Source organism: Streptomyces sp. LZ34 (genome assembly GCF_053890475.1).
On the sequence record NZ_CM132680.1, the window covers coordinates 8,267,778 to 8,383,120 of the forward strand.

Annotated in this window: 88 protein-coding genes, 2 tRNA genes and 2 pseudogenes (2 of these 92 cut by a window edge); 36 read left to right on the forward strand and 56 right to left on the reverse strand. The window is 71.6% G+C overall.

Going from position 1 to position 115,343, the window contains the following annotated elements; all coding sequences use genetic code 11:
• Together ACWY4P_RS34865 and ACWY4P_RS34870 are read left to right on the forward strand one after the other, a co-directional pair.
• Window positions 1-471: the 3' portion of a transferase gene (locus tag ACWY4P_RS34865; RefSeq protein ID WP_456204529.1), read on the forward strand. 255 nt of this gene lie to the left of the window's left edge; the window shows 471 of its 726 coding nt (coding positions 256-726); its start codon lies off the left edge, out of view; it ends in the stop codon at window positions 469-471.
• Between the two features lie 123 nt (window positions 472-594).
• Window positions 595-1,002: a DUF6336 family protein gene (locus tag ACWY4P_RS34870; RefSeq protein WP_456204530.1), complete on the forward strand. Its 408-nt coding sequence runs from the start codon at window positions 595-597 to the stop codon at window positions 1,000-1,002.
• A gap of 7 nt (window positions 1,003-1,009) precedes the next feature.
• Here ACWY4P_RS34870 and ACWY4P_RS34875 read toward each other — a convergent pair whose 3' ends face one another.
• Window positions 1,010-1,906, reverse strand: coding sequence for a fructosamine kinase family protein (locus tag ACWY4P_RS34875; protein ID WP_456204531.1), 897 nt, complete (start codon window positions 1,904-1,906; stop codon window positions 1,010-1,012).
• A 137-nt stretch (window positions 1,907-2,043) separates the two neighbouring features.
• On the reverse strand, window positions 2,044-2,463 hold the full coding sequence (locus ACWY4P_RS34880; RefSeq protein WP_456204532.1) for a MerR family transcriptional regulator: 420 nt from the start codon (window positions 2,461-2,463) through the stop codon (window positions 2,044-2,046).
• 52 nt (window positions 2,464-2,515) lie between these two features.
• Here ACWY4P_RS34880 and ACWY4P_RS34885 point away from each other — a divergent pair, with 52 nt between their 5' ends.
• Window positions 2,516-3,601 (forward strand): alkene reductase, encoded by a 1,086-nt coding sequence (locus ACWY4P_RS34885; protein ID WP_456204533.1) that lies wholly within the window; start codon window positions 2,516-2,518, stop codon window positions 3,599-3,601.
• 27 nt (window positions 3,602-3,628) lie between these two features.
• Here ACWY4P_RS34885 and ACWY4P_RS34890 read toward each other — a convergent pair whose 3' ends face one another.
• Both ACWY4P_RS34890 and ACWY4P_RS34895 read right to left on the reverse strand, forming a co-directional pair.
• The gene (locus ACWY4P_RS34890; protein WP_456204534.1) at window positions 3,629-5,176 is read right to left on the reverse strand and encodes a substrate-binding domain-containing protein; all 1,548 of its coding nucleotides are present in this window, start codon (window positions 5,174-5,176) and stop codon (window positions 3,629-3,631) included.
• A 114-nt stretch (window positions 5,177-5,290) separates the two neighbouring features.
• On the reverse strand, window positions 5,291-5,962 hold the full coding sequence (locus ACWY4P_RS34895) for an SDR family NAD(P)-dependent oxidoreductase (protein ID WP_456213160.1): 672 nt from the start codon (window positions 5,960-5,962) through the stop codon (window positions 5,291-5,293).
• Between the two features lie 175 nt (window positions 5,963-6,137).
• On the opposite strand from ACWY4P_RS34895, the gene ACWY4P_RS34900 reads away from it, so the two are divergent.
• Together ACWY4P_RS34900 and ACWY4P_RS34905 are read left to right on the forward strand one after the other, a co-directional pair.
• Window positions 6,138-7,337, forward strand: a complete 1,200-nt coding sequence (locus tag ACWY4P_RS34900) for a serine hydrolase domain-containing protein (protein ID WP_456204535.1) — start codon at window positions 6,138-6,140, stop codon at window positions 7,335-7,337.
• An 11-nt stretch (window positions 7,338-7,348) separates the two neighbouring features.
• Entirely contained in the window at window positions 7,349-7,996 is a 648-nt protein-coding gene (locus ACWY4P_RS34905; RefSeq protein ID WP_456204536.1) for a class I SAM-dependent DNA methyltransferase, read from the forward strand.
• 90 nt (window positions 7,997-8,086) lie between these two features.
• Here ACWY4P_RS34905 and lanM read toward each other — a convergent pair whose 3' ends face one another.
• The 16 genes from lanM to ACWY4P_RS34985 form a co-directional block, all read right to left on the reverse strand.
• On the reverse strand, window positions 8,087-13,123 hold the full coding sequence (gene lanM, locus ACWY4P_RS34910) for a type 2 lanthipeptide synthetase LanM (RefSeq protein WP_456204537.1): 5,037 nt from the start codon (window positions 13,121-13,123) through the stop codon (window positions 8,087-8,089).
• Between the two features lies 1 nt (window position 13,124).
• On the reverse strand, window positions 13,125-15,998 hold the full coding sequence (locus ACWY4P_RS34915; protein ID WP_456204538.1) for a type 2 lanthipeptide synthetase LanM family protein: 2,874 nt from the start codon (window positions 15,996-15,998) through the stop codon (window positions 13,125-13,127).
• A 286-nt stretch (window positions 15,999-16,284) separates the two neighbouring features.
• On the reverse strand, window positions 16,285-16,485 hold the full coding sequence (locus ACWY4P_RS34920; RefSeq protein WP_456204539.1) for a class II lanthipeptide, LchA2/BrtA2 family: 201 nt from the start codon (window positions 16,483-16,485) through the stop codon (window positions 16,285-16,287).
• Between the two features lie 25 nt (window positions 16,486-16,510).
• Complete coding sequence (locus ACWY4P_RS34925) at window positions 16,511-16,714, reverse strand: plantaricin C family lantibiotic (protein ID WP_456204540.1); 204 nt, start codon at window positions 16,712-16,714, stop codon at window positions 16,511-16,513.
• A gap of 149 nt (window positions 16,715-16,863) precedes the next feature.
• Window positions 16,864-17,652 (reverse strand): AfsR/SARP family transcriptional regulator, encoded by a 789-nt coding sequence (locus tag ACWY4P_RS34930; protein WP_456204541.1) that lies wholly within the window; start codon window positions 17,650-17,652, stop codon window positions 16,864-16,866.
• A 498-nt stretch (window positions 17,653-18,150) separates the two neighbouring features.
• Window positions 18,151-18,366, reverse strand: a complete 216-nt coding sequence (locus ACWY4P_RS34935; protein WP_456204542.1) for a hypothetical protein — start codon at window positions 18,364-18,366, stop codon at window positions 18,151-18,153.
• A 204-nt stretch (window positions 18,367-18,570) separates the two neighbouring features.
• Window positions 18,571-19,818, reverse strand: coding sequence for an RNA-guided endonuclease InsQ/TnpB family protein (locus ACWY4P_RS34940; RefSeq protein ID WP_456213161.1), 1,248 nt, complete (start codon window positions 19,816-19,818; stop codon window positions 18,571-18,573).
• Window positions 19,819-20,273: 455 nt separating this feature from the next.
• On the reverse strand, window positions 20,274-21,104 hold the full coding sequence (locus tag ACWY4P_RS34945) for an endonuclease/exonuclease/phosphatase family protein (protein ID WP_456204543.1): 831 nt from the start codon (window positions 21,102-21,104) through the stop codon (window positions 20,274-20,276).
• A gap of 26 nt (window positions 21,105-21,130) precedes the next feature.
• Window positions 21,131-21,853, reverse strand: a complete 723-nt coding sequence (locus ACWY4P_RS34950) for a phosphatase domain-containing putative toxin (protein WP_456204544.1) — start codon at window positions 21,851-21,853, stop codon at window positions 21,131-21,133.
• 185 nt (window positions 21,854-22,038) lie between these two features.
• Window positions 22,039-23,055, reverse strand: a complete 1,017-nt coding sequence (locus ACWY4P_RS34955; protein ID WP_456204545.1) for a hypothetical protein — start codon at window positions 23,053-23,055, stop codon at window positions 22,039-22,041.
• Entirely contained in the window at window positions 23,052-25,730 is a 2,679-nt protein-coding gene (locus ACWY4P_RS34960) for a PEP/pyruvate-binding domain-containing protein (RefSeq protein ID WP_456204546.1), read from the reverse strand. The genes ACWY4P_RS34955 and ACWY4P_RS34960 overlap by 4 nt, the downstream gene beginning before the upstream one ends.
• Window positions 25,731-26,212: 482 nt before the next feature.
• On the reverse strand, window positions 26,213-26,617 hold the full coding sequence (rbsD, locus tag ACWY4P_RS34965; protein ID WP_456204547.1) for a D-ribose pyranase: 405 nt from the start codon (window positions 26,615-26,617) through the stop codon (window positions 26,213-26,215).
• Complete coding sequence (rbsK, locus tag ACWY4P_RS34970) at window positions 26,614-27,546, reverse strand: ribokinase (RefSeq protein WP_456204548.1); 933 nt, start codon at window positions 27,544-27,546, stop codon at window positions 26,614-26,616. The genes rbsD and rbsK overlap by 4 nt, the downstream gene beginning before the upstream one ends.
• Before the next feature lie 94 nt (window positions 27,547-27,640).
• Window positions 27,641-29,605 carry an ABC transporter permease/substrate-binding protein gene (locus ACWY4P_RS34975; RefSeq protein WP_456204549.1) on the reverse strand — a complete coding sequence of 655 codons (1,965 nt, stop codon included), beginning with the start codon at window positions 29,603-29,605 and terminating at the stop codon, window positions 27,641-27,643.
• Window positions 29,595-31,118: a sugar ABC transporter ATP-binding protein gene (locus ACWY4P_RS34980; protein ID WP_456213162.1), complete on the reverse strand. Its 1,524-nt coding sequence runs from the start codon at window positions 31,116-31,118 to the stop codon at window positions 29,595-29,597. Before ACWY4P_RS34980 ends, ACWY4P_RS34975 begins: the two co-directional genes overlap by 11 nt.
• A 71-nt stretch (window positions 31,119-31,189) precedes the next feature.
• Window positions 31,190-32,197 (reverse strand): LacI family DNA-binding transcriptional regulator, encoded by a 1,008-nt coding sequence (locus tag ACWY4P_RS34985; RefSeq protein WP_456204550.1) that lies wholly within the window; start codon window positions 32,195-32,197, stop codon window positions 31,190-31,192.
• A gap of 204 nt (window positions 32,198-32,401) precedes the next feature.
• On the opposite strand from ACWY4P_RS34985, the gene recD2 reads away from it, so the two are divergent.
• Both recD2 and ACWY4P_RS34995 read left to right on the forward strand, forming a co-directional pair.
• The gene (gene recD2 / locus ACWY4P_RS34990; protein ID WP_456204551.1) at window positions 32,402-34,612 is read left to right on the forward strand and encodes an SF1B family DNA helicase RecD2; all 2,211 of its coding nucleotides are present in this window, start codon (window positions 32,402-32,404) and stop codon (window positions 34,610-34,612) included.
• A gap of 205 nt (window positions 34,613-34,817) precedes the next feature.
• Entirely contained in the window at window positions 34,818-36,107 is a 1,290-nt protein-coding gene (locus ACWY4P_RS34995; RefSeq protein ID WP_456204552.1) for a citrate synthase, read from the forward strand.
• Between the two features lie 413 nt (window positions 36,108-36,520).
• Here ACWY4P_RS34995 and ACWY4P_RS35000 read toward each other — a convergent pair whose 3' ends face one another.
• The 3 genes from ACWY4P_RS35000 to ACWY4P_RS35010 form a co-directional block, all read right to left on the reverse strand.
• The gene (locus ACWY4P_RS35000) at window positions 36,521-38,950 is read right to left on the reverse strand and encodes a heavy metal translocating P-type ATPase (protein WP_456204553.1); all 2,430 of its coding nucleotides are present in this window, start codon (window positions 38,948-38,950) and stop codon (window positions 36,521-36,523) included.
• Window positions 38,951-39,028: 78 nt separating this feature from the next.
• Window positions 39,029-39,268 (reverse strand): heavy-metal-associated domain-containing protein, encoded by a 240-nt coding sequence (locus ACWY4P_RS35005; RefSeq protein ID WP_456204554.1) that lies wholly within the window; start codon window positions 39,266-39,268, stop codon window positions 39,029-39,031.
• 130 nt (window positions 39,269-39,398) lie between these two features.
• A complete protein-coding gene (locus ACWY4P_RS35010; protein ID WP_456204555.1) occupies window positions 39,399-40,058 on the reverse strand; it encodes a TetR/AcrR family transcriptional regulator in 660 nt (219 codons plus the stop codon).
• Between the two features lie 174 nt (window positions 40,059-40,232).
• On the opposite strand from ACWY4P_RS35010, the gene ACWY4P_RS35015 reads away from it, so the two are divergent.
• Window positions 40,233-42,554, forward strand: a complete 2,322-nt coding sequence (locus tag ACWY4P_RS35015; RefSeq protein WP_456204556.1) for an MMPL family transporter — start codon at window positions 40,233-40,235, stop codon at window positions 42,552-42,554.
• 92 nt (window positions 42,555-42,646) lie between these two features.
• Here ACWY4P_RS35015 and ACWY4P_RS35020 read toward each other — a convergent pair.
• From ACWY4P_RS35020 to ACWY4P_RS35050, 7 genes and pseudogenes are all read right to left on the reverse strand, one after another.
• Window positions 42,647-43,905 (reverse strand): annotated as a pseudogene (locus ACWY4P_RS35020) (RNA-guided endonuclease InsQ/TnpB family protein).
• Between the two features lie 438 nt (window positions 43,906-44,343).
• Complete coding sequence (locus ACWY4P_RS35025; RefSeq protein WP_456204557.1) at window positions 44,344-44,550, reverse strand: helix-turn-helix transcriptional regulator; 207 nt, start codon at window positions 44,548-44,550, stop codon at window positions 44,344-44,346.
• Between the two features lie 258 nt (window positions 44,551-44,808).
• The gene (locus tag ACWY4P_RS35030; RefSeq protein ID WP_456204558.1) at window positions 44,809-45,828 is read right to left on the reverse strand and encodes a Gfo/Idh/MocA family protein; all 1,020 of its coding nucleotides are present in this window, start codon (window positions 45,826-45,828) and stop codon (window positions 44,809-44,811) included.
• Window positions 45,829-45,906: 78 nt separating this feature from the next.
• Window positions 45,907-46,824 carry a sugar phosphate isomerase/epimerase family protein gene (locus ACWY4P_RS35035; protein ID WP_456204559.1) on the reverse strand — a complete coding sequence of 306 codons (918 nt, stop codon included), beginning with the start codon at window positions 46,822-46,824 and terminating at the stop codon, window positions 45,907-45,909.
• 179 nt (window positions 46,825-47,003) lie between these two features.
• The gene (locus ACWY4P_RS35040; RefSeq protein ID WP_456204560.1) at window positions 47,004-47,870 is read right to left on the reverse strand and encodes an ATP-binding cassette domain-containing protein; all 867 of its coding nucleotides are present in this window, start codon (window positions 47,868-47,870) and stop codon (window positions 47,004-47,006) included.
• Between the two features lie 5 nt (window positions 47,871-47,875).
• Window positions 47,876-48,943: an ABC transporter permease gene (locus tag ACWY4P_RS35045; protein WP_456204561.1), complete on the reverse strand. Its 1,068-nt coding sequence runs from the start codon at window positions 48,941-48,943 to the stop codon at window positions 47,876-47,878.
• A 7-nt stretch (window positions 48,944-48,950) separates the two neighbouring features.
• Window positions 48,951-49,964 carry a sugar ABC transporter substrate-binding protein gene (locus tag ACWY4P_RS35050; protein WP_456204562.1) on the reverse strand — a complete coding sequence of 338 codons (1,014 nt, stop codon included), beginning with the start codon at window positions 49,962-49,964 and terminating at the stop codon, window positions 48,951-48,953.
• A gap of 279 nt (window positions 49,965-50,243) precedes the next feature.
• Here ACWY4P_RS35050 and iolC point away from each other — a divergent pair, with 279 nt between their 5' ends.
• The 6 genes from iolC (at window position 50,244) to ACWY4P_RS35080 (ending at window position 59,504) form a co-directional block, all read left to right on the forward strand.
• On the forward strand, window positions 50,244-51,191 hold the full coding sequence (gene iolC / locus ACWY4P_RS35055; RefSeq protein WP_456204563.1) for a 5-dehydro-2-deoxygluconokinase: 948 nt from the start codon (window positions 50,244-50,246) through the stop codon (window positions 51,189-51,191).
• 122 nt (window positions 51,192-51,313) lie between these two features.
• Window positions 51,314-52,201 carry a Cgl0159 family (beta/alpha)8-fold protein gene (locus ACWY4P_RS35060; RefSeq protein ID WP_456204564.1) on the forward strand — a complete coding sequence of 296 codons (888 nt, stop codon included), beginning with the start codon at window positions 51,314-51,316 and terminating at the stop codon, window positions 52,199-52,201.
• Window positions 52,202-52,259: 58 nt separating this feature from the next.
• A complete protein-coding gene (gene iolB, locus ACWY4P_RS35065) occupies window positions 52,260-53,165 on the forward strand; it encodes a 5-deoxy-glucuronate isomerase (protein ID WP_456204565.1) in 906 nt (301 codons plus the stop codon).
• The gene (gene iolD, locus ACWY4P_RS35070) at window positions 53,162-55,045 is read left to right on the forward strand and encodes a 3D-(3,5/4)-trihydroxycyclohexane-1,2-dione acylhydrolase (decyclizing) (protein WP_456204566.1); all 1,884 of its coding nucleotides are present in this window, start codon (window positions 53,162-53,164) and stop codon (window positions 55,043-55,045) included. Before iolB ends, iolD begins: the two co-directional genes overlap by 4 nt.
• A gap of 41 nt (window positions 55,046-55,086) precedes the next feature.
• Window positions 55,087-56,583: a CoA-acylating methylmalonate-semialdehyde dehydrogenase gene (locus ACWY4P_RS35075; protein ID WP_456204567.1), complete on the forward strand. Its 1,497-nt coding sequence runs from the start codon at window positions 55,087-55,089 to the stop codon at window positions 56,581-56,583.
• A gap of 143 nt (window positions 56,584-56,726) precedes the next feature.
• On the forward strand, window positions 56,727-59,504 hold the full coding sequence (locus ACWY4P_RS35080) for a hypothetical protein (RefSeq protein WP_456204568.1): 2,778 nt from the start codon (window positions 56,727-56,729) through the stop codon (window positions 59,502-59,504).
• Here ACWY4P_RS35080 and ACWY4P_RS35085 read toward each other — a convergent pair.
• Complete coding sequence (locus tag ACWY4P_RS35085; RefSeq protein ID WP_456204569.1) at window positions 59,501-60,574, reverse strand: hypothetical protein; 1,074 nt, start codon at window positions 60,572-60,574, stop codon at window positions 59,501-59,503. The two genes, ACWY4P_RS35080 and ACWY4P_RS35085, sit on opposite strands and share 4 nt — an antisense overlap.
• 233 nt (window positions 60,575-60,807) lie before the next feature.
• Here ACWY4P_RS35085 and ACWY4P_RS35090 point away from each other — a divergent pair, with 233 nt between their 5' ends.
• Both ACWY4P_RS35090 and ACWY4P_RS35095 read left to right on the forward strand, forming a co-directional pair.
• Window positions 60,808-61,263 (forward strand): hypothetical protein, encoded by a 456-nt coding sequence (locus ACWY4P_RS35090; protein WP_456204570.1) that lies wholly within the window; start codon window positions 60,808-60,810, stop codon window positions 61,261-61,263.
• A gap of 76 nt (window positions 61,264-61,339) precedes the next feature.
• The gene (locus ACWY4P_RS35095) at window positions 61,340-63,427 is read left to right on the forward strand and encodes an FUSC family protein (RefSeq protein ID WP_456204571.1); all 2,088 of its coding nucleotides are present in this window, start codon (window positions 61,340-61,342) and stop codon (window positions 63,425-63,427) included.
• A 69-nt stretch (window positions 63,428-63,496) separates the two neighbouring features.
• Here ACWY4P_RS35095 and ACWY4P_RS35100 read toward each other — a convergent pair whose 3' ends face one another.
• Complete coding sequence (locus tag ACWY4P_RS35100) at window positions 63,497-64,132, reverse strand: TetR/AcrR family transcriptional regulator (protein WP_456204572.1); 636 nt, start codon at window positions 64,130-64,132, stop codon at window positions 63,497-63,499.
• 100 nt (window positions 64,133-64,232) lie between these two features.
• Between ACWY4P_RS35100 and ACWY4P_RS35105 the strand changes: the two genes are divergently transcribed.
• The 3 genes from ACWY4P_RS35105 to ACWY4P_RS35115 all read left to right on the forward strand — a co-directional run bounded on the left by ACWY4P_RS35105 (window position 64,233) and on the right by ACWY4P_RS35115 (window position 68,041).
• Window positions 64,233-64,766 carry a PH domain-containing protein gene (locus ACWY4P_RS35105; RefSeq protein WP_456204573.1) on the forward strand — a complete coding sequence of 178 codons (534 nt, stop codon included), beginning with the start codon at window positions 64,233-64,235 and terminating at the stop codon, window positions 64,764-64,766.
• Window positions 64,763-66,436 (forward strand): PH domain-containing protein, encoded by a 1,674-nt coding sequence (locus ACWY4P_RS35110; protein ID WP_456204574.1) that lies wholly within the window; start codon window positions 64,763-64,765, stop codon window positions 66,434-66,436. Before ACWY4P_RS35105 ends, ACWY4P_RS35110 begins: the two co-directional genes overlap by 4 nt.
• A 423-nt stretch (window positions 66,437-66,859) precedes the next feature.
• A complete protein-coding gene (locus ACWY4P_RS35115; protein WP_456204575.1) occupies window positions 66,860-68,041 on the forward strand; it encodes a Cmx/CmrA family chloramphenicol efflux MFS transporter in 1,182 nt (393 codons plus the stop codon).
• A 59-nt stretch (window positions 68,042-68,100) separates the two neighbouring features.
• Here ACWY4P_RS35115 and ACWY4P_RS35120 read toward each other — a convergent pair whose 3' ends face one another.
• Genes ACWY4P_RS35120 through ACWY4P_RS35130 form a run of 3 tightly spaced genes read right to left on the reverse strand, consistent with a single transcriptional unit; the run spans window position 68,101 to window position 71,565 of the window.
• Entirely contained in the window at window positions 68,101-68,856 is a 756-nt protein-coding gene (locus ACWY4P_RS35120; RefSeq protein ID WP_456204576.1) for a succinate dehydrogenase/fumarate reductase iron-sulfur subunit, read from the reverse strand.
• Window positions 68,853-70,799: a fumarate reductase/succinate dehydrogenase flavoprotein subunit gene (locus ACWY4P_RS35125; RefSeq protein ID WP_456204577.1), complete on the reverse strand. Its 1,947-nt coding sequence runs from the start codon at window positions 70,797-70,799 to the stop codon at window positions 68,853-68,855. Before ACWY4P_RS35125 ends, ACWY4P_RS35120 begins: the two co-directional genes overlap by 4 nt.
• Window position 70,800: 1 nt before the next feature.
• Window positions 70,801-71,565 (reverse strand): succinate dehydrogenase cytochrome b subunit, encoded by a 765-nt coding sequence (locus tag ACWY4P_RS35130; protein WP_456204578.1) that lies wholly within the window; start codon window positions 71,563-71,565, stop codon window positions 70,801-70,803.
• An 82-nt stretch (window positions 71,566-71,647) separates the two neighbouring features.
• Here ACWY4P_RS35130 and ACWY4P_RS35135 point away from each other — a divergent pair, with 82 nt between their 5' ends.
• Entirely contained in the window at window positions 71,648-72,664 is a 1,017-nt protein-coding gene (locus ACWY4P_RS35135) for a LysR family transcriptional regulator (protein WP_456204579.1), read from the forward strand.
• Window positions 72,665-72,671: 7 nt separating this feature from the next.
• Here the strand turns inward: ACWY4P_RS35135 and crcB are convergent, their stop codons facing one another.
• The 3 genes from crcB to ACWY4P_RS35150 are packed head-to-tail and all read right to left on the reverse strand — an operon-like array spanning window position 72,672 to window position 73,950.
• Entirely contained in the window at window positions 72,672-73,046 is a 375-nt protein-coding gene (crcB, locus tag ACWY4P_RS35140) for a fluoride efflux transporter CrcB (protein ID WP_456204580.1), read from the reverse strand.
• Window positions 73,043-73,399: a DUF190 domain-containing protein gene (locus ACWY4P_RS35145; RefSeq protein WP_456204581.1), complete on the reverse strand. Its 357-nt coding sequence runs from the start codon at window positions 73,397-73,399 to the stop codon at window positions 73,043-73,045. Before ACWY4P_RS35145 ends, crcB begins: the two co-directional genes overlap by 4 nt.
• On the reverse strand, window positions 73,396-73,950 hold the full coding sequence (locus tag ACWY4P_RS35150; protein WP_456204582.1) for a FluC/FEX family fluoride channel: 555 nt from the start codon (window positions 73,948-73,950) through the stop codon (window positions 73,396-73,398). Before ACWY4P_RS35150 ends, ACWY4P_RS35145 begins: the two co-directional genes overlap by 4 nt.
• A gap of 146 nt (window positions 73,951-74,096) precedes the next feature.
• On the opposite strand from ACWY4P_RS35150, the gene ACWY4P_RS35155 reads away from it, so the two are divergent.
• From ACWY4P_RS35155 to ACWY4P_RS35170, 4 genes and pseudogenes are all read left to right on the forward strand, one after another.
• Window positions 74,097-75,098: a zinc-binding alcohol dehydrogenase family protein gene (locus ACWY4P_RS35155; protein ID WP_456213163.1), complete on the forward strand. Its 1,002-nt coding sequence runs from the start codon at window positions 74,097-74,099 to the stop codon at window positions 75,096-75,098.
• 61 nt (window positions 75,099-75,159) lie between these two features.
• A complete protein-coding gene (locus tag ACWY4P_RS35160) occupies window positions 75,160-76,056 on the forward strand; it encodes a nitroreductase/quinone reductase family protein (RefSeq protein ID WP_456204583.1) in 897 nt (298 codons plus the stop codon).
• Window positions 76,057-76,140: 84 nt separating this feature from the next.
• Window positions 76,141-76,632, forward strand: a complete 492-nt coding sequence (locus ACWY4P_RS35165) for a MarR family winged helix-turn-helix transcriptional regulator (RefSeq protein WP_456204584.1) — start codon at window positions 76,141-76,143, stop codon at window positions 76,630-76,632.
• Between the two features lie 34 nt (window positions 76,633-76,666).
• Window positions 76,667-77,858 (forward strand): annotated as a pseudogene (locus tag ACWY4P_RS35170) (MMPL family transporter); the annotation flags it as partial.
• 12 nt (window positions 77,859-77,870) lie between these two features.
• On the opposite strand, the gene ACWY4P_RS35175 reads toward ACWY4P_RS35170, so the two are convergent.
• Together ACWY4P_RS35175 and ACWY4P_RS35180 are read right to left on the reverse strand one after the other, a co-directional pair.
• A tRNA-Ser gene (locus tag ACWY4P_RS35175) sits at window positions 77,871-77,934 on the reverse strand.
• A gap of 119 nt (window positions 77,935-78,053) precedes the next feature.
• A tRNA-Arg gene (locus tag ACWY4P_RS35180) sits at window positions 78,054-78,126 on the reverse strand.
• Window positions 78,127-78,514: 388 nt separating this feature from the next.
• On the opposite strand from ACWY4P_RS35180, the gene ACWY4P_RS35185 reads away from it, so the two are divergent.
• From ACWY4P_RS35185 to ACWY4P_RS35215, 7 genes are all read left to right on the forward strand, one after another.
• Window positions 78,515-80,203, forward strand: coding sequence for a dynamin family protein (locus ACWY4P_RS35185; protein ID WP_456213164.1), 1,689 nt, complete (start codon window positions 78,515-78,517; stop codon window positions 80,201-80,203).
• Window positions 80,200-82,389: a GTPase gene (locus ACWY4P_RS35190; RefSeq protein ID WP_456204585.1), complete on the forward strand. Its 2,190-nt coding sequence runs from the start codon at window positions 80,200-80,202 to the stop codon at window positions 82,387-82,389. The genes ACWY4P_RS35185 and ACWY4P_RS35190 overlap by 4 nt, the downstream gene beginning before the upstream one ends.
• A gap of 91 nt (window positions 82,390-82,480) precedes the next feature.
• Window positions 82,481-82,984 carry a single-stranded DNA-binding protein gene (locus ACWY4P_RS35195; RefSeq protein ID WP_456204586.1) on the forward strand — a complete coding sequence of 168 codons (504 nt, stop codon included), beginning with the start codon at window positions 82,481-82,483 and terminating at the stop codon, window positions 82,982-82,984.
• Window positions 82,985-83,188: 204 nt separating this feature from the next.
• Window positions 83,189-84,589 (forward strand): Cys-Gln thioester bond-forming surface protein, encoded by a 1,401-nt coding sequence (locus ACWY4P_RS35200; protein ID WP_456204587.1) that lies wholly within the window; start codon window positions 83,189-83,191, stop codon window positions 84,587-84,589.
• Window positions 84,590-84,900: 311 nt separating this feature from the next.
• On the forward strand, window positions 84,901-86,565 hold the full coding sequence (ettA, locus tag ACWY4P_RS35205) for an energy-dependent translational throttle protein EttA (RefSeq protein ID WP_456204588.1): 1,665 nt from the start codon (window positions 84,901-84,903) through the stop codon (window positions 86,563-86,565).
• 4 nt (window positions 86,566-86,569) lie between these two features.
• Window positions 86,570-87,109 (forward strand): acyl-CoA thioesterase, encoded by a 540-nt coding sequence (locus tag ACWY4P_RS35210; RefSeq protein ID WP_456204589.1) that lies wholly within the window; start codon window positions 86,570-86,572, stop codon window positions 87,107-87,109.
• Window positions 87,106-87,915 (forward strand): hypothetical protein, encoded by an 810-nt coding sequence (locus ACWY4P_RS35215; RefSeq protein WP_456204590.1) that lies wholly within the window; start codon window positions 87,106-87,108, stop codon window positions 87,913-87,915. The genes ACWY4P_RS35210 and ACWY4P_RS35215 overlap by 4 nt, the downstream gene beginning before the upstream one ends.
• Before the next feature lie 104 nt (window positions 87,916-88,019).
• On the opposite strand, the gene ACWY4P_RS35220 is transcribed toward ACWY4P_RS35215, so the two are convergent.
• Window positions 88,020-88,424, reverse strand: a complete 405-nt coding sequence (locus ACWY4P_RS35220) for a globin (protein WP_456204591.1) — start codon at window positions 88,422-88,424, stop codon at window positions 88,020-88,022.
• A 96-nt stretch (window positions 88,425-88,520) separates the two neighbouring features.
• On the opposite strand from ACWY4P_RS35220, the gene ACWY4P_RS35225 reads away from it, so the two are divergent.
• Window positions 88,521-89,570: a methyltransferase domain-containing protein gene (locus ACWY4P_RS35225; RefSeq protein WP_456204592.1), complete on the forward strand. Its 1,050-nt coding sequence runs from the start codon at window positions 88,521-88,523 to the stop codon at window positions 89,568-89,570.
• Window positions 89,571-89,682: 112 nt separating this feature from the next.
• Here ACWY4P_RS35225 and ACWY4P_RS35230 read toward each other — a convergent pair whose 3' ends face one another.
• The 13 genes from ACWY4P_RS35230 to ACWY4P_RS35290 form a co-directional block, all read right to left on the reverse strand.
• Window positions 89,683-90,897: an FHA domain-containing protein gene (locus tag ACWY4P_RS35230; protein WP_456204593.1), complete on the reverse strand. Its 1,215-nt coding sequence runs from the start codon at window positions 90,895-90,897 to the stop codon at window positions 89,683-89,685.
• A gap of 71 nt (window positions 90,898-90,968) precedes the next feature.
• The gene (locus tag ACWY4P_RS35235) at window positions 90,969-92,378 is read right to left on the reverse strand and encodes a VWA domain-containing protein (RefSeq protein ID WP_456204594.1); all 1,410 of its coding nucleotides are present in this window, start codon (window positions 92,376-92,378) and stop codon (window positions 90,969-90,971) included.
• Window positions 92,379-92,432: 54 nt separating this feature from the next.
• Complete coding sequence (locus tag ACWY4P_RS35240) at window positions 92,433-93,827, reverse strand: PP2C family protein-serine/threonine phosphatase (protein WP_456204595.1); 1,395 nt, start codon at window positions 93,825-93,827, stop codon at window positions 92,433-92,435.
• A 3-nt stretch (window positions 93,828-93,830) separates the two neighbouring features.
• On the reverse strand, window positions 93,831-96,317 hold the full coding sequence (locus ACWY4P_RS35245) for a tetratricopeptide repeat protein (protein WP_456213165.1): 2,487 nt from the start codon (window positions 96,315-96,317) through the stop codon (window positions 93,831-93,833).
• Between the two features lie 8 nt (window positions 96,318-96,325).
• Entirely contained in the window at window positions 96,326-97,657 is a 1,332-nt protein-coding gene (locus ACWY4P_RS35250) for a hypothetical protein (RefSeq protein WP_456204596.1), read from the reverse strand.
• Between the two features lie 173 nt (window positions 97,658-97,830).
• Window positions 97,831-98,886 carry a glutamate ABC transporter substrate-binding protein gene (locus ACWY4P_RS35255; protein WP_456204597.1) on the reverse strand — a complete coding sequence of 352 codons (1,056 nt, stop codon included), beginning with the start codon at window positions 98,884-98,886 and terminating at the stop codon, window positions 97,831-97,833.
• Between the two features lie 5 nt (window positions 98,887-98,891).
• Window positions 98,892-100,337: a hypothetical protein gene (locus ACWY4P_RS35260; protein WP_456204598.1), complete on the reverse strand. Its 1,446-nt coding sequence runs from the start codon at window positions 100,335-100,337 to the stop codon at window positions 98,892-98,894.
• A 266-nt stretch (window positions 100,338-100,603) separates the two neighbouring features.
• On the reverse strand, window positions 100,604-101,629 hold the full coding sequence (locus tag ACWY4P_RS35265; protein WP_456204599.1) for an N-acetylglucosamine kinase: 1,026 nt from the start codon (window positions 101,627-101,629) through the stop codon (window positions 100,604-100,606).
• The gene (locus ACWY4P_RS35270; RefSeq protein WP_456204600.1) at window positions 101,620-102,882 is read right to left on the reverse strand and encodes a 6-phospho-beta-glucosidase; all 1,263 of its coding nucleotides are present in this window, start codon (window positions 102,880-102,882) and stop codon (window positions 101,620-101,622) included. The genes ACWY4P_RS35265 and ACWY4P_RS35270 overlap by 10 nt, the downstream gene beginning before the upstream one ends.
• Window positions 102,879-103,778 carry a carbohydrate ABC transporter permease gene (locus tag ACWY4P_RS35275; RefSeq protein ID WP_456204601.1) on the reverse strand — a complete coding sequence of 300 codons (900 nt, stop codon included), beginning with the start codon at window positions 103,776-103,778 and terminating at the stop codon, window positions 102,879-102,881. The genes ACWY4P_RS35270 and ACWY4P_RS35275 overlap by 4 nt, the downstream gene beginning before the upstream one ends.
• Window positions 103,779-103,801: 23 nt before the next feature.
• Window positions 103,802-104,755, reverse strand: a complete 954-nt coding sequence (locus tag ACWY4P_RS35280; RefSeq protein WP_456204602.1) for a carbohydrate ABC transporter permease — start codon at window positions 104,753-104,755, stop codon at window positions 103,802-103,804.
• Between the two features lie 11 nt (window positions 104,756-104,766).
• On the reverse strand, window positions 104,767-106,098 hold the full coding sequence (locus ACWY4P_RS35285; protein WP_456204603.1) for an ABC transporter substrate-binding protein: 1,332 nt from the start codon (window positions 106,096-106,098) through the stop codon (window positions 104,767-104,769).
• A 130-nt stretch (window positions 106,099-106,228) separates the two neighbouring features.
• Entirely contained in the window at window positions 106,229-107,431 is a 1,203-nt protein-coding gene (locus tag ACWY4P_RS35290; protein WP_456204604.1) for an ROK family transcriptional regulator, read from the reverse strand.
• A 611-nt stretch (window positions 107,432-108,042) separates the two neighbouring features.
• On the opposite strand from ACWY4P_RS35290, the gene iscB reads away from it, so the two are divergent.
• The 3 genes from iscB to ACWY4P_RS35305 are packed head-to-tail and all read left to right on the forward strand — an operon-like array spanning window position 108,043 to window position 110,979.
• Window positions 108,043-109,425, forward strand: a complete 1,383-nt coding sequence (gene iscB, locus ACWY4P_RS35295; protein ID WP_456204605.1) for an RNA-guided endonuclease IscB — start codon at window positions 108,043-108,045, stop codon at window positions 109,423-109,425.
• Window positions 109,422-110,435 (forward strand): trypsin-like serine peptidase, encoded by a 1,014-nt coding sequence (locus ACWY4P_RS35300; protein WP_456204606.1) that lies wholly within the window; start codon window positions 109,422-109,424, stop codon window positions 110,433-110,435. Before iscB ends, ACWY4P_RS35300 begins: the two co-directional genes overlap by 4 nt.
• A 52-nt stretch (window positions 110,436-110,487) precedes the next feature.
• Entirely contained in the window at window positions 110,488-110,979 is a 492-nt protein-coding gene (locus ACWY4P_RS35305; RefSeq protein ID WP_456204607.1) for a hypothetical protein, read from the forward strand.
• A 109-nt stretch (window positions 110,980-111,088) separates the two neighbouring features.
• Here the strand turns inward: ACWY4P_RS35305 and ACWY4P_RS35310 are convergent, their stop codons facing one another.
• Window positions 111,089-112,195, reverse strand: coding sequence for a mechanosensitive ion channel family protein (locus ACWY4P_RS35310; protein ID WP_456213166.1), 1,107 nt, complete (start codon window positions 112,193-112,195; stop codon window positions 111,089-111,091).
• 382 nt (window positions 112,196-112,577) lie between these two features.
• Here ACWY4P_RS35310 and ACWY4P_RS35315 point away from each other — a divergent pair, with 382 nt between their 5' ends.
• Entirely contained in the window at window positions 112,578-113,114 is a 537-nt protein-coding gene (locus ACWY4P_RS35315) for an HNH endonuclease (RefSeq protein ID WP_456204608.1), read from the forward strand.
• 155 nt (window positions 113,115-113,269) lie between these two features.
• On the opposite strand, the gene ACWY4P_RS35320 is transcribed toward ACWY4P_RS35315, so the two are convergent.
• A protein-coding gene (locus ACWY4P_RS35320; RefSeq protein WP_456204609.1) for a beta-N-acetylglucosaminidase domain-containing protein crosses the window boundary here: on the reverse strand, window positions 113,270-115,343 show its 3' portion. Its footprint extends 914 nt past the window's final position; 2,074 of the gene's 2,988 nt are visible here — the last part of the coding sequence; the start codon falls outside the window, past its right edge — the gene reads right to left on this strand; it ends in the stop codon at window positions 113,270-113,272.

Here is a 115,343-nt window from a genome sequence, read left to right on the forward strand (position 1 = left end):
GGCTCCGTGCTGTGCGCCGGAGTTTCGGTCGGCTTCAACTGCGAGGTGACCAGGTCGTTCCTCAGCGAGCGGGTGATCCTCGGCCATCGTATCGGGATCAATAGCACGCTGGTTGGAGCCGACACCCACCTGTCCGCGAATCTGACGGTCGCGGCTATCAGCATGTGGAGCCCGCACATGAGCAAGCCCGACCGGGAGATCATTTTGCGCGTGCCAGACGGGCTTTACCGATGTGGGACACCTCAGTTCGGTGCCCTCATCGGCGAGCGGGTCCAGACCGGCAACAGCATCAGCCTCGGCCCCGGCCTCGCCCTCGGCCGAGACTGCCGCATCGCCAGCGGCGTCACCCTCGCCGGACGCACCATCCCGGACCACAGCGTCATCACCGCCCCGCATACCGCCACCGTCCACGTCCGCCGGCGATCCGCGCACCGCGGGAAGACACCTCCGCCCGACCAAAGTGCACGCTGAGGATGCGGCCTGACGACGCAGGACCACAACTCGGTCGGGGCCGGTGGCCGCCCTTCCAGGCCCAGACGGCCCAGCGGGTCCCGACCGGTGACCCGATGATCCAGGCCGGATATCGTGCGGAACATGGACTCCGACGAGAGCGGGATCATCGAGCCGCGGCTGCGGCTGCGCGACGTGCTGCTGCGCGGGGCGCTGTACGGGCTGGCCGCCGTCCCCGTGCTCATGGTCGCCATGTGGTTCGTCGCGGACCACCACGACCGGATGGAGTTCCTCGCGGTCGCCGGTGGCCTCAGCCTCGTCTTCGGCGGGGGCTTCCTCCTGTTCGGCTTCTTCTTCTGGTCGGTCTGCGGGGGCGACATCCGGCGGTGGCGCGACTGGCGTACGGTCACCGGGCAGACGGAGGGCGTCACGATCGTGGCGCCCGCCATGGTGCGCTGCGGCGTCGTGGGCCTCGTTCTGGCGCCCGTGGCGATCTGGCTGTACGGGGTGGTCGACGAGGCCGCGTACGACAGCTGGCTGTACGGCAGCTGAGAGCCGCTCAGCCAGCCAGGGCCGCCCGGGCCGCCGCGAGCGCCTGCTCGGCGTAGCCGCGGCCGAAGAGCACCGCGTGGACCAGCAGGGGGAAGAGCTGGTGCAGGCCGATGCGGTCCGCCCAGCCGTCGGTGAGCGGTACCGCTTCCTGGTAGCCGTCCAGTACACGGTCCAGGTGCGGGCAGCCGAACAGGTGGAGCATCGCGAGGTCGGTCTCGCGGTGGCCGCCGTGTGCGGCCGGGTCGATCAGCCAGGTCTGTCCGTCGGCGCCCCAGAGGACATTGCCGTTCCAGAGGTCGCCGTGGAGCCGGGCGGGGGGCTCGGCGGGGCCTGCCAGTTCGGGTAGCCGTTCGCAGACGCGCTCGATCGTGGCTGCTTCGGCGGAGCGCATCGTGCCGTCGTCGATTGCGCGGCGCAGATAGGGCAGTACGCGGTGTTCGGCGTACCAGAGGGGCCAGTCGGGGCCGGGGACGTTGCGCATCGGGGCGACCCCGATGTACGCCTCCTCGGGTCCGCCGGGTGGCGGGGCGCCGAACGTGGGAGCGCCGGCGGTGTGGAGGGCGGCCAGGTCGTGGCCGAATCGGGTTGCGGCGCGGGCGCTGGGTGGGCCGGTCGGGATCTGTTCGGTCACCAGCCAGTGCGGGTCGTGGCCGTGCACCACCGGGACGCGGACCGTACCGGCCTCGGCCAGCCAGCGCAGCCCCGCCGCCTCGGCTTGCGCGGCGCCGGGGTCGGAGCCGCGCTTGACCATCACCACCTGCCCGCCGTCGAGCACGACTTCGGCGAGCGTCCCCGACAGGGGGCGTAGGCCGGTCACCGGGCGGCCGGTGAGGCGGGCCGCCGCGGCGCCCGGGTCTTCGGCGGTCCCGCCTTCGGCGGCCCCGTCTTCGTACGTGGCCGACATCGTTTCGCATCCCTTCGGGCGGCGGGCGTACGGGACATGTCCGAGCCATCAGCGTACGGCGTCGAGGGTGGGGTAGTCGGTGTAGCCGGTCGGGCCGACGCCCTGGGCCTTCGCGGTCTCTGCCCGCCGGACGGCGTTCACGGGGCCAGATCCTCACGTGCCCGGGCGAGCGGGCCGGCCACTGGCTCGCCCGAAGCCGGCTCGCCCGAAGCCGCCTCGATCACCCCGTCGAGGACCTCGCGCGCGCGGGCCAGTTCCGCGATCATCCGGTTCAGCCGCTCCCGCTGCTCCCACAACTCGGAGACCAGCCGCGGGGTGGCCTCCGACGAAGGACCGCCGTCCGCGTCCCGTATGCAGGGCAGCAACGCGGCGATCTTCGAGCTGCACATCCCGGCGGCGTAGAGCTCCTGGATACGGATCACCCGGTCCACCGCGCCCTCGGCATAGGCGCGGTGGCCGCCGGGCGTGCGGTATGAGGTGAGCAGCCCCTGCTGCTCGTAGTAGCGCAGCGAACGCTCGCTGACTGCCGTACGGCGGGCCAGTTCACCGATGCGCACGCCGCCGCCTCCACTTGAATCTGACACCAATGTGAGCTTCTACCGTCTCGGCATGAGCAACGCAGACCTTCTCACCCCTCATTCCCTGGGGCCACTCCAGCTGCCCAACCGCATGGTCATGGCGCCGATGACCCGGTTCCGCGCCTACGAGGACGGCACTCCCCTCCCGCTCGTCGCCGACCACTACGCGCAGCGCGCGAGCGCCGGTCTTCTCATCACCGAGGGGATCTGGCCGAGCCGGCGCGGCCAGAGCGACTGGCGCGTCCCCGGTCTGGAGACGCAAGCGCATGTGGCCGGTTGGCGGAAGGTCACCGAAGCCGTGCACACCGCGGGCGGCAGGATCTTCGCGCAGCTGATGCACGGGGGCCGCAAGGGACATCCACTGGCCCGGATCGACGGCTCCGTCCCCGCCGGACCCTCGGCCGTTCCGGAGCCGGGGCCCGTGCACATACCGGGCGGGCGCAAGGCCGATGCGGTCGTGCCCCGCGCCATGAGCCTCGCCGACATCCGCACCGCCCTCGACGACTACGCCGAGGCCGCTCGGCACGCGATCGAGGCGGGCTTCGACGGCGTGGAGCTGCACGGAGCCAACAGCTACCTCATTCACCAGTTCCTCGCGGACAACACCAACCTGCGCCAGGATGTCTACGGAGGATCGGTGGCGGGCCGGATCAGGTTCGCCGTCGAGGCGGTCGAGGCGGTCGCCGGAGCCATCGGGGCGGAGCGGACGGCGCTGCGCATCTCGCCGGGCAATCCGCAGTTCGGGATGGCCGAGTCCGATCCCGCCCCCGTCTACCGGGCTCTGGTCGACGCGATCGACAGCGCGGGATTGGCGTACCTTCACCTCACGGACAACGCCCGCTATCCGGCGCTGGATGACCTCCGCCCTCGCTGGTCGGGCCCGCTCATCGCCAACGTCGGGGAGAACGGTGAGGCGACGACCCGGGAGGCCGGCGAGAAGGTGCTGCGGGACGGCCGCGCGGACCTCGTCTCCTACGGCCGTGCCTTCATCGCCAACCCCGATCTGCCCCTGCGGTTCGCGGCCGGAGCACCGTTGAACACCATCGACGAGCGGCACCTTTACACGCACGGCCCCGAGGGCTACACGGACTATCCGCTGATGTCCGCTGCCCGCTGACCCGTCCAGCGGCTGACCCGGCGGGCTTCACGCCCGGAGCGCCCGCCGGCACGCCAGCTGGTTCTCCGGGGCGGAGCACGGCAGATGACCGTGGTGCTCGATGAGATTCCGTCCGGTGTCGCCGGCCAGGAAGTCGAGGAACTTCGAGGTGAGGGAGTTGGCCGGCGGGGCCCCGTAGGTGTAGGCGTACTCGGGCTCCCAGAAGGGATATGCCTCGTCCCTGACGGCGCCGATGGACGGTTTCTGCCCGTCCAGATGCAGCAGGCGAATATCCTTCCGCTGGTCGGCGCGGTCCTTGGCCGCTTTCAGCTCGGTGTAGCCGATCGCGCCCGGGATCCGGGCCACGGCCTTCAACACCTCTCCTGTTTTGTCGAATTCGCAGCGGACGATGTGCGCATTGCCGAACTTCGGCGTCTTGCAGTCGTCGGACGTACGCGCGGGCTCGGCGGTGCTGCCCAGCACGCGCTTCTCGAACACGCCGCGGGTCCCCGATTTCCCGTCCCGGCTCACCAGCCTGACCGGAAGATCGGGCCCGCCGGGGAACTGCTTCCAGTTGGTGATGTCGCCGGAGTAGAGCTTCCGCAGATCCGTGATGGAGAGATTCGGCAGCCGGACCTCTTTGTTCACGACCATGGTGTAGACGGAGAGCGCGATCAGATGCTCCTTGAGCTTGGGGTCCCCACTCCCTTGCCGGCCGTCGGAGAAGGAGACGTAGGCGGGGAAGCCGTCCGTTCCCTCCCCGGCGCTTCGGAGCGCGTCGGTTCCCCGGCCGCTGCCCTGGGCGTCGACGGTGATGTGGGCGGCGCCTTGGCAGTCGTCCTCGTACGCCGTATCCAGATCGTCCATCACCGGCTCGAACGCGGTGGAGCCGACGACGGTGAGCGTCCCCTTGGCACAGCCCTGGCGCAGGGGTTCGGGCTCCAGGAGCTGGAAGCCGACGGGCTGGAGGATCATGAGGAGCACCAGGCTGCCGATGAGCCCCAGCACGCGATTGCTGGGCCGCCGGAAGTGCTCGTTGTTCCGGATCCTGCCCTCCCTGATACGACCGACGACGTGCGGCTCCTTGTCGGTCCCGCCGCCGGACAGCAACACCAGCAGTTTGAAGTGGTCGCCCTTGTTCAGGGGCACTCTCGGCAGGACGATCTCATTGCCACGGCAGATGAGCCCCGGATTCGTCTCGGTCCCGCGCTGCGGCAGATACCGCAGCAGATCCGGGTGGCTGGGCTCGGTCACGGCCACGTCCCGGACGGTACGGTCGGGGAAGACGGCGGTGAGACCGCGGTGTTCGGTCGAGGGCGCGGTGATGTAGTCGTCGACGTCGATGCTGCGAAAGCCGTCGTTCTCGATCCGCAGCAGCACCAGCGAGGCCCCGGCGAGATCTTCCAGCATGCTCAGCCGCTGATGTATGTGGCCGACGTTCGGGTCGCCGTCGATGCGCGTGTCCATCTGGACGCGGTATCCGATGCGCTTCCGGCCAGGGATCAGCCGCTCGTACGACAGTCCCCCGACCGTGACGACGACACCGAGCAGAGCCAGAAGATTCTCCGGAGCCAACAGCTCGATCAGCCATCCCATGATCTTTTCCCCCGTCAGGTCATGAGCTGAGGGGGTGAATGTATGTCTCTGGGACGGATAGGTGGCCGGTGTGGCCGAACTCTCATGAAGTGTTCGTCTCGCGTTCAACCGTCTCTAGGCGGGGTCAGTGTCGGTGCGTCCGGTGTGCAGGACCTCCCGCTCCCACTCGTGCTGCGGTTGGGTGTGCAGCCGCCAGTAGTGTTCGGCGATGACGTCCGGGTCGAAGTCCGTGCCGGGGGCGACCGGGCCGTCGACGGTCACCGTGGCCACGTGCACACCGGAGCCGCCGTACTGCTGGTCGAGCAGCGCCGCCAAAGACCGCACACCGGCCTTGCCGAGGGAGAGGCTGAGGTACTGCGGCTTCGGTTCGGGCATTCCGCCGGTGATGAGAAACGAACCGCTGCCACGCTCCGCCATCGCCGGGACGACGCGCGCGGCGGCGTTGATCGCCCCGACCACGTTGACGGCCCAGGCGTCCAGATGTGCGGATACGGACAGCTCGCCGAGCGAGTCCGACTGGATGATCGCCGCGTTGTACACCACGACATCGGGCAGGCCGAATTCCTCGATCGCGGTGTCCAGGGCGGTGCGCAGGGCGCGTTCGTCGGTGCTGTCGGCGACCAGGGGGCGTATCGGTACCCCGGTGGCGGAAAGGGCTTCCGTCGCGGCCGTCAGTGTTTTCTCGGACCGTGCCACGAGGGCGATCGGCAGACCCTCGCGCGCGAAGCGGCGGGCGACCGACTGGCCGATCCCCGGCCCCGCTCCGATGATCACTGCTCCCGGCATCATTGCTCCTTTGTCGTCGGAGATCTCGTCGTCGGAGATCTCGGCGAAGGAAGGCTAAAGTCTCACATCAGTGTCAAGGTCAACCGCTGAGCCCCACCGGTCTCGGGGTGGACCAAGGGCACAGCCAGGGTGATCCCTGATGGCGGCGCCGTAAATCGCCCGTAACTTCGAGAACATGAATCGCCATCATCTCCGACCACCTCGCACGCTCACCGGTCTTGCCGTGGCAGCCGCCGTCGCGGTGTTCCTCGCGCCGATGTCCACCGCAACCGCCCAGCAGCACCGGCCACCGCACCCCGCCGGCCCGGATCGCCCCGCCACCCAGGCCGCGCTGGAGGACCTGGTCGCAAGCGGCACCCCCGGCGCCATCGCCAGAGTCGACTTGGGTCGGCGGTCCTGGTACGGCACGGCCGGCGTCGCGGATCTGGAGCGACCCCGTCCACGGACGCCCGCGGATCACTTCCGTATCGGCAGCATCACCAAGACCTTCACGGCGGTCACGCTATTGAAGCTCGAGGCGGAGGGGAGCCTGAGTCTGGACGACAGCGTCGAGAAGTGGCTTCCCGGAGTGTTCGTCCACAGCGACTACGACGGTCGAAGCATCACCCTTCGCCAACTCCTCAACCACACCAGCGGTGTCTTCGACATACTCAAGGACCAGGACTTCGTCTCCCGCTACGTCGGCGCGGCGTTCCTGGAGCACCGCTACGACAACTGGACGCCGGACCGGCTCGTCAAGATCGCCACCTCCCACCCGCCCCTGTTCGAGCCGGGGGACGAGTGGCGCTACTCCAACACCGACTATCTCCTCGCGGGGATGGTCATCGAGGCCGCCACCGGCCAGAGCTACGCCGACGTGGTGGAGAGCCGGCTGCTCCGCCCGCTGCACCTCGACGAGACCGTCGTACCGGGGTTCTCCCCGACCCTGCCGGAGCCCCATGCGCGGGCGTACTCCCGTCTGTTCGTCGACTCGCCGGAGGCGCCGGTCTACGATGTCACCGAGTTCAACCCCTCCATGGCCGGGGCGGCCGGGGAGATCATCTCCACCACCCACGATCTGAACCGCTTCTTCGGCGCACTCTTCGGCAGGCGCATTCTCCCCCCGCATCAGCAGGACGAGTTGCTGACCGGCGTCGACACCGGGCGCGGATACGAGTACGGGCTCGGTGTGCGGACCTACCCCCTGACATGCGGCGAGACGGTGTGGGGGCACGACGGAGACATCTTCGGCTCGGTCACCTACGCCGTTTCGACGGAGGACGGCAGCCATGTGTTGTCGCTGAACACCAACGACAACTGGAACGACGACGAACCCGCCAGGAACGTGATCAAGGCTGATTTCTGCCGCTCGCCAGTGCGCCAGGGGAGGCCCTAGGGTCCTCGCTTGTGACCGACCTTTCCTCCCACCTCAGTGCGACAGCGGATGCCTACGACGCCGTGGCCGTCCTCTACACCGAATTGGTCCGCAATGAGTTCGACAACGTTCCGCTGGATCGCGCGCTGCTCGCCGCGTTCGCCGAGGTAGCGCGGGCCACCGCGGCCGCCGGGCCCGTCGCGGAGCTGGGGTGCGGCCCCGGGCGTATCACCGCGCATCTGCGGGACCTGGGGTTGGATGTCTTCGGCGTCGATCTGTCGCCCGTGATGATCGATATCGCCCGCGAGACATACCCGGACCTGCGGTTCGAGGTCGGCTCCATGGACGCCCTGGACCTGGCCGACGGCGAGCTGAACGGCGTCGTGTCCTGGTACTCGACTATTCACACCCCGCCGCAGAACCTGCCCTCGTTCTTCGCGGAGTTCCGGCGGGTGCTCGCGCCCGAGGGTCACCTCCTGCTCGCGTTCTTCGAGTCGGAGGGTGACCCGGTCACGGAGTTCGACCACAAAGTGACGACGGCCTACCGGTGGCCGATCGACGAGCTCGCGAGGCTGGCCGGCGAGGCCGGGTTCGTCGAGGTCGGCCGGATGATGCGTGAGCCACGCGAGGGGGAGCGGCCGCTCCGCCACGGGCGTCTGCTGATGCGCAAGGGCACCTGATTTTGTGGTGAGTATGGGACAGAGACACGCCATGACGACGGCGTGTCGCTGTCCCATACTCACCACAGACTCACCACAGACGGAGACGGCTCACCCCACCGGCTGGGCCGGCCGCGCGAATTCCGAGGTCATCGCGACCGGGACCCGGAAGAAGCCGTCGTCATGGCTCTGCTCCGCGGTGTGCAGCAGGGCGTCGGTGTCCCCGATACCGGCCCAGCCGAGCATGTAACCGAGCAGCGAGGTCCGGCCGGGCGACCCCGTGTAGAACCCGTTTTCGCGGGCCCTGGTCAGGACGAGTTCCTGGTATTCGCGTGCCCGGGCCAGCAGCGAGTCGTCGCCGAGCACGCGCCCCGTGGCGATCAGCGACTGGACGACGCCGCTGCTGCCGTGGCAGACCGACAGGTCCACCGGTCGACGGGCGGGCAGCCGTGTCGCCGTCTCGACCAGGGTCGTCAGCCGACGGCCGGACAGTTCGTCCGCCCGGCCGGCGGAGAACAGGATCTCGGCGGAGGCCAGCAGCAGGCCGGCGGCGCCGTTGCACCACCCCGCCAACGAACCTCCCGTACCGGACCCGGCCCGTGCGGTCAGCCAGTCCGCGGACTCCCTGGCCAGCGCCTCGTCGCCGAGGACCCTTCCGGCGCGGGCGCGGGCCCACTGGAGCCCCAGCTCGCCGTGCGCCAGGTCGAACCACGGGGCGGTGCTGGGGGCGCGGAGGTGGCTCAGGGCCAGATCACGCAGGCGGGCGAGCCGGGGTTCGCCGCACAGGGCGGCGGGGTCGTCGCCGGCCTCCAGGCGGGACAGCAGGACCATCAGCAGGCCGGCCGGGCCGTTGCTCAGGTCGGTCTCCACGTCGCCGGACGCGGACCGGGCGTCGATCTTGTCGAGCAGGGATCCGAGCCAGTCGGTCGGCGCCGACTGCGGCCGGGTGAGCAGCAGGGAGGAGGCTCCGCTGAACACCGATTCCGGCGTCTGGTTCAGCGTCTCGCCGTACTCCGCAAGCAGTTCGTCGAGTCCCTGGTCGGCGCGGTGGTGAATGGTTCGGAAGCCGTCGTCCAGGGTGGTCGCCCGGTTCAGGAAGGAGATGATGCCGCCCATGTCGTGGAACGAGACGAAGTTGCCCGGGGTGATGGTCGCCGCGAGCCGCCCGGGCCCGATGCCGCCCAGCCAGCCGGTCCGCGGACCGTCCGGCGTGTGGAGGGTCACGCCGAGATCGGCGATCCGCCGCGCGATCTCCGGCCACCAGGTGCCCGGGCGGGCGTGGCGCAGGGGCGCCGCGAACACGCTGTGCCGGGACAGCCCGGCCGGGCTGTCCTCGCCGAACACCTCGCCGAAGCACTCTTCGAGCAGGTGGTGGTGGTAGCCGTCCGGCCGGGCGGCGTTGAGGGTGACGCCACGCCGGGCGTGGTCCACCGACGAGGTCCTGAACACCTCCGGGAAGCGCGCCCGCGAAGTCGCCAGGTCGGTGGAGTCCGCCCGCGAGCTGAAATAGGGCACGTTCCCCGTGTTCATACCGGCGCGCTCCTCGGCGCCCACGCGACTGGCCAACTCGGGCGTGAACTGGGCGGAATTCCCGAGCAGCCCGAACAGCCGCTCGGCCTCCTCGGGCCGGGCGAGGTAGGAGGGATGCGTCGAGGCGTCCATGAACCGGGCGTAGACCAGAGTCGCCCGCAGCACATACCGGACGGGCATGTCCCGATGGGCGTCGAGGAGCGCCGGGATCGCACCGCCGCGCACGAACTCGAGGGCGTCGGTGTAGCCGGCCAGCACATCGGAGAAGTAGTCGGTCGCGGACAGCGGCGCGTCCCCCAGCCGTGGCAGGTTGGCGTCCTGCCGGTAGGTGATGGGGTCCCGCCCGACGGACATGCCGTCGGTGCCGATGTCGCGGATCACCGTCGTGGTCATCTTGGAGGGCTGGTCGCCGGCCACGCCCACCCCCGCCATGAGGACGTCGACGGGGGAGGCCGGGCTCATCGAGGGGACGAGCATCGTGGAGACGACCGACAGCTTCATGTGATTGATCAGCAGGTGCGGAAGCGTGTCGTTGTCCACACCAGCATCCGGCCGCAGGATGGTCTCGGTGTCGATCACACAGGGGTGTTCGCCGTGGGCCAGCAGATTTTCGTCGTGGAGATCGGACGCCCCGATGGCGGAGAGGATCGCGCACAGCGCGCCGAACCGGTAGAAGTACCGGGCGGGCTGATCGGGCGAGGTCATCGGCTCCGAGGGGATGAACTGCTGCCAGCCGTGGGATCCGGACGTCACCGACATGGGCAGGCAGTCCCGCAGCGAGAAGGTGAGGTAGGGGTCGGCGGCGGTGTACAGGTCCCGTACGAAACTGTCCGTCGCCAGGGCGCGCGGTTTGAAGATCAGCCGCGTGCCGCTGGTCAGCCGCACCCCGATCACCTGGCGGTTGTCGTTGTGCGGGTCGGACCCGGTGAGGAAGATGTCCTCGATCAGCTCCCCGGCCGCCGCGGTACGGGGCGTCAGGCAGTCGGCCCGCAGCGCCTCCTGGTCCGCCGTGTACGCGGCGAACATATCGGTGTACGCGTCGAGCGAGTTGTCCACCAGAGCCGTCAGCCGCTGCCGCAGCACCGGGTAGGCGTCGGCGATGCGCCGGCAGGTGCCGGGCGCGCCGAGATGCCTCCGGAACCGCTGTAGTGCCTCGTCACCGTCGCTCGTCATGGGCAGCCCGAGGCCTTCGCGGAAGGTGTGGAACTCGCCGATCAGCGTCCGGAAGGAGTGGCCCTCGACGGCGCTCAGCAGTTCGGCCCAGATCGCGTCCATCACCGCCTCGCGGCTTTCGGGGTGAGTGGCCGGGGCCATCACCTCGTGCAGTGCCGAGGCTATGGAGCTCCTGGGCACGAGGTGCTGATAGAACGGGAGGAAGGCGGGGATGGAAACGTCCGGGTCGGGGATCGGGCCCTCCGGGCCGGTTGTGCTTTCCCGCCCCGATACCAGCACATCGCGGTCACTGTCCGCGTAGAGATTCATGTAGACCGATCCTCCGTTCAGCAATTCCTCGTGTGTGCCCTGTTCGATGACGCGTCCGCCGTCGAGCACGTAAATGCGGTCGGCCGCTTTGATGGTCGCCAGTCGGTGGGCGATGATGATCTGGGTCGCCCCTATGTCCTGGATGATGTCCGTGACGCGTCGCTCGTTGATGGTGTCCAGCGAGGCCGTCGCCTCGTCGAGCACGAGGATCGCGGGCCGCTGGAGCAGGGTCCGTACGATGGCGAGCCGCTGCCGCTGACCGCCGGAGAAGTTCGCGCCCATTTCCGAGATCAGCGTGTTGAGCCCCATGGGAAGGTCCTGGAGAAAGCCGAGGATTCCAACGCTCTCGCAGAATTCGCGCACTTGTTCCTCGGGGATGTCCTGCCCCATCGTCAGGTTCTCCAGGATGGTGCGATTGTGCAGGTGCACTTCCTGGGGGATGTATCCGATGGAGCGGCGCAGCGAATCCTTGTCGTATTCGCTCATGTCCCGCCCGCCGAACTCGATGGTGCCGCACGTCGGTTCGTACAGCCCGCAGATGATCCGCCCCAGGGTGCTCTTGCCGGATCCCGAGGGGCCGACGAGGGCGACCTTGGCCCCGGCCGGAATGTCGATCGAGACATCGCTCACGACCGGATCGCTGTGGCGCGTGTACTGGAAGCCGATGTCGGTCAGGCGGATGGAGGTCGAGGGCAGCCGCTTGAGGTCGCCGCCGCGGTCCTCCGAGGGCGTCTCGGCGATGTCGTTGAGCCGCGCCATGTAGCGGGACGCCTCGGCGAACTCGGTGCAGGTCTGAAACACCGAGGTCGACAGCGCGAAGTAGGTGCCGGACACCGTCTGCACCGCCATGGCCTGCCCCAGGGAGATCTGCCCGTGGCCGACGAGGTACAGACTCGACAGCAGCAGGATCAGCGGGCCGAACATCTGGGTGGTGGACGTCAGGCCCGAGATCCGGCCCTGTTGCAGGCGCATGCGGTCCTTCATCGCCTGGAGGGACGAGGAATAGACCTTGCTCCAGCCGGCCAGGAACTCGGCGGCATAGCCGCCCATTTTGATGGTGGGCACCGAGACGATCGCGTCCAGCTGGGCCGACTGGCTCTTGCTCAGCTGGGTCATTTCCGCATCCACGGACTCCAGCACCCGGACCCGGGTCTTCATCAGATACAGGGCATTGGCCAGGGACAGTCCCGCCGTTATCAGGCCGAGCCGCCATTCGGCGATCAGCAGATAGCCGCTGACGCACGCCAGCGTCCCGACGTCCAGCACGCCCTGCGCCACGCGCGAGGAGAGCAGATCCCTGATCACATTCACGCTGTTGAGCCGGAACAGAAGCTCGCCGGGTTGTCGCGTCGTGAAGAACTTGTACGGAAGGGAGAGCAGCTTGGAGAACGTCTGGATCATCAGATGCTCGCCCATCATCGCCACCACGGACGAGAGAACGGCGACTCTGAGCAGATACAGCGCGAAATACCCGGCGGCTACGGCGACGATGACCGAAAGGACCGTGGCCAGGTCGTCCAGACCTCCCCAGCGGACGTACCGGTCGACCGCCCATTCCGTCAGCATCGGTATGCCGAGGGTGCCCGCGTATCCACCGAGCGACAGCAGCCCCACCAGCGCGATGCGCCTGCGCGAACCCTTCGCGAAGAGCCCGACGCCGCGCCACTCCGCCATGAACTTCCGCGGCGTCGGTTCGAAGTCGGGGCCGGGCTCGGCGGCCACCGCGATACCGCTGAAGGAGGCCTCCAGTTCCTTCCTGCTGAGGCGCCGCCGCCCGAGTGCCGGGTCCATGATGACCGCTCCGCGGCCGTCGAACCGCTCGAGGACGACGAAGTGGTAGTCCTCCCAGTAGAGGATCACCGGCGAGGTGAACTTCGCGAGGGCCGACACGTCCTTGACGCGGAAGAGCTTCGCGTCCATGCCGCGCTCCCGGAGGAAGCGGGCCAGCTGGGTGGCGCTGAGGCCGTCCCGGCCGGCGTCCATGACCTGCCGCGCGCTGGATATCTCCTCCGCGCGCCCGTGGTAGCGCAGCACCGCGACGCAGCAGCACAGGCCGCATTCGGTCTGGGCCATCTGCGTGATCGTCGGTACCCGCCGGGGCGGGCCGGACCGGCGGACGATTGTGTTCCACGTCATGTCATCGGCCCTCCGCGCTCAGATCGACGGGGGACAGGCGCACGGACGGATCGAGCCGGTTGACGAGATGGATCACCATCCCGGAGGTCCCGACGAGGAGGCTGTTGGTGTGCGCGTACCGGCTCCGGGTGTCACCGGCCTTGCGGGTGAACACCTCGGGGCGCAGCCATGTCCGCTCGATGTCCGCGACCGCGGCGCGCAGCGAGGGGTCGTCGGTCCTCGCCATGGCGGACAGGATGTCGTGGTTGCCGAGATCGCCGTGGCACCAGGTCAGGTTCCGCCCGAAGCCACGGCGGACCATGTTTCCCGCGGCCACCTTCCGCAGGCGCTCCACCGACGCGTCGCCGGTCATCGCGCCGTACGCCGTGAGGGCGAGCGCGATCCCGGCCGAGCCGTGGCACCAGCCGGTCGGGAAGGACCAGGGGGTGGCCACGTTGGAGTACCAGTCGCCCTCGGCGGGGTCGTAGAAGTTCCGCAGCCGGTCGATCAGTCGGGACAGCGTGGCTGTGACGGTTTCTCGCTGCTGCTCGGGCAGGCGCGGGTAGGCCCGGCTCAGCGCGTGGACGACACCGCTGACCCCGTGTCCGAAGCCGGACTGGTCGAGTACGGGGTGGTGTGCGTCCGGCCGCAGGGCGTCCGTGAGCATGGCTGTCAGCGCGGCGGCCGACTCGTCGGCGTGCGGTCCGCCGATCGCGGTCACGCAGGACAGGACGCCCGCCAGCCCGCTGATCATGTCCAGGGGCAGGTCGGCCGTCGGCCCGGCGGTCACGAGGTCGAGCACATCGGGCACCGCCCGCTGCGCGGCGCGGACCCAGCCGGGCTGTCCGAGCAGCCCGCCCGCCGCCGCCAGCGCGAACAGCATGCCGGCCGATCCGGTGTAGGCCGAGAAGGGCGCGGTCTGCCGGGTGTCCGATGTCTCGGGCAGGGGACCGGACAGGCCCTCCGCGGTGGCCGAGAAGATCTGCACGGCCAGGTCGCGGTAGGCGGGGTTGTCCAGGACGCGGCCGGCCGCCGCCAGGGCCAGCGCGGGGCCGACCCTCCCCGTGTACAGGTCGTATCCGAGCACCGCGGGCGGCCACGGCCGGTTGGCCTGCGCTGAGGCGAGTGGACCGATCCAGGTACAGGGAAGATCGGCGAACCGGTCGGGCAGGGCCGAGGCGACCATGGTGTCGCACAGCCGGGTCACGACCCCGGCGAGCGTGTCGCCCGGGTCCCCCGTCGGCCTCCCGCCCGCTGTGGCGCCGGGCAGCGGGGCGTCGAAGTCGTCGGCCGAGGTCAGATGGTTGTCGGGGAAGCGGCAGGAGAAGGCGGAGTGAATGAGCCTCAGCTGCTCGCTCACTTCGAACTCGGTCAGGGCGGCGACCTTGGCCGCGGCCAGATCGAGTGGCGATGTGGTCAGCGCCGCCCCGACCTCGGTCCCCTCGCCGTCCGTGAGGGCCACGCCCGTCGCGGCGACGGTGAAGTAGGGGATGTCGCGCCCCGCGAGCTGCCGCAGCTCGGAACGGACGATCGCGCGCGCGGAGGAGTGGCTGACGATGGCCACCCGTTTCAGCGCCGCCAGACAGGACGCGGGGTCACTCATGGCCCGGGCGCTCGACGCCGTGCGCAGTGTCTGCGCGTACACCATCGTCGGATTGTGGAGATAGCGCACGCGCACGCCGGCGGCGGCCTTGCGCACCAGCGCCGTCCAGCGCCCCTTGTCCGACGTCACCGCGCGGCACACCCGGACGAATCCGGCCGCCATCCGCTCGCCCAGTGCGTGGACCTCGTCCTGGCTCAGCGTCCCCACGACCGTCTGCCGTTCTTCCGCTGCCTGCCTGCGCAGCGTCAGTCGCATCTGGTCGGTGAACGGGGCGTCGAACTGGAGGGACTTGAACGGTGACTCGCCGCCTCCCTGTTCGCCGAGAAAGCCGAGGTCGACATAGCCGGAGTCCTCGTCCCGGCCGGCCATGAGCAGGGGCAGGATCCCGATGCCGTAGACCGACTGCGCGATCCTGTGATGGGCGTTGTCCGGTGTCTCCTCGGGCGTACCGAGGTGGAGCCGGACGGGCTGGAGGATCGTCTCCAGGTCGATCGGCACCGGGCCGCGGCGGGTGGCGACGATATTCTCGAGATGCATGTCCTGCGCGTTGAGCAGATACATCACCGCGGCGAGCTCGCCGCTGGCCTCCATGAACGGTGCGGAGATGTCGGCGACGTCCTCCGCCGCCACGTACTCCACATATCCGTAGCCGGCCCGCTCCAGGACCTTGGCGGCGACCAGGGAAGTGCCCAGCCAGTCGTTGGCCTCGCGGGCGATGACGGCGTACGCGGCCTCGCAGGACACGTCGCGCGGCTTGTAGGCAAGCTTCCTGCCGGAACGGAACTCCAGGACGGACACACTGCGGCCGTGGTGGTGGGCGTCGCCGTCGGCGAACCCGCGGGAGACGACCTGGTCCTCCGCGTCGATGCCGAAAGTGGCGGCGATGGCGTCCCGGTCTGCTGCGACCCGCAGGCACAGCTCCCGGAAGTTGTGCGCCTCGTAGGCCAGTACGACGCGCATGACATCCCGCAGCACGGGAAACGACAGGCCGCTCACTTCCTCGAAGGAACCGCGGACCGACTGGTCGACAAAATACTGGTACCGCAGGGCCGGGTCCGCGCCCACCAGCCGACCCTGCCGGCGTGCGTGGTTGATGGCGGCGACCAACGGCCTGGTGTACACCTCGCGCAGCCGGGCCTCGGCACGCTCAAGCAACTGCCGCAGTACGTCCGGGGGATCGGCGAACAGCGGCGCGAACGGGGCGACCGGATCGGGGTCCGCGAGCGAGGCGGCGGCGTTCCTGATGATTTTCTGGAACGGGTAACGCTCGGGGGCCGCGCACCACTGTGCCACAGCGTCGCGCGTGGCGGCACTCGAAGATACGGCGGCCCGGGGGCTTTCGATTCCTCGGAATACTTCGAGGGTCTGTGCGTCGAATTGCGCCAGCGGCGCAATGGCATCCGAGATCTGAGCTTCGCTCAGTTCCGGATAGTACGGGGCTGTGGTTTTCACGACTCGTAATGCTCCATATCCATGTGGGCGCGCCGGATTCGGCGGACGGTGCGGAACCGGGGGCCCGTACGCGGGCCCCCGTTCCACCGTGATGCGCTACGCACTCACCGAACCGGACGCCCGGCGCTCAGCACCTGCTGGTGCACTTGGTGGTGGGGCAGAACGCGGCGGAGACCCCGACGGCGACCCCGGCCTGGATGGCGGCGATGCCGACGGAGATGCCGATGATGGCGAGGGCAGCATCGGAGCCCCCGTGGGTGTCTGCCTCGCTCAGTTCGACGAGCTCGGCCTCGTCCCATGCGCCGAGGATGTCTGTGTCCTTCTGCATGGCAATTCCCTTCTCTGTTTGTTCTTCAGTTGCAGTTGGGTTGGCATTCCTTGGACAGGGTGCAGAACAATCCGAACCCGCCGTTCCCCCCGAGATGTGAACTGACGCGGTAGATGATTTTGACCGTGTCGAGCGGGCCGATCGTGCCGCCGTTCTGTGTGGCGTTGTGCAAGTCCTGTTCCGCGAGCTCTTCCACGAGGGAAAGGTCTCCCTCGAATTCCTGATGCATTTTCTGTCTCCTTCGTCGGACTGAATACGGGCGCCGAGCGCCCCGCTCTTCCGGCGTCCCGTGAATTCATTCTGCGAGGCCGTTGTTGATTGGTCGCATCGCGAAGAGCGGGGTTCGCGCACAGGCCGTGCATACGGCCCGCACAGGCGTCAGGCGGCCGGTGCCAGAGCCGCCACGAGGCGCTGGGCTTCCGCGCGGTCCCAGTTCAGCGCGGCGGTCCGCATCGCCGCGACGTTCGGCGGCAGGTCGAGCCCGAGGTCGTCGGCGAACAGGCGTTGGCAGCGCCCGATGACGTCCAGGGCGCCGACGGCGTCGCCGTTGATGCAGTGCACGGCGGACAGCAGCTCCCAGAAGCGCTGCCGATAGGGCGCCTCGGCGATGGCGCTCTCGATCCGGTAGGTGAGCGTCTCGGTGCGGTCGGCCAGGACCGCGGCGGTGAACAGGTCCTGGTACGCGTCGAAGCGCGCGCTGTTGAGCCCGGCGGCATGCGCGCCGAACCAGCGGGTCGGCGGCAGGCTCGGGCCGAACGGGCCGCGCCACAGCGCCACGGTCTTCTCCAGCGCGGCCACCGCCCGGTCCGCGTCGCCGCGCAGCAGCAGGTTCCGGCCGTGCCGGGCGGACACCATGAACATCGGCACGTCGAACTCCTCGGGGGCGGCGTCCAGGGCGTAGCCGCTGCGGCTGCCGCGGCAGGTCCGCACCCGACGGCTCAGGCCCGGTTCGATGTCGTCGAGGTCGCGGCGCAGAGCCGTGAGGTGACTGCGGATGTTCGCCGCGGCGGAGGCGGGCGGTTCGTCCCACAGCAATTCGGTGAACTCGGCGACCATGATGGCCTGCCCGGCGCGGAGCAGAAGGGCGGTGAGAATGGCTCGCCTGAGTGGTGAGGACGGTTCGTCTCCGCCGAGGACTTTCATGGGGCCGAGAACTCTGAAGAGCATGAGCGATTCCGCTGCCCGCGGGTCTCGGTCGACGGTTGAGAAGGATGCCGATCCCCACTCGCCTTTGGCTGTTTTTGTGGCTGTCAATTCTCTTCTCCCCGTTCTCCAGCTCGTCGAGATCGAGCAGACCGTGATGTCGCTTGAACGCCGACAACCACATGCCTACCAAGGCGGGCCGGGCGGAACAACGGATGGACGGCGTCCCGGACAGTCCGCTGTCGTCCAGGGCCTGGCCGGTGTCGTCCGGCCTGGTCAGAGAGGTGTGCGGCGGCCGTCCGGGGATGTCCCGGACGGATCCGCCAACCTGGCGGTGCTGGAGGCGGCCGGTCTGGTCACGGCCGTCCGGCGGGGGCGGGAGAAGCTGCACTATCTGAATCCGGTGCCCATCCAGGAGATATTGGATCGGTGGATCGGCAAATACGAGTGCGGGCGGCTGAGCGCCCTCGGCCATCTCAAGCGGACCCTGGAAGGAACGACCGTGAGCAAGCCCGAATTCGTCTACGTGATGTACATCCAGACCACGCCGGAGCGGCTGTACGAGGCGCTGACCGACGCCGAGTTCGCCCAGCGGTACTTCGGCGGCTGGGGGCCCAGGTCCGACTGGCGGGTGGGGCCGCCGGTGCTGTGGAAGATGGGCCCGGAGGGGATTATGAGGACCTGGGCCAGCAGGTGCTGGAGGCGGAGCCGGGCAAGCGGCTCGCGTACAGCTGGCACCGGATCTTCCCGATGCACCGGGAGATGTTCGGCTCGGACGAGGAATACGAGGAGGCCCGCAAGGAGAAGTCGAGGGTCGCCTTCGATATCGAGCCGGCGGAGGAGCCGGGGCTGACCATCACGCGCGACGGGTTTCGACAGCCCGGACAGCAAGATGCTGGAGGGCGTGAGCGGTGGCTGGGCGGTGATCCTCTCGTCCGTCAACTACCCTTCGGTAAGCGAGGGGCTTGCACAGCGGGCGCCACTGGCTGTGGTGCTGCGCTTGCGTCCAGTCCCGCTCCCGGTTTTCGGGCGTGGGGCAGGGGTGATTGACTGCACCCCGCGTCGCCACAACTCTTCCGCGCGGGCGCGGATGTTGCGGGAGCCGTTCCGGTCCGCGTGATCAACGAATCCGCAGTTCCGGCACGCGAACCAGGCCTGGGAGACTCGGTTCGCCTTGTCGATGTGGCCGCATTCGGCGCAGGTGCGCGAGGTGTACGCCGGATCGACGCTCACCACTGGGACTCCGGCCTTCCTGGCCTTGTACGCCACGAATTGCCCGAGCTGGTGAAAGGCCCAGGAATGCAGGGTGGCCCGTTGGGGCTTGGCCAGCCGGACCCGTTCGCGGATACCGCCCAGGTCTTCCAGGGCGATGCCGCGACCGGTGCGTTCTGCCTCGGCCACCACATGCTTGGCGATCTTGTGGTTGATGTCCTTGGCCCGCCGCGACTCCTTGCGCCGCCGCTTCTTCAGCCGGCGCCTGGCGGACGGGGTGTTCTTCTTCTGCAGCTTGGCGCGCAGCGCGCGCTCCCGCGTACGGGTGCGGTTGAGGGCGCGCCCGGCCATGATCTCGCCGTCACTGGTGGTGGCGATGTTGACGATGCCCAGGTCGATACCGAGGAAGCCCCGCGGATCAGTGTTCGGCTCCGCCTCGGGGACCTCGCAGGTGGCCTGCAGGAACCACATGCCGTCGCGCATGATCAGGTCGGATTCGCCCCGGCGGTACAGGGCGAGCGTGGCGAGCTGCTCGGCCGACGCGGTGAACGCCACGTTCTTCAGCCGGCCCTTGACGGTCCAGATCGACACGGTCCGCTGGGTGATCTGCCAGGACAGCATCCGGTCGTCGTAGGGCTGGGCGCCGTCGGGGCGGAAGGCGATCGGTTTCCCGGTCGCCTTGCGGTACCGCTTCGAACCGGGCTTGCCGAGGTTGCCCGCCTTCAGGCTGGCACTCAGGGTCTCGTACGCATCGCAGGTCTTCTTGATGACGTGCTGGGCGGCTTGCGCGCCCAGACGCCACCGGTCCTTGACCGGGCGGTAGGTGAGCTTGCGCAAGGCAAAGTTCTTCGTCACGTCCCGCTCATAGGCGATCTCGCTGACCCAGCAAGCGGCCTCGTTACAGGCGCACAGAGTTGCCTCAAGCGCCCGCGCCTGTACGGGCGTTGGCAGCAGCTTGATCTGTACCACCAGTTTCATGATCCCGACGTTAGCCAGGAAGCCGCACACGCGAACGACTGTCACACAAACATGCGCCGATCCAGTGACCGCTCGGTCGCACGTTCGCTTTCTCTGGCTCTGCCGGACAGCATTGACCGCGCTCAGCGCCCAAGCGGTGGGTTGCCGCTGCACTCCGCACCGCAATCACGTGACGCGATTCCTCCCGGGCGTAAACGCCCGGGGCTTCTCACGACAATCCTGCTGAAGACGTTCCTCGAGGGGCAAGCCGGTGGCGGAGCAGTAGGTCACGTGGATCCGGCCCGTCCGGGCCACGCTGCAGGACGGACGCTGGACCGCGTGGTGGCCCGCCGCCAACTCCGACGGCAGGGTGACGGGCACCGTCACCATCACGCCCTCCGACGGCACCACCCGTACGGTCGGCGGCGACTCCCTGAGGAAGTGACGCGCCGCGTGCCGGATCGGCGTCGGGCGGTCTACCAGTTGCCCGTCGCCAGCTCGGCCACGACCGCCGCGTGGTCGGAGGGCCAGACGCCGACCCCGTCGACGGGGCCGTCGCCCGCGCGGCGTACGGAGCGGACGTGGCCGAGGCCGTCCGGTCCCGGCGGGCCGACGTGGATGTAGTCGATGCGCGCGCTCGGCTCGAAGGTCCGGGCGACATACGGATTCGCGGCGTCCCAGGTGGCCGACGGCGCCGCCGGGTCGGCGTACTCCCAGACGTCCAGGAGGACCTGCCCGGGGACGGCCGGGGCCGTGCGGTATCCGCCCAGCAGCCGCATCTCGTCGGAGTCCGGCCAGGCGTTGTAGTCCCCGGTGACCACCGGCGGGAAGGGGCCGGCGCCACGGCGCTCGGCGATGAAACGGGCCAGCGCGGTCACCTGGGCGCAGCGCACCGCGGACTCGTGCGGGTCGGCGTTGAGGTGTGTGGTGAAGAACGGCACCGGCCGGCCGGGCGCGTCCACCAGGGCGTACAGCGCCAGCCGCCCGTCGTCCGCGCCGCCCGCGGCCGGCAGCCGCGCCACGTCCCGCTCGGCGATGGGCCAGCGGCTGAGCACCGCGTTGCCGAAGTCGATGGTCGGGTCCCCGATGCGGCGCTGCCACTTCTGAGGGGAGTCGGAGGCGGCCCAGGTCCAGTGCATGCCGAGCTCCTGCGCGAGCCGGCCCGCCAGGTTCTCGTCGCCGTCCGCCCACACCTCCTGTAGCCCGACCACGTCGGGCCGCACCGAGCGCAGGACGGCGAGGATGGCCTCGCGGCGCCGCTCCCAGGGGCCGAACCGCCACCAGACATTCCATGTCATCACCCGCATTCGCCGCTCCCGCCTCCCGAGTGTGATCACCACCTCGACCATATGCGGCGCGGCGCGTCGAGCAAGCGGCTGAGCGCCACGACCGGCAGTGGCGGCTGGGCGGCCCGGTCGGGGGTGAGGGTGAGCGCGTAGTAGATCTGCTCCAGGGAGGGCGGGCCGACGGCCAGGTTGCGGCGGGCGGCCGCGGGGCCGGTCTCCTCGCCCGTACGGACCAGATACGCGGCGGCCATCGTGCCCGTGCGGCCCACGCCCGCGCCGCAGTGGACGAACACCGGGCCGGGCGCGTGGCGGACGACGTCCAGGAAACGGTCGACCTTGCCGGGCTCGGGCGTCTGGCCGTCCCGGATGGGGAGCCGGACCACGCGCAGCCCGGCCCGCTTCGGCAGCGCCAGCTGCCGGTCGGTCAGATCCTCGGCCCGCAGGTCGACGACGGTGGTGAAACGCAGCCGTGCCAGCCGGCGGTAGCCCTCGGGGGAGGGGGCCGAGCCGCGCCATAATCGCCCGGCCCGGTCCACCGGCTGGAAGTGGTGGATGTCACGGACGGCGACGGTGACGGCGTTCGGGGGGCCTGGGGTGCGGTCGCGTACGAGGTGGGACAGGAGCAGGATGCCGAGGGCGCCGGTGGCCCACAGCAGCAGATAGCCGGTGGCGCAGCCCGCCAGGACGCGCACGGCGGTGCGGCGCGGGCGACGGCGGGGGGTGGTCTTGGCGGACGGGGGCGTGACCTGGGGGAGGGTCGGCGCTGCCATGGGCGGGCCCGGGGGAGGTCGGGGACGGGGGATAGGCGGCGGAGGCCGGTGGCGCCGGACCGGAACCGCAACCGCGACAGGAACCGTAACCGGAACCGGAGTTGGCGGCCGATGACCGGACCGACGCGCATCGTAACCCGGGGGCAGCCCCCTTACTCAGCCGTCGAGCCCTCAGTCGTCGTCATTCAGTCGTCGTCCGGATCCGTCTGCCCGATGCCGACCACCGTGAAATGGCTGCGCTCGATCACCACGTCCTCCAGACAGCCGCGCAGCCGCAGCTGGTCATGGGGGGTGAGCGCCGGATGGACCATGCCCGCGTACAGGCGGTCGTCGAGCTCGCCCAGCGTGGCGTGGCGCAGCGGCACCGAGGTCGAGTCCCGGCAGCGCTCCCACATCTGCCGCGCCGCCAGGTCCGCTCGGGCGGCCGTCGACGCGTTGCGCACCTCCAGCCGGACCAGCACCGCCGTCGCCGACGCGCGGCTCTCGGCGCGCTCCTCGCGGGTCTGGGTGAGGTCCGCGAGGGTGTGGACGAGTACGGCGAGCAGCGCCGTGCCGACGACCACCGCGCCGAGGACCAGCCACGGCCGGCGGCCGGAGCGGCGGTCCAGGACGGGCAGGTCCTCCAGGTCGGGGAGGGGCGCGCCGGTCTCGGTGGTGAGGGGCGGGGCGGTGAGCGGGGCCAGCCGGCCGGCCAGCCGCCGCTCGGCGCCGGGGCGGACCGTGGCCTCGGCGATCCGCTGCACCACCCACGCGAGGCCGGACAGCACGACGCCGGTGACCATGAGGACGGGGACGAAGACATGGGTGCGGCCGGTGCGCGGGTCTCCTGGTTCGTCCAGCCAGGGGAAGCGCGGGCGGCCGCCGCCGGTCGCGGAGCCGTATGGGCGACCGTACGTGGGGTCGTACGTGGGGTCGTACGGGGCGCCGAACGGCGGCTGGCCGTACCCGCCGGACTGCCGCACCCGGGCCGGCACCCCGGCCCGCCGCCCGCCCGCGGCAGCCGCGCCGGCCTCGCCGACCCGCGACTCCAGCCGGGAGATCCGGTCGAGCACGGCGACCCCGACCAGCAGCACCTCCACGACGAGCAGCAGGACGCCGCACAGGATCGCCCGCTGCCACTGCCAGCGGTACAGGTAGATCACCAGGTAGTAGCCCGCACCGAGGGCGGCCGCGCCGCCGAAGAGATACGCGAGGTGCTTCACGACGCCACCTCCGCACGCACGTCGCCCGTCGTGCCGTCGAGGACGAGCCGCGTGCCGGGCGGGAAGCGGCGTACGGCGTCGGCGGCCCCGACGACGGCGGGCAGCCCGAACTCGCGGGCCAGCACGGCCAGATGGGACAGCGGGCTGCCGGTCTGGGCGACGAGGCCGGTGAGGGTCGGCAGCAGCGGGGCGAGCGCGGGGTCGAGGGTCCGCACGACCAGCACGGCGTCCGGCGGCCGGGGGCCGGACCCGTCCCACGCGGTGCCGGACGCCAGGCCCCCGGAGACGCCCAGCCCCGCACCGTCCGCGCCGCGCGCACGGCGGCCCGGCGCGCGCTCGGGGACGACCGCCCCGTCGGCCGCCAGCCGGAAGGCGTCGGGCAGCGGCCCGGCGGGCGGCCGCGGCAGCCGCTCGGCCAGATCGGCGGGGAGCGGCCCGTACGCGGCGGCGGCCATGAACTCCGGCCAGCGCAGCAGCGCGACGCGCCCGGGCTCGGCGAGCGCCCCCCGCGCGGCCATCCGCACCGCCGCTTCCCGCACCAGCCGCACCTGCAACTCGTGCACCCACCGGATCCGCAGCCGCAGCCCCTCCCGCACGGGCAACGCGGCCACGCCCCGTGCGGGGGCGGGCTGTACGGCGGGCACGGCGGACGCCACGGCATGGCGCCCCCCACCCGCGCCCGCGAACCGTCGTCGCGCGGGCTGCCCGATGGCCTGGGCGCCGCCGGAGGCGTGGTCGAGGGCGCGGCTGGTGCGGTGTGTCGGCGGGATCGCAGGGGCGGAGGTCGGGTCGGTGGCCGCGGCCACGCCCGCCACGCCGAGCGTCGGCCGGGGCTGTGCGTCGTGCGGTGCGGTGTCCGTACGGTGTGGCGCCGGGGCGGCCGGACCTGGTGCCGCGTCTTGGGACGGGGTTCCGGTCCCAGCGCGACCGGTGTGCTGTGCGGGTGGGGCCGCCGGGGCGGGCATCGGGTTGGTGGCTGCCGCGGCGGCGGCCGGCGCGGGCAGTGGCTCGTACGGCGCGGCAGCCGCTGCCGCGCGGCGCCCGGAGCCGAGCGCCGGCGTGGCACGGCGCATCGGCGGCACGGCGGGGCCGGCCACGGCGGGGCCAGCCACCGCGGGGCCAGGCACCGCGTGGGGCGACGCGGCATGGCCCGCGTCGGCGGCGTCGCGCGTCGGCGGCGCGCCGCCCAACTCCCCGCCGCCGCGCTCGCCTTCCGCGTCGCCCATGGGTGCCGGTGCCGGCAGCCGCAGGGGACGGGTGAGGCTTGGTGGGACGAGGGCGAGGACCACGGGGGCGGTGGCGACGATACGGGGGTCGGACAGGCCACGGGCGCGGCCGTCGGTCAGGGCGGCGAGGGCTTCGGACGCCCCGGTGCCGGGGCGGTCCGTGGGGAGCAGGGCGCCCGCGAGGGCTTCCTGGGCGTGGAGGGCGACCAGGGCGGCGCGGGCCCAGCGCAGCAGGTCGGTCAGCTCGGTGCGGTCGAGCTCGTGGGGCGGCGCGGTTTCGGCGAGGCGGCGGTCCACGTCGGCGAGGAGGCCGAGCGCGAGGTGCGGCAGCGTGGCCCGCAGCCTTCCGACCCGCCAGGCGGCGGAGAGCCTGCGGGCGCCGGGCAGCGGGTTGAGGGCGGAGCGTAAGCGGCGGCGGGGCCGGGGCGGGGCGGCGCCGAGGAGTTCCAGGTCGGCCACGGCCCGGCCGCCGACCGTGGTGACCACCGGCGCGGCGCGCAGCCTGCGGCGCGGCGCGGCGGCGCCGATGTCGAGGGCGGCGGTCAGGCCGCGCGCCATCGGCACCACCCACAGGTCCTCCTCCAGCGGCTGAAGCGCCTCGGGCAGCGTCTCGGCGACCGGGCCGGGCCCGAGCAGGCGGGCGCCGCGCGCCGGCCGGGCGGCCAGGGCGGTGATGGGGCGGCTCTGGAACAGCCACAGCCCGCCGTCCTCGTCGAAGCCGAACTCGATGTCCTGCGGCCCGCCGATCACCTGTTCCGCCCGGTGCGCGAGGCGCGCCAGCCGGTGCAGCTCGGCTCTGGTGAGCGGCCGCGCCGCCGCGGGGCCGGCCGGGCCGCCCGGCGGTTCGGTACGCAGCAGCCTGCCGCGCCGCGTGAGGTGGTAGTCGGTGCCGGACCGCGCGCCGCTGACCAGCGTGTCGGGCCCGCCTTGTACGGCGCTGACCAGCATCCGGTCCAGCCGCGCCGCCAGCGGGTCCGCGGTGAACAGCACGCCGCCGGCGCGGACCGCGAGCATGGGCTGGACGAGCACCGCCATGGGCGCCGCCGGGCCGGACCCCGTACGGCGCGCGGAGTCCAGGACGGTCCGCACGGCCGCGCGGAAGGCGTCCCAGCCGCGTACGTCGAGGACGGACGCGAACTGCCCGGCCATGGAGGACTCCTGGGTGTCCTCCTGAGGCGAGGAGGACCGTACGGCCAGGGGGCGGGCCCCGTCGGCGGACAGCTCGCGCCATGCCTGGCGGGTGGTCAACCCGTTGTAAGCGCTGTGAGCGGCGGGTTCCCGTGTCTCGGACTCAGGGCTGTGAAGGATCACGAAACCGGGCAGGACGGGGAGCCCCGCACCGGCCGCGCGGGCCAGATGCGCGGCCTTGGAGCCCGCGGAGGCGGGCTGCCGCGCAAGGGGATGATCCAGGGGGACAACATGGGTCGTGCGCGTGTCGATCGTCGTCATCGGACACCCTCCCGTTCCGGCCGCCAACAGGGGGGACGCGCGGGATGGGCCCGTTGCCTGACAGCGGGACGAAGGGCGGGGGCACGCCCGGCCCGGATCGCGGCCCGGAGCAATAAATCCCCACCTGGTGAAATATTCGCATCGCGTTGTCCTGCGGGCCAGGTCGTAGACGGTTTCCGGTCACTGGAGGGGGTCGTTCCGGTCAGTTGCGGGCTCTGGTCGCGGACCACGTAACTGACGAGACGTCACGGATTGATAACTCCGGAAAATCGTGCAACCCTTCCGGCCCCGCGTGGGTCGTATGGGGCATCAGGCTTCCTGGGGGGGATTCCGGGGGGATTCCGGGGGGGATTCCGGGGGGGATTCCGGGGGGGATTCCGGGGAATGAGAGGAAGCCTTGCGGAGGGGGAAGCGAGGGGCCCGGCCCATGGACCGGGCCCCTCGAAATGTGTCCGCGTCGGGTGTCCGGCCGGGGCCGCTGCTCAGAACGGCACGCCGCAGCGCAGCAGCACATTCGCGTACGGCTGCGCCTCACCCGTGCGCACCACCAGCCGCGCCGTCGCCGTCCGCGCCTTCAGCTCCTCGTGCGGCACCAGCTCCAGCACCGACCCGGGGAAGAGGCCGTCCAGCAGCGCGGTCGCCGACTGGTTGTGCTCCCGCACCTCCAGGGCCGCCGTGGCCCCCTCGATCACCAGCTCGTCGAGCAGCACTCTCAGCACCTGCTCGAAGGACGGCACCCCCGCCACAAGGGCGAGGTCGACCACGGCCGGGCCGTTGGGGCCGGCGGGGATCGGCAGTCCGGCGTCGCAGACCATCACCGTGTCGGTGTGACCCAACTCGGCTATCGCCCCGCTCAGCCGGCGGTTGAAGATCCCGGATCGCTTCATCGCGCCGCGACCTCCTCGGCCGTGGGGAACGACTCCTGCGCGCCGTCGCGGGTCACCGCGGCCGCGCCGACCCGTACGGCGAACCGCACCGCCGTCTCGAGATCGTCGCCGACGCCCAGCCGCCAGGCCAGCGCACCGGTGAAGGCGTCCCCGGCGCCGGTGGTGTCCACCGCCTTGACCGGGAGGCTCGGGACCAGGACCGTACGCTCGCGGTCGGCGACGAGCGCGCCCGCCGCGCCCAGGGTCACCACCACCGAGCGCGGGCCGCGCGCCAGCAGGGCGGCCGCCCAGGCCTCGGGGGTCTCCTCCCGGCCCGCCGGGTCGTCGCCCAGCAGGAAGCGCGCCTCGTGCTCGTTGACCACCAGCGGATCGCAGACGGCCAGCACCTCGGCGGGGAGGGCGGCGGGCGGCGAGGGGTTGAGGACGACGCGCGGGGAGGCGTCTTGAGCGCCCCCGCCCGCCGTACGGACCACCTCGGCGACCGTCGCGACGGTCTCCAGCGGGATCTCCAGCTGGAGCGAGACCACGCGGGCCGAGGCCACCAGGTCCGCCGCGGCCCGTACGTCCGCAGGTGCCAGCCGGGCGTTGGCGCCGGGGGAGACCACGATGCTGTTGTCGCCGGACGGGTCCACGGTGATCAGCGCCACGCCGGTGGGCGCGCCGCCGACCAGGACGCCCGCGGTGTCCACCCCCGCGTCCTGCTGCGACCGCAGCAGCAGGCGGCCGTATCCGTCGTCGCCGACGCGGGCCAGCAGGGCCGTACGGGCGCCCAGCCGGGCGGCGGCGACGGCCTGGTTGGCGCCCTTGCCGCCCGGGTGGACGGCGAGGTCGGAGCCGAGGACGGTCTCCCCGGCGGCCGGGCGGCGTTCGACTCCGATCACCAGGTCGGCGTTGGCCGACCCTACGACCAGCAGGTCGTAGTCGGGCATCCTGCACGTCCTTTCGCTTCGCTCGTTGTGTGCGTGAGGGATTCGGGTGGTCCGGCCGGGCCCGGGGCGGCCCCGGCACCCGGCCGGACCGGGGTCACTTCGCGGCGACGACCTTCACCGGCACCTTCACTATCTGGTCGACCTTCTGCCCCTTCGCGAGCCTGATCGCGTTCTGCACGGCCATCTTGCCCAGCTCCTCGGGCTGCTGGGCGACGGTCGCCGCGAGCGTGCCGTTCTGGACCGCCTTGAGGCCGTCGGGGGTGCCGTCGAAGCCGACGACCTTGACGGACTTGCCCGCCTTGGAGCCCAGCGCCTTGACCGCGCCGAGCGCCATCTCGTCGTTCTCGGCGAAGATCCCGCCGATGCCCGAGTGGGCCTGCAGCAGGTTGGTGGTGACGTCCAGGCCCTTGGTGCGGTCGAAGTCCGCGGGCTGCTTGGCGACGACCTGGATGCCCGGGTAGGCCTTCAGACCCTCCGTGAAGCCCTGGCCGCGCTCGCGCGAGGCCGAGGTGCCGGCCGTGCCCTGGAGGATCAGGATCCGGCCCTTGCCGCCGAGCTGCTCGGCCAGCGTCTTGGCGGCGAGCTTGCCGCCCGCGATGTTGTCGGAGGCGACGAGGGTGGCGATGTTCGCCTTGTTGACGGTGCGGTCGGCGGCGAGCACGGGGATGCCGGCCTTGTTGGCCGCCCGGACGGACGGGCCGGAGGCGTCGGAGTCCACCGGGTTGATGATGATCGTCTTCACGTTCTGGCTGGTGAAGTTCTGGATCTGGTTGGCCTGCTGGGAGGCGTCGTTCTGGGCGTCGGTGACGGTGAGGCTGATCCCCTGGGCCTTGGCCTCCTGCTTCGCGCCCTGCTGGAGCTGGAGGAAGAAGGGGTTGTTGAGGGTGGAGAGCGACAGGGCCACCTTGACCTTGCCCCCGCTCCCGGAGGAGTCGGAGCGCCACACCGAGGCGCCGATCACGACCGCCACCACGGCCACGGCCGCGACGGCGTACTTCCCCATCTGGGCGGGCGTCATCCTGCCCTTGGGGCCGCCGGATCCACCCGCGCCGCTTCCGGGCGCGCCCGGGCGGGACCCGGCGCGGCGGCGCACGGTGTCGAGCAGCACGGCCAGCGCGATGACGACGCCGATGACGACCTGCTGCCAGAAGGCGGAGACCTCCAGCAGGTTGAGCCCGTTGCGCAGCACGGCGAGGATCAGCGCGCCGATGAGGGTGCCGGACGCCTTGCCGACGCCGCCGGAGAGGCTGGCGCCGCCGATGACGACCGCGGCGATCGCGTCGAGTTCGTAGCCGACGGCCGCCTGGGGCTGCGCGGAGGACAGGCGTGAGGCGAGCACGATGCCCGCGATGGCCGCGAAGGCGCCGGACAGGGCGTAGATGGCCAGCTTCTGGCGGTTGACCCGGATGCCGGAGAGCCGGGCGGCCTCCTCGTTGCCGCCGATCGCGTACATGGCGCGGCCGACGTACGTACGGGCCAGGATGCCCGCGGTGATCAGGCCCATCACGATCAGGACGAGCACCGGGACCGGCAGCCAGCCGCCGATGGTGTCGCCGAGGTGCGAGACCGAGTCGGGGAAGGGGATCGGGCTGCCCTGGGAGATGACCAGGGAGAGGCCGCGGCCGACCGACAGCATGGCGAGGGTGGCGATGAACGGCGGCATCTTGCCGAAGGAGATCAGCGAGCCGCTGACCAGGCCGCAGGCCAGGCCGGTGGCGAGGGCGAGGATCACCGCGAGCCAGACCGGCAGGCCCTGTGAGGTCGCGGACCAGGCGAGCACGGTGGCCGACAGCGCGGCCACCGAGCCGACCGACAGGTCGATTCCGGCGGAGACGATGACGAAGGTGGAGCCGAAGGCGAGGATCGCGGTGACCGCCGCCTGGACGCCGACGTTGAGCAGGTTGTCGGTGGTGAGGAAGTCACCGGACAGCAGCGACATGGCCGCGAGGAGCAGCACCAGGGCGCTCAGCGCGCCGTTGTCGAGCAGCACCCGGCGCACTACCGCCGGGCCCCCGGAGCCCGGTTGTACCGGACCGTGCTTGATCGTGTCAGTGGCCACGGGAGCCCTCTCTTTCCTTGGTGTCGAGCGCTTCGACGGCCTCGACGGCCTTGACGTCCTTCACGGCCAGGGCCATCACGGCGTCCTGGGTCGCTTCCTGGCGGTTGAGTTCGCCGGTGATCCGGCCCTGTGCCATGACCAGGACCCGGTCGCTCATGCCCAGCACCTCGGGGAGGTCGCTGGAGATCATGAGCACCGCGTGCCCGGAGGCGGTGAGTTCGTTGATGAGCTGGTAGATCTCGACCTTGGCGCCCACGTCGATGCCCCGGGTGGGCTCGTCGAGGATCAGCACCTTGCTGTCGGCCAGCAGCCACTTGCCGATGACGACCTTCTGCTGATTGCCGCCGGACAGGGTGCGTACGTGCTGGTCGAGACCGGCCATGCGGACCGCGAGCTGCTCGGAGATCCGGGCCGCCGCGCGGCGTTGCCCGGCCCGGTCGACGAGCCCGGCGCGGGTGGCGGAGCGCAGCGTGACCAGGCCCAGGTTCTCCTGGACCGAGGCGTCGAGGAGCAGGCCCTGGCCCTTGCGGTCCTCGGGGACCAGCCCGACGCCGGCGGCCATGGCGGCGCCCACGTCGTGGCGGGGTAGCCGCTCGCCGAGGACCTCGACGGTGCCGGCGTCGTACGGATCGGCGCCGAAGACGGCCCGTACGACCTCGGTGCGGCCCGCGCCGACGAGTCCGGCGAGCCCCACCACCTCCCCGGCCCGCACCTCGAAGGCGACGTCCTGGAAGACGCCGTTCCGGGTCAGGCCCCGGACCTTGAGCAGGGGCGCTCCGGCCTCGGCGGGCCGCCGCGGGTACTGCTGCTCGATGGAGCGGCCCACCATCAGCCGGACCAGCTCGTCCTCGTCGGTGGTGGCCGGGACCTGGGTGACGCTGCGGCCGTCGCGCAGGACGGTGACGCGGTCGCCCAGGGCGGCTATCTCCTCCAGGTGGTGGGTGATGAAGACAACACCAACACCATCCGCGCGCAGGGTGCGGACGATCCGGAAGAGCTTGTCGACCTCCTCGGTGGTGAGCACCGCGGTCGGCTCGTCCATGATCAGGACGCGGGCGTCCAGGGACAGCGCCTTGGCGATCTCGACCATCTGTAGCCGGGCGATGCCCAGGTCGCGGACGCGGTCGGCGGGGGAGACGTCGATTCCGACGCGGGCCAGCAGCTCGGCGGCCCGCTCGTGCATCGTCCTGCGGTCGATCAGCCCCAGGCGGCGCGGCTGGCGGCCCAGGAAGATGTTCTCCGCGACGCTGAGGTCGGGGACGAGGTTGAACTCCTGGTAGATGGTGGCGATCCCGAGCCGCTCGGCGTCCTGGGCGCCGTGGATGCGCACCGGGGAGCCGTCGACGAGGATGCGGCCGCCGTCGGGGCGGTGGGCGCCGGAGAGCATCTTGATCAGCGTGCTCTTGCCGGCGCCGTTCTCGCCCAGCAGGACGTGTACCTCGCCGCGGCGCAGGTCGAAGTCGACGCCGTCGAGCGCGACCACTCCGGGGAAGGTCTTGCGGACGCCTTCCATGCGCAGCAGCTCGGCCGCGTCCTCCGCACTCGGCGGCACGCCCTGCGGCGGCTGTGTGGCGCTCGGCGTGCTCATGGCTTGCTCCCTTCGGGCTCGCCGCACGAGCGGCGGGTGACCAGGCGGGCGGACAGGATCACCGACTCGGCGGTCCGCCCCTCGACGCGGTCGATCAGCGCGCGCACGGCGGCGCGGCCGAGTTCGCCCGTCGGCTGGGCGATAGCGGTGATCGGGGGATGGGTGTGGACGAACCACGGGATGTCGTCGAACGCGGCGAGCGCCACGTCGTCGGGCACCCGCAGGCCGCGCGCCCGGATCTCGTCCATCGCGCCGAGCGCCATGAGACTGTCCGCGGCGAAGATGACGTCCGGGGGTTCGATCAGGTCGAGGAAGCGGGCGGTCACCCGCCGCCCGCTGTCCGCCTGGAAGTCGCCCTGGCCTATGAAGTCGGCCGGCAGGGCCAGGCCGAACTCGAGCAGCGCGGACCGGAAGGCCTCCACGCGCTCGCTTCCGGTGGTGGTGGCGGCCGGGCCCGCGATGATGGCGAGCCGGCGGTGGCCGAGCGCGTGCAGATGGGCCACCAGGTCGCGTACGGCGCCCCGGCCGTCGGTGCGGACCACGGGCACGTCCACGCCCTTGATCCAACGGTCGACGAAGACCATCGGGGTGCCCGTACGGGCGGCGTCCAGCATCAGCGGGGAGCCGCCGTCGGTGGGGCTGACCAGCAGGCCGTCGATGCGGCGGTCCATAAGGGTGCGCACATGGTGGTCCTGGAGGTCGGGGCGCTCATCGGCGTTCCCGATCACCACGCTGTAGCCCAGCGCGCGGGCCTCGTCCTCGACCGAGCGGGCGAGCTCGGTGAAGAACGGGTTGAGTACGTCACTGATCACCAGCCCGAGGGCGCGGGTCTGGTCGGTGCGCAGCGAGCGGGCCACGGCGTTGGGGCGGTAGCCGAGCTCGGCGACGGCGGCGAGCACCCGGTCACGGGTGTCCGCGCGGACGGACGGATGGTCGTTGAGCACGCGGGAGACCGTTGCCACGGACACTCTGGCGTGGTGCGCCACGTCCTTGATGCTCGCCATTCCACCTCCTCGTGGAATCGATTACACGGAGGATTGGAATCGATTACACGAGGGCGGGGCAAGAGCCGGAGAGCGTCTGAAACCGGATCGTAATATTCCGGATGATGTATACGGTTGCGGTCGTGCCCGGGGGTGCGCGCAGGGTTGTGCACAGGTTGTGCACAGGCCCCGGGGCGTGTCGGCGTCCGGCGGTACCGTCGGGACATGCTCAAACTCGCGGTGGTCGAAGGGGTCCTGGAGCGGATCACCTACGCCAATGAGGAGAACGGCTACACGGTCGCCCGGGTCGACACCGGCCGCGGCTCCGGGGATCTGCTCACCGTCGTCGGCTCGCTGCTGGGCGCGCAGCCCGGCGAGTCGCTGCGGATGGAGGGCCGTTGGGGCTCCCACCCGCAGTACGGCAAGCAGTTCACCGTCGAGAACTACACCACCGTGCTGCCCGCCACCGTCCAGGGCATCCGGCGCTATCTGGGGTCCGGCCTGATCAAGGGCATCGGCCCGCGGATCGCCGACCGGATCACCGAGCATTTCGGCGTGGACACCCTCGATGTGATCGAGGGTCAGCCCGAGCGGCTGATCGAGGTCCCCGGCCTCGGCCCCAAGCGCACCAAGATGATCGGCGCGGCCTGGGAGGAGCAGAAGGCCATCAAGGAGGTCATGGTCTTCCTCCAGGGCGTCGGGGTCTCCACCTCGATCGCGGTGCGGATCTACAAGAAGTACGGCGACGCCTCGATCTCGGTCGTGAAGAACCAGCCGTATCGCCTGGCCGCCGATGTGTGGGGCATCGGCTTTCTGACCGCCGACAAGATCGCCCAGTCCGTCGGCATCCCGCACGACAGCCCCGAGCGGGTGAAAGCCGGTCTGCAGTACGCGCTGTCCCAGTCGACGGACAACGGCCACTGCTTCCTCCCCGAGGAGCAACTGATCGCGGACTCGGTCAAGTTGCTCCAGGTCGACACCGGTCTGGTCATCGAGTGCCTGGCCGAGCTGGCGGACGAGGAGGGCGTGGTGCGCGAGACCGTGCCGGGCCCGGACGGCGGCGAACCGGTCACGGCCGTGTATCTGGTCCCCTTCCACCGCGCCGAGATCTCGCTCGCCGGCCAGGTGCTGCGGCTGCTGCGCGGCGGAGAGGAGCGCATGCCCGCCTTCCGGGAGGTGGACTGGGACAAGGCGCTGGCCTGGCTCGCCCGGCACACCGGGGCCGATCTGGCCCCCGAGCAGAGCCAGGCCGTCCGGCTCGCGCTGACCGAGAAGGTCGCGGTGCTGACCGGCGGGCCGGGCTGCGGCAAGTCCTTCACCGTGCGGTCCGTGGTGGAGCTGGCGCGGGCCAAGAAGGCCAAGGTGGTGCTCGCGGCCCCGACGGGCCGGGCCGCCAAGCGGCTGGCCGAGCTGACCGGCGCCGAGGCGTCCACGGTCCACCGGCTGCTGGAGCTCAAGCCCGGCGGTGACGCGGCGTACGACCGGGACCGGCCGCTGGACGCCGACCTGGTGGTGGTGGACGAGGCGTCCATGCTCGATCTGCTGTTGGCGAACAAGCTGGTCAAGGCGGTGCCGCCGGGCGCCCATCTGCTCTTCGTCGGAGACGTGGACCAGCTGCCGAGCGTGGGCGCGGGCGAGGTGCTGCGCGATCTGCTGTCCGAGGGCAGCCCCGTCCCGGCGGTGCGGCTGACCCGGATCTTCCGGCAGGCCCAGCAGTCCGGCGTGGTCACCAACGCCCACCGCATCAACTCCGGCGTGCCGCCGATCACCCACGGCATGCCCGACTTCTTCCTGTTCGCCGAGGAGGACACCGAGGCCGCCGGGAAGCTCACGGTGGACGTGGCGGCCCATCGGATCCCGGCCAAGTTCGGCCTCGACCCGCGCCGTGACGTGCAGGTCCTGGCCCCGATGCACCGCGGCCCGGCGGGCGCCGGGACGCTCAACGGCCTCCTTCAGCAGTCCATCACCCCCGCCCGGCCGGACCTGCCCGAGCGGCGCTTCGGCGGCCGGATCTTCCGCGTCGGCGACAAGGTGACGCAGATCCGCAACAATTATGAGAAAGGGGCCAATGGGGTCTTCAACGGCACGGTGGGCGTCATCACCTCCCTCGACAGCGACGAGCAGCGTCTGACCGTGCTGACCGACGAGGACGAGGAGGTGCCGTACGACTTCGACGAGCTGGACGAGCTGGCACACGCCTATGCGGTGACCATCCACCGCTCGCAGGGCAGCGAGTACCCGGCCGTGGTCATCCCGGTGACCACCGGTGCCTGGATGATGTTGCAGCGCAATCTGCTCTACACGGCGGTGACCCGCGCCAAGCGCCTGGTGGTGCTCGTCGGCTCGCGGCGCGCCCTGGGACAGGCGGTGCGCACGGTGTCGGCGGGCAGACGGTGCACCGCGCTGGACCACCGGCTCGGCACATTTGGCCCATGAGCTCCGACCGTGAGGTTCAAAGGTGAACGTGTCGGGAGGGTTTCCGGACCGTCACGAACGGGGCAGGATGGGCGTGGATGCGGCACTCAGTGCCGCGAAAAGGCCCTTCGGCCGACCCCGAGTGCACGTTCATTGTCCGAATGGGGGAAGGTGGGGGGAGTCAGGGCACCTCGAAGAAGAGAACCAGACGTCGGTGAGGGATGACGTGAGTGACAACTCTGTAGTACTGCGGTACGGGGACGGCGAATACACCTACCCGGTGGTCGACAGCACTGTCGGCGACAAGGGCTTTGATGTCGGCAAGCTTCGCGCCCAGACCGGTCTGGTGACCCTGGACTCCGGTTATGGCAACACCGCCGCCTACAAATCCGCGATCACCTATCTCGACGGTGAGCAGGGGATCCTGCGCTACCGCGGCTACCCCATCGAGCAGCTGGCGGAGCGCGCCACGTTCCTCGAGACGGCCTTCCTGCTGATCAACGGGGAGCTGCCGACCGTCGACGAGCTGGCCGAATTCCGCGACCAGATCACTACGCACACGCTGCTGCACGAGGACGTCAAGCGGTTCTACGACGGCTTCCCGCGTGACGCCCACCCGATGGCGATGCTGTCCTCCGTGGTCAGCGCGCTGTCGACGTTCTACCAGGACAGCCACAACCCGCACGACGAGAAGCAGCGCTACCTCTCCACGATCCGGCTGCTGGCCAAGCTGCCCACCATCGCGGCGTACGCGTACAAGAAGTCCGTCGGCCACCCGTTCGTCTACCCGCGTAACGACCTGGGCTACGTCGAGAACTTCCTGCGGATGACCTTCTCGGTCCCGGCGCAGGAGTACCAGCTCGACCCGATCGTGGTCAGCGCCCTGGACAAGCTGCTGATTCTGCACGCCGACCACGAGCAGAACTGTTCGACCTCCACGGTCCGCCTCGTCGGCTCCTCGCAGGCCAACATGTTCGCCTCCATCTCGGCGGGCATCAACGCCCTGTGGGGCCCGCTGCACGGCGGCGCCAACCAGTCGGTGCTGGAGATGCTGGAGGGCATCCAGGCCTCCGGCGGCGACGTCGACACCTTCATCCGCAAGGTGAAGAACAAGGAAGACGGCGTGAAGCTCATGGGCTTCGGGCACCGCGTCTACAAGAACTTCGACCCCCGGGCGAAGATCATCAAGTCGGCGGCGCACGATGTCCTCTCGGCCCTCGGCAAGTCCGACGAGCTGCTCGACATCGCGCTCAAGCTCGAAGAGCACGCTCTCGCCGACGACTACTTCGTCGAGCGCAAGCTCTACCCGAACGTCGACTTCTACACCGGTCTGATCTACCGGGCGATGGGCTTCCCGACCGAGATGTTCACGGTGCTGTTCGCGCTCGGCCGGCTGCCGGGCTGGATCGCCCAGTGGCACGAGATGATCAAGGAGCCGGGCTCGCGCATCGGCCGTCCGCGCCAGATCTACACGGGCGTCGTCGAGCGCGACTTCGTCCCGGTCGAGCAGCGCTGACACAGCCCTGAACAAACGCGCGAAAGCGCCCCGCTGCCGATCCCCCCACGGGTCGGAGCGGGGCGCTTCCATTCCCGGTTACGGATTCCCCCCACGGGATCCGGCCGGGGGTCTGCTGGCCGTAGAAGCCCACAGAAGCCCTTGACGCGTCACGCGATCTGCCGGGACGCGTACGTAACGGGAGGGCCGCTCAAAGCTCCCCGGGTACGTCGCCCCGGCCACGCGTAGCGGGATCCGTCCCCCAAGACGAACCCTCACCGCCCCATTAGACTCCCCACCCCCCGCGATGGTTACGTTCGGTCGCCTGTGATCTGCGTCTCTTGCCATATGGGGGCGTAAAGGGCAAGAGCCTCCATTTGAAAATCAGGGCTCCGATGTATGGGTGTTGTGCGGCTTATGGGGACTTGGTGAATCTATGGAGATTCGGTGAAGGTCCGCAGTCGCAGGCTGTTGGTGACCACGAAAACCGAGGAGAACGCCATCGCGGCGCCCGCGATCATCGGGTTGAGCATCCCGGCCGCGGCGAGCGGCAGCGCGGCGACGTTGTAGCCGAAGGCCCAGAAGAGATTGCCCTTGATGACGGCCAGGGTCCGGCGCGCCAGCCGGATCGCGTCCGCGGCCACCCGCAGATCGCCCCGTACCAGCGTCAGATCCCCCGCCTCGATGGCGGCGTCCGTCCCCGTGCCCATCGCCAGGCCCAGGTCGGCGGCGGCCAGGGCGGCCGCGTCATTGACCCCGTCGCCCACCATCGCGACCGTACGGCCCTCCGCGCGCAGCCGCCGGACCACGTCCACCTTGTCCTGCGGCAGCACCTCGGCGATGACCTTCTCGATGCCCACCTCCCGGGCCACCGACTCGGCCACCAGCCGGTTGTCGCCCGTCAGGAGCACCGGGGTCAGGCCGAGCCCGCGCAGCCGGGACACGGCCTCGGCGCTGGTCTCCTTGATGGCGTCGGCGACCACCAGCACGCCCCGCGCCCGGCCGTCCCAGGCCACGACGGCGGCCGTGCGCCCCTCGGCCTCGGCCGCCGCCTTGGCGGCCGCCAGCTCCTCGGTCAGCTCGGTCCCGTGGGCCGCGAGCAGCTTCTCTTGGCCGACGAGGACGGTGCGCCCGTCCACGACGCCCCGGACACCGAGGCCGGGGATGTTCTCGAAGCTCCGGGCCGCCGGCAGGGTGCCGGTGCGGGCGGCCGCCCCGTCGGCGACGGCGCGGGCCACGGGGTGCTCCGAGGCGTGTTCCAGGGCCCCGGCCAGCCGCAGGAGCTCGTCCTCGGTCACGCCGGGGGCGGTGTGCGCGCCGTACAGCCGCATCCGGCCCGTCGTCACCGTGCCGGTCTTGTCGAGGACGACGGTGTCCACGCGGCGGGTCGACTCCAGGACCTCGGGGCCCTTGATGAGGATGCCGAGCTGGGCGCCGCGCCCGGTGCCGACCATGAGGGCGGTCGGGGTGGCCAGGCCCAGGGCGCACGGGCAGGCGATGATCAGTACGGCCACGGCGGCGGTGAACGCGGCGGTCGCGTCGCCGGTCAGCAGCAGCCAGGCCGACAGGGTGCCGACGGCGATGAGGACGACGACCGGCACGAAGACCCCGGAGACGCGGTCCGCGAGGCGCTGCACCTCCGCCTTGCCGTTCTGCGCGTCCTCCACCAGCGCGGCCATCCGGGACAGCTGGGTGTCGGCGCCGACGCGGGTGGCCTCGACGACCAGGCGGCCCGCGGTGTTCACCGTCGCGCCCGCCACGCTGTCGCCCACCGCGACGTCCACCGGCACCCCCTCGCCGGTCAGCATGGAGGCGTCCACGGCCGAGGCGCCCTCGATCACCGTGCCGTCGGTGGCGATCTTCTCGCCGGGGCGCACCACGAAGCGGTCGCCGACGGTCAGCCGGGAGACCGGGACGCGGACCTCCCGTCCCTCGCGCAGCACGGCCACGTCCTTGGCGCCCAGCTCCATCAGCGCGCGCAGCGCCGCACCCGCCCGGCGCTTGGACTTCGCCTCCAGGTAGCGGCCGAGGAGGATGAAGGCGGTCACCCCCGCGGCGGCCTCCAGATAGATCGAGGACGACCCGTCCGCACGCGCGACGGTGAGGTCGAAGCCGTGCCGCATGCCCGGCATGCCCGCGTCGCCGAAGAACAGGGCCCACAGCGACCAGCCGAAGGCGGCGAGGGTGCCGAGGGAGACCAGGGTGTCCATGGTGGCCGCGCCGTGCCGGGCGTTCGTCCAGGCGGCCTTGTGGAAGGGCAGTCCGCCCCAGACCACGACGGGCGCGGCGAGGGTGAGGGACAGCCATTGCCAGTACGCGAACTGGAGCGACGGCACCATCGCCAGGAGGACGACGGGCGCGGACAGGGCGAGCGTGACCAGGAGGCGGCGGCGCAGCGCGTCCGTTGCCGTGTCGGATTTCGTGCCGGTCTTCGCGTCGGTCTCCGCGCCGGTCCCCGGGGCGGTGCCCGCGTCGGCGGGGCGGCCGGGCGCGGTGTCCCGGGCCGCGGCGCCTTCTCCGGCATCCGCCGTGGCGCGGTCGGGCGCCGCTTCGGGCTCGGGCTCCGACTCGGGTTCGGCGGGCTTCGGCGGCTCGGCGGTGTAGCCGGTCTTGACGACGGTGTCGATCAGGTCGGCGATCCCGACCTCGCCGCCGTAGGTCACCTTGGCCTTCTCGGTGGCGTAGTTGACCGTGGCGGTGACGCCGTCCATGCGGTTCAGCTTCTTCTCGACGCGCGCCGCGCAGGAGGCGCAGGTCATGCCACCGATGGCGAGCTCCACCTGGGAGGTCGCGGCCGCCGCAGGCAGGGTCTGCTCCGCCGTCGGTGTCTTCTCCCTCGCGGTTTCCGGGGCCGTGCTGGTCATTCTCCGTCTCCTGGGAGGAGGGCCGGGCCGTGCGGCCGGGTGGGCGCCGCGCGGCCGGGCGAGGGTGTCCTCGGGCGCTCAGGCCCGGCCGGTGAGTTCGTAACCGGCCTCGTCGACGGCGGCGCGCACGGCCTCGTCGGCCAGCGGGGCGGCGGAGACGACGGTGACCTGGCCGGTGGCGGCGACGGCCTTGACCGAGCTGACGCCGTCGATGGCGGAGATCTCCTCGGAGACGGCGCCCTCGCAGTGGCCGCAGGTCATGCCGGTCACCTGGTAGACGGTGGTGACGCCGGACGCGGTGGTGGCCTCGGAGCTCATGGCTTCTCCTGTGACGTGAGCAGGCGGGATACGGCTGTGTCCATCGGTGCCCAGGGGGCGCGGGATCCCCCGGTGTCCCCTGACAATGACAGCATAATACCCCTAGGGGGTATGAGGGGAGGGGTGTCGGTCAGGGAGTGCGGGACGGGGTCTCGGTGCCGATGATCGGCGCGAGGTAGCCGTGGAGGGAGGCCTTCAACTCCTCGGTGTACGCGGCCCGTTCCTTGCCCTCGTGGGCCAGTACGAGCTCGAGGCCCGCCTTGAACAGGGAGAACACCATCGTCGCGGTGCGGGCGCGGCGCTCGGCGGAGAGCTCGGGCTGGATGAACTCGATCAGCTCCTCGAGGCGGGCCTGGAGGGCCATGTGCAGCGCGTCCTGGTCCTCGGCCATGATGCCCGGGACGTCACCCGAATGGATGAGCGTCAGGAAGACGGGGTTCTGGCAGTTGAACTCGATCATCGGGTCGACGACCGCGTCGAGCATCTCGCCGAGGGGGAGCGAGGCGTACTCGGGGGTGAAGAGCGCGCCGTGGGCCTCGCGCATCTGGTGGGTGAGGCGCTCGCCGAGCTCGACTGCGATGGCCTCCTTGTTCGGGAAGAACTGGTACAGCGTGCCGGGGGAGACGCCGGCCTCACGGGCGATGGCGTTGGTGCTCGCCGAGGTGTAGCCCGTCCTGCAGAACACGCTGGCCGCGGCGTCGAGCAGCTGCTGGATACGGCGCTCGCCGCGCGCCTGCCTGCGGCGCGGCTTCGCCTCGCCGGCCGGCCGTTCTGGCTTGGTCTCGGTCACGCGTCAATCCCCAGCTCTCGGTGCTCCATTGACAAATACGAGTACCCGCTCGCATTCTGGAGAAACGCGAGCGGTCGCTCGTGTTTGCCACGCCTTGGGCAATCGTCGATCCGTGCTGCCTGCCTTCCGCCACTCCGGCGGGCGCATGGACACAGGTGAAGGGGACACCGCACTATGACCGTTGTCAACCGGCCGCACGAGGGCCGGACGAGAGGCTGGACGGGCGTGGTGACCGCCCGCCCGCGGCTGACCCTGCTGCTCGCCCTGCTGTTCACGGCGCTGGCGGTGGTGGCCGGAAGCGGGGTCGCCGACCGGCTGGGGAGCGGCGGCTGGCAGGACCCGGCCGCCGAGTCGGCGTACGCCACCAAGGCGCTCGAGAAGCACTTCCCCGCCTCTCAGCCGAATCTGCTCCTGCTGGTCGACAGCGGCAAGGCGACGGTCGACGCCCCGGCGGTCGCCGCCGAGGGCCGCGCGCTCGCCGGGAAGCTCGCGGGCGAGCCGTCGGTCACCGGCGTCACCTCCTATTGGGGCGGGGCCGCCACCCTGCGGGACCGGGACGGGCGCGAGGCGCTGATCGCCGCGCGGATCGTGGGCGACGAGAGCGCCGCCGCGAAGGTGCTGGACCGCATAGCCCCCGCCTACCGGGGCGACCACGGGCCGGTGAAGGTCACGATCGGCGGCCCGGTCGCGGTGCGCCATGAGCTCCAGACCACCATCCAGGAAGATCTGCTGCGGGCCGAGATGATCGCCCTGCCCATCACCCTGCTGCTGCTCGTCATGGTCTTCGGCAGCGCGGTCGCCGCCCTGCTCCCGTTGGGCGTCGGCATCATCGCGATCCTGGGGACCGACGCCGTGCTGCGCGGCCTCACCGAGTTCACCGACGTCTCGGTGTTCGCGCAGAACCTGACCACCGCGCTCGGCCTCGGCCTCGCCATCGACTACGCCCTGTTCATCGTGCGGCGCTTCCGGGAAGAGCTGGCCCAGGGCGCCGGGACACTGCCCGCCATCGCCGCCACGCTGCGCACCGCGGGGCGCACGGTGCTGTTCTCCGCGATGACCGTCGCCGTCTCGCTCGCCGCCATGCTGGTCTTCCCGCAGTACTTCCTGCGCTCGTTCGCCTACGCGGGCATCGCGGTGGTGCTGATCGCCGCGGCGGCCGCGCTGGTGGTGCTGCCCGCCGCGCTCGCCCTGCTCGGCGAGCGGGTGAACGCGCTGGACCTGACCCGGCTGTTCCGGCGCGGCCGCCCGGCCCGGGGCGAGCCGGGAGCGGGCTGGGGCCGACTGGCCCGGCTGGTGATGCGCAGGGCGCCGCTGTTCGCGCTGGCCACTACCGCCGGTCTGGTGGTCCTCGGACTGCCCTTCCTGCGGGTGGAGTTCGGCACCGCCGACGACCGCCAGCTGCCCGCGAGCGCCGAGTCCCATGTGGTCCAGCAGCACATCAGGGAGAACTTTCCCGGCAGCCCCGGCGGAGCGATCGACATCCTGGTCGACTCCCGGCCCGACCCGGCGGCCCTGGCCGACTACAGCGGCAAGGTCTCCGCCCTGCCCGGAGTGGCGCGCGTGGACAGCCCGGCCGGCCAGTTCGCGGGCGGCCGGCGGGTGGCGGAGCCCGGCCCGGCGGAGGCGGTGCGCGCCGCCGACGGGGCGGCGTATGTCACCGTGCTGTCCAAGGGCGAGGTCGTGGACCAGACGAGCCAGCAGCTGGTGCGCGACATCCGCGCCCAGCACCCGCCGTTCACCGCCTCGGTCACCGGCATCGCCGCGGTGGTGGTGGACAGCAAGGACTCCATAGCCGAGCGGCTGCCCTGGGCCCTGGCCATCATCGTGGTCGTCACCCTGCTGCTGGTCTTCCTGCTCACCGGAAGCGTGCTGATCCCCCTTCAGGCGGTGCTGCTCAACGCCCTCAGCCTCACCGCGATGTTCGGGGCGGTGGTCTGGGTCTTCCAGGAGGGGCACCTCTCCGGCCCGCTGTCCTTCACCAGCACCGGGGACATCGAGACCACGCTGCCGGTGCTGATGTTCTGTGTGGCCTTCGGACTGTCCATGGACTACGGCGTCTTCCTGCTCTCCCGGATCAAGGAGGAGTACGACCGCACGGGCGACCACCGCGCGGCCGTCGAGTTCGGCGTGCGGCGCACGGGCGGGCTGATCACCGCCGCCGCGGTGATCCTCGCCGTCGTCATGGTCGCCATCGGCACCTCGCGGGTCACCAACACCAAGATGCTCGGCCTCGGCATCGCCCTGGCCGTCCTGATGGACGCCATGGTGGTGCGCAGCCTGCTGGTGCCCGCGGTGATGCGGCTGACCGGCCGGGCGACCTGGTGGGCCCCGGGCCCGCTGCGCCGGCTGCACGCCCGTATCGGCCTCAGCGAGGGGGAATCCGCCGGCCCGGCCACCGGCACCGGTACGGACACCCCCGCCGACGCCGACGCCGACACCCCCAAGGGGGCTGACCGGACGCCGCTCGCGGCCGGACGGCCCGGGGTCACCCCTTGACCGCGCCCGAGAGCATTCCGGAGATGAATTGATTGCTCCCCTCCCTGAAGGGAGGGGAGTCCTTCCTTCAGGGCTGAGCGGGGATTCCTGGCTCAGGCTGCCTCCGGGAGCAGCGCTCCCCGAGGTCTTGCGCCCTCGGCACCAGCCGGGTTCAGACCTGCCCGGTGGAGCATCACGCGGGCGGAGTTCTTGTCTCTGGGGGAGACGGCTCCGCACGCGGTGCAGGTGTAGGTGCGCTCGGACAGCGAATGGGGTCTCCCCTGCTCGAGCGCAGCCGAGAGCTTGGGGAAGCGTGCTTGGTTCTCGCTCCGCACGATGCACAGTCCATGGTGGTGTGCGCGGGATGCACGAGACGGATGTCCCGCCCATGCTTGCGGCCCATTTCGATCAGGGCCTTTTTCGTCGCGCCGATCGCGGCATCGGCCGCCTTGCGCGCCATCGAGGACTTGGCGAGGAACTTCGGCTTGAAGTCCTCCACGGCGATCGCGTCGTGGTCGCGCACGACCTTCTTCGCCCACTTGCGGCCGGTGTCCTGCCGCTGCCGGGCGATCTTCGCGTAGGCCTTCGCCCGCCACGTCTTCGCCTCGCGGTAGCCCTTCGAGGCGGCCTGCCCCTTCTTCGGTCTGCGGCGGGCCATCATCCGGTCGTACCGCGTCAGCTTGACCTGAGCCTTGCGGCCGTGCTCGGCATGCGGGAGGTCATGGGCGTCCGAGGTGGTGGTCGCGGTCTCCCTCACGCCCCAGTCCACGCCCAGCACCCGGCCGGTCTCCGGCAACGGCTGCACCTCGGTGGGGACCACGAACGAGCAGTACCAGTGTCCGACACTGTCCTGATACACACGCACCGACGAGGGCGCGGCGGGCAGGTCCCGCGACCACACCACCGTCACCACGATCCCTCCCGCCAGGTGCAGGCGACCGTCCTTCAGCCGGAACCCGCGCCGGGTGTAGTTCAGCGTCGGCAAGGCATCGCGCTTCTTCTTCCACCTCGGCATACCGGCCCGCTGCCGCTGAGGCAGACGCTCCCGAATGTCCTTCTGCGCCTTGGCACGGGACTTGCCAAAGTCTCGGATCACCTGCTGCTGCGGAACACTGGAGCCCTCACGCAGCCATGGCGTACGCTCCCGCGACTGCGTCAGCATCATGTCGAGCTGCGCCGGGCCACAGGTCCGCTTCTCACCCGTGCTCTTGTTGTGCAGATGAGTGGCCCTGGACTTGGCGACGCACTCGTTCCAGATCCACCGGCACCGGCCCCATTCCGCCAGCAGCGCCCCACGGGCGGTCGACGACACACGAAGCCGATAAGTGTACCGGGCGTACCCGGCCCCATCGGCTTCACTTGGTGTCATCATGCCGTCAACGTAGCGTCATCGTTCGGTTCTCACCCCCGTATTCCGACAGACCTACTCGAACGAGTGACCGCCCAAGCCGCCGGGGACCGACGGTCCTTCAACTCCAAGATCCTCCACCTCCTGGAGGTTGCCCTCATCGCTCACCGGGCGGAAGCCGGATAGCCCGACGGCGATCCGGCTTCTCCCGCCTCACCGCACGGGGAACCGGATTCCTCCCCGGCCTGGAGGCAAGGGCCTCCTCCAGGAATCCCGATGAAGGAGGGCGAAGACTCCTCGGCCGGGGTGAGGGTGGAGACCGCCACCCCGCCCAGCGGCAGCAGCGCGAGACCGGCGAGTTCACGGTCGGCCGGAAGCTGCTGGACGGCTACATCGACCGCATCCCCGAGGTGGCGGCGGTCTTCAACCGCCCCGCCTGACGGCGTCCGCCCAGGCGCGCGCCTAGGCTCCGGGCTCTCTCCGGGAGCGGTTGCCGGGTCTGAGGGTCACCCAGGTCCGGATGGTGTCCGCGTACCAATACGGCTTGCCGCCCTCCACGAGATCGGGGGGCGGCAGCAGGCCGTGCTTGCGATATGACCGTACGGTGTCCGTCCGCACACCGATGTGCGCGGCGATCTCCTTGTACGACCAAAGCCTCCGGTCGGTCATCTCTCGCGCCCTTCCTGCGGGCGCCGCAGTCACGGTCCGCCAGGGGCCGTTGGGGGGAGCTGCGGCGCGACCGCTTGTGATCACTCAGCCTGTGCCCGGTCAACGACGGTGAGTGACGCGCGGATAGGCGTTGTTGAACGTCTGTGACGGAAGGATCGCCGAGATGTGACGGCCGTGACAGCCGAGTGACTCAGCCGGCGAACACCGAGTACTCGGCTGCGGAACGCGGGGTGGCTCAGATACGGAACGCCGGGCGGCTCAGGCGTAGAACGCGGGGCGCTCGATCATCTCGACGGCCGTACGCTCACCCGTGGTCTGGGCCCGGACCCCCGCCGCGCTGACGGCGGCCGCGGCATAGCCGTCCCAGACGCTGGGGCCCGCCACCTCGCCGCGCCGGGTGGCGTTCACCCAGGCCTGCACCTCGCGGTCGTACGCCTCCTCGAAGCGGGCCACGAAGTCCGGGGCGATCTCGCCGCCCCAGCCGCCCGCGCGGTTGATCAACATGCCGTGGGCGTCGCCGACGCGCGCGGTGCCGCGCTCGCAGACCGCCTCGGCCTGCACCTGGTAGCCGAAGCCGCAGGTCGCGAAGATCTCGACATTGACGATCGCGCCGCCGTCGGTCTCGAAGATCACCAGCTGGGGGTCGCTGAGCCCCTCGGGGGCGTACGCGCTGGAGGTCGGGCGCACCACGGTCACCGCGGTGATCTCCTGCTCCAGCAGCCAGCGGGACTGGTCCATCTCGTGCACCACCGAGTCGGTGATGAGCATGTCGCTGGTGAAGTAGGAGTGCACGGAGGCGTTGCGGTGGCGGCAGTGCAACAGCAGGGGACGCCCGAGCTCGCCGCCCGCGAGCAGCGACTTGAGCTTCAGGAACTCGCTGTCGTAGCGGCGCATGAAGCCGACCTGCACCCGGCGGTGGCCCAGCCGCTGCTCGGCCTCCAGCACGCGCAGCGCGGAGGCCGGGTCCGGGGTGAGCGGCTTCTCGCACAGGACCGGCAGGTCGTGCTCGAAGGCGGTCAGCAGCGCGGCCTCGTGGGCCGGGCCGGGCGAGGCGATCAGCACGGCGTCCACGTCCGGCGCGGCCATGGCGGCGGCCGGGTCGGTGTAGGCCTGAGCGCCCTCGGCGTTATGGGCGACATGCTTGGCGCGCGCCTCGTCGATGTCGACGACGGCGGTCACCCGCGCCCCGCTGATCACGTCGTTGATCCGGCGGACGTGATCGGCGCCCATCATGCCGGTCCCGATGACGGCGACCCCGAGCGTCCCCTGCTGCGTCATGATGTGTCTTCTCTCCCTGTTCTGGTGTGCCTGGTTCTGGTGTGCAGCTGCTCTGGTGTGCCGGTGGCGGATTGCGGGTCAGGCGCCGCAGGAGCGCAGGAAGCGGCGGGTGCGCTGGGCGATCGGGAACGGCTTGTCGGGCGGGCAGGGGTACATGTCCTGCTCGACGATGGCGAACAGGTCCACGTTCAGCTTCTGGGCCGCGGTCAGCACCGGTTCGAGGGCGGGGACGCCGTTCGGCGGCTCGCACATGACCCCGCGCTGGACGGCGGGCCCGAAGGGCACCTCGTTCTTGACCACGTCGGCCAGGATCTCCGGGTCGACCTGCTTGAGGTGGAGATAGCCGATCCGCTCGCCGTAGGTCTCGATGAGCTTGACGCTGTCGCCGCCGCAGTAGGAGTAGTGGCCGGTGTCCAGGCAGAGGTTGACCACGTCCGGGTCGGTGGAGTCGAGGAAGCGGGCGACGTTCTCCTCGCCGTCGATGTGGGTGTCGGCGTGCGGGTGGACCACGATGTCGAGCCCGAAGCGCTCGCGCACCTGGCGGCCCAGCCGCTCCATGCCGGTGGACAGATCGCGCCACTGCTCGGCGGTCAGCTGCGGGGGCTCGATCAGCTCGGCGGTCTTGTCGTCCCGCCAGAAGGCGGGGATGACGACCAGATGGCGGGCGCCCATGGCCTGGGTGAGCCCGGCGACCTGGGAGACATGCTCCCAGGTGGCGTCCCAGACGCCGGGGCCGCGGTGCAGGGCGGTGAAGACCGTGCCGGCCGAGACCTTCAGATTCCGCCGGCCGACCTCCTCGGCGAGCCGCGCCGGGTCGCTCGGCAGATAGCCGTACGGGCCCAGCTCGATCCACTCGTAGCCCGCCTCGGCGACCTCGTCGAGAAAGCGCTGCCAGGGGACCTGCTGCGGGTCGTCGGGGAACCACACCCCCCAGGAGTCGGGGGCCGAGCCGACCCGGATGCGATCCAGAGCGGGTACGGGGGAGGCGGCAGTCATGAAGGGGATCTCCTCTCACCGGTCGTCGGCGACCGGGGAAGGGGGCGTGGCGTGCGGTGCGGGTGGTGAGCTGTGGTGCCCGGGTCATGCTGTTTTGGGCAGCTTCATGGCCGGGGTGGCCATCCGTCAAGGTTTCGTCAGGACATTCGGACGTCCGGTCAGGATGTCAGATCGGCATCTCAGACGGAGGGGGTCTGCACCGTTTCCGGGAGCTCCTCCACGTCGACCCCGCGGACCTGCGCGAGCTCGTGCTTGAGAGCGGCCAGTTCGGCCCCGCCCGCCATGTGGTTGGTGAGCTCCTCCAGCGTGACGTCCGCGCGGGCGGCGTTCAGCTCCAGCGCGCCGAGCCTGAGCACCGAGAAGTGGTCGCCCACCATGTAGGCGTGGTGGGGGTTGTGGGTGATGAAGATGACGCCGAGCCCGCGCTCGCGCGCGGCGGCGATGTACTTCAGCACCACCCCGGACTGCTTGACGCCGAGCGCCGCCGTGGGCTCGTCCAGGATCAGCACCCGGGCGCCGAAGTACACGGCCCGGGCGATGGCCACCGACTGGCGCTGGCCGCCGGAGAGGGTGCCGATGGGCTGGTCCAGGTCGTCGAGGTGGATGCCCATGGCGGACAGTTCCTCGTCGGTGGTCCGCTTCATCCGCTCGATGTCCAGGCGGCGTACGGGCCAGGGGCCGCGGGTCAGCTCGGAGCCGAGGAAGAAGTTCCGCCACACCGGCATCAGCGGGACGGTGGCCAGGTCCTGGTAGACCGTGGCGATGCCGAGGTCGAGCGCCGCGCGCGGGTTGGAAAGACGCACCGGCTTGCCGTCGACGAGGAATTCCCCCTCGTCGTGCTGGTGCAGCCCGGACACGATCTTGATGAGGGTGGACTTGCCGGCGCCGTTGTCGCCCAGTACGCAGGTCACCCGGCCCGGCTGGACGGTCAGGTCGATTCCGCGCAGCGCGCGGACGTTGCCGTAGAGCTTGCCGACGCCCTTGAGCCGGACCACCGGCTCCGGGCTCTGCCCCGCGGCGGCTTCCTTGGTCACGTTCGTGGCCATTGCCATCACCTCCTGGTCGCCTGGCGGCGCACCCACAGATTGACCAGCGTCGCGAGCAGCAGCATCGCGCCGACGAAGAACTTGAACCAGTCGGGGTTCCAGTTGGCGTAGACGATGCCCTGGTTGACCATGCCGAAGATGAAGGCGCCGAGCACCGCGCCGATCGCCGAGCCGTAGCCGCCGGTGAGCAGGCAGCCGCCGATCACCGCCGCGATGATGTAGTAGAACTCGTTGCCCACGCCCTCGCCGGCCTGCACGGTGTTGTACTCGAACAGCAGGTGCATGCCGACGAACCAGGCCGCGAAGCCGACGGTCATAAACAGCGCGATCTTGGTGAAGGTCACCGGGACGCCCACGGCCCGGGCGCTCTCCCTGGAGCCGCCGACCGCGAAGATCCAGTTGCCGAACTTGGTGCGCAGCAGCACCCAGGTGGCGATGCCCGCGAAGAACAGCCACCACAGCACGGTGATCTTCACATCGACGCCGCCGATCGAGATCTCGGAGGCGAAGACCGACTTGGCCTGGTCGAAGCCGTCCATGTCATTGATCGTGTCGGTGGCGACATTGTCGGTCAGCAGCTTGGTGACGGCCAGGTTGGCGCCCTGGAGCATCAGGAAGCTGGCGAGGGTGACCAGGAAGCTGGGCAGTCCGGTCTTGATCAGCAGTACGCCGTTGATCAGGCCCACGGCGAGCGAGACGGCCAGGGCGACCACGACTCCCACCCACACATTGGTGGTGAGCTGGAAGCTGAGCATGCTCGCGGTCAGCGCCGAGGAGGTGACGGCGACACCGGCCGACAGGTCGAACTCGCCGCCGATCATCAGCAGGGAGACGGCCAGGGCCATGATGCCTATGGTGGATCCCTGGTAGAGGACCGTGGCGAAGGCGTCGGCCTGGCGGAAGGTCGGGGCGGCGGCGAAGAAGAAGAGGTACACGCCGACGGCCGCGACCAGCGCGCCGATCTCGGGGCGGGCCAGCGTCCGGCGGATCAGCGAGCGCTCGGTGGTGCGGGACTTGTGGACGGTGGGGGAGGCCGGCGGCGTCGCCGCCGCCGGCGTCGTGGTCTGGGTCATCGGGCGATCACCGGGTGCCCTTCTCGGCGAACGTGGCGATGGTCTCCACGTTGTCCTTGGTCACGAAGGCGGGCCCGGTCAGGACGGGCTGCTCGCCGCCGCCGCTGAAGTTGCCGTTGACCTTGTAGAGCCACAGCGAGTCGATCGACAGGTAGCCCTGCAGATACGGCTGCTGGTCGACGGCGAACTGCACATCGCCGCTCTTGACCGCGGCGACCAGGGTCTTGTTGAGGTCGAAGGTGGCGACCTTGGCCTTGCCTCCGGCCTCCTTGGCGGACTGGACGGCGGTGAGGGCGAAGGGGGCGCCGAGGGTGACGACGTAGTCGATGCTGGAGTCCTGCTTGAGCTTCGCGGAGATCGTCGACTTGACCGACGGCATGTCGGTCCCGTTGACGTAGAGGTTGTCCGTCTTGCCCTTGAAGGTCTTCTTCACGCCGGCGCAGCGGGCCTCGAGGGCGACATGGCCCTGCTCCTGGATCACGCAGATGTTGTGCTTGGCGCCGAGCTCGTTCAGGTGCTTGCCGAAGGCCTGGCCGGCGATGTTCTCGTCCTGGCCGAAGTACTCCAGCAGGCCCATGTCCTTCCAGTTGTCGAGGCCGGCGTTGAAGCCGACGACGGGGATGCCGGCCTTCTTCGCCTTCGCTATGACGCCCTTCATGGCGTCGGGCTTGGCGAGGGTGACCGCGATGCCGTCGACGTGCTGGTCGATGGCGTTCTGGATGAGGTTCGCCTGGTCGGCCGCGTTGGGGTTGCTCGAGTAGACCAGGTCGACGTTGTCCTTGGCCGCTGCCGCCTTGGCGCCCTTGCGGATGGTGTCCCAGAAGGTGTCGCCCGGTGCCGCGTGGGTGATCATCGCGATCTTCAGCCGGGGGGTGTTCGCCTTGCCGGCGGAGATGTCGTCCGAGGCTTCCTGGGCCTTCTTGCCGCCTTGGCTGCTACAGCCGGTGGCGATGAGGACGCCCGCCGTGACCAGGGCGGCCATGGCCGTCGCTCTGCGGGTTCGGTTGATTCTGAGGTCCATCTGTTCCAGCACCTCTCAAGCCGGGACCGTTGTTGACACGGCCGTTGCAGAAGGGGAGCCAACTCTCCGGGGCGGCCAGCTGTCAAGGCTTTGTCATGACAACATTTCATCTGGACGTAACGAGGCAATAACGCCGCTCGTTGCCGCTCTTGATAGGTCCGAATGTAAGGACAAATTCTTGACAGGGGAAGGGAGACACCTCTAGACCTGAAGGGCCACAACCGCCCGGACGATTCGCGGACTGTGAGCCTGAACTGCGTCTTTCCTGAAGGGGTACGCATGAGTGAGCCGTACGACCTGATCACGATGGGCCGGATCGGGGTGGACATCTATCCCCTGCAGATCGGCGTCCCACTGCCGCAGGTCGAGACGTTCGGCAAGTTCCTCGGCGGCTCCGCGACCAACGTCGCGGTGGCCGCCGCCCGGCTCGGCCGCCGCACGGCGGTGATCAGCCGCACCGGGGCCGACCCCTTCGGCGAGTACATCCACCAGGCGCTGCGCGAGTTCGGCGTGGACGACCGCTGGGTCGCCCCCGTCGACGCCTACCCCACCCCCGTCACCTTCTGCGAGATCTTCCCGCCCGACGACTTCCCGCTGTACTTCTACCGCCGGCCCAAGGCCCCCGACCTGGAGATCCACCCCGGTGAGCTGGACCTGGACGCCGTGCGCGCCGCCCGGATCTTCTGGATGACCGGCACCGGCCTCAGCGAGGAGCCCAGCCGCGCCGCCACCCTCGCCGCGCTGGAGGCGCGCGCCAAGGCCGGCCCGACCGTCTTCGACCTGGACTGGCGCCCGATGTTCTGGCCGGACCCGGCCGAGGCCCGCCAGTACTACGCCCAGGCGCTGCGCCACGCCACCGTCGCCGTCGGCAACCTCGACGAGTGCGAGATCGCCACCGGGGTCCGGGAACCCGCGGCCTGCGCCGAGAGCCTGCTGGCGGCGGGGGTGGAGCTGGCCGTCGTCAAACAGGGCCCCAAGGGCGTACTCGCCGTACACCGCGACGGCACCACGGCCGAGGTGCCGCCGGTCCCCGTCGAGGTCGTCAACGGCCTGGGCGCGGGTGACTCGTTCGGGGGATCCCTGTGCCACGGCCTGCTGTCCGGCTGGGACCTGGAGCGCATCATGCGGTACGCCAACGCCGCGGGCGCCATCGTGGCGTCCCGCCTCGCCTGCTCCTCCGCGATGCCCACCGAAGCCGAGGTCGAGGCCCTGCTCGCCGGGGACTGAACCACTGGCGCCCAGCCACCCCTTCTCTTGATCACCGCTCCTTCGGCCACCCGCGGTGGCCCAAGACTCCGCGACCCGAGCGGACAGCGTGATCGTATGAACGCGACTGTGAGGAGCACCCGTTGAGCATCAGCATCTCCGACCTCGTCAAGGTGCGGAGCCGGCACCCGGAGGCGATCGCCGAGGCGGCCGCCCGCCGCGTCCGGCGCCCCCTCATCGGCGACAGCGGCCGTCTGATGATCGTGGCCGCCGATCACCCCGCGCGCGGCGCCCTCGCCGCCGGAGGCCACAAGCTGGCCATGGCCAACCGGTCCGAGCTGCTGGAGCGGCTGTGCGTCGCGCTGTCCCGCCCCGGCGTCGACGGAGTGCTCGCCACCGCCGACATCCTCGAGGACCTGCTGCTGCTCGGCGCCCTCGACAACAAGGTCGTCATGGGCTCGATGAACCGCGGCGGCCTGGCCGGCGCCTCCTTCGAACTCGACGACCGCTTCACCGGCCACCGCCCCCAGGACATCGCCCGGCTCGGCTTCGACGCCGGCAAACTGCTGCTGCGCATCGACTACTCCGACGAGGGCTCGCTGGCCACCCTGCTCTCCACGGCCAGAGCCATCGACGAGATGGCCGAGCACCGGCTGCCCGTCTTCGTCGAGCCCTTCATCTCGCGCCGGATCGACGGCAAGGTCACCAACGACCTGAGCGCCGAGGCCGTCACCAAGTCCATCGCCATCGCCTCCGGGCTCGCCGGGACCTCCGCGTACACCTGGCTGAAGGTGCCGGTCACCGACGACGCCGACGACATGGCCGCCGTCATGGAGACCTCCACGCTGCCCGCGGTGCTGCTCGGCGGGGACGTCGGCAAGAACCCGCGGGACCAGGAGGGCGCGTACGAGAAGTGGCGCAAGGCGCTGAGCCTGCCCACCGTTCAGGGCCTGGTGGTCGGCCGTGCGCTGCTCTACCCGGCGGAGGGCGGCGTCGAGCAGGCCGTCGACACCGCCGTCGGACTGCTCTGACGGCCGCGACCAGGGAACAAGGCCGGAACAAGGCGCTGACAAGGCGGAGACTGACGACATGACCACTACCGACCCTTCCACCGGGTTCCATCTTCAGGCCGGCAAGGCGGCCGCAGGACCGTACGCCGTGGACATCGACCCCGCGCGGGCCGGGTGGGGCTACTCCTCGCTGCGCGTTCTCGACCTGCCGCCCGGCGGCACGCACCAGCTGGCCACCGGCGACAGCGAGTGGATCGTGCTGCCGCTGAGCGGCGGCTGCACCGTGGTGACCGAGGGCCAGACCTTCGAACTGCACGGCCGGGAGAGCGTGTTCAGCGGCGTCAGCGACTTCGCGTATCTGCCGCGCGACGCGCACGCCCGGATCGCCAGCGGAGCGGGCGGGCGGTTCGCGCTCACCGGCGCCCGCTGCGAGCGCCGGCTGCCCGCCCGCTACGGACCGGCCTCCGCCGTCCCCGTCGAGCTGCGCGGCACCGGCAACTGCTCCCGCCAGGTGAACAACTTCGGTGCGGCTGGGGTCTTCGAGTGCGACAAGCTGATCGCGGTCGAGGTCCTCACCCCCGGCGGCAACTGGTCCTCGTACCCGCCGCACAAGCACGACGAGTGCCGCCCGGGCGAGGAGTCCGAGCTGGAGGAGATCTACTACTTCGAGATCGCCGAGGCGCACGGCAACGAAGGCGTCGGCTACCAGCGGGTCTCCCCCTCCGGCCACGGCCGCGGCACCGACGTGCTCGCCGAGGTCCGCTCCGGGGACCTGGTCCTGATCCCCGACGGCTGGCACGGCCCGTCCATCGCCGCCCCCGGCCATGACATGTACTACCTCAACGTCATGGCGGGCCCCGGCCAGGACCGCGACTGGCTCATCTGCGACCACCCCGACCACGCCTGGATCCGCGCGACCTGGCCGGACCAGCCCGTCGACCCCCGCCTCCCCCTCTACGACGCCCCCATGGGAGACACACGATGAGTGGAGCCACCCGCAGGCTCACCACGGCCCAGGCCCTGGTGGAGTTCCTGGCCCACCAGTACACCGAGCGCGACGGGCAGCGGCAGCGCCTCATCACCGCCTGCTGGGGCATTTTCGGCCATGGCAATGTGGCGGGCCTGGGCCAGGCGCTGCTGGAGACCGGCCAGGACGCCATGCCGTACCTCCAGGGCCGCAACGAGCAGGCCATGGTGCACGCGGCCGTCGGCTACGCCCGCCAGTCCAACCGGCTCGCCGCCCAGGCCGTCACCACCTCCATCGGCCCGGGGGCCACCAACCTGGTCACCGGCGCCGCCCTGGCCACCGTCAACCGGCTGCCCGTACTCCTGCTGCCAGGCGACACCTTCGCGACCCGCCCCGCCGACCCGGTGCTCCAGCAGCTGGAGGTCCCCTCCGCGGGCGATGTGTCGGTCAACGACTGCCTGCGGCCGGTCTCCCGCTACTTCGACCGGATCGTCCGCCCCGAGTCGCTGATCCCGGCCGCACTGCAGGCCATGCGGGTGCTCGCCGACCCGGCCGACACCGGCGCCGTCACCCTCGCCTTCCCGCAGGACGTCCAGGCCGAGGCGTTCGACTGGCCCGAGGAGTTCTTCGCCGACCGCGTCTGGCACGTACGCCGCCCGGCGCCCGAACCGGCCGAGCTCGCCGAGGCCGCGCGGGCCGTGCGCGCCGCCCGGCGGCCGCTGATCGTCGCGGGTGGCGGCATCCACCACAGCGAGGCCGAGGACGCGCTGCGCGCGCTCGCCGACGCCACCGGCATCCCCGTCGCCTCCACCCAGGCGGGCAAGGGCTCGCTGCGCCACGACCACCCCGCCGACATCGGCGGCATCGGGCACACCGGCACCGCCGTCGCGGACGACCTCGCCCGCACCGCCGACCTGGTCATCGGCGTGGGCACCCGCTACAGCGACTTCACCACCGCCTCCGCGACCCTCTTCGCCAACCCCGGCGTCCGCTTTCTCAACCTCAACATCGCGCCGTTCGACGCGCACAAGCTGAGCGCGACGACCCTGGTCGCCGACGCCCGCGCCGGGCTCGAGGCGCTCGCCGAGGCGCTGGCCGGCCACCGCGTCGAGGAGGGGTACGAGGCCGAGTACGCCGCCGGGAAGGCGCGCTGGGAGCAGCGGGTCGACGCCGCGTACGCCGCCGGGGACGACTCCGCCCGGCCCTCCCAGACCCAGGTCCTGGGCGCCCTGGACGCGACCGTCGGCGACGAGGACGTCGTCATCAACGCCGCCGGCTCGCTCCCCGGCGATCTGCACAAGCTGTGGCGGGCCCGCTCGCCGCGCCAGTACCACCTCGAATACGGCTACTCCTGCATGGGCTACGAGATCCCGGCCGCCATCGGCGTCCGGCTCGCGGCGCCCGACCGCCCGGTGTGGGCGCTGGTCGGGGACGGTACGTATCTGATGATGCCGACCGAGATCGTCACCGCGGTCCAGGAGGGCGTCAACATCAACATCGTGCTGATCCAGAACCACGGCTACGCCTCCATCGGCGGCCTGTCGGAGGAGACTGGTGGTGAGCGCTTCGGCACCGCGTACCGCTTCCGCGCCGCCGACGGCACGTACTCCGGCGACCCGCTCCCCGTCGACCTGGCCGCCAACGCCGCCTCGCTCGGCATGGAGGTGATCCGCGCCGGGAGCGTGGCCGAGCTGCGCACGGCGCTGGTCGCCGCGCGCGCCTCGGACCGGCCCACCTGTGTCTATGTGGAGACCGAAACGGCCGACACAGTGTCCGGCGCGCCCGCCGCCCAGGCGTGGTGGGATGTGCCCGTCGCCCAGACCGCGACCCGTCCGGCAGCGGTCAAGGCCCGTGAGACCTACGACCGGCAGGCCACAGCCCGCCGCCGCCATCTCTGACCGGTGACCGACTTGTTCACGAACCGAAAGGCTCCGCACCCATGAAGACCATCAACCACTGGATCGGTGGCAAGCCCGCCGAGGGCGCGTCGGGCGACTTCGGCCCGGTCTACAACCCGGCGACCGGCGCGCAGGACACCCGGGTGGCGTTCGCCTCCGTGGCCGAGGTGGACGCGGCCGTCGCCGCCGCCAAGGAGGCCTTCGCGTCCTGGGGCACCACCTCGCTGGCCAAGCGCACCGCGATCCTCTACAAGTACCGCGAGCTGCTGGACGCCCACCGCGACGAGATCGCCGCCCTGATCACCGCCGAGCACGGCAAGGTGCACTCCGACGCCCTCGGCGAGGTGGCCCGCGGCCTGGAGATCGTCGAGCTGGCTTGCGGCATCGCGGAGAAGCTGAAGGGCGAGCTGTCCACCCAGGTCTCCACGGGGGTCGATGTCGCCTCGATCCGCCAGCCGCTCGGCGTGGTCGCCGGCATCACGCCGTTCAACTTCCCGGCCATGGTGCCGATGTGGATGTTCCCGGTGGCCCTGGCCTGCGGCAACACCTTCGTGCTCAAGCCCAGCGAGAAGGACCCCTCGGCCTCCTGGCGGCTGGCCGAGCTGGCCGCCGAGGCGGGCCTGCCCGACGGCGTGCTCAACGTCGTCAACGGCAACAAGGTGGCCGTCGACCGGCTCCTGGAGCACCCGGACATCGCCGCGGTCAGCTTCGTGGGCTCCACGCCGATCGCCAGGTACATCCAGGCGAAGGCCATCGAGCACGGCAAGCGGGTGCAGGCGCTGGGCGGTGCCAAGAACCACATGCTGGTGCTGCCCGACGCCGACCTGGACTTCGCCGCGGACAATGCCATCAACGCGGCGTACGGCTCGGCCGGCGAGCGCTGCATGGCCGTGTCCGTCGTGGTCGCGGTGGGCGACACGGGCGACGAGCTGGTGAAGAAGATCGCCGACCGCGCCGCCAGGCTCCGCATCGGCCCCGGCGACGACCCGGCCTCCGAAATGGGCCCGCTCATCACCAAGGAGCACCGCGACAAGGTCGCCTCGTATGTGCACGGCGCCGCCGCGCAGGGCGCCGAGGTCGTGGTCGACGGGACGGGATACACGGTCGAGGGCCACGAAAACGGCTTCTTCATCGGCGTCTCGCTGCTGGACAAGGTCCCCACCACCGCCGACGCCTACCGCGACGAGATCTTCGGCCCGGTGCTGTGCGTGGTCCGCGCCGAGACGTACGACGAGGCCATCGAGCTGATCAACAGCTCGAAGTGGGGCAACGGCACGGCCATCTTCACCCGCGACGGCGGCGCGGCCCGCCGCTTCCAGCTGGAGGTGGAGGCGGGCATGGTCGGCGTCAACGTACCGATCCCGGTGCCCGTCGGCTACCACTCCTTCGGCGGCTGGAAGGACTCGCTCTTCGGCGACCAGCACATCTACGGCAACGACGGCGTGCGCTTCTACACCCGCGGCAAGGTCGTCACCACCCGCTGGCCGGAGCCGTCGGAGGAGGTCGGCATCAACCTCGGCTTCCCGAAGAACCACTGACTGCTCGTCAGTGATCGACCGCACGTTCGGGTGAATCCCCCCGCCGGTACGGAACCGGCGGGGGGTTTCACGTGTATGAGAGACGGGGATCCCAAACGGACATCGCGCACGGGGGACGGGGCGCGTAGAGGGACTTGGGGGGTATGCCGGTGTCGGCGAGAGGGCGTGAGACGGGCGCGAGTTTCCTGGAGGGGGACGGCGCCGAGGACTTCATGGGGGCGTTCAAGCGGGCGGTGGTGCCGGAGGACCGGCGGGCCGCGGCGCGCGATGTGCTGCCGCCGGTGGTGCTGCTCGCCGAGGGCGACGAGGGCGCCGAGGGCGACGGTGGAGGCGAGGATCCGGCCGGGCGGGCGCACCGGGCCATGCGCGGTCTGGAGCGGTGTCTGCGCCGCGAGCGCGGCGGCAAGCTGGTGCCGTACGCCGCGCTGGGGGCGGCCGAGGCGGCCCGCGCCGCGCGGGGCGGACGCCCGCTGACGCTGACCGTCGGGCAGCGGCTGTGCGAGAACGTCCCGCCCAGGACCGGGCGGCTGCGTCTGCGGGACTTCCAGCTGATGCGCGATCTCGTCGAGTGCGTCCTGGAGCAGGAGCCCGAGGCTCCGCCGCTCACCGGCGAGCAGCTGCGCGACCGCTGTTACGAGGGGCGCCGCAGACGCGGCCCGGCGCTGCGGGCGATGTGGCGGATGGGCGGCGGTGATCCGCCGACCGCGCAGAGCGCGGCGCAGAGCCCCGGCTGGATCGGGCTGGTGCTGGGCGCCGTCGCCCGCCCGGTGTTGCAGGACTTCCCGCGCTGGTGGTGGGCGCGCCGTCGCACCCGTCGGCTGCTGTGGTCGGACACCACCGGCTGGTTCGCCGACTGGCGGGAGATCGGCCATGGGCGGCGCGCCGAGGAGTTTTTCGCCAGCGCCGCGCAGCTGGTGGAGTGGGACGCAGGGCAGGGCGAGCCGGAGGGCGAGGCGCCGGACGAGCTGGAGCAGCTGCTGCTGCGCGCCCTGCTGGCGGACTTGAAGGCCGCGGTCCGGCCCGGGCGGATCTCGCCCTGGCGGCGCCGGAGGGCCACGCGCTTCACCGTGCTGCTGGAGCTGTCGGACGGCGGAAGCGGCGATCCGGCGGCGCGCTTTCTGCGGGAGTACGGTCCCGCGGCCGAGGAGCTCTCGTGCGCGGCCGTCGTCGTGGTGGCCGCGGGCCCGGCCGGGGCAGCGGTCCCGGGGGAGCGCTGTGCCAGGCTGGCGGACGCCACCACGGCGCTGGACCACGCCACCGGGGCGCCCGAGGGCGAACTCGACCCCCTGCTGGCGCCGTTGGTGCCGCGGCCGCCGGGCGCCCGGCCGCGCTCCGCACCCCGCCCGGGCCCGGTCGCGCCGCCGGACTTCCGGATGGGCCCGGTCACCGAGGCCGTGCTGGAGGGGGTCGCGCTGGCGGCCGTGCTGGCCGTACTGGTGACGTGGCTGGGCCCCACAGTGACGGGCGGCGAGGACAGGGCCTGTCTCGGCGGCGTGGCCGGAGGCCCGCTCTCGGGCCGGGCAGAGCTGAGCCCGGCGCCGCCCCGGCAGCAGTACGAGGCTGCCGCGCTCATGATCGAAGAGGAGAACAAGCGGGTCGCCGACGAGGTGCGGCGGCGCGGAGTCGAGGCCCGTACGGTCGTGCACATCGGGGCGGAGGTGGCCAGGGACCAGGAGGGCCAGCGGTACAACGGCGCCGTGCCGGAGCTGCGCGGCATCGCCCTGGCCCAGCGCGCCCTCAACGACGAAGCGCGGAACGACGAGCGGAAAGTATGGCTGCGCGTGAGGATGCTCAACGCGGGCGAGGAGTTCAAAGACGCCGAGCGCCGCGCGCGGCAGGTGGTCGAGGAGGCGGGGCGGAAGGACTCCGACATCATCGGCGTGGTGGGCTTCTCGAAGAGCCTGAAGCAGACCCAGGCGGCCATCCGCGAGCTGGGCCGGGCGAAGATTCCCGTGGTCGGCACCACGGCCACGGCCGACGCGATGGATGGGAGCCGCTATTACCGCAGGGTGGCGCCGACCAACAGCCGCGAGGCGCGCATCGAGGCCGACTTCGCCCACCGGGGGAACATCATGGACGGCGGCTCGGGCGGGTGTTCCCCGGCCGAGGCGGCGGTGGTGGTCCAGGACCCCGAGGACCTGTACAGCAATGAGATCGGCGACCGCTTCGCCGACCAATTCGGCGGGGACTGGTCCAAGCTGGAGTATTCGCCCGGCGGCCGGTCCGGCGGCGCCCCGGAGCCGGGCGGCGGCCGTGTCACGCGGCAGGACAGCATCGAGGACGTGGCCGACGCGGTGTGCGAGCGCATCAAGGAGCAGCCCCGCACCGTCCTGTACTGGGCGTCCCGGGCGCGCGAGTTCACCGCGTTCCTCGATGTCTTCGGGGACGACACCTCCTGCGAGGGGCGGAAGCTGACGGTCCTGGGCGGCAATGAGCTGACCACCGCGGCCCTCTCCGGCGAGTACGAGGACCGTCCCTGGCTGCGGCTCTACCACACGGCCCATGTGCTGCCCGCCGGGCATCCGCGCGGCAGTGATGTCACCAAGGAGTTCAACACCGAGTACGCCGCGGTGTTCGGCGCCAAGGACCTGTGGCGCAACGACGGCCGGGCGGCGCTGGCCCATGATGCGATGCAGCTGATGGCAGCCGCTGCCAACGAGGCGTTTTCGAGCACGGACGACGTGGAGCGGTCCAATGTGCAGATCAGCCTCGACAACGGCATCAGCAAGGAAGGGGCCAGCGGCTACCTGGACTTCGGACGGGGCGCCAAGGTCTCCCGCGACAAGCCGCTGGTGATACTGCACCACACGGCGAAGGGCTCCGAACCGGTCCTGTTCTGCGGCGCGTTCGCGCAGAACACCGGGCGGGTCGAACGCTGGGGACCGGAGGACGAGTTCGCCTGCCCCAAGGACGGTGGCTAACCCTTGGCATCGATGAGTTGGAAGCTGTACCCGGTGACACGGATGCGCTTGCCGGAAGGCGGTACGACAGCCATGGTGAGCAGCGAATCGGTGCGGGTCAGGAAGGTGGAGGTGTCCCTGCCGTCCAGATAGATCTCCGTGACCGTGGGCATGTTGCCGATCTGCATGACGGTGGTGCAGTTCATGCCGTCGGCTTTCGGCCAGTTCAGGTAGTCGACGCCGAAACCGTACAGGGCCACGGCGCCACCGTCGGCGGTCTTGAGCCCGTACACCGTGTCGTCCGCGGTGGGGGCGGCCTTGTACTTACCGTTGACGCAGCCGTCGGGGAAGTCGGCGCGGTCCGCGTAGTCCTTCTTCCAGCTCTTCACCCACGCGTTCTCCGTGAACGTGCCGTCCGCGGTCTTGCCGCCGGTCAGATAGAAGTCCTGGGACAGCCCGCGCAGCTCACCGATCTTGGTGCTGCTCACCTGGTCCGACGGCTTGAGCACCGAGGCGAACCCGTCGCGGTCCAGCTGGATCTTCGGCAATTTGGTCTTGCTGTCGAGGTCACCGACGCCCACCGCCTTCCAGGCGGCACCCTCGTTGTCCTTCGCGGGTTTGAAGGCGATCAGCCGTCGGCGGCCCTCGTCGATGTTCTTGCCGGTGACCCGGGTGTCGACGAAGAAGACGCTCTCGGAGCCCTTGCGGGGAATGTAGAAGTGGGCGCCCTTGACCGGATAGTAGAAGGGAACTTCGTAGGACTGCTGTTCCTTCTTCGGCAGAGTCCTGAATTGGGTGAACGTCGCCTGACTCTGCTGCCGCAGCGCGCCGTCTTCGACCTCGGCTATCTTCTTCGGATCCTGGGCGGCGTTGGCCTCGTTGTTGACCTTCGCGTAGTTGAGCAGGACTTTCTGCGCCGACTTGAGGGAGATGACGCCGGTCGGGCCAGCGGCCGGCGAGGACGACTCGCTCTTGCCGCCTTGGTCGGAAGAGCTGGCTCCACCGCCGGATTCAGAGCAGGCGGAAAGCGCGAGGGCGAGCGCGACTGTAGAGACAACTGTTCGCCCAGGTCCGGATATGTGGTGGCGCATGTTCACGAGTCCCCTGTGGTGGTGCCGGCCCGATGACCGCCACAGGCTAACGGAACGGTTTCCTCCGTTGAATGGGGAGGCCACCTGTTGGGCGCGCTGACAGCTGTTACACGCCTGTTGTGGAACGGCGGGGCAACCATCCGATGTCCGCGCGGGTCTCTCCTGGTGTTCGGCCGATCAATGGCCACATGACAGCACGCAGAATGAAACAGCACAGCACAGGGGGATATCTCATGCTTCGCTCTCTTCGTCGCTCCGCGGCCCTCGCCGGTGGCTGCGCCGCCGCGCTCGGCCTCGGCCTCGTCCTCGCCGCCGGTTCACCCGCGGCCGCCGCCACGCAGACCGACCCCAACGGCCGCTACACCGCGGAGGAGATCCACCACTTCCTGGAGGGCTTCTACGGCAACCACGGGCCGCGCCCCTGGGAGCGGGAGCACCTGGTCTCGGACCAGCTCAAGGAGAAGGCCGCCGAGAACCCCGGCTTCGATGTGCTGCTGTGCGCGCAGAACACGCCGCGGGACATCGAGGTCGGGGAGGTCACCACGGCCCAGTCGGCGCGGGTGGGCTGGGCGACGATCACCACCACCTGGGACGGCTCGCCACAGACCGCTTCCTTCACCGCGTATGTGGACCTGGACGGCAGCGAGCCGATGAAGCTGCTCGACGTCGCCTGTGACGTGGAGGGCTGAATCATCACGCCGATGTGATGAACCAGTGCGGAACAGCTGGTTCAGTTTCCGTGGATCAGGGCCGTAGTCTCGGCGTATGACCTGGTCACACGCCTTGAAGGCGACCGCACGCGCCGGGCTTGCGATCGAGCGCACCAGGCTGGAACCGCTCGTCGCGCTGCGCGGCGCGTGCGGGGTCGCGCTGGTCATCGGCCTGACCATGTGGCTCGGCTCGCCGACGCTCGCCGTCTCCTCCGCGTTCGGCGCCTTCTCCTCGGGGATCGCGACCTTCCAGCGCAGCTGGCGGCCGCGCCCCGCGCTGGCGCTGGCCGCCGCGGGCGGGCTCGCGGTGTCCACGTTCCTCGGCTATCTGGCCGCCGCCCACATCGCCACCTTTCTCGTCATGGTCGCCGCCTGGACGCTGCTGACCGGCATGGCGTGGGCGGTCGGCCCGGTGTCCGGGCTGGTCTCCACCCAGATGGTCGCGGTGATGCTGGTCACCGTCACCCTCCCGACCTCGGTGCTGGGCGCCCTCCAGCACGCCGCCCTGATCGGGCTCGGCGGAGTGGTGCAGGCCGCGCTCATCGTGTTGTTCCCCGTGCGGCCGTGGGGGGTGCAACGCGACGCGCTCGCGGACGCGCTCGCCGCGGTGGCCGACTACGCGCGCCGGCTGCGCCACGACCCGGTGGCGCCGTTCGACCCGCAGCCGCTGATGGAGGCCCGCAGCGCCGCCGCCCTGACGCCCCGCCAGGCCCGGCGGCGCCCGCGCCAGCTGCGCGGCTACCGGCTGCTCGCCGAGCGGATCCGGCCGGTGCTGGCCTCGATCGCCGACCCGGTGGTCGGCGCGGCGCCCGAGGGCCCCGAGCGGGACCGGGTGCGCGCCCTGCTGGGCGCGACCGCGACCGTACTGGACGCCGTGGCGCACGCGATCCGCTGGGGCAAGCCGGTGCGGCTGCCGCCGGACGCCATGGCGGTGCTGGAGGTGCCCCCGACCGGGCCGATGCTCAGCGGCGCCGCCCGCCGCGCCGCGCTGCGGCTGATGGCGCTGGTGGCCGATGTGGTGGAGTCCTCGGACGAGCCGGTGGAGGCCGTGACGGCCGAAGGGGCCAAGGACCGCCGCTATCTGCCCCGGCCCACCGTTCCCGGCATGGTGCCGGTGGCGCTGCGCGCCCTGCGGCGCGAGGCGCGCTGGTCCTCGCCCGTGCTGCGGCACGCGGTGCGGGTGTCCGCGGTCGCCTCCTGCGGCTATCTGCTGGGGACCGCGCTGCCGTGGGGCCACGGCTACTGGGCGCCGCTCACCTCGGTCATGGTGCTGCGGCCGGACTTCGCCCAGACCTTCTCGCGCGGCGTCGCGCGCTTCACCGGCACCCTCGGGGGCGTGGTGCTCGGCGGCGCGGTGATGGCGCTGGCCCACCCCGGTCCGTATGTGAGCGCGGCGCTGGCCGTGGTCTGTGCCGCCGCGATGTACCTCCTGCTGCGCACCGGCTTCATCGTCGCCTCGGCCTGCGTGACCGCGTACGTCGTCTTCCTGCTGGGCATCGCGGGTGAGGGCTGGTCGCAGACGGTGGCGGCGCGGGTGGCGCTGACCCTGCTGGGCGGGCTGCTGGCGATGGCCGCCTATGTCGTCTTCCCCGCGTGGGAGACCCCGCTGCTGCGGGACCGGCTGGCCGACTGGCTGGAGACGAACGGCCGTTACGCGGTCGCCGTCTTCGAGCGTCACGCCCGCCCCGCCGACCGCCGCCCCCGCCAGGTGCGGGAGGCGCTGCTGGACGCGCGGGCGGCGCGGGCGGCCTGGGAGCGGGGCGAGGCGCGGGCCCACCAGGAGCCGGTGCGCCACCGCGGGCTCTCCCGTGGCGCGGCCCGGGCGGCGCAGACGGCGCTGTCGACCATGGCGCGGGTCACGATGCTGCTGGAGGCGCATCTGCCCGCCCCGGACGCGCCCGCGTCCAAGGAGGCCGAGGAGTTCGCGGCGGCACTGCGTGGGTCGCTGCCGGGGGCGGTCACGGCCGTACGGGAGCGCCGGGCGCCCGAGTGGGGCCCGGTGTACGAGGCCCTGGAGCGGTGGCAGGACCGGGAGGGGGAGCGGCCGGGGGTGGCGGTGCGCGGCGCCGAGCTGCTGGTGGAGGCGCTGGACGACCTGCCGCAGGCGCTCGCGGTCAAGCCCGGACGAGGAGGGCACAAGTAGGACGGCGCCAGCAGAACTGCACCAGCAGAACGACCCCAGCACGACGACTCAAGGAGGGCGGGCGCGGCCTCAGGCGGGGCCTCGGCCGGGGCCGCTGGAGCTTCGGGGGCCGCTGAAGAGGTGCGCCAGATGCTGATCGACCAGGGCCAGGGCCCCCTGCGGGCTGTCGTACTCCATCAGGACAGCGCTGGAGAGCCCGTCCGTCAGCGCGATCAGCAGCGCCGCCTCACGGTCGGGATCCCGGTCCGCGGGCACCTCCCCTTGGACGATGGCCGCCTTCAGCTGGTCGGCGAAGAAAACCCGTAGGGACGCGATGCCCTCCTGGGCGTGGGTGCGCAGCCGCTCGTCGTGGACGGCGCGCACGAAGAAGGAGACCTGCACCAGATAGCCGGTGCGGCTCGCCTCGTCCAGGGGCAGCATCTCGGCGAGCGTCTCGCGGAGGACGACCCGTGGGGTGGGGGCGCCCGGCAGCGCCTCGATACGGGCCCGTATGCGCTGCTCGGCCAGGTGCTCGATATGGCCGAGCGCGAAGACGATCATGTCGTCCTTGCTGGTGAAGTAGTGCTGTAGCTGCCCGAGCGAGATGCCCGCCGCCGCGGCGACATCGCGCAGGCTCGCGCCGTCGAGGCCGCGTTCGGCGGCGATCCGCCACAGCGCCCTGGCGATCTGTCTGCGCCGTTCCTCGTGGTCCACCCGTTTTGGCATGGCGATCTCCCTTCCCACTTTCGCAAGTCGATCGTATTGCTATACCGTGGCCGACGCGTGCCAATACAGGTGACTTGAAAAACCCTCGGGGGAAACTCCCATGTCCATGTCCGTGCCCATGTCCGTGCCCGGGCCCCGGCTCAGGGCGCCGCTCCATGGCGTCGACCCGCGCTCCCGCCGCTGGTGGACCATGCAGGCGCTGCTCGTCGTGAGCGGGCCGATGCTGCTGATCGCCCTCACCCTGCTCGTCCTCGCGCTCCTCTTCTTCCCCGGCGCGCTGCCCTGGCTCGGCCCGCTGCTGCTGGTCACGCTGGTACTGCCCGGGTTCGGTTACCTCTGGGCCATGCCGCGGTGGCGGTATCGCACGCACGCCTGGGAGCTGGGGGAGCGCGCGGTCTACGCGGCGAGCGGCTGGCTCTGGCGCAAGCGGCGCATCGCCCCGCTGTCGCGGGTGCAGACCGTCGACACCGTGCGCGGCCCCCTCCAGCAGGCCTTCGGCCTGGCCACCGTCACCGTGACCACCGCCTCCACGGCGGGCGACGTGCGCATCGCGGGGCTCTCCGAGGCAGACGCGCAGGAGCTGGCCCGGCGCATCGGCGACGCGGCGCAGCTGGTGCCGGGTGATGCCGCGTGATCACCGACCGTTCGAGCACGAGCCGTTCGAGCACCAGCCGTTCGCAGACGGACCGTACGAACCCGAGCGCCGCCGACCCGGGTGTCGACGCCCCAGGCGCCCCGTGGCGCGCGCTCGACCCCCGCACCATCGCCGTCCACTGCGGCTGGATGGCGGCCCCGCTCGCCTCGCTCGGGCTCACCGCGCTGGCGACCGGCGGCCACCTGGGCAACCGGGCCTGGATCACCCTCGCCATCATCGCGGCCTCCTTCGCCGTCGTCACCCTCACCGGCCTGATCGGCTGGTCCCGCACCCGCTACCGCGTCACCGCCGACTCCTTCGAGCTGCGCACCGGTCTGTTCACCCGCAGCCTGCGGACCATCCCGCTGCACCGCGTGCGCAATGTCGACCTGACCGCGGGCCCCGTGCACCGGCTCTTCGGCCTCGTCGTGCTGCGCGCGGGCACCACGGGTGCGACCGGCAGCCGCGACGGGCTCACCCTGGAGGCCCTCGCCCGTCCCGACGCCGAGCGGCTGCGCGCCGAGCTGCTGGCCCGTACGGGCGCCGGCGACGCCGCCGACGAGCCGGTGCTGTCCACCGGGGACCCGCGCTGGCTGCGCTACGCCCCGCTCACGTTCTGGGTGTTCGGAGGGGTGTTCGCGGCCGTGGGCGCGGTGTGGCGAGTTCTGGACGGCCTCGGCGTGCAGCCGTGGCGCATCGGCCCCGTCCGCCGCGCCTTCGAGGACTTCGGCAACAGCTTCCTGTGGGTGACCATCCCGCTCGCCCTGCTGGCCGTGGTCGCCGTGGGCAGCGTCGGCGCGGTCGCCGTCTGCGCGGAGAACTGGTGGCGGTACCGCCTGGAGTGGGCGGACGCGGGCACCCTGCGGGTGCGGCGCGGGCTGCTCACCACCCGCTCGGTCTCCATCGAGCGCGCCCGGCTGCGCGGCGCGGTGCTGCGCGAGCCGATGCTGCTGCGCGCGGGCGGCGGCGCGACCGTACGGGCCGTGGCGAGCGGCCTCGGCAACCGTGAGGAGAACCGCGGCCGCAGCACGGTGCTCCCGCCCGCCCCGCGCGCGACGGCCCTGCGGGTGCTGACCGGCCTCCTCGCGAGGCCCGGTACGCCGCCCGGTACGCCGCGCGGCCGGCACGCCCGGCCCGCCGCGTCCGTCCCCCTTGTACCCGTCCCCGACGCCCCCGTCGGCGAAGCGCTGTTCGACCGGCCCGAGTTGACCCGGCACCCGCGCGCGGCCCTCCGCCGCCGTGTCGTACGCGGCATGGTGTGGGTCGTGGCGCCGGTGACGGCCGCCCTCGCCGTGCTCGGGGCGCTGCTGACGCCCGTACTGCTGTACTGCGCCGGGGGCTTCCTCCTCGTCGCGACCCCCGTCGTGTACGCCCTGGCGCGCGACGCGTATCGCGCGCTCGGCCACGGGCTGGTGGGCGGTCAGGACGGCCATCTGCTCATCCGCTCCGGCACCTTCAGCCGCGACACGGTCGCCCTGGACCGCCGGGCCGTGCTGGCCTGGACGTTCACCGACAGCCCGATGTCGCGGCGGGCCGAGGTCACGACCCTGACGGCGGCCGTCGCCGCGGGGGAGGACGGCTATCGCATCCCCGACATGGCGGCCGGGGAGGCGGCGGCGTTCGCGCACGCGGCGGCACCGGGGATCCTCGACGAGTTCCTCGTACGGTGACGGGTGGGGCCGCCCCGGCGGCGGCCCCACAGATGAACTCCCCGGTATATCCGTGGCCGGGGGGTGTACGGGGCTGCTACGGTGCGGGATCATGAGCAGCCCGGAGTCCGACAGACCGTAGCCACCGGCCGCGTCCGGTGGCAGTACCGCCGCCCCGCCCCGCACACCGGCCCTTTTGAGGCCGTGCGGCCGGCGCGGCGCCGCCCCGGCGGCCGGATCTCCGCATCATGGGCAGCGGACGACTCCGACCGGATGTCGATTCCCACTCTTCTCCCTCGCGCTCCCTCCCGTCGCGCACGCTTTTCTCGCGTGTTGTGACGCGTCTCGGCGAGCGCCCCTGGGCGAACGCACCTGGGCGAACCCTCCCGTTGGCGAACGCTGCCCGCTCGCAGATTCCGTCACTTTCACTCGGGGAGTTCCCGTATGCCCTTTGCCGTCTACATGCTCGGGCTGGCCGTATTCGCCCAGGCCACTTCGGAGTTCATGCTGTCCGGCCTGGTGCCGGACATCGCCGCCGACCTCGGGGTCTCCATCCCCCAGGCCGGCTTTCTGACCTCGGCGTTCGCTATCGGCATGGTCGTCGGCGGGCCGCTGCTCGCGATGCTCACGCTGCGCTGGCCACGGCGGACCGCACTGGTGGCGTTCCTGGTGGTGTTCGCCGCCGCCCACGTCGTCGGGGCGATCACGGCCGACTACGGCCTACTGCTGGCGACCCGGATCGTCGGCGCGCTCGCCAACGCCGGTTTCTGGGCGGTGGCCGCCGGGGCCGCGGTCGGCATGGTCGAGCCGAACGCCAAGGGCCGCGCGATGTCCGTGGTGATGGGCGGGGTCACGCTGGCCTGTGTGGCGGGTGTGCCCGGCGGCGCCGTGCTGGGTCAGCTGTGGGGCTGGCGGTCGGCGTTCTGGGCGGTGGCCGCGCTGTCCGCCGCGGGCGTCGCCGCCGTCCTGGCCTCGATCCCGGCCGGCCGCCCCGAGGCGCCCTCGGCCGGGCTGCGCGCCGAGCTGCGGTCGCTGGCCGGCGGTCAGCTGCTGCTCGCCTACGCCATGAACGCCCTGGTCCAGGGCGCGACCTTCTGCACCTTCACCTATCTCGCGCCGCTGCTGACCGAGGTCAGCGGCTATGGCGCCAGCTGGGTGCCCGCGATGCTGGTGCTGTTCGGCGCGGGCGCGTTCATCGGCATCACCGTGGGCGGCCGGATCGCCGACGCCCGGCCGTATCTGATCCTGCTGACCGGCATGACCGCGCTGACGCTCGGCTGGGCCGTGCTGGCCCTGACGGCCGGGGGCGCGGTGGCCGTGTTCGTGCTGGTCTTCGTCCAGGGCCTGCTCGCGTTCGGCATCGCGCCCGCCCTGACCTCGCGCACGTTCTACCTGGCCGATGGCGCCCCCACCCTCGCGGGCGGGTTCACCACGGCGGCGTTCAACGTCGGCAACACGGCGGGCCCGTGGTTCGGCGGGCTCGCCATCGACGCGGGCCTCGGCTTCCGCTCGCCGGTGTGGACCAGCGCGCTGATGATGCTCGTCGCGCTGGCCACGCTCGGCCTGGCGGCCGCCCTGCGCCGACGCGAGGTGCGACGGGGGACCCCGGTGGCCGCGGCCATCTGAGCACGACGGCCTGGCCCCGCTGACCGTACGAGGGCTCTCGTACGCGAGCCCTCGTACGGTCAGCGGCCGGATTGGCCGCCCTTGACGCTCGCCCGCAGGAACTCCCGGTTCATCATGGAGATGCTCTGCAGCGGAATCCCCTTGGGGCAGGCCACCGCGCACTCCCCGGTGTTGGTGCAGCCGCCGAAGCCCTCCTCGTCCATCGCGCCGACCATGTCCAGCACCCGCGACTCGCGCTCGGGCTGCCCCTGCGGCAGCACGTTCAGATGGACGACCTTGGCCGAGGTGAAGAGCATCGCCGAGCCGTTGGGGCAGGCCGCCACGCAGGCCCCGCAGCCGATGCACTCGGCGTGCTCGAAGGCCGTGTCGGCGACCGGCTTGGGCACGGGCGTGGCGTGGGCGTCCGGGGCGCTGCCGGTCGGCGCGGAGATGAAGCCGCCGGAGCCGATGATCCGGTCGAAGGCCGAGCGGTCCACGACCAGGTCCTTGACCACGGGGAAGGCGGCGGCGCGCCACGGCTCGACGTCGATCGTGTCACCGTCGGAGAAGTGCCGCATGTGCAGTTGGCAGGTGGTGGTGCGCTCGGGGCCGTGCGCCTGGCCGTTGATGACCATGCCGCACGCCCCGCAGATGCCCTCGCGGCAGTCGTGGTCGAAGGCCACGGGCTCCTCGCCGCGCAGGATCAGCTCCTCGTTGAGCGAGTCCAGCATCTCCAGGAAGGACATCTCGGGCGAGATGCCGTCGACTTCGTACGCGGTCATGGCGCCCGGCTCCTTCGGGCCGCGCTGGCGCCAGATCCGCAGGGTGAGCCTCATGCGTAACTCCGCTGCGTGGGGTGGACGTACTCGAAGACCAGGTCTTCGCGGTGCAGGATGGGCGCGCTGCCGGTGCCCCGGTATTCCCAGGCCGCCGCGTACGAGAAGCCCTCGTCGTCGCGGGCCGCCTCGCCGTCGGGCGTCTGGCTCTCCTCGCGGAAGTGGCCGCCGCAGGATTCGCCGCGGTGCAGCGCGTCCAGGCACATCAGCTCGGCCAGCTCCAGATAGTCGACGATGCGGTTGGCCTTCTCCAGCGACTGGTTCAGCTCCTCGCCGGTGCCCGGCACCTTGATCCGCCGCCAGAACTCCTCGCGGAGCGCCGGGATGCGGTCGAGCGCCTTGCGCAGCCCGGTCTCGGTGCGGGCCATGCCGCACTCGTCCCAGAGCAGTTCGCCGAGCTCGCGGTGGAAGGAGTCGGGGGTGCGGTCGCCGTCGTTCGCCAGCAGCCGCGCCAGGCGGTCCGTCACCTCCGACACCGTCTCGGTGACCGCCGGGTGGCCGGGGTCGACCTCGCCGTGCGGGTGCCGGGCCAGGTAGTCGTTGATGGTGGCGGGGAGGACGAAGTAGCCGTCGGCCAGGCCCTGCATCAGCGCGGAGGCGCCGAGCCGGTTGGCGCCGTGGTCGGAGAAGTTGGCCTCGCCGATCGCGAACAGGCCGGGCACGGTGGTCTGAAGGTCGTAGTCGACCCACAGGCCGCCCATCGTGTAATGGATGGCCGGGTAGATGCGCATCGGCACCTGGTACGGGTCCTCGGCGGTGATCCGCTCGTACATCTCGAAGAGGTTGCCGTACTTCTCGGACACCGCCTTGCGGCCCATCCGGGCGATCGCGTCGGCGAAGTCCAGATAGACGCCCTGGCCGCCCGGGCCCACCCCGCGCCCCTCGTCGCACACGTTCTTCGCGGCGCGGGAGGCGATGTCGCGGGGCACCAGATTGCCGAACGACGGGTAGATCCGCTCCAGGTAGTAGTCGCGCTCGTCCTCGGGGATCTCGGCCGGCGGGCGGGTGTCGCCCTTGGCCTTGGGCACCCAGATGCGGCCGTCGTTGCGCAGCGACTCGCTCATCAGGGTCAGCTTGGACTGGTGGTCGCCCGAGCGCGGGATGCAGGTGGGGTGGATCTGGGTGAAGCAGGGGTTGGCGAAGTACGCGCCGCGCCGGTGTGCCCGCCAGATGGCCGTGGCGTTGCTGTTCTTGGCGTTCGTCGACAGGTAGAAGACGTTGCCGTAGCCGCCGGAGGCCAGGACGACGGCGTCCGCGAAGTAGGTGGAGATCTCGCCGCTGATCAGGTCGCGGGCCACGATGCCGCGGGCGCGGCCGTCGATGACGATCAGGTCGAGCATCTCGGTGCGGGGGTGCATTTCAATATTTTCTGCCGCGATCTGCCGCGTCAGCGCCTGGTACGCGCCGAGCAGCAGCTGCTGGCCGGTCTGGCCGCGGGCGTAGAAGGTGCGGGAGACCTGGACGCCGCCGAAGGAGCGGGTGTCCAGCAGGCCGCCGTACTCGCGGGCGAACGGCACGCCCTGGGCCACGCACTGGTCGATGATCTCCACCGAGACCTGGGCGAGGCGGTGCACATTGGACTCGCGGGCGCGGAAGTCGCCGCCCTTGACGGTGTCGTAGAACAGCCGGCGGATGGAGTCGCCGTCGTTGCGGTAGTTCTTGGCCGCGTTGATGCCGCCCTGGGCGGCGATCGAGTGGGCCCGCCGGGGCGAGTCCTGATAGCAGAACTGCACCACGTGGTAGCCCTGCTCGGCGAGGGTCGCCCCGGCCGCGCCGCCCGCCAGGCCCGTGCCGACCACGATCACGGTGTACTTGCGGCGGTTGGCGGGGTTGACCAGCTTCGCCTCGAAGCGGCGGCGGTCCCAGCGCTCCTCGATGGGGCCGTCCGGGGCCTTGGCGTCGGCGATCGGCTCGCCGGTCGTGTACTCCGCATAGGTGCTCATGTCAGCTCACTACTCCGGTCATGACCGCGATGGGCACGGCGATGAACCCGCCGGTCAGGACGGCCGCGACGGCCGTCGAGGTGACCTTGAGGGCGCGGTCGCGGTGCGGGCGGCCCGCGCCGAGGGTCTGGGCGGCGCTCCACAGGCCGTGCCGGATGTGCGCGCCGAGGGCCAGCATCGCCACGATGTAGATGGTGTTGCCGTACCAGGTGGAGAAGGTCGCCACGACGTTCTGGTACGGGTGGCCGGGCTCGGCGTGCTCGTTCACGGTGAGCGTGGTCAGGTCCAGGATGTGCCAGACGATGAACAGGCCGAGGATCACCCCGCCCCAGCGCATGGTCCGCGTGGCGTAGCTCGCCTTCTGCCTGCGGCGCGCGTACTTCTGGGGCCGCGCGGCCAGATCGCGGCGGCTGAGCTGGTACGCGGCCACGGCGTGCAGCACCACCGAGGCCACCAGCGCCACCCGGATGATCCACAGCAACCACTCGTAGTGCAGCGCGGGTTCGCCGAGGGTGCGCAGCCAGTGTGCGTAGCCGTTGAAGTCGCCGGGGCCGAAGAAGATCTTCAGGTTGCCGAGCATATGGGCCGCCAGATAGGCCAGCATGATCAGCCCGGTGACGGCCATCACCGCTTTTTTGCCGACGGTCGAGCGCCACACGGAGCCGATGAGAGACAGGCTCCGCGCGGACTTCCGCGGCGGTTCCGGCCGCTGTCGCGGCCCCTTCTGAACGGGCCGCTCGGGGTCCGTCCGCGTCGCCAGTGCCATGCACAAAACGCTAAGGACCGCTTTGCGATTCGTCCAAGACATGGCATGGCTCGATTCCATAGCCAGGGACTATCATGCCTGCGTGAGACTGCAGCAGCTGCGTTATTTCGTCACCGTGGCCGATACTCGCCATTTCACGCGCGCTGCGGAGATCCTGCATGTCGCCCAGCCCTCGCTGTCCCAGCAGATCCGCACCCTGGAGCGGGAGCTGGGCGCCGAGCTGTTCCACCGCGCCCGTGGCAACATCGCCCTCACGGACGCGGGCGAGGCCCTGCTCCCGCTGGCCCGGCAGATCCTCGCCGACACCGAGACCGCGCGCCGCGAGGTGCAGGAGGTCGCCCAGCTGCGGCGCGGCCGGGTCCGGCTCGGCGCTCCGCCGAGCCTGTGCGCCAGCCTCGTCCCGGATGTGCTGCGCCGCTTCCACGACGAGTTCCCCGGTATCGAGCTGATCGTGGACGAGGGCGGCTCGCAGGACCTGGTGCGCACCCTGGCCGCGGGCGAGCTGGACCTCGCGCTGATCATCACCCCGCTGGCCGGGCAGGCCCCCGCGCTGGCCACCACCGAGCTGCTGCGCGAGGAGCTGGTCGTGGCCTCCTCGCCCGCGTCCCCGCCGCCCGTGCGGCGCCGCCACATCCGCGTCGAAGATCTGCGGGACCAGCCGCTTGCGATGTTCCGGCGCGGCTACGACCTGCGGGAGTTCACCACCTCGGCCTGCCGGGCGGCCGGCTTCGAGCCCTCGTTCTCGGTCGAGGGCGGGGAGATGGACGCGGTGCTCGGCTTCGTCCGGGCCGGGCTGGGAATCGCCGTGATCCCGGGGATGGTGGCCGCCAGGTCCGGGCTGCGGGCCACGCCCTTCGCGGGCCACGGCATGCAGCGCACCATCTCCGTCGCGCACCGCAAGGACGTCGCGCCGCCGCGGGCGGCGCGGGAGCTGAGCCGGGTGCTGCTGGAGCATCTGCGCTCGGCGAGGGCGGGGGAGAACCTGACGCCGGGCACCAGGCTGCTGCCGACCGTTCCCGACTCTGCGACGGGTTCTGATCCTGGCTCTGATCCTTCTGGCTCTGATTCTGGCTCTGGTTCGCGCTCTGGTTCTGGCTGAGCGCTGCTCAGCCCCAGATGGCCCGGGCCAGCGCCGCGCCGGCGAAGGCGGCGCCGAGCCCGGTCGCCACGCTCGCCACGACATTCACGACCGCGAAGATCCGGGCGCCGTCCTCGGCCAGCCTCAGCGTCTCGTAGGAGAACGTCGAGTACGTGGTCAGGGCCCCGCACAGCCCGGTGCCCAGCAGCAGCTGTAGCCGCGAGGAGGCGGCTCCGGCCGTGGCGGCGCCGGTGAGCAGGCCCAGCACCAGACAGCCCGCGACATTGACGGCGAAGGTGCCCCAAGGGAACACCGAATCATGTCTGGCCTGCACCGCGCGGTCGGTCAGATAGCGAAGTGGCGCGCCCACCATGCCGCCGGCCACCACCAACAGCCAGTTCACCGAGGATCCTCGCCTCTGTCGTCGCCGTCCTCGCCCCTGCCCGGGAACCTGATCACCTCGACCGGATCGAGGACGACAAGACCCTCACCGACGATCTCCTCCAGCTCGGGCAGGAAGGCCCGCACCCGCTCCTCCGTATCCACGATCACAATCGCGACGGGCAAATCCTCGCTCAGTGACAGCAGCCGAGAGGTATGGACGACCGACGTCGAGCCGAACCCCTCGACCCCGCGGAAGACGCTCGCGCCCGCGAGCCCCGCGCGATGGGCGCGATGCACGATCTCCGCGAACAGGGGCCGACGGTGCCAGGTGTCGTTCTCGCCGACGAAGACGGTCAATCGCAGGCTGCTCATCGCGCGCCCCCGCCGTCCGCGCGGTCCGCGCCGGTTGTGTCGGTCGCGCTGGTCGTGTCGTGGGCGCCGCGCGGCCCGGACACCCCCATGACGCGTCGCGTCGCCGCCACCGCGGCCCACACGGCCGCCAGCGCCGCCAGCGGGGTGGCCGCCAGATAGGCCAGCGCGGTGGGCAGGTGACCCCCGTCGGCCAGGCGCTCGATGTCCACGGCGTAGGTCGAGAAGGTGGTGAACCCGCCCAGCACCCCCGTCCCGAAGAACGGCCGCATCAGCCGGTGGGCCGCCCACACCTCGGTGATCAGCACCAGGAGCACGCCGATGAGCGCACAGCCGACGGCGTTGATCACGAATGTCGTCCAGGGGAACGCACCCGCCGGGGTCGGCCACAGCAGCGCCATCCCGTAGCGCGCGGCCGCCCCGGCCCCGCCGCCGACCGCCACCGCGCAGACCACCGGACCCTGCCCGCGCCAGGAGCCGTGGCGCGCGGGCGGGGTGGAGGTGTGGCCGGGGTCGATGGGCTCGTGCACCACCGGAGACCGTGAGCTGCCCATAGGCCTCAGATTACGGGGTGCGCGGCGGGTCCCCCACAGGGCTCCGGACCCGCTGACGCGCCCGGAACGCACACCTCCGCATCCCCGTGCCGCTGCGGCAGTACGTTGCCCCGATGGCGCAGGCGAATCCGGACATCCCAGGCGAAATGCGGGCGTGGGTGGTGCGGGACCCGGGTCGGCTCGACCGGGTGGAGCTGCCGGTTCCGCGACCCGCGGCGGACGAGCTGCTGGTGCGGGTCCGGGCCTGCGGAGTGTGCCGCACCGATCTGCACGTACGCGACGGCGACCTGCCGCCGCACAAAACCCCCGTCGTCCCCGGCCACGAGGTGGTCGGGGAGGTGGTCGCGGCGGGTCCGGCGGCGGAGGGGCCCCCGGCCGGGACCCGGGTGGGGATCCCCTGGCTGCGCCGGACCTGCGGCCACTGCCGCTACTGCGTGAGGGGCCGGGAGAACCTGTGCCCGTCGTCGGAGTACACCGGCTGGGACGCGGACGGCGGATACGCCGAGTACGCCACGGTCCCCGCCGCCTACGCGTATGAACTGCCCGGCGGCTACGCCGACGAGGAGCTCGCCCCACTGCTGTGCGCCGGGATCATCGGCTATCGCGCGCTGCGCCGCGCCGAGCTGCCGCCGGGCGGCCGGCTCGGCATCTACGGCTTCGGCGGATCGGCGCACCTCACCGCCCAGGTCGCGATCGGCCGCGGCGCGGTGGTCCATGTCCTGACCCGCTCGGCGGCGGCGCGCGAGCTCGCGCTGGAGCTCGGCGCGGCGTCCGCGGGCGACGCGTACGACCGGCCGCCGGAGCCGCTGGACGCGGCGATCCTCTTCGCGCCGGTGGGGGATCTGGTGCCGGTGGCCCTGGAGGCGCTGGACGGCGGCGGCACCCTGAGCGTCGCCGGGATCTATCTCTCGGACACCCCGCCCCTGGACTACGAGCGGCACCTCTTCCGCGAGCGCACCCTGCGCAGCGTCACGGCGAACACCCGGGAGGACGGCCGGGAGTTCCTGAAGGCGGCGACCGCCCACCGGCTCCGGGTCACCGTGACGCCGTATCCGTTCGAGCGGGCGGACGCCGCGCTGGACGACCTGGCGGCCGACCGGGTGCACGGGGTCGCGGTGCTGAGGATGGATCAGGAGCCGTCGGCCTGACGATTTTGCTTTCCAAGCGAATTTTTTCTGCCTGCTGTCAAAAGGTGTCAGAAGGACTCCCATGGACCTGAATAAGCACGTCATCGAAGAATTCCGGGCGAACAACGGAAAAGTGGGCGGCACGTTCGAGGGCGCCCACCTGATCCTGCTGACCACAGCCGGCGCCAGGACCGGCAGGCCGCATACGACCCCCACCACGTATCTGCGCGACGGAAACCGCTATCTGGTCTTCGGCTCCAACGCCGGCGGTCCCAGGCATCCGCACTGGTACCACAACCTGCTGGCCAATCCGCATCTCACCGTGGAACTCGGCACCGCGGAGGGGGCCGTCAAGCCGTTCGCGGCGCGGGCGGTGGTGCTGGAGGGCGAGGAGCGCGATCGCTACTGGGAGCTCCAGTGCTCGCGGGACCCTGGCTTCCGTGCCTACGCGGAGCAGATCGAGCGGACGGTGCCGGTCGTCGCCCTCCACCTCCTGGACCTCGCCGGAAATCCGGAGCGCAACCGCATGATCGGCCAACAGCTGATCCTCCACCACAACGAGCTGCGCTCCGAACTCCGGCGCGTCCGCGACGGGATCGACCGGGTGCTGGCGGGGGAGGCGGCGCCGGAGCCGGAGGCCGACCTCGCCGCCCGGCTGCGGCGGCACTGCCTGACCTTCTGCTACGCGCTACAGACCCACCACATCCAGGAGAACGGCTCGTTCACCGCCTTCGAGCAGCGGTTCCCGCATCTGGTCCCGGCCATCACCCGGCTGCGGCAGGAGCACGAGGTGGTGGAGCGGGCCCTGGCCGAATTCGAGGCGCTGGTGGCCGGGGACGGCGGGGGGCTCCCCGGCGATCCCGCCGGCGCGGAGAAGCTCCGCGCCGAGCTGGACCGGTTGGTCTCGGGCCTGGAGGAGCACTTCGCGTACGAGGAGCGGCACCTGCTGCCCGCCCTGGAGGCGCCCCTCCCGTCGTAATCCCCCCGCCGTAAGCGGCGGCGCGCGTCCCGGGATAGCTTTGCTGTGAAGGCGAAGGCATAAAGCCATGAGGGGGTAGGAGGCATGTCGGCGAAGCGTGAGCCGCGGTCCGGTCCGGAGTCCGCCCTGAGCTCGGACCAGGCGATCCGGGCCATGCTGCTGCTGATGCCGCGCGTCGCCGCCCGGCTCAAGCGCACCAGGATCCCGGAGCGGCTGCGCTCCTTCAATCTGGCCCCCAGGCATCTGTCGCTGCTGTCCTACCTGCTGTTCGACGGCCCGATGCCGGTCAACGAGCTGGCCGCCCGGCTGGAGGTCGCCCCCACGACGGTCAGCCTGATGGTCGGCGACCTCAGCCGACAGGGCGTCCTGGAGCGCCGCACCGACCCCGCCGACCGCAGGCGCACCATCGTCGCCATCACGGAGGACGAGGAGACCCGCTCGGCCATCGACACCTGGCTCGCCCACGGCGCGAACGCCTGGCGCGCGGCGTTCGACCAGCTCACCCCCGAGCAGCGCGCCGTGTTCGTCCGGACGATCGAGACGTACGAGCGTGAGGTCTCCGGCTCGGCGGACTGAGCGCGTGCCGGGGTGGGGACAACCCCACATCGCCGGCACCGCGGGCAGCGCCGTGGTCTTCGCCGGCCTGACCGTGATCATCGCGCTCTGCGGGCTGACCGTCGTCGGCATCCCGTTCCTGAGCGTCATGGGCCTGGCCGCGGCGGGCACCGTGCTGATGGCGGTGCTGGTGGCGATCACCCTGCTGCCCGCCCTGCTCGGGTTCGCCGGAACCCGGTTGCGGCCCAGGCCCGGCTCGCGCGCCGACCGGCGGGAGCGGGACATGGCCGGCGGCCGACAACGGCACCGCGGCGCCCGAGTCGACACAGCGCAAGGCGTACGACCTGATCTCCGACGCTTTCGGCCCCGGCCGCAACGGGCGGCTGCTCGTTCTCGTCCGCACCGCGGACACGGACCCGAAGGCCGCCGCCACCGAGGTGGCCACCGGGATCGACCGGCTCGATCTGCCCGACGTCATGTCCATCAGCTCACCGCAGGTCGGCGCGGACGGCCGGACGGCGATCGTGACCGTCGTCCCGAAGGCCGGCCCCCGGGCCGAGGCGACGGTACAGCTGGTCCGCGACATCCGCGCCGTCACTCCGGAGCTGGGCGCGGCGGCGGACGCCGAGGTGCTGGTCACCGGCTCAACCGCCGCGGCGATCGACGTGTCCGACCGGCTCGGCGACTCACTGCTGCCGTTCGCCGCGATCGTGGTCGGACTCGCGCTGCTGCTGTTGCTGCTGGTCTTCCGCTCGATCGTGGTTCCCCTCAAGGCGGCCTTCGGGTTCCTGCTCTCCGTCGGGGCGGTATTCGGCGCGGTCGTCGCCGTCTTCCAATGGGGCTGGCTCGCCGACCAGTTCGGTGTGCCGACCACGGGACCCGTCTTCAGCTTCATGCCGATCGTTCTGATCGCGGTCCTGTTCGGACTGGCCATGGACTACGAGGTCTTCCTCGTGTCGCGGATGCGGGAGGAGTACGTCCACACGGGCAGGCACGGTGAGACGGGCAGGCACGGTGAGTCCGTGATCGCCGGATCCCGGTACGCCTCGCGGGTCGTCACCGCGGCCGCGCTGATCATGTTCTCCGTGTTCGCGAGCTTCGTGACCGCCGAGGATCTCACCCTCAAGCCGATCGCCTTCGGCCTCACCGTCGGCATCGTGGTCGACGCCTTCCTGGTCAGGATGACTGCGACGCCGGGTGTCCAGAGATCAAAGTTGGAGGATCCGACAGGGTGCTCTGCCGATTGAGCTACCGACGCGAGCGCCGGACGGGACTCGAACCCGCAACCACCCCATTAACAGTGGAAGTAGGACCCGCCTTCGCACCTGGACGGCTCCACTGTAATCGCCCGCACTGACGGTGCCGACCGGTTTTCGGGGCCGTCGGCCGGCGCCGACCTCTCCGGCGCTCCCTCTCTACGTGCGTAGAGGGGGAGCGGAAAGCGCCCCCGGCAGGACTCGAACCTGCGGCCAAGTGCTTAGAAGGCACCTGCTCTATCCACTGAGCTACGGGGGCCGGACGGTGGATCACGCAACTGCTGAGCCCCCGGGTGCCTGCGGTTCCGACGGTGCGGGGCCGTGGTGCCGGTGGCCGGGCTCGGCGGATCCGTGACCTTGCCGGGGACAAGGATAGGGCTCCGTGCGCCTCGCCTCGGTTGCTTCACCTCCGTGGCACGTTGTGGAGGTTCGGTGAAGCGGTTTGATAATCGCAGGCAGGTGCGAATCCCGCATCGTTTTTCGCGCCTCAGAAGGCGGGTGTTGTCTACTCGTTATGCCCGTGCCCCAGTCGCCACGCCCGCCCCTTGGTCAATCTGGGGTAATCCGGGTGGGTCTGTTTGACGCACATGAGCGAGCATACGCTTCAAAAAGATCCCAAAAGCGGGCATTCTTCACCCGTGGCGATCTTGGACGTACGGCCCCGACTGCTCGACGCACTGACCGCACTGCGCGACCGCGTCGATGCCGCACGGTTTCCGCTCCCCCTTCCCGGCGCCGACCGCGCTCGCCGTGGCCGCGCCGAACTGCTCGCCCAACTGGATGACTACCTCGTGCCCCGGTTGCGCGCCCCCCAAGCGCCCTTGCTGGCGGTCATCGGCGGATCCACCGGCGCCGGGAAGTCCACGCTCGTCAACTCGCTCGTGGGCCGCCGCGTCACCGAGGCCGGAGTGCTGCGCCCGACCACGCGCACGCCGGTGCTCGTCTGCCATCCGGAGGACCGCCAGTGGTTCGTCGGACAGCGGGTGCTGCCGCAGCTGGCCCGGGTGTGGGTGCCCGCGCAGAGCGAGCGGGCCGAGGGCGGGTACGAGGAGGAGGCGTACGACGGGACCGCGTACGAGCAGGTGACGTACGAGGGCGCGGCGTACGAGGGCGCGGCCTACGACGAGACGGACAAGGCGGCGCGGACGGCGGCCGGGGCGCTGCGGGTCGAGACCGACCCCGGGCTCGCGCGCGGGCTCGCGCTCCTCGACGCGCCGGACATCGACTCCCTCGTCGCCCGCAATCGCGACCTCGCCGCCGAGCTGATCTGCGCCGCCGACATCTGGGTGCTGGTGACCACCGCCACCCGCTACGCCGACGCCGTGCCCTGGCATCTGCTGCGCACCGCCAAGGAGTACGACGTCACCCTCGTCACCGTCCTGGACCGGGTGCCCCACCAGGTCGCCGCCGAGGTCTCCCACCAGTACGCGGCGCTGCTCACGGCGGCCGGGCTGGGGGACGTGCCCCGCTTCACCATCCCCGAGCTCCCCGAGTCCGCGGGCGGCGGCAGCGGGCTGCTGCCCGGCACGGCCGTCGCGGCGCTGCGCGACTGGCTCACCCGGCACGCCCAGGACCCGGCCGCCCGCCACACCGCCGCCGAGCGGACCGCCGCCGGGGTGATCGCCTCGCTGCGCGCCCGGATGCCCGCGCTGGCCGGGGCGGCGGCGGCCCAGCACGCGGCGGCGGTGCGGCTGGTGCAGCACGTGGACGGCGCGTACGACGAGGCGGCCGAGCGGGTGCGGCGCGAACTGGCCGGCGGGGCGGCGCTCGCGGGGGGCGCGCTCACCCACTGGCACGGCCGGCCGTACGACAGCACTCCCGAAGAACTCCTCGCCGCCCTCGCCGACTCCCTCGCCACCCTGTTGCGCAGCGTCACGGCCGCCGCCGACGAACGGATCGCGGAGGCGGGCCGGCGCGACCCCGCCGCGCGCGCCGGGCTCGCGCCGTGCGACGCGCGCGGCGCCGGGGAGCGGATCGGCGTGGCCGTACGGCGCTGGCAGCGCTGTGTCGAGGAGCTCGCCGAGGAGGAGGTGGCCGCACGGGCCGCCGAGGGCGGCGCCGGCTGCGCCCCGGACGAGGCCGCCGCGCTGCTGGTGGCGTCCCTGATCGGCGGGCGCCGCACCCGTACGGCGGGCGAGCGGCTGGCCGAGTCGCTGGGCGCGCACGGGGCGCTGCACCTGCGCGACCAGGGTCGGCGGCTGCTCGACGACTGCGTCGGGCGGGTGCTGGCGGCGGAGCGCGACCGGCGGCTGGCCCCGCTCGACGCCCTCAACGTGACCCCGGACCACCAGGTCCGGCTGATCGCCGCGCTGTCCGTACTACAGAAGGAGAGGTGACGGTGGTGACGGCCACTACGACGTCCGGGCCGGAAGGTGCGCCCTCGCATGCGCCGTCCCAAGCGCTCTCGCATGCGCCCTCTCAGGAGACCGTCGCCCGGAAGCCCGCGCCGCCCCGGCAGACGCAGACGTGGGACGACGGCCTGATCGCGCGGCGGGTGCGGGGCCGGCGGCCCGGACCGCCGGTCGCGGCACGGGAGACGGAGCCGACGGCGGAGGCGGGGAGCGGTCCGGTGTGGGAGCTGGAGCCGAAGGCGGAGGTGGCCGCGCCCGGGCGGGAGGCGACCTACGAGGAGGGGCACGGCCAGGGGCGCGAAGAGACTTACGGCGGGGGGTATGGCGGTGTGTACGGCGGGGCGTACGGCGAGAGGTGTGGCGAGGGGGACAGCAGGGGGTACGGCGGGGCGTGCGGCGTCGGCGGCGGCGCGGCGCGCAAGCCGTACGCGCCGGCGTACGAGCACGGCGGCCGCGGCTTTGCCACCGGCGCTCTGCGACCGCGCCTCGAGGCGCTGCGCGAGCTGGTCGGGCTGTCCCGCACCCGGCTGGACGGGCGCACGCTCGGCGAGGCGGGGCGGGTGCTCGACGAGGCCGTCGCACGGGGGCGGCATCCGCTCGGACACACCGTCGTGGCCCTCGCCGGGGCCACCGGAAGCGGTAAGTCCACCCTCTTCAACGCCCTGGCCGGGGCGTATGTGTCCGAGGCCGGGATCCGCCGCCCCACGACCGCGGCGCCCCTCGCGTGCGCGTGGACCGACCACGCCGACGGCCTGCTCGACCGGCTGGACATCCCGCACCGGGACCGCCGCCGCCCCGCCTATCCGTACGACCCGACGCTGCGCGGGCTCGTCCTGCTCGACCTGCCCGACCACGACTCGGCGGCCTCGGGGCACCGCGAGCGGGTGGAGCGGCTGCTGGGGCTGGTCGACGCGGTGGTGTGGGTGGTGGATCCGGAAAAGTACGCGGACGCGGTCCTGCATGAGCGCTATCTGCGCCCGCTGGCCGGATATGCCGAGGTGACCTTCGTCGTGCTCAACCAGGTGGACCGGCTGCCGGGTGAGGCCGCCGACCAGGTGCTGGACGATCTGCGGCGGCTGCTGGACGAGGACGGGCTCGCGCTCGGCGAGCACGGGGAGCCGGGGGCGACCGTCCTCGCGCTGTCCGCGCTGACCGGCGCGGGCGTCGGGGAGCTGCGGGAGGCCCTGGGCCGGCTCACGGCCGAGTGCGGGGCGGCGGAGCGCCGGCTGGCGGCGGATGTGGACGGCGCGATGGAGCGGCTGCGCCCGCAGTACGTGGCGGACGGGGCGCCGGTCGGTTTCTCCGCGCGCGCCCGGGCGGAGTTCGAGGAGCGGCTGGCGGACGCGGCGGGCGCGGTGGCGGCCGGGCAGGCGGCGGAGCGCGCCTGGCTGCGGGACGCGCGGTGGGCGTGCGGGACGCCCTGGGGGCGGCTGAGGCAGCTGAGGCGGGCGGGGGCCATGTGGTCCGGGGAACGGGACACGGAGGACGGAGGGAGCGGCGGCGCGGCCGGGGCACGGGCCGGGACCGCGCTGGAGATCCCGGGGGCGAGGGCGAAGGCGGCGGCGGTGGCCGCGGTCACCGCCCGGCCCGCGGTGGAGGAGGCGGTGCGGACCTTGGCGGCCGAGGCGACGGCGGGGTTGCCCGCGCCCTGGGCGCAGGCCGTACGGGAGGCGGCGGCGTGGGGCGGCAAGGGGCTGCCGGACGCGGTGGACGAGGCGGCGGCCGCGACGGCGGACCGGCGGCTGTCCCGGCCCCTGTGGTGGTCGGTGGTGGCGGCGGCGCAGGTCGCGCTGGCGGGGGTGTTGCTGGTGGGGGTGGTGTGTCTGCTGGCGGTGGTGGCCGGGGTGTTCGGCGGTCCGGCGTGGTGGGTGCCCGCGCTGCCGGCCGCGGCGGCGGGGGCCTGCGGGCCGGCGCTGGCCTGGGGGTGCGGGCTGGCGGCTCGGGGGCCCGCGCGGCGGTACGGGCTGGCGGCGGAGCGGCGGCTTCGGGAGGCGGCCGCGGAGTGCGGGCGGACGCGGGTGCTGGAGCCGGTGACGGCGGAGCTGGCGCGCTACCGGGAGGTGCGGAAGCAGTACGTGATCGCGGCGGGCGGGGGCGCGGCGGGCGGGGTAGTGGCGGGTGGGCTCGGTTCACCCGGCCGGGGGGCCGAGTTGTCCACAACCGGGGAGTAGCCCACAGGCCCCGGCGGGCCGGCGCGATCGCGTGCAGCATGAAGGCGGAAGGGCATGCGAGCGCGGTGAAGTGACGGGGGAGGCGGCGCGGTTGAACGAGACCTGGCTGACGGTGGTGGGCAATGCCGCGACGCGGCCGGACTATTGGGAGACGGCGGCCGGCGTCGCGGTGGCCCGGTTCCGGCTGGCGGTGACGGCGCGGCGCTGGGACCGGGCGCGGGAAGCGTGGATGGACGCGTACACGAGCTTCTACACGGTCTGGGCCTGGCGGGGGCTCGCGGTCAATGTGGCGGCGTCGGTGTCGCTCGGTGAACCGCTGGTCGTGCACGGCACATTGCGGGTGCGGGAGCGGACGGGGGAGCGGACGGGGGAGCGCCCCGGGGTGGAGCGACCGGGGGAGCAGCAGGTGGATCGGCCGGCGGATCGGCCAGGGGATCGGCAGCGGGAGGACACCGGCGGGGCCAGGCGGTGGATCACCGCGGACATCGACGCGGTGGCGGTCGGACACGATCTGGCGCGGGGTACATCCGCGTTTCGCAGGGTCTCGCGGGCTAAACCTCTTTTAAACGTACCGACCGGGGCAACACCCCCGTGATTCCCGGGTATTTGTCGATAAAGCCAGGTCAGATGGGATCGTGTGATGAGATAACGATTTCGATTCGGATTGGTTGGGCCTTGGTATTCCTGGGGACCAGGACGAGGGTTCTCCCTAGGATCCCTGGTGCTAACGGGGGCTCCTGAGTTTTGAGTTCGCTGGCGAGGCGCACCCACATACTGGCGCTCGCCCGGAGGGGAAACCATGATTTCTGTAAAGAGGCGGGGCTCTGCTCGCCTTGCCGCCGCTGTCCTGGCCTCCGGCCTGGTCGCGGCGGGTGCGATGGTCACGGCCGGCACCGCCGCGGCGGACGAGGCGCCTCCGAGCCAGGGCGGCGCCACCGCCACGCTGAGCGGTCTCAAGACCTTCGATCAGGCGGTCATCCACGACAAGGGCAAGGATCAGCGGGTCGGCGCCGGACTGTTCGAGATGGCGGTCGACAACGGCGGCACCATCCAGACGTACTGCATCGACCTCCACAACCCGACGCAGAGCAAGGCGAAGTACGAGGAGAAGTCCTGGAGCGCCACGTCGCTGGCGCACAACGCCGGCGCGGGCAAGATCAACTGGATCCTGCAGAACTCCTACCCGCAGGTCAACGACCTCTCCGCGCTCGCGGCCAAGGCGAACTCCGGCCCCCTGACGGAGAAGACCGCGGCCGCCGGCACCCAGGTCGCCATCTGGCGCTTCTCGGACGGCGCGGACGTCGACGCGGCCGACCCCGCGGCCGAGAAGCTGGCCGACTACCTCGAGAAGAACGCGCAGAGCCTCGAGGAGCCCAAGGCGTCGCTGACCCTGGACCCGCCCGCGGTCTCCGGCAAGTCCGGTGAGCGCCTGGGCCCGATCAAGGTCCACACCAACGCGGACAGCGTCACGGTCACCCCGGGTGACACCGCCGCCTCCGGCGTCAAGGTCGTCGACAAGGGCGGCAAGGCGGTCACCAGCGCCGCCGACGGCAGCGAGCTCTACTTCGACGTGCCGGCCGGCGCCGCCGACGGCAGCGCCACGCTGACCGCCCAGGCCGCCACCAAGGTCCCGGTCGGCCGCGCGTTCGCCAGCGCCACCAAGAGCCAGACCCAGATCCTGGCCGGCTCCAGCGAGTCCACCGTCTCCGCCACCGCCACCGCGGACTGGGCGAAGAAGGGCCCGATCCCCGCGCTGTCCGCCGAGAAGAACTGCGCCAAGGGCGGCGTGGACATCACCGCGACGAACAAGGGCGACGAGGCGTTCACCTTCGAGCTCCTCGGCGAGAAGCACACCATCGAGGCCGGCAAGTCCGAGACCGTCACCGCCCCGGTGAAGGAAGACCAGGCCTACAAGTTCACGATCACCGGTCCGAACGGCTTCGAGAAGACCTTCTCCGGCGTGCTGGACTGCAAGACCGCGAGCACCGGCGGCGGCAGCGGTGACGAGACCCCGTCCTCGCAGCCGAGCCCGGCGTCGGCCGGTGGCAGCAGCGCGGACAGCAGCGGCGGCGACCTCGCCGAGACCGGCAGCAGCAGCAACACCCCGATCATCGCGGGCGTCGCCGTGGCGCTCGTCGTGATCGGTGGCGGCGCGGTCTTCATCGTCCGCAAGAAGAAGGCGGCTCCGGCGGGTGAGTGATCACTGACTCGAAGTAATCGCTGAAAGGGCCGGGGCCTCGGAAGAGGCTCCGGCCCTTTCGCGTATTCGCGTGCGATGGGGCGTGCCGCGGTATGCGGCTGATGTGTGACCGTTGTGTGGCCGCCGTGCGTCGGGAACAGGCCCGGGCCCGGGTGGAGGGATAACGGGTTTCCTTCGCGAGCTTGGCGTACGGCAAGATGGGGTGTATCTGACGACGCGGCGCAGCCGCATGCCGACCCACGCGGCGACCCACGCGGTGACCCACGCGGTAAGGCCGCACTTCGATACCTACGATTGCCGGACGGTTTCTCTTGGCTGAGTACATCTACACCATGCGCAAGACGCGCAAGGCTCACGGCGACAAGGTGATCCTCGACGATGTCACGCTGAGCTTCCTGCCCGGCGCCAAGATCGGTGTCCTGGGTCCCAACGGCGCCGGTAAGTCGACGGTGCTGAAGATCATGGCCGGCCTGGAGCAGCCGTCCAACGGTGACGCCTTCCTCTCGCCCGGATACAGCGTCGGCATCCTGCTCCAGGAGCCCCCGCTGGATGAGACCAAGACCGTGCTGGAGAACGTCCAGGACGGCGTGGCGGTCATCAAGGGCAGGCTCGACCGCTTCAACGAGATCGCCGAGCTGATGGCGACCGACTACTCGGACGCGCTGCTGGAGGAGATGGGCAAGCTCCAGGAGGAGCTGGACCACGCGGAGGCCTGGGACCTGGACGCCCAGCTGGAGCAGGCGATGGACGCCCTCGGCTGCCCGCCCGGCGACTGGCCGGTCACCAACCTCTCCGGTGGTGAGAAGCGCCGCGTCGCCCTGTGCAAGCTGCTGCTCGAGGCGCCCGACCTGCTGCTGCTCGACGAGCCCACCAACCACCTGGACGCCGAGTCCGTGCAGTGGCTGGAGCAGCACCTCGCCAAGTACGCCGGCACCGTCGTCGCCATCACCCACGACCGGTACTTCCTGGACAACGTCGCCGAGTGGATCCTGGAGCTCGACCGCGGCCGCGCCATCGGCTACCAGGGCAACTACTCCACCTACCTGGAGACCAAGCAGACCCGGCTGAAGGTCGAGGGCCAGAAGGACGCCAAGCGCGCCAAGCGCCTCAAGGAAGAGCTGGAGTGGGTCCGCTCCAACGCCAAGGGCCGTCAGGCCAAGTCCAAGGCGCGACTGGCCCGTTACGAGGAGATGGCCGCCGAGGCGGAGAAGACCCGGAAGCTGGACTTCGAGGAGATCCAGATCCCGCCGGGCCCGCGCCTGGGCAACGTGGTGGTCGAGGTGGAGAACCTCTCCAAGGCGTTCGGCGAGAAGGTCCTGATCGACGATCTGTCCTTCACCCTGCCGCGCAACGGCATCGTCGGCGTCATCGGCCCCAACGGTGCCGGCAAGACCACGCTGTTCAAGATGATCCAGGGCCTGGAGACCCCGGACGCGGGCGACATCAAGGTCGGCGACACGGTCAAGATCTCCTACGTCGACCAGGGCCGCGCCAACATCGACCCGAAGAAGACGCTGTGGGCCGTCGTCTCGGACGAGCTGGACTACATCAACGTCGGCCAGGTCGAGATGCCCTCCCGCGCGTATGTGTCCGCGTTCGGCTTCAAGGGCCCGGACCAGCAGAAGCCGGCCGGGGTGCTCTCCGGCGGTGAGCGCAACCGACTGAACCTCGCGCTCACCCTCAAGCAGGGCGGCAACCTGCTGCTCCTCGACGAGCCGACCAACGACCTCGACGTGGAGACCCTCTCCTCGCTGGAGAACGCGCTGCTGGAGTTCCCCGGCTGCGCCGTGGTCGTCTCCCACGACCGCTGGTTCCTCGACCGCGTCGCGACGCACATCCTCGCGTACGAGGGCGACTCCAAGTGGTTCTGGTTCGAGGGCAACTTCGAGGCATACGAGAAGAACAAGGTCGAGCGCCTCGGCCCGGACGCGGCCCGTCCGCACCGCGCCACCTACAAGAAGCTGACCCGGGGCTGAGCGCGTGGCCCGCCATATCTACTCCTGCCCCCTGCGCTGGTCCGACATGGACGCGTTCGGCCACGTCAACAACGTGGTCTACCTCCGCTACCTGGAGGAGGCACGCGTCGACTTCATCTGGCGGCTGGCGCCGGGGGATGGCAGCGGTGCCTTCACCGGCGGCGTGGTCGTGGCCCGGCACGAGATCAGTTACCTCAAGCCGCTCTTCCACCGGCACGCGCCGGTGACCGTCGAGCTGTGGGTGAAGGAGATCGGCGCCGCGTTCATCACGCTCGGGTACGAGGTCAAGGACGACGACACCGACACCGTGTACGCGCGGGCCTCCACCATGATCGTCCCCTACGACCTGGAGCGCGGCCGTCCGCGCCGCCTCACCTCCGAGGAGGAGGGGTTCCTGGTGAAGTATCTGGAGGACGGGTCCGCCGAGGCCACGGTGTCCGCGAAGGCCACGGTGACCGCCGAGGCCGCCGAGGCCGCGGTGTCCGCCGAGGCCGCTGGGGCCGCCGGGCGGGACGAGCAGCCCGAGGGGGCCGTGACCGTATGACGGTGCAGGGGGAGGAGCTGCGCTTCGCCGACCCGGGGGAGGCGGCGGACCTCGCCGCCTTCCTGGCCCGGCTGATCCACTACGACCGCGCCGCGGCGGTGCGGCTACAGGCGGGCGGCGGAGTGCTCGCCGTCTTCGGCCGCCCGCCGTCCTTCGAGGTGCTCGCCATCCGTACGGCGCGACTCGCGGCCGACACCGTGCTGGACACGACGGTCTCGGCCGGGCAGTTCGCGGACGCGCTGGACGCGGGGGCGCGGCGTATGGATGGCGGCGCCGGTGTGGCGCCCCCGGTCCCGGCCGCTGCCCTGGCCGGCCTGGACGTGGCCGTGCCCGACGCGGTCACCGGCCCGCCGTGGGCCGGGCTGCTGCCGCCGCGCGGCGGCTGGCGCCAGGTGCCCGGTCTGCCGGGCGTGGCCGAGGTGCGCGGGGCGGTCGCCTCGGCCGTCGCCGAGTTCCGCGCCCGGGACGCGGCGCTGCCCGAGGAGCGGCGCACCCGTGCCGAGCGGGACCGCATCGGCCGCGAGATCTGGTCCCGGACGCTCGGCGAGACCGGTCTTCCGCTGCGCGCCGTACATGCCGCGCAGTCGCTGGGCTTTCTGCGCCCGGCCCGGACCCCGGCGCCGGTCGCCGCCGGTGTGGCGCCCGGGCCGTCGGGCGGCGGCACCGCGGCGCTCGCCCCCGAGCCAGAGCAGCTCGCGCTGCTCGCCGCGGGTGGCTGGCTGCGGCTGCGCACGCCGTACGGCTCGATAGCGGTGCGCAAAACGGGGCTGCCGGGGCTCTCGGGCCTGTCGGTGACTCCCGCCTGAGCCGCGTGTGAGCCGCGTGAGCCGTCTGAGCGGATGGTGGCGGCGCGGCGGCGGCGCGCCACCCGGGTGCGCCCGCCGACGCCGCCGGCCCCTGCGGCGCGGGGTCAGCCCGCGGTGTTGACCATGGACGCGGCCGCGTAGGTGAGGTAGTCCCACAGCTGCCGCTCGAGCTCGGGCGCCAGTTCCAGCTCGTCCACGGCGTCGCGCATATGACGCAGCCAGGCGTCGTGGGCCGCGCGGTTCACGGTGAAGGGCACGTGGCGCATGCGCAGCCTCGGGTGGCCGCGGTTCTCGCTGTAGGTGCGGGGGCCGCCCCAGTACTGCATGAGGAAGAGCCTCAGCCGCTCCTCGGCCGGGCCCAGGTCCTCCTCGGGATACATGGGCCGCAGCAGCGGGTCCTCGGCCACGCCCTGGTAGAAGCGGTGCACCAGGCGCCGGAAGGTCTCCTCGCCGCCGACCTGTTCGTAGAACGTCTGTTCCTGAAGCGTGCCGCGCGGAATCTCTGTCACCCCTCCATGCTCTCAGACCGCCCGGCGGAGGACTCCGGACGTAGGTCGCGGGGGACGTAGGTCGCGGCCGGAGCGCCGACGCAGGACAGTGGAGTCATGGACAGCACGCGCACGGGCAGGCGCGGCGCGGACGGCACGGACCGGAAGTCCGATCCGTACGCCGCGACGGCCGCGACGCTGCGGGCCGCCCTGGTCCGGGAGCTCGCCGCGGGCGGCGTGCTGACCGACCCGGCGTGGCGGGAGGCCTTCGGGGAGGTGCCGCGCCATGTGTTCGTCCCCCGTTACTACGAGGCGGGCGGGCTGGGCCCGTCCGGCGGGATGGCGGTCTACGAGCGGCTGGGGCGGTACGACCCCGACCCCGCGCGGCGGGCGCGCTGGCTGGCCGGGGTGTACTCCGACGCGCCCCTGGCAACGCGGGTGCGCGACGGCGAGCTCGTCTCCTCCAGCAGCCAGCCGTCGCTGATGGCGCGGATGCTGGAGGCCCTGGAGGTGCGGGACGGGGACAGCGTGCTGGAGCTCGGCACGGGCACCGGCTACAACGCGGCGCTGCTCGCGCACCGGCTCGGCGACGACCGGGTCACGACCGTCGACATCGACCCGGACATCACCGACACCGCCCGTGACCACCTGGCCGCGGCCGGGTACCACCCGGCGGTCGTCACCGGGGACGGGGCGCTCGGCTGCCCCTCGCACGCCCCCTTCGACCGGATCATCGCCACCTGCGCCGTGGCCTCCCTGCCGCCCGCCTGGCTGGGCCAGTGTCGGCCCGGCGCGCTGGTCCTGGCGCCGCTCGCCACCGGGCTGATCGCGCTGCGGGTCGCCGACGCCGGGCACGGCGAGGGGCACTTCCTGACCACCCCCGCGTACTTCGTCCCGCTGCGCGGCAGCGAGCCCCCGCCCCCGGTCCGTACGAGGGGTCTGCCGGCCCAGCCGCTGCTGGAAGACTCCTTCCGATTTCTGCTGAACGTGGTCACGGCGTGGATGGACCCGCTGGAGGCCCTCGCGCTGTGGGAGCACGAGGACCGGCCGGAGCGGGAGCGCTACGGCGTGACGGTGCGCGAGGGGCGGCAGTGGGCGTGGCTGGACGACCCGGAGGGCGCGTACGCCTGGCCGCTGGGGCCCGCCCACGCCGAGCAAGCCCCCTGAACGGGCCCCATCTGTGGAGGGTGTGCCTACGGCGGCGGGCGATCGGCCGAAGCCGGTCGGCCGCCCGCCACCGGGCTGTGTCTCGTCCGCCGGGGGATGCCCGCCCTTGGCTCTATCCCCGGCGCACGGTGATCGTCGTCCAGGCCCCGACGTGGACGCGGTCGCCGTCCTGGAGGGGGATCGGGACGTACGGCTGGAGCGGATCCTCCCCGCCGTTGATCGTGGTGCCGTTCGTCGAGTCCTGGTCGACGACCGCCCAGCCGCCGTCCGGCTGCTGGACGAGGACCGCGTGCTGGTGGGAGACCCCGGGGTCCTCCGGCGGGCGTGCCAGGTCGATGTCGGGCGACTCGCCGGTGCTGTGGCGGCGGCGGCCGATGGTGACCTGCGGGCCGGTGAGCGGGAGCTGCTGCTCGGGGGAGTAGGCCGGGAGGTTCAGGCCGGCCGCCTCCGGGCCGCTGCGGTGCATCATCGCCATGAAGTACTCACGGTCGGGGCCGATGACCGCGACCCACCCCGCGGGGGCCGCGGGGCCGGGGGCACCCGGGACGCTGCCCTGGGTGAAGTGGGCGGGCGGCCCCTGGTGCGGTCCGGACGCCGGTGCGCCCGGGTAGTCGCCGCCGCCGAAGGACGGCCCGGGCGGGGCCGGAGCCTGGGGCGGCTGCGGCTGCCCGTACGGCGACGGGGGCGCGGGGGCGTTCGGCGGCGCGGCAGGCCCGGCGGCGTTCGGCGGCTGCAGCGTCCAGTCGTCGTTGCCGAAGGCTGGGCCCGGGGGCTGCTGCATGGGCGGTGAGGGCAGCGGCTCGCCGGGGTAGTTCGGCTGCGGGGCGGGCGCGGGGTAGCCGTAGCCGCCCGGACCCCCGTGGGGCCCCTGCGGCGGGAACGGCTGCGGCTGCTGGGGCTGTGGCGGCTGGAAGCCGCCGGGCCCGGGCGGGGGCGGCGGGGCGTACGAGGTGGGCGACTGGGTCAGGAAGTTGTAGCGGCACTCCTCGCAGAAGGGCGCCTGCGCCTCACGGGGTGTACGGCACTGAGGGCACAGCTCCGCCTGGAAGGTGGCGTCCGGCGGCTGCGGTGCGGGGTAGCCGTAGCCCCCGGGCGCGCCCTGGGGCCCCGGGGCACCTGGTGGTGGCCCGCCGGGGAAGCCCATGCCCTCGTGGGCGCCGGGGCCTCCGGGGCCGGGAGCGCTTCCCGGGAACCCTGGCGGGCCGGGCATCGGCGGCGGAGGCGGGGGGACGGCGCCCGTGGGCATGGGCGTCCCCGACATCCGGTGGCCACACACCTCGCACCAGTCGTCGGCCGCTGATTGGTGGCCGTTAGGGCAGGTCGGCATGTCGGTGTTCCCCCTCTTGTGCCGTTCTCGGCGTTCACTGCCGTTTTGCGTGCTTGTCGCGTTACTTCTTGTTACTTCTTGACGCGAACTGTCTTGGTGGAGCGCGTTTCGAGAGTCATCTCATCCGCCTCCGCGACCTTCGCTTTCAGTCGCACAGTACCTGTCGCCGCATCGACGACGTCCACCACCTTCGCAAGCAGTTTCGCCGTGTCCTCGTTCCCCGAGGCGCTCGCCAGCTGGACGGCGCGTCCCAGCTTGGCCGTTGCTCCGTCCATATCACCCGCTTTGCGGGCATCCAGTCCCTGTTGGATGGCCTGTGCCAGTTCGGCCTGGCCCGTATAGTGCGCGACCTGCGGATTCATCGCGGTGGAGGCGACCATGTCCTCCGTCCACACGGCCCGCACCAGCCCCTGGGCGAGGGTGGCCGGGAGCCCGCCGTGCTGCGGATCGTGTCGCGGCAGCACGAGGGAGACGCGGGCGGCCAGCATCTCCTGCCCGACGTCGGCCGCGGGCACCCGCACACACAGGTGGTAGTCGCGGGACTCGTCGCCCCAGGAGCCCGTCGGATAGTCGCCGGCCCGCGCTCCGGCCTCGGCGCGCCGGTCGGTCAGATCCTCGACCGTGGGCGCCATCTGCTTGGCGAACACCACCTCGGCGCCCAGCGGGGTCCACACCCGCAGGCTGACGTCCGCGACCTCCTTGCCCATCGCGGCGTCCATCATGCCGGTGAAGTCCGCGGCCAGCGCGGCCAGTTCAGAGGGGTCGGCCACGATATCGGCCGTGCCGAGCAGCGCGGAGGCGATGCCCGTCACCTCCTTGACCTCCCAGTCGGTGCCCACCCCGCGCGCGTCGCAGGTGAAGCGGCCCGCGCAGGCCTCCAGCGCGGCCCGCAGTTCCCCCGGCTCCTCGTGCTCGTTGCGGCCGTCGGTGAGCAGGATGCCGTGCCGGATCGGCGCATCGGCCGACGCCAGCAGCCGGTCGGCGAGGCGCAGCCAGGTGCCGATCGCCGTGCCGCCGTCGGCGCTCAGCCTGCGCAGCGCGTCCTTGGCCCGCACCCGGGAGGCCGGGTCGGCGGTCGCCAGCCGGCCCCCGCCCGGGAAGATCTCCTCCGCCTTGTGGGTGCCGGCGACCACGGCGAAGGCGACGCCGTCGCGGATCGCGTCGATCGCGGCGGCGGTCGCGTCCCGCGCGTTGCGCATCTTCGCCGGCGGATAGTCCATGGAGCCGGAGCAGTCGACCATGATGACCACGGCCGCGCGCGGGCCCGGGCCGCCGCTCTGGTCCCGGGCCGAAGCGCCGCTCGGGTCCCGGGCCGGGGCGGGCGCCGGGATCGCCGGGATGGGCATCCGCCCGGTGGTGCCGCCGCCGGTGGAGGTGACCGTGACGATCGCGTTCACCTCACGGCCGCCCTCGGGGAGGTACTCGTTCTGGTAGACCTCGACCGAGAACCGGGGCACGGTGGACTTGGCGAAATTGGCCATCAGATCCGCTCCTTGGCTCAGACCGCTCCTTGGACCGGCGCTTCGTTTGGAGGATCAGCCGGATCCTGCCCTGCCCGGCTCCGTCGGGAACGGCAGTACGGCCACTGTGATGTTGTCGTGGCCCCCGCCCTCCAGGGCGTGACCGACCAGGACGCGCGCGCTGTGCATCGGCCGGGCGCGGGCGTCCGGCGGCACCGCGCGGGCCATCTCCTGCGCCGATTCGGCGTAGTTCCACAGGCCGTCGGTGCACACCACCACCACACCCGGCCGGTCCGGCTTGTAGGACGCGGTGTGCGGCTCCAGTTCATAGGCGTCCGCGCCGAGCCAGCCGGTGATGGCATGGGCCCGCTCGTCCGCGTACGCCTCCGCCTCGGACATCAGGCCGGCGGCCACCATCTGGGCCGCCCAGGAGTCGTCCTCGGTGAGCCGGGCGGCCGGCGCCGAACGGTCGTCGGGCACCCAGTAGGCGCGGCTGTCGCCGATCCAGCCGACGGTCAGGATGCCGCCGGTGACCACCGCACTGACGATGGTGCAGGCCGGCGCGTTCTGCTGGCGCTGGTGGGGCTCGTCGTGCGGACCGGCCCCGCCGGCCTCCGCCGCCAGGGAGTTCACGGCCTCGGAGGCGGCGACGATCGCCTCGTTCATGGCCTGCTGGGGATGGGCGCCGCGGGGGAGCGTGGCGAGCAGTGACTCGCCGGCGGCGTGGGCGGCGGCCGCGGACGCGTCGTCGGGGCGGGTCGCCGAGGAGACCCCGTCGCAGACGACCGCGAGCACGGCCGGTGACCCGTCGGGCAGCGCGGCGGCGGACACGGCGAACGCGTCCTCGTTGCGATGGTGGCGCAGGCCGCGGTCGCTGGCCGCCGCGACGCCCGCCAACTCCCGCTCCATGTGGTCGCGGTCCCGTGGCTGGGCGTGGCCGCAGGCGTCGCAGTATCCGTCCTGGTCGATGGTGCCCTCCCGGCACGCGGCGCACCGGCGGCGGCCGACGCCACCTGCCGGCCGGGGGGCCGCCCCGCCGCCGCTGCTCGCGTCAGTGTCCGTTCCGATGCCCGGCGTACCCGGTGTGGCAGGTGTGTCGGGGGCTGGTTGGTCCCCGAGAGCCGCCACGGCCCTGGGATCGGCCGCCGGCGCGGCGGCGTCGGGCGCGTCCGGGGCGTCCGGTGCGCCTGGGACGTCCCAGGCGACCGGTGCGTCCGGTACGTCCGGTGCCGACATGGCAGCCGGGGGCGCCGGGGCGGGGGCCGGGAGCGGGTAGTCCTCCGGCTCCTGCCGCTTGGCCCGCGCCGCTCCGTTCACCGGCGGCGCCGGACGGCCCGCGGCCACGGCGGCAGCCGGCGCGGCCGACGCCAGGTCGGCCCCGCACACGCCGCAGAAGTTGTCACCCGACTCCAGCGGCTCTTCACAGGTCGGGCAGGTTGCCACTCGGGGCAGCTGCGGCATCTGCGACATCGATCACACCCACGTCCTGGGGCGGAAACGGTTGGCCCGCTCCACCAGTTCGATCCTTTCCTCGCCGCGCTGCGCGAGCCTGGCGAGTACCCGGTACGAGCGTTCCAAGCCGAAGCGCAGCCCCCGCTCGTCGAGACTGCTGCCGAGCAGGGACGGCCGGGCGCCGCCCGGCGGCGCGCCACTGCTGCCGGACAGTACCCAATCCAGGGCGCCGCCCAGTACTTCTGTGCACAACCGCTCGAACCGCACCGCGTCGAGGCCCAATTGCCCCAGCCGCTCGACCTGTTGGGCCGAGGCCGTCAGATCGGCCAGCAGCGGCTCGTGTGCGGCGCGCTGCCGTAGCCGGGCCCGCACCGCCGCGACCCGGGCCGCCGTGTAGTGGATGGACGACTCCGGTACGGACTCGAGGGCGGCCACCGCTCCCGCGCGGTCCCCGGCGTACAGCAGGACCCGGGCGAGCCCGAAGGCGGCGCTCACATGGTTCGGGTCGGTCGTCCACACCAGCCGGTAGTACTCCGCCGCGTTGTCCAACTGGCCGAGCACCTCGGCGCACACGGCGAGCGCCAGCTTCGGCGCGGGCTCGCCGGGGAACGCGTCGTAGACGGCGTCGAAGGACAGGGCCGCGGTCTCGTTGTCCCCGGTCGCCAGCGCGTGCAGACCCCGGTACCACACGATCCGCCAGTCGTCGGGATAGCCGGCCTCCAGACCGTCCAGCGCGATCCCCGCCTCGCGGGCGTGGCCGAGCTCCAGCTGGGCGCGGATACGGCGCAGCCGCAGCTCGAGCGAGTCGGCGGGGGCCGCCCGCAGCGCCGCGTGCAGTTCGGCCGGGGCGGAGGCCAGCAGTCCGGCGAGGAACCCGGCGTTGGCGTCGTCCGGGTCCACCAGCGGCACCGGCAGCGCCAGGGCGGTGGCGCGGGCGTCCAGCTGCGCGATCGCGGGCAGCGGCAGGGCGAGCACGCACTGGGGGCCGGGCGGTGCGGCGGCCGCCCGGCCCCGGCCGGCGCGGGCGCCGAGCACGGACGCATCCTGTCCCTGCTCGGCGAACAGCTGGGTGTCCACCACCCGTGGCTCGGGCCCGAAGAGCGTGGACAGCGCGGGTCGGGGCCGCCCCGTCTGTAGCGCCACGACCTCCCGCAACACGCCCGTCAGCTGGTCGGCCATCTCCTGCGCGGAGCCGAACCGGCGGTTCGGGTCGGGGTCGGTGGCCCGCACCAGCAGCCGGTAGAACGACTCGTAGCGCTGGAAGACCTCGATGTTCCCCGGGTCGGGCAGGCTGTCCGCGAAGACGTTCGTATAACCCTGGAAGTCGAAGGTGAGCACGGCGAGGGTGCGCGCCACCGTGTACAGGTCCGAGGCGACCGTCGGGCCCAGCTCCGAGACCTCGGGGGCCTGGTAGCCGACCGTGCCGTAGATCGGGCTCTCCTCGTCGTCCATCCGCCGGACCGCGCCCATGTCGATGAGCTTGAGCTGGTCCTGCTGCTGGATGGCGTTGTCGACCTTGAAGTCGCAGTAGAGCAGATTGCGGCTGTGCAGATGGCTGAGGGCCTCCAGGGCCTCGATGCCGTACGCGCACGCCTGCTCGACCGGCAGCGGATCGCGCCTGCCGTCCGGCGCGCGGCGGGAGTTGGCGATGTCCTTCAGCGACTTGCCGCCGACGTACTCCATCACGATGTAGCCGTCGAGGCTGCCGGTGCGCTGGTCGAGGTGTTCGACGAAGTTGTAGATGCGGACGATGTTGGAGTGCTCGATCTCGGCGAGGAACCGGCGCTCCGACACGGCGACGGACAGCGCCTCCTCGTCGCCGGTGTCCAGCAGGCCCTTGAGGACCACCCAGCGGTCGGACACCGCGCGGTCGATGGCCAGATAGATCCAGCCGAGACCGCCGTGGGCCAGGCATCCCGCCACCTCGTACTGGCCGTGCACGATGTCGCCGGGGCTCAGCTTGGGCACGAAGGAGTACGGATGGCCGCACTTGGTGCAGAAGCCCTCGGTGCGGCCCGGCCGGTCGCCGCGGGCGCGCCCCACCGGCGCCCCGCAGTCGCTCCGGCTGCAGAACCGCTTGCGCTCGGGCACCTCGGGGTTGGCCAGCACCGCCGTACGCGGGTCGGTGCGCGGCACCTCGGCCACGCTGACCAGGCCCGCGCCGAGGCGGCTGCGCCCGGAGCGGGCCACGGCGGAGGAGCGGGAGCTGCGCACCGACACCGAGCGCGAGGAGGACCGCCCCGACCCCAGCGATCGGGACAGCCGCCCGGACACCGAGCGCCGGGACGAGGCGGACCGGGACGACGGGCGCGAGGAGGAGCGCGAGCCGGTGCCCGACGAACCGCTTCCCCGGGCGCCGCGCCCCACGCCGGTGATGCCGGTGGGCGGGGAGCCGACCATTCCGTCCCGCGAGACGACCGGGGCCATGCCGCACGTGTCGCAGTACAGCTGGCCGCCGCCCACGTCCTCGTACGCCCCACCGCACCCGCGCCGCTGACACCTGCCCATACCGCCGCTCACAGCGCCTCTCCTGTTCTGCGGTCCTGCGGACTCTGCGGGCCCTTCTGGCGCGGGACCAGGACCTCGGCCGCGGCCTGCTGGTAGCGCAGCACCGCCGATTCGGCGGCGCGCAGGTCACAGGGCGCGCTCCACAGCATCCGGCGCGCCGTGTCGTACCGCTCGATCAGCAGCGGGTCCTCGGCCATGCCGTGGCGCGAGACCTTTGCCTTGTACGCGTCCAGACGGCCGCGCAGCTCGGCGCGGACGGCCAGCGGCGCGGTCACCGCGGTCAGCGACTCCCGGGCCCGCAGCAGCTCGTCGTCGGCGCGCTCCTCCAGGGACTCCAGCAGCGGGGAGAGCCGGTGCCACTGGGCGCGCCTGCGGTACTCGGCCGCCGTCACCAGCTGCTCCTGGAGCACGGTCGGCGGGCCGCTGACCGCCGGCACCTCGGATGCCGCGATCTTGGCCAGCACCTCGCCGCGCGCCTGCCGCGCCTCGGAGAGGGTGCGGTCCGCGCGGGAGAGGATGTCACGCAGCCGCATCAGCCGCCGCTCCGCGTCCTGCCGCACATCGAGGACCGCCTCGATCTCGCGCCGTACATCCTCCAGAGCGCGGGCCGCGGCGTCGTAGCGGGTGGTGTCGGGGCGGCCGCCGCCGGGCGCGGAGCTCGGCGAGGCACCGGACCAGAAGGCGAGCGGGTCGGAGACGACCTCGGCGCGCAGCGAGGTCAGCTCCGCGGTGATCCGCTCCAGGTCGTCGCCGGAGGGGTGCTCGCCGGGGCGCACCCCGACGGAATGGGCGAGGGAGCGGGTGCGGCGCAGCTCGGCGGAGAGCATGTCGATACGGGCGGGCAGCGCGGACCATACGGCGTCGGCCGTGACGATGACATCGAGGGCCTCGGCGTACCAGCGGTTCATCCGGTCGACCAGCGCGTCCAGCGTCAGCTGCTCGCTGAGCAGCGGCGAGCCGGTGAGCGAGGCGCTGCTGGGCAGCGTGATGCCGGGGCCGCGCAGCAGCTCGGTGAGCTCGGCCAACTCGCCGGGCGTGGGCCAGCGGTGGCGGGCGCGCATCTCACGGGCGGAGTGCAGGGCGTCCGTGTAGGCGTCGAAGTACGTCCACAGCAGGGAGATGGCCTGCTCGGTGGTGGCCCACCGGTCCTTGGTGACGCCGGTCAGCTCGGCGCCTTCCAGGAGTCTGCGGCCGGCGTGGTCCTGGAGGGCGAGCAGCGAGGACTCGATCGCCTCGTGTTCGGCGCCGAGCTTCGCCAGCACGCGGTCCACCTCCTCGCGGCCCATGACCGGCTTGCCGGGTTCCCCGTCGGAACTGGGGAAGGATCCCGTGCCCCCCATCGATCACCTCTCCGTGTGTCGTGCCGTGTGATCTGCTGATCCGTATTCGCTCATCCCTACTGCATGCACGTACTGCGTGCATCCCTACGCGCGCCGGCTGGGCGCTAATCCTTGGCCGCTCATTCTTTGCTGCTGGTCCTTGGCTGCTGTCCTTGGCCGCTAGTCCTTGGCCGCTAGTCCTTGTACGTGGGCGCCGGTGCCGCCGGATTCTCCTCCGTCCTGCCGAGATCTTCGGCGAGCCACTTGCGGTAGGCCCGCATCCAGGGGCTGTTGTCACCGCCGGAGCGGTACTCCTCCAGCACCTTGTTGACCCGGCGTACCAGGTCCCTGTCGTTCTTGTTCATCGCCACGCCGTAGAACTCGTCGGTGAACGGCTTGCCGACGAGCTTGACGGACGGGTCCTGGGCCGCCTGCCCGGCCGCCAGGGCATTGTCCGTGATCACGGCGTCGACCTGGCCGAGCTGTAGTCGGACCAGGCAGTCGAGTTGGTTGGGCACCGGGTCGACCTTGATCGCGCCCAGCTCCTTGGCGCCGCCCTGTTCCTTGTCCAGCTCGGCCTCGGCGGTGGAACCCTGCGCCGTGCAGACCCTCTTGCCGCGCAGCGAGGTGTTGTACCCGGTGACGGAGGAGCCCTCGGGGACCAGCACCTGCTGCCCGGCCTTGAAATAGGCGGTGGAGAAGGCGACGTCCTTGAGACGGTCGCAGTTGATGGTCATGGTGCGGACGACGATGTCCACCTTGCCCTGCTGTAGGGCCTTGACCCGCTGGCTGGTGGGGATGGCGCGGTAGATGACCGCGTCCGGGTCGCCGAAGATGTCCTTGGCGACGGCGCGCACCAGCTCGATGTCGAAGCCGGTGAGGTCGCCGGTGGCCGGGTCGCGGTAGCCCCAGCGGTAGCTGTTCTGGTCCACCCCGGCGATCAGCTTGCCCAGCTTGTGGCCGTCGACCTTCCGGTTCTTGATGCGCTGTATCGCCGGGCCGCTCGCGCTCGACGGACGCAGGCTGGCCTCCGGCCGGACGCACTTCTCCGCGGTGGTCGCCGCTGTGGTGCGCGCGGCCCGCGGGTGCACCCCGGTCCCGTCGCCGCGCCCGCTCCCGCTCCCGGTCCCGTCGCCCTGGTCGTCCAGCGCCACGGGCACGAAGATCGCCGTGGCCACCCCCAGGGCGCAGACGGCCGCCGCAGTGCCCGATCGCACTGATCGCCCCGATCGCATCCTCAGGCCCCCCATCGCCCTCACCGGTACTCCGACAGCCGGCGGCCTATGCCCAGCAGCGCGGCCGCCGCGCCCAGCGCGGCCAGCACCCCGGCGCCGAGCGCCAGCCCGGTCAGCGCGCCGCGCCCGTCGTCCGCCGCCCGCTTGAACTCCCGCTGCTCGTGGTCCAGGGCCTTCGCCAGCAGAGCGTCGACCTTGTCGAAGGACTCGCCCGTACTGCCCTTGCCACCGATGACCTTCGCCCGCGCGTCCTTGTAGTTGCCCGCGTCGTCGGCGGCGCGGGCGGTCTTGTGGCGCACCTGCCACTCCCGTACGCGCGTGATGGCCTCGTCCACCGGGGCGCGGCCCTCGCCGTCGTCCGCCAGGTCCCGTGCCCGGGCCAGGAGGCTGCCGGGGGCGGCCCCGGCTTTGTCACCGCCCGCGACGCTTCCGGCGTCGGCGCCGTCGTCGCCTATGAGGCCGGACATCTGCTCGGCATAGCCCACCTCATAGGCGTCCTTGCCCTTGTCCTTGCCTTCTTTGTCGACGACGACCGCGCCGCGCGCGACCAGCGTGAGGTTCTCGTCGCCACGGGCGCGCAGCGAGTCGATCCGGGCCTCGTTGAGCACATGCAGGGACTGGGCCCCATGGTTGTCGGAGTCGTTCAGCGCGGAGCGGGCGAGGCCGTGGCCGACCGCCAGCCACACCAGCGCCACCGCCGAGGCGGCGGCCGAGGCGAGCAGCCCGCGGTTGAACACCCGGTTGGTGCGTAGAAAGTCACGGCGCTGGGCCCAGCCCAGGGCGGCCAGCGCGGCGACTCCTATGCCGATCGCCGCCCACGGCCAGGAGGTCGCCTCCTCGTAGTCCTCGCCGAGCCGCGCGGTCTCGGCCTGGTACAGCCGCCCGGCGGCGGGCAACAGCTGCTGCCGCATGGTGTCGTTGGCATACCGCAGATAGGCGCCGCCCAGCGGCAGCCCCTGGCGGTTGTTGGCGCGCGCGGACTCGACCAGGCCCGTGTAGACCGGCAGGAGTTCGTTGATCCGGCGTATCTCCTCGCGGGCGGTGGCCGAGCCGTCCGTGTTCGCCGCGGCCCGCACCAGCAGCTTGGAGGCCCGGTCGATGTCCGCCTCGTACCGCCTTCGCACATCGGTCGGCTCCTGCCCGCCGGCCAGGAAGGCGCTCGCCGCGGTGGTGTCGGCGTCGGCGAGGGAGCGGTAGATGCTCGCCGCGTCGGCGCTCAGCGGCTGGCTGTGCTCGACGACCGCGTCGGCCGCGGTCTGCCGGTCGGAGACCTGCCAGGCCGTCACCGCCCCGAACGCCACCACCAGCGCCGCGAGCACGGCTCCGATGACGCGCAGCCGCCCCGGCTCGGTCGTCGCCGCGGCCCGGGCCCGCTCGACGCCCTCCCGCCACGCGGCCCGCCGCCGCCCCGACGACGCGCCCGCGGCCGCTGCTCCGGCCGCGCCGGTGGTCGGCGGGTATGCCACGAGACCTCCCCCTCGGTCCTGACCCCTCAGTCACTGTCGACGGCCCGTCGCCCGGTGCGGCGGAGGACAGGTATCCGGGGAGCAGTATGGACGCAGCCGCTGACGAGCACACCGGTCGTGCCCGGATCTTGGCCCGATCGCGATCTTCGCCTCTGGGCCGCCGGCCCCGAGGGTGTCCGCGTCGTCCTCCTTCTCCCAACTTCTCATACGCTTCTCGGCGCGTTTCGGTTCCCAATAACCCGCCGCGACCTGGAAAGTCGGGGTCCTCAGCGCGGGGCGTAGTGGGCGCGCAGCGTGGCGTACGCGGCCGCGGGCGCGGCCATGCGGTCCAGACCGAGCAGGGCGGCTCCGAGCACGGGCGGCGCGGTGATCACCCTCGGCTCGGCCTTGGGGGCGCGCTCGGCGAGCAGCTCGCGGACCCGGCCGTCCAGGAGTGGGTGGCGCGCCGCGAGCACACCGCCGCCGAGGACCACCGGTGTCTGTTCACCGAGGAGTTCGAGACGGGTCAGGGCGACCGTGGCCATGGTGACCACCTCCTCCGCCTGCCGGGCGACGAGGGCGCGCGCGATCTCGTCGCCGGAGTCGGCCACCGCGAAGAGCAGCGGCGTCAGCTCGTGGCGCCGCGCCGGGGCGATCCGCCCCAGGTGGAGCGCCTCGATCAGGTCGTACATGGTGGCCAGGCCGAAGTGCTCGGGCAGGGCGCGGGCCAGGGCGGTCGGCGCGCCGCGGCCGTCCTCCGCGCGCGCCGCCCACCACATCGCCTCCTTCGACAGATCACCACCACCGCCCCAGTCGCCGGAGATCCGGCCGATGGCGGGGAACCGCGCGGTGCGGCCGCCGTGGCCCAGGCCCGCGCAGTTGATGCCCGCGCCGCAGACGACGGCGACGCCGGTCGGCTCGCCGTCGTCCGCGACCCCGGCCCGCAGCAGTGCGAAGGTGTCGTTGGCGACCGCGACGGTCGACCCCCAGCCCTGGGCCGCCAGCAGCGGCGTCACCTGCTCCTCCTCGGCCGGGAGGTCCACATTGGCCAGGCAGGCGGAGACGTGCTCGGTGTGCGGCGGCCCGTCGAGCCCGGCGGCCCGCGCCGCCCGCGCCACCAGCGGGGCGAGCGAGGCCACCGCGGCCTCGGCGCCCACGACGGGCGGCTGGAAGCCGCCGCCGCGCGCGGTGCCGAGGACCGCCCCGTCCGGGCCGACCAGGGCCACGTCGGTCTTGCTGTTGCCCGCGTCGACCGCCAGGACGGACGGGCGCGGTGGGTGGGCTGTCAAATCCTGGGACTGCTTCAGGCCCACGCCAGGTGCTCCCGGTTGTGTGCGATGAGGGTGTCGGTCAGCTTCTCGGCGTATTCGATCTGGCCGATCAGGGGGTGGGCCAGCAGGGCGTCGAAGACCCGCTCGCGGCCGCCCTTCAACGCCGCCTCCAGCGCCAGATCCTCGTACGCGGTGACATGGGCGACCAGCCCCGCGTAAAGGGGTTCCAGGGGGCGCACGGGCAGCGGGCTCGCGCCGCGCGCGTCCACGGCCGCGGGGACCTCGATCACCGCGTCGTCCGGGAGGAAGGGCAGCGTGCCCTGGTTGAAGGTGTTGACGATGCGCACCTCGCCAGTGTCCCGCAGCAGGGGCGAGGTCAGATCGACCGCCGCCTCCGAGTAGAAGGCGCCGCCGCGCTTGCCCAGCAGCTCGGGCTTCTCGTCGAGGGCCGGGTCGGCGTACATCTCCAGCAGCTGCCGCTCGATCGCCGCGACCTCGGCCGCCCGCGACGGTTTGGTTTTCAGCTCCCGCACCACCGCGTCGTGCTGGTAGAAGTACCGCAGATAGTAGGACGGCACGACGCCGAGGCGGTCGACCAGCGCGCGCGGCATCCGCAGATCGTCAGCGATCGCGTCACCGTGCTCGGCGAGCAGCTTGGGCAGCACGTCCTCGCCGTCCGGGCCGCCCAGCCGCACCGCCCGCTCCCAGGTGAGGTGGTTGAGGCCGACATGGTCCAGCGACACCTCGTCCGGGGCCACGCCCAGCAGCTTCGCGAACTTCCGCTGGAAGCCGATCGCGACATTGCACAGCCCGACCGCCCGGTGCCCCGCCGTCAGCAGCGCGCGGGTCACGATGCCGACGGGGTTGGTGAAGTCCACGATCCACGCGTCGGGGTTGCGGCGGCGCACCCGCTCGGCGATGTCCAGCACGACCGGGACCGTGCGCAGCGCCTTGGCGAGCCCGCCTGCGCCGGTGGTCTCCTGCCCGACGCAGCCGCACTCCAGCGGCCAGGTCTCGTCCTGGTCGCGGGCGGCCTGCCCGCCGACGCGCAGCTGCAGCAGGACCGCGTCCGCGCCGTCCACGCCCGCGTCCAGGTCGTCGGTCCAGGAGATCCGGCCGGGGTGGCCCTGCCTGGCGAAGATCCTTCGCGCCAGCCCGCCGACCAGCTCCAGCCGGTCGGCGGCCGGGTCGACCAGGACCAGCTCCTCCATCGGCAGCACATCCCGCAAGCGGGCGAATCCGTCGACGAGTTCGGGGGTGTAGGTGGATCCGCCACCCACCACTGCGAGCTTCAACCCTTGACTCCTGTCAGTGTGACGCCTTCGACGAAGGCTTTCTGAGCGAAGAAGAAGACGATGATGACGGGGGCCATGACCAGCAGTGTCGCGGCCATCGTCAGATTCCAGTTGACGCTGTGCGCGCTCTTGAAACTCTCCAGGCCGTACGACAGCGTCCAGGCGCCCGGATTCTGCGCGGCGTAGATCTGCGGGCCGAAGTAGTCGTTCCAGCAGTAGAAGAACTGGAAGAGCGCGACGGCCGCGATGCCCGGCTTGGCCATGGGCACGATGATCCGCAGCAGGGTCCGCAGCTCCCCGCAGCCGTCCACCTTCGCGGATTCGAGGTATTCCCCGGGGATCGTCAGCAGGAACTGCCGGAGCAGAAAGATGGAGTACGCGTCGCCGAACGCCATCGGAATGATCAGCGGCCACAGCGACCCCGACAGATGGAACTGCTGGGCCCAGACCAGATACATCGGCACTACCACGACCTGCGGTGGCAGCATCATCGTGGAGATGACGAGGATCATGGCGGTGCGGCGGCCGCGGAAGCGGAATTTGGCGAGTGCGTAGGCGACCGGCACGGACGAGATGAGCGTGAACGCCGTGCCGAGCCCGGCGTATATCAGGGAATTGCGCCACCAGTCCAGAAAGCCGGGGGTGTTGAAGACCTCGGTGTAATTGGACCAGTGCCATGCGTCGGGCCACAGCTCGCCGCTCATCGCCTGGCTGTCACTCATCACCGAGGTCAGAAAGACGAAGACGAACGGCAGCACGAAGAAGAGCGCGGCGGCGACGGCGACCGCGTGCACGGCGATCCAGTGCAGTACGGCCTTGCGGCGGGCGGCCGGGGCGGCGGAGGGGCGGGCGGCGGGCCGTACCGGCGCGGACGGTGCCGAGAGGGTGGTGGTCATGTCGGTTGGTCCTCCGAGCCTTCTCAGTCGTCCGCCGACAGCAGGCCGGCTCGCCGGCGCATCAGCAGGGTGGTGACGGCCATCGCGATCGCGAAGAGCACAAGCGAGAGCGCGCAGGCGGCTCCGGTGTTGAAGTTCTGGAAGCCGAGCGAGTACACGAGCTGTGGCACGGTGAGCGTGGAGTGGTCGGGGTAGCCGGGCTGGATGACCGTGCCGGGGCCGATGCTGACGCCCGAGGCGAGCTTTCCGGCGACCAGGGCCTGGGTGTAGTACTGCATGGTCTGCACCACACCCGTCACGACCGCGAACATCACGATAGGTGTGATCGACGGCCAGGTGACATAGCGGAATTTGGTGAACGCCCCGGCGCCGTCCAGCTCTGCAGCCTCGTACTGCTCCTTCGGCACATCCAGCAGCGCGGCCATGAAGATGACCATAAGGTCGCCGATGCCCCACAGGGACAGCATCACAAGCGAGGGCTTGGCCCAGGCCGGGTCGTTGAACCAGTTCGGCGCGTCGATCCCGATCTTGCCGAGAATGTCGTTCACCGGGCCGGAGCCGGGGTTGAGGAGAAAGACGAACGCGACGGTCGCGGCGACCGGAGGGGCGAGATAGGGGAGATAGAAGGCGGTGCGGAAGAAACCGACGCCCGACTTTATCCTGGTGACCAGCAGTCCGATGCCCAGGCCGAACACGACGCGCAGCGTGACCATCACCACGACCAGCCAGAGCGTGTTCCACAGGGCCGGGCCGAACAGCGGCATCTGCTCCAGCACATACCGCCAGTTGCGCAGGCCCACGAAGGTGGGCGCCTTGATCTGGTTGTAGTGCATAAAGGAGAAGTAGATGGTGGCGATCAGCGGATAGCCGAAGAAGACGGTGAAGCCGACCAGCCAGGGGGAGAGGAAACCGAGGGTGCGCAGCCGCGCGCGCCGGTGCTTGCGGCGCAGCGCGGGGGCGGTTGTCATCGTGGCCATTTCGTGCCCCCTCAGTCCTGTGCCTGCAGAATGTCGGCGTCTATCTGGTCGTCCAGTTCCTTGAGGCCCTTGTCCAGGTCATGGACCTTTCCCGCCTCCACGTTGTACGAGAGGTCCTGTAGCGAGACCACGTACTGTCCGCCGTTGATCGAGGGCGGAAGGGCGTTGCTGTACTTGTTCTGCGCGATGTCGAGGAAGGCGCGGAAGGTCGGATCGGAGTCCAGCTCGGGGGAGGCGAGCGCCGCTTTGGTGGACGGCACATTGTGAATGGCGTTGGCGAAGGCGACCACCTGATCGGTGTCGGCGGTCAGGAAACGCACCAGTTCCCAGGCGGCGTTCTGGTGCTTGCTGCTGTGCGCGATGCCCGTGACGGTGCCGGTGAGATAGCCCCGGCCGTAGGTGTCGGCCTGGTCGTCGGGTACGGGCAGCGGGGCGGTGCCCCACTTGAACTTCGCGTCCTTGAGGAAGAGGCCGCGCCATTCGCCGTCCAAGTGCATGGCCAGCTTGCCGGTCAGAAAGGCGTTCTGGGCGGAGAATTCATCGCCGAAGGAGGTGCGGAAGGTCTCCAGCGCCCCGTATCCGCCCTGTTCCTGGATCAGGTCCCGCACGGTGGCGTAGAAGTCCTTGATCTTTCCTTCCTTCGCCAGCCGTGCCTTTCCGTCCTTGTCGAAGTACGTCGGGCCCCATTGGGCGAAGAGCCGGTCCGGGCTGTTCTGGTACAGCCGGAAGTTGGGCATGAAGCCCACCCGCTCGTATCCGCCGTCCTTGGTGCGCTTGGTCAGCTTGGCGGCGTCCCGCTTGAGCTCCGACATGGTGCGCGGGGGCCGCGCGATGCCCGCCTCCTTGAAGGCGTCCTTGTTGTAGTACATGCCGTAGGCATCGGCGAGCAGCGGCAGCGCACACTGCTTGCCCTCATAACTGGTGTAGTCCAGCAGCGTCTTGGGGAAGACCTTCTCCTTGTCGAGACCGGTCTTCTTCATGAACGGGTCGAGATCGGCCCACATCCCGGACGAGCAGTACTGGCCCACATTGTTGGTGGTGAAGGACGTGACGACGTCGGGGGCGTCGCCGCCGCCGGCCCGTAGCGCCTGGTTGATGGTCTCGTCGGTGACATTGCCGACGGACTTCACCTTGATATTGGGGTGGAGCTTCTCGAAGCGGGCGATGCTGTCGTTGATCGCCTTGACTTCGTTCTTCTCCGACCAGCCGTGCCAGAACTTGAGCGTGACCGGTTTGGTTGGATCGTCGTCGGCACTGCCGGTGCTCGGGTTGGCACAGCCCGCCAGGAGCAGGGCGGCGGTGCCGAGCGCCGACGCGAGACGGGCCAATGATCGTCGTGGCATGGACGGACTTCCTTGTGCGCGGGGGAACGGCAGGGGAAGCGGCGGTGCGGGGCGCCGGGCGGGGGGTTGGGTGCGGCGATTCGGGACCAGGTGTCGTCGGGGGACGGGAACTCAGGGGAAGTTGCCGGGGTCAGGCGGTGTCGAAGACGGTGTGGCGGGCATCGGCGAGCGCCGTCTGCAGCGCGCCGATGAGAATCGGATCCCCCTCGATGGCGCTGATCCGCAAGCGCGGCCGGGGTAGCGCGAGCCCGGTCATCTCGGCCTCGACCAGCTCGCGCAGCCGCTCCCCGCCGGCCTGGGCGACCTGCCCGGAGAGCACCACCAGCTCCGGGTCGACCACCGCCACGACCGAGGCGAGCCCGGTGGCCAGACGGCGGGCCAGCTCGGTGAGGACGGCGTCGCCCGCGCCGGGTGTGCGCAGCGCGGCGGCGAGCGCCTTGGTGGCGGTGGGCGCCTCGATACCGTGCTCCCGGGCCAGTTCGACCACGGCGGGGGAGCCGACCAGCTTCTGGAAGCCCCCGCCCGCGTCCGGCCGGGCGGCGCTGTCGTCCCCGCCGCGCGCGAGCGGAGCCCCCGGCAGCGGCATATAGCCGATCTCCCCGGCGCCGCCGGTCGCCCCGCGCAGCAGGGTGCCGCCGAGCACGATGGCCGCGCCGACGCCCTCGTCGGCCCAGACCAGCGCGAAGTCGTCGAAGTCCTGCGCGGTGCCGTGGTGCTGCTCGGCGACGGCCGCGAGGTTGACATCGTTCTCGATGACCAGGGGCGTGCCCAGCACCTCGGCCAGCTCGTCCCGCATGGTGCGGGACTGCCAGCCCGGCAGGTGGGGTGCGTAGCGCAGCACCCCGGTGTGCGGGTCGAGCGCGCCGGGGGTGCCGATCACCGTCTGCCGCAGCTCGCCCCGGGTGAGCCCGGCGGCGGCCAGCGCGCCGTCCACGGCCTCGGCGACGAGCTCGCCGGTACGGTTGCGCACCGACTCGGCGGTCGCCTCGGCGTTCACCCGGTGCTCGCCGAGGATCCGGCCGGTGATGTCGGCGACGGCGGCGGTGATGCCCTCCTGGTCGACGGCGAGCGCCGCGACATGGGCGGCGGCCGGGTTGATCTCGTACAGCTGGGCATTGGGCCCGGGGCGGCCGGTGACGTTCCCGGTCGTCCGGACCAGTCCTGCGGCCTCCAGACGGGTCAGTAGCTGGGAGGCGGTGGGCTTGGAGAGCCCGGTCAGCTCGCCGAGCCGGGTCCTGGTCAGCGGCCCGTGCGCGACCAGCAGTTCGAGCGCGGCCCGGTCGTTCATGGCGCGCAGCACGCGCGGCGTCCCCGGAGTGCCTGATGCCGCCATGGTGGGTGCCCCCGTATCGCTTGAACGTCTCTGTTAAGAAACTTTCCTATTGATGAACAGCAAGGTAAGGGGCGGGGCGGCGAGGCGTCAATGGGTGCGGCCGGGTGAGTGGGCGCGCGGCGGCGGGCCGGCGGGCGTGGCCGGGGCGGCCAGGCTGGCGAGGGCCGGAGTAGGCCGGGGTGGGCCGGGGCCGGAGGCGAGGGTTCCTCCAGCGGCGGTCGAGCGACGCCTGCCACCGTCGCGGGCAATCGAGAGAACGGGGAGCGCGTAACCGGTTCGCCCGCCTGAGGGCGGGGGCTTTCAGCCGACCCGGCTGAGGCCCGTGTGTTACCAGCACCAGCCAACACCCATGGAGGAGGTGACCGAAGTTGGCTACGTTCCGCGCACGACAGAAGACCCACCAGGCTGTGCCTCCTCAGCAGCTTGCTCTGGAATTCGAGTCAGCAGACAACCCCGGGAACAGGGACGAAACGGGACTCGAACACCGCGCTGCGGTACCGGGCGCGGAACATGTGCGAGAGGAGACCCGCAACGCTTCGCCTAGCGATGCGGGCGTCACCCCCAACCACCTGGTTGGGGAGGAGCCGCGTGAGCGGCACTCGTTCGTGTTCGTGCTCGACAGGCACGGCACGCCGTTGCAGCCCTGCACTGCGGCCCGTGCCCGCAAGCTGCTCAAGAAGGGACGTGCGGTTGTCCACCGTCACACCCCATTCGTCATCCGACTCAAGGACCGCACCGTGGCCCAGTCCGAGATAGACGGGGTAGAGATTGGTGTCGACCCGGGCAGCAAGCACACCGGTCTCGCGGTGTTCACCGCCCGCGCGGGGGAGCGCCGGGCCCGGTACAGCGTGCAGCTCGACCACCGGGGCGCGACGATCCGCAAGAAGCTGGAGCAGCGCGCCGCCTACCGGCGCGGACGCCGTACGCGGAACCTGCGTTACCGCGCGCCGAGGTTCCTCAACCGTGCCCGGAGCGAGGGCCGGCTCCCGCCGTCGCTCCAACACCGGGTGGACACCACTTTGTCGTGGGCGACCCGCCTGGCCCGCTGGGCGCCGGTGAGAGCCGTGCATGTGGAGCGGGTCGCATTCGACACTCACGCACTCGCGGCCGGTCGCCCGTTGGAAGGCGCCGAGTACCAGCGGGGCACCCTGTACGGATACGAAGTCCGTGAATACCTGCTCGCCAAATGGAATCGGACGTGCGCCTACTGCGGTGCGACCGGGGTGCCGCTGAACATCGACCACATCCACCCCCGCTCACGCGGCGGCTCCGACCGGATCTCGAACCTGGCCCTGGCCTGCCTGCCCTGCAACGAAACCAAGTCGAACCGGCCTGTGGAGGAGTTCCTGGCCCCAAAGCCGAAGCTCCTGGCCCGCATCAAGGCGCAGGCCAAGGCGCCGTTGCGGGACGCGGCAGCCGTGCAGTCCACCCGCTCGGCCCTGTGGCGCGTCCTGAATGTCCGCTGGCCCACGCTCACCGCCTCCGGGGGCCGCACCAAGTGGAACCGCATCCGTTGCGGCCTGGCCAAGACCCACACTCTCGACGCTCTCGCCGTAGGCAAGCTCGACACGATCACCGAAACCGTCACCACGGTCCTGCTCGCAGGATGCACCGGGCGCGGTACCCATACCCGCACCCGCACTGAAAAGCACGGTTTCCCCCGTCTGCGCATGCCCCGCCGCAAGCAGTTCTTCGGCTTCACCACCGGCGACCTCGTACGCGCCCACGTACCCACCGGCAAGAAGGCTGGGACACATACCGGACGTGTCGCCGTCCGCGCCACCGGCAGCTTCAACATCACCACCCGCTACGGCATAGTCCAAGGCATTCGACACAACCACGTCCGCCTCCTCCAACGAGCAGACGGATACGCCTACACCACCGCTCCCGAGCATTCCACAGCGATGCCCCGACGCACCGTGCCGGAGAACCGAGCGACGCGTCCCCTCCGCCGGCCGAAGCCGGGGATACCCGATGCAAGGAGTTCTCGATGAAAACAACCTCACGAGGGCCGCTCGCGGTGCTCATCGCCGTGCTGCTCGCGGTCGCCGCCGGGGCCGGCGGTGCGCGGGCCGCGTCGGGCAGCCCGGGCGGGTCGAACGGCGCGGGCGCGGCGTCGGCGGCGCTGACGCAGACCGGGGGCGGCCCGGACGCCGCCCGGGCCGACGCTGCCGAAGCGGTACGGGCCTACTGGACGCCGGAGCGGATGCGGCACGCCGCATACCAGCGCGGCGGCCTGTCCCGGGGCGCCATGGAGCACGCCCAGCGGCAGGTCGCGGCTCCCGCCACCGAGCCCACCGCCGAGCCCGGCTCCGTACCCCCGGCCGCGGCGAGCAGCCAGGGGGCGCTCACCGCGGCCGCCGAGATTCCGACCCGCGTCGGGCGGATCCTGTACGTCGATCCGTTCGACGGCAAGGACAAGGCCTGCGACGGCAACGCGCTGAACAGCGGCTCGCGTCGGCTGGTGGTCACCTCCGGCAGCTGTGTGTACAGCAGGGCGGCGCACGCGTGGATGAACAACTGGGTGTTCATTCCCGGCTACTTCAGGGGGAGCGCGCCCTACGGCAAGTTCGTCGGCGACTGGGGATACACGTTCAACGCGTGGATCGACGACGGCAATATGAACTACGACTTCGGGCTGGCGACCACCCACCCCAACGAGTCCGGCCAACGGCTCGTCGACAGGGTCGGCGGCGACGGCTTCGCCTGGAACCAGCCCAAGGACCTGTTCATGGGCGCCAACGGATACTCCGTCAACGGGCAGATCCCCTCCGGGTGCGGCGGCTACACCCGCGCCGCCTCCTTCGGGGGCATCGAGATGCCCTGCGCCCCGTCGGACGGCGGGCTCTCCCGGGGCGGCCGCTGGCTGATGAACGTCGAACCCGGTACCACGCTCGGCTACGTCAACGGCGTGACGAGTATCCACCAGCCCAGTGGCTGGCTCCAGAGCCCCTACGTCAACACCGAGTTCAGGGACTTCTACTACCGGGTCGCCGACAGCTGACTCACAGCTGACTCACAGCTGACGTCATCCACAGCGGAATTGAGGAACCATCATGCGCGCTCTGAAGACACTCGCCGTCCGCGCCGCGCTCGCGGTGGGCACGGCCCTCGCGGTCTCCACCACCCTCCTCGTCCCCGCCACCCAGGCCGCGGCGGCGCCCGCGGCCGCCGCGCGGGTGGCCGCCGGGCCCACGCTGATCAGCTACGACATCCAGTCCAAGACCCTGACCGGCAGCGGCTTCCTGCCCAGTCACCGGGTGTGGGTCAGGACCGCCGTCTCGGGTTCGGTGCCGACCTGCGGCACCGTCACCCTCTCCGACCTCCGCACCAGCCCGACGCTGCTCCAGACCACCTCCGACCCCTCCGGGAGCATCTCCGTCCCGGTGGACCCCAAGGCCACACTGCCGCCGCTGCTGGTCTGCCCCAACCCGATCGTCTATCTCTACGGGGCGTATCCGGGCGAGCGCGTCCACTTCAGCGCCCACGACGAGCGCTATGAGAACGGCCAACTGGTCTGGAGCAACACCCTGACCGTCACGGCGTGAGACCACCCACAGCCTGAGACCCACAGCCTGAGACCCCGCACGCACAGCCGCGCGACCACCGTGGCTGTGCGTGCCGCTGTTTCCCGGCTGCTTCTCGGCTACTTCGCGGCTATTTCTGGATGGGCGGGGCGGCCGGCGGGGTGGCCGGCGGCGGGATCGGGGTGGTGGCCAGGGACTGCGGGGAGTCCGGGTTGGACAAGGCCGAGGGCGGCGCGACGGTCGTCGTCGCCGAATTGGCGGCATCCTCGGGCTGTAGGTCCGGGTCCAGCGGGCGGCCGACGATGCTGATCCCCGCCTCGTCCAGCGCCTTCTTGATCCGCCACCGCAGCTCGCGCTCGACGCCGAGCGCCTTGCCCGGCATGGTCCGCACCGACACCTTCACGACCATGGAGTCCAGGTAGACCGCGTCCAGCCCGAGCACCTCGATCGGCTCCCACAGCCGCTCGTTCCAGGGTTCTTCCTTGGCCATGTCCACGCCGACCTGCGTGATCAGCGCACGGACCTCGTCCAGGTCCTCGTCCGCGCGGATCTGGACCTCCACGCCGGCCGTGGCCCAGCCCTGGCTGAGGTTGCCGATCCGCTTGACCTCGCCGTTGCGCACGTACCAGATCTCGCCGTTGTCGCCGCGCAGCTTGGTGACGCGCAGCCCGACCTCGATCACCTCGCCGGAGGCCACCCCGGCGTCGATCGAGTCGCCGACCCCGTACTGGTCCTCCAGGATCATGAACACGCCGGACAGAAAGTCGGTGACCAGGTTGCGGGCGCCGAAACCGATGGCCACACCCGCGACACCGGCGCTGGCCAGCAGCGGCGCCAGGTTGATCTGCAGCGTCGACAGGATCATCAGCGCCGCCGTGCCCATGATCGCGAACGAGGCGACGGAGCGCAGCACCGAGCCGATCGCCGCGGACCGCTGGCGCCGCCGCTCGGCGTTGACCAGCAGGCCGGCCAGCGCGGTGCCGTCCACGGCCTGGGCGGTGCGGTTCATGCGCTCTATCAGCTTGGTGATCCCGCGCCGCACCACGGTCCGCAGCACAAACGCGATCACCAGGACCAGGGCGATGCGCAGCCCGATGCTGAGCCAGGTGGACCAGTTCTCCTCCACCCAGCCCGCGGCGTTGGTGGCGCTTTCCTGCGCGTCCTTCAGCGTGGTGGGGGTGCTGGGATCGGTGGGAGTAGGCGTGGCGTCTGCGGCCGGAGCAGCGGACCAGAACACAGCGAAACCCTTCATGTGCGACATGCCCGCACGGAGGACCGCGCGGGCAACCCCTCACACAGTAGCCGGGCCCTGGAATGTGCCGTTCCTGTGTTCGAGAGCGCGTGAGGGCGCCGAGGGGGCGTACAAGAGCGGGGTGAGGGCGTCAGCCCGGCGGTTTCCGCCGCGGGCCCGGGCGGCCCGTGATTCTCGCCACTCCCATGAGTGTCCGCGGGCCCGGACAACCGCCAGAATCCGCTCTTCCGGCGGTATGCGCGCGGTACGCGGAAATGCCTCTCAACCGTTAACCCGGTGATGGTGGCGTTCCGGCCAGGGTTCAGGGGAAACTAGGGGAGATCGTCCCGGCGCGAGCCACGCGCCGCCGGCGTACAAGGAGGCACCCGTGCCGCACGTCCTGGTCCTCAACGCGTCGTACGAGCCGCTCGGCGTCGTACCGCTCCGCCGCGCGCTCGTACTCGTCCTCAACGACAAGGCCGTCAGCCTTGAGGACTCAGGCGCCCTGATGCACAGCGCGACCCGTGTCATACCCGCACCCAGCGTGGTCCGCTTGAAGCGATTTGTCCGGATGCCCTACCGGGGCCCCGTCCCACTCACCCGCCGCGCGCTGTTCGCCCGCGACGGCGGGCGATGTGCGTACTGCGGAGGCGTGGCGACCAGCGTCGACCACGTCATCCCCCGCAGCCGCGGCGGCCAGCACACATGGGAGAACGTGGTCGCCGCGTGTCGTCGCTGCAACCATGTCAAAGCCGACCGCCATGTCGCGGAGATCGGCTGGCGGCTGCGCCATCAGCCGGCGCCACCGGCGGGCCTCGCCTGGCGGATCATCGGCACAGGCCATAGGGACCCGCGCTGGCTGCCATACCTGCAGCCGTACGGCGCGGAGGACGCCATGGCCCGGATCGACGGCAAATCTGCCTGAGACCGGGCCATTGTCATGTCTGCGTATCTGCCTCGGCGCGGTCCGCGCGGCGGACTGTGGACAGTGGCCCCCGGCGGAGCGGGGGCCACGCGCGGTTCCGCCTCGTAGGGCCAAGCGTCGTCGCAGAGGTCCGCGGCGGCCTGTGTCGGCCCAAGTCAGTCCGTTGTCACCGCGTACGCCGCCACCGACCACAGGGAGTAGCCGAAGCGGGTGGCGCGCTCGGCGCCCTGGATGCGGATGAAGCGGGTGCCGGGGGCATCCATCCGGACGGTCTCGTTCCCGCCCCGGCCGTCCGAGACGGTCGCCGCCGTGCGCCAGGTGCGGCCGTCGGCCGAGACCTGGACGCGGTAGCGGGAGGCGTACGCGTCCTGCCAGCGCAGGTCGAGCCGGCCGACCCGGGCCGGGTGGGCGAGTTCCAGCTGTAGCCAGGCGCCGTCGTCGGCGGGGGAGGACCAGCGGGTGGCGGGGTCGCCGTCGATCGCGGCCGAGGCCGGGAAGTCGGCGGTCTCATCGGCGGACGACGTCGCCTTCGCGCCGTCCGCGCGGGCCAGGTCCGGGCCGCCGGTGGGCGGGAAGGCCCGTACGGTCAGCACGCTCTCCTGCGAGCCGAAGCGCACCGGGACGGTGAAGGTCCCCGCCTTGGTCCTGTCCGGGACCGAAACCTCGATCCGGGCGGTCGCGGTGGACCCGCGCGGGGCGGTCACCGCCTTGTCGGCCTTGACACGGACGCCGCGCGGCGCGTGGACGGTGAGCTTGCCGTGGATGTCCTCGGGGCGGCGGGCGGTGACGCGCGCCTCGACGACGGCGCGGCCGCCGGTCTCCGCGTCGACCACGTCCCGGGACAGCCGCAGCTCGGCGGCCGGGGTGTCGGCGAACCAAGGGGTGATCTCGTGCACGGCGGGCGGTGTCGCGCCCGCCTCCCAGGCCAGCCGTACCGCGTCGGCCCGTACGCCACGGCCCGCGAGCTGGGTCCAGCCGCTGCCGGAGACCGCGCCGAGCCGCCGCCAGCCCTCGCCCGGGACATGGGCCCAGACGGTGCCGGGCGAGGCGGCCGCGCGGCCGGTGAGGGTGGAGACGGCGGTGAGCGGGCGGGCGCGGTCGAAGCGCACCGTGACCGGGCCGGTGGGGGACAGCGAGGTCGCCGCGTCGCCGTCGGCGGCGGCGCGCTGGGCCTTGGAGGTGTGCAGCGACTTCGGGTCCGCGCCGTCCAGGCCCGACCAGGCGTCGGCCCGGGCGAGGGCCTCCTTCAGGAAGGGGCCCAGGACGCCCTTGCCCACCGTCGCCCGGCTCTCCGCGATCTTCTCGCGCAGCTCCTGCACCGCGGTCCGGGCCGACCAGCTCGCCGCTCCGTCGCCGCGCGCCTGGGCGGTGAGCATGTCCACGGCCCGCACCCCGGCGTCGCCGTAGCGCCCCAATTGGTCGAGCCAGGGGCCCAGCTCGCCGCCCAGGGCCGCGTCGAGCCGGTCGGGGGCGTCCCGCATCGTGGTGAAGGCCGAGCGCAGCCGGTCCGCCGCCCGGTCGAGCCGCTGCCCCTCGCCCCCGGACAGCGCCGTCCAGAACGCCTCGATCAGCGGGCGCAGATACGCGGACTCCTCGCCGCCGAGGACCGAGGACGCGTCGTTTCCGGCGAGCGCGCGCAGGGCCGCGCGAGTGCGGGGGTCGGGCCCGGCCAGGTCGTCGACGGCCGCCCGCCAGGACTCGTTGGGGCGGTAGCCGCGCGGGTTCCAGGCGAAGTCGGCGGCGGTGAACAGCGCGATACGGGAGGCGGCCGGCTGCTCCATGGCGTTGGCGAGCAGACCCGCGGACTGGGTGGCGACGGCCGGGGCGCGCCCGGTGTACGGGCCGAGGAAGACCCGGTCCTGGGCGTAGTCGTTGACCGGGTAGTTGTCCATGGTGACCAGGGCGTGGCCGAACGCGGCGCGGGCCCCGGCCAGTTCGCTCCCGGTGATGGTCTTGGGCACCACCCCGACGCCGGTCCAGGCGATCTCCACGCCGGGGTCGACCCGGTCGGCCAGCGCGCGCCGGAAGTCGGTGTCGCCGTCCTGGTAGTACTCGGTCGGCATCAAGGAGAGCGGAACGGCGTCCGGGTGGCGCGCGGCCAGGTGCCCGGCGACCGCGTTGGCGACCTCGGCCTGCGCCTTCGCCGCCGCCTCGGGGCCCGAGCCGAAGGTGTCGGCGTCCGCGTCGCAGTGCCACTCGCTGTAGCTCACGTCCTGGAACTGGAGTTGG

Bases quoted from the DNA above. Each gene is read 5' to 3' on its own strand.
- ACWY4P_RS35255 (WP_456204597.1), bottom strand. From the start codon at position 98,886: ATGGGGGGCCTGAGGATGCGATCGGGGCGATCAGTGCGATCGGGCACT.
- ACWY4P_RS35165 (WP_456204584.1), top strand. From the start codon at position 76,141: ATGTCGGCGAAGCGTGAGCCGCGGTCCGGTCCGGAGTCCGCCCTGAGC.
- ACWY4P_RS35085 (WP_456204569.1), bottom strand. From the start codon at position 60,574: ATGCGCCACCACATATCCGGACCTGGGCGAACAGTTGTCTCTACAGTC.
- recD2 (WP_456204551.1), top strand. From the start codon at position 32,402: ATGCTCAAACTCGCGGTGGTCGAAGGGGTCCTGGAGCGGATCACCTAC.
- ACWY4P_RS35105 (WP_456204573.1), top strand. From the start codon at position 64,233: ATGTCCATGTCCGTGCCCATGTCCGTGCCCGGGCCCCGGCTCAGGGCG.
- ACWY4P_RS34930 (WP_456204541.1), bottom strand. From the start codon at position 17,652: ATGCTCTTCAGAGTTCTCGGCCCCATGAAAGTCCTCGGCGGAGACGAA.
- ACWY4P_RS35200 (WP_456204587.1), top strand. From the start codon at position 83,189: ATGATTTCTGTAAAGAGGCGGGGCTCTGCTCGCCTTGCCGCCGCTGTC.
- ACWY4P_RS35095 (WP_456204571.1), top strand. From the start codon at position 61,340: ATGACCTGGTCACACGCCTTGAAGGCGACCGCACGCGCCGGGCTTGCG.
- ACWY4P_RS35115 (WP_456204575.1), top strand. From the start codon at position 66,860: ATGCCCTTTGCCGTCTACATGCTCGGGCTGGCCGTATTCGCCCAGGCC.
- ACWY4P_RS35130 (WP_456204578.1), bottom strand. From the start codon at position 71,565: ATGGCACTGGCGACGCGGACGGACCCCGAGCGGCCCGTTCAGAAGGGG.
- ACWY4P_RS34985 (WP_456204550.1), bottom strand. From the start codon at position 32,197: ATGGCGAGCATCAAGGACGTGGCGCACCACGCCAGAGTGTCCGTGGCA.
- ACWY4P_RS34895 (WP_456213160.1), bottom strand. From the start codon at position 5,962: ATGCCGGGAGCAGTGATCATCGGAGCGGGGCCGGGGATCGGCCAGTCG.
- ACWY4P_RS35215 (WP_456204590.1), top strand. From the start codon at position 87,106: ATGACGGTGCAGGGGGAGGAGCTGCGCTTCGCCGACCCGGGGGAGGCG.
- ACWY4P_RS35050 (WP_456204562.1), bottom strand. From the start codon at position 49,964: ATGGACCTCAGAATCAACCGAACCCGCAGAGCGACGGCCATGGCCGCC.
- ACWY4P_RS35100 (WP_456204572.1), bottom strand. From the start codon at position 64,132: ATGCCAAAACGGGTGGACCACGAGGAACGGCGCAGACAGATCGCCAGG.
- ACWY4P_RS35150 (WP_456204582.1), bottom strand. From the start codon at position 73,950: ATGGGCAGCTCACGGTCTCCGGTGGTGCACGAGCCCATCGACCCCGGC.
- ACWY4P_RS35300 (WP_456204606.1), top strand. From the start codon at position 109,422: ATGAAAACAACCTCACGAGGGCCGCTCGCGGTGCTCATCGCCGTGCTG.
- ACWY4P_RS35075 (WP_456204567.1), top strand. From the start codon at position 55,087: ATGAAGACCATCAACCACTGGATCGGTGGCAAGCCCGCCGAGGGCGCG.
- ACWY4P_RS35090 (WP_456204570.1), top strand. From the start codon at position 60,808: ATGCTTCGCTCTCTTCGTCGCTCCGCGGCCCTCGCCGGTGGCTGCGCC.
- ACWY4P_RS34925 (WP_456204540.1), bottom strand. From the start codon at position 16,714: ATGCATCAGGAATTCGAGGGAGACCTTTCCCTCGTGGAAGAGCTCGCG.
- ACWY4P_RS35305 (WP_456204607.1), top strand. From the start codon at position 110,488: ATGCGCGCTCTGAAGACACTCGCCGTCCGCGCCGCGCTCGCGGTGGGC.
- ACWY4P_RS35285 (WP_456204603.1), bottom strand. From the start codon at position 106,098: ATGCCACGACGATCATTGGCCCGTCTCGCGTCGGCGCTCGGCACCGCC.
- ACWY4P_RS35240 (WP_456204595.1), bottom strand. From the start codon at position 93,827: ATGTCGCAGATGCCGCAGCTGCCCCGAGTGGCAACCTGCCCGACCTGT.
- ACWY4P_RS34945 (WP_456204543.1), bottom strand. From the start codon at position 21,104: ATGCGGGTGATGACATGGAATGTCTGGTGGCGGTTCGGCCCCTGGGAG.
- ACWY4P_RS35290 (WP_456204604.1), bottom strand. From the start codon at position 107,431: ATGGCGGCATCAGGCACTCCGGGGACGCCGCGCGTGCTGCGCGCCATG.
- ACWY4P_RS34960 (WP_456204546.1), bottom strand. From the start codon at position 25,730: ATGACGACGATCGACACGCGCACGACCCATGTTGTCCCCCTGGATCAT.
- ACWY4P_RS35280 (WP_456204602.1), bottom strand. From the start codon at position 104,755: ATGGCCACGATGACAACCGCCCCCGCGCTGCGCCGCAAGCACCGGCGC.
- ACWY4P_RS34940 (WP_456213161.1), bottom strand. From the start codon at position 19,818: ATGAAACTGGTGGTACAGATCAAGCTGCTGCCAACGCCCGTACAGGCG.
- ACWY4P_RS35015 (WP_456204556.1), top strand. From the start codon at position 40,233: ATGACCGTTGTCAACCGGCCGCACGAGGGCCGGACGAGAGGCTGGACG.
- lanM (WP_456204537.1), bottom strand. From the start codon at position 13,123: ATGACGTGGAACACAATCGTCCGCCGGTCCGGCCCGCCCCGGCGGGTA.
- ACWY4P_RS35030 (WP_456204558.1), bottom strand. From the start codon at position 45,828: ATGACGCAGCAGGGGACGCTCGGGGTCGCCGTCATCGGGACCGGCATG.
- ACWY4P_RS35160 (WP_456204583.1), top strand. From the start codon at position 75,160: ATGGACCTGAATAAGCACGTCATCGAAGAATTCCGGGCGAACAACGGA.
- iolC (WP_456204563.1), top strand. From the start codon at position 50,244: ATGAGTGAGCCGTACGACCTGATCACGATGGGCCGGATCGGGGTGGAC.
- ACWY4P_RS35275 (WP_456204601.1), bottom strand. From the start codon at position 103,778: ATGACCACCACCCTCTCGGCACCGTCCGCGCCGGTACGGCCCGCCGCC.
- ACWY4P_RS34950 (WP_456204544.1), bottom strand. From the start codon at position 21,853: ATGGCAGCGCCGACCCTCCCCCAGGTCACGCCCCCGTCCGCCAAGACC.
- ACWY4P_RS35235 (WP_456204594.1), bottom strand. From the start codon at position 92,378: ATGGCCAATTTCGCCAAGTCCACCGTGCCCCGGTTCTCGGTCGAGGTC.
- ACWY4P_RS34875 (WP_456204531.1), bottom strand. From the start codon at position 1,906: ATGTCGGCCACGTACGAAGACGGGGCCGCCGAAGGCGGGACCGCCGAA.
- ACWY4P_RS35000 (WP_456204553.1), bottom strand. From the start codon at position 38,950: ATGACCAGCACGGCCCCGGAAACCGCGAGGGAGAAGACACCGACGGCG.
- ACWY4P_RS35045 (WP_456204561.1), bottom strand. From the start codon at position 48,943: ATGACCCAGACCACGACGCCGGCGGCGGCGACGCCGCCGGCCTCCCCC.
- iolB (WP_456204565.1), top strand. From the start codon at position 52,260: ATGACCACTACCGACCCTTCCACCGGGTTCCATCTTCAGGCCGGCAAG.
- ACWY4P_RS35035 (WP_456204559.1), bottom strand. From the start codon at position 46,824: ATGACTGCCGCCTCCCCCGTACCCGCTCTGGATCGCATCCGGGTCGGC.
- ACWY4P_RS34980 (WP_456213162.1), bottom strand. From the start codon at position 31,118: ATGGAAGGCGTCCGCAAGACCTTCCCCGGAGTGGTCGCGCTCGACGGC.
- ACWY4P_RS35145 (WP_456204581.1), bottom strand. From the start codon at position 73,399: ATGAGCAGCCTGCGATTGACCGTCTTCGTCGGCGAGAACGACACCTGG.
- rbsK (WP_456204548.1), bottom strand. From the start codon at position 27,546: ATGCCCGACTACGACCTGCTGGTCGTAGGGTCGGCCAACGCCGACCTG.
- ACWY4P_RS34885 (WP_456204533.1), top strand. From the start codon at position 2,516: ATGAGCAACGCAGACCTTCTCACCCCTCATTCCCTGGGGCCACTCCAG.
- ACWY4P_RS34890 (WP_456204534.1), bottom strand. From the start codon at position 5,176: ATGGGATGGCTGATCGAGCTGTTGGCTCCGGAGAATCTTCTGGCTCTG.
- ACWY4P_RS35120 (WP_456204576.1), bottom strand. From the start codon at position 68,856: ATGAGGCTCACCCTGCGGATCTGGCGCCAGCGCGGCCCGAAGGAGCCG.
- ACWY4P_RS35155 (WP_456213163.1), top strand. From the start codon at position 74,097: ATGCGGGCGTGGGTGGTGCGGGACCCGGGTCGGCTCGACCGGGTGGAG.
- ACWY4P_RS35230 (WP_456204593.1), bottom strand. From the start codon at position 90,897: ATGCCGACCTGCCCTAACGGCCACCAATCAGCGGCCGACGACTGGTGC.
- ACWY4P_RS34920 (WP_456204539.1), bottom strand. From the start codon at position 16,485: ATGCAGAAGGACACAGACATCCTCGGCGCATGGGACGAGGCCGAGCTC.
- ACWY4P_RS35080 (WP_456204568.1), top strand. From the start codon at position 56,727: ATGCCGGTGTCGGCGAGAGGGCGTGAGACGGGCGCGAGTTTCCTGGAG.
- ACWY4P_RS35225 (WP_456204592.1), top strand. From the start codon at position 88,521: ATGGACAGCACGCGCACGGGCAGGCGCGGCGCGGACGGCACGGACCGG.
- ACWY4P_RS35005 (WP_456204554.1), bottom strand. From the start codon at position 39,268: ATGAGCTCCGAGGCCACCACCGCGTCCGGCGTCACCACCGTCTACCAG.
- iolD (WP_456204566.1), top strand. From the start codon at position 53,162: ATGAGTGGAGCCACCCGCAGGCTCACCACGGCCCAGGCCCTGGTGGAG.
- ACWY4P_RS34900 (WP_456204535.1), top strand. From the start codon at position 6,138: ATGAATCGCCATCATCTCCGACCACCTCGCACGCTCACCGGTCTTGCC.
- ACWY4P_RS35125 (WP_456204577.1), bottom strand. From the start codon at position 70,799: ATGAGCACCTATGCGGAGTACACGACCGGCGAGCCGATCGCCGACGCC.
- ACWY4P_RS34870 (WP_456204530.1), top strand. From the start codon at position 595: ATGGACTCCGACGAGAGCGGGATCATCGAGCCGCGGCTGCGGCTGCGC.
- ACWY4P_RS35040 (WP_456204560.1), bottom strand. From the start codon at position 47,870: ATGGCCACGAACGTGACCAAGGAAGCCGCCGCGGGGCAGAGCCCGGAG.
- ACWY4P_RS35250 (WP_456204596.1), bottom strand. From the start codon at position 97,657: ATGGGGGGCACGGGATCCTTCCCCAGTTCCGACGGGGAACCCGGCAAG.
- rbsD (WP_456204547.1), bottom strand. From the start codon at position 26,617: ATGAAGCGATCCGGGATCTTCAACCGCCGGCTGAGCGGGGCGATAGCC.
- ACWY4P_RS35025 (WP_456204557.1), bottom strand. From the start codon at position 44,550: ATGACCGACCGGAGGCTTTGGTCGTACAAGGAGATCGCCGCGCACATC.
- ACWY4P_RS35245 (WP_456213165.1), bottom strand. From the start codon at position 96,317: ATGGGCAGGTGTCAGCGGCGCGGGTGCGGTGGGGCGTACGAGGACGTG.